The sequence below is a fragment of the Flavobacterium arsenatis genome, assembly GCF_031456785.1.
GTDB lineage: Bacteria > Bacteroidota > Bacteroidia > Flavobacteriales > Flavobacteriaceae > Flavobacterium > Flavobacterium arsenatis.
The window spans coordinates 1-115,343 of record NZ_JAVDVI010000003.1 but is presented as its reverse complement, the minus strand read 5'-3'; the positions used below and the strand labels follow the sequence as shown (position 1 = coordinate 115,343).

91 protein-coding genes and 2 tRNA genes (1 of these 93 running past the window's edge) are annotated in these 115,343 nt (G+C 36.8%); 63 read left to right on the top strand and 30 right to left on the bottom strand.

Features of this window, described 5'->3' with window-relative positions; translation table 11 throughout:
* The 5 genes from tamL to J2X31_RS04560 form a co-directional block, all read left to right on the top strand.
* Positions 1-420: the 3' end of a translocation and assembly module lipoprotein TamL gene (tamL, locus tag J2X31_RS04580; protein WP_310024829.1), read on the top strand. 2,148 nt of this gene lie to the left of the window's left edge; the window shows 420 of its 2,568 coding nt (coding positions 2,149-2,568); the start codon falls outside the window, past its left edge; its stop codon occupies positions 418-420.
* A gap of 71 nt (positions 421-491) precedes the next feature.
* Positions 492-1,559 (top strand): class II fructose-bisphosphate aldolase, encoded by a 1,068-nt coding sequence (fbaA, locus tag J2X31_RS04575; RefSeq protein ID WP_310024828.1) that lies wholly within the window; start codon positions 492-494, stop codon positions 1,557-1,559.
* An 84-nt stretch (positions 1,560-1,643) separates the two neighbouring features.
* On the top strand, positions 1,644-2,498 hold the full coding sequence (gene accD / locus J2X31_RS04570; RefSeq protein ID WP_310024826.1) for an acetyl-CoA carboxylase, carboxyltransferase subunit beta: 855 nt from the start codon (positions 1,644-1,646) through the stop codon (positions 2,496-2,498).
* Positions 2,499-2,753: 255 nt separating this feature from the next.
* Positions 2,754-3,050 carry a type II toxin-antitoxin system HigB family toxin gene (locus J2X31_RS04565; RefSeq protein WP_310024824.1) on the top strand — a complete coding sequence of 99 codons (297 nt, stop codon included), beginning with the start codon at positions 2,754-2,756 and terminating at the stop codon, positions 3,048-3,050.
* 5 nt (positions 3,051-3,055) lie between these two features.
* Positions 3,056-3,415: a helix-turn-helix domain-containing protein gene (locus tag J2X31_RS04560; protein WP_310024822.1), complete on the top strand. Its 360-nt coding sequence runs from the start codon at positions 3,056-3,058 to the stop codon at positions 3,413-3,415.
* A 477-nt stretch (positions 3,416-3,892) separates the two neighbouring features.
* Here the strand turns inward: J2X31_RS04560 and J2X31_RS04555 are convergent, their stop codons facing one another.
* On the bottom strand, positions 3,893-4,570 hold the full coding sequence (locus J2X31_RS04555) for a hypothetical protein (RefSeq protein WP_310024820.1): 678 nt from the start codon (positions 4,568-4,570) through the stop codon (positions 3,893-3,895).
* A gap of 320 nt (positions 4,571-4,890) precedes the next feature.
* Here J2X31_RS04555 and J2X31_RS04550 point away from each other — a divergent pair, with 320 nt between their 5' ends.
* The 13 genes from J2X31_RS04550 to J2X31_RS04490 all read left to right on the top strand — a co-directional run bounded on the left by J2X31_RS04550 (position 4,891) and on the right by J2X31_RS04490 (position 18,557).
* Positions 4,891-5,730, top strand: coding sequence for a hypothetical protein (locus J2X31_RS04550; protein WP_310024818.1), 840 nt, complete (start codon positions 4,891-4,893; stop codon positions 5,728-5,730).
* A gap of 166 nt (positions 5,731-5,896) precedes the next feature.
* A complete protein-coding gene (locus J2X31_RS04545; RefSeq protein ID WP_310024817.1) occupies positions 5,897-6,517 on the top strand; it encodes a hypothetical protein in 621 nt (206 codons plus the stop codon).
* Between the two features lie 58 nt (positions 6,518-6,575).
* Positions 6,576-7,325 carry a DUF2971 domain-containing protein gene (locus J2X31_RS04540; protein ID WP_310024816.1) on the top strand — a complete coding sequence of 250 codons (750 nt, stop codon included), beginning with the start codon at positions 6,576-6,578 and terminating at the stop codon, positions 7,323-7,325.
* Between the two features lie 234 nt (positions 7,326-7,559).
* Positions 7,560-8,117 (top strand): hypothetical protein, encoded by a 558-nt coding sequence (locus J2X31_RS04535; protein WP_310024815.1) that lies wholly within the window; start codon positions 7,560-7,562, stop codon positions 8,115-8,117.
* 236 nt (positions 8,118-8,353) lie between these two features.
* Positions 8,354-9,880, top strand: a complete 1,527-nt coding sequence (gene purH / locus J2X31_RS04530; RefSeq protein ID WP_310024813.1) for a bifunctional phosphoribosylaminoimidazolecarboxamide formyltransferase/IMP cyclohydrolase — start codon at positions 8,354-8,356, stop codon at positions 9,878-9,880.
* 53 nt (positions 9,881-9,933) lie between these two features.
* Positions 9,934-10,962, top strand: coding sequence for a rod shape-determining protein (locus J2X31_RS04525; RefSeq protein WP_026704510.1), 1,029 nt, complete (start codon positions 9,934-9,936; stop codon positions 10,960-10,962).
* A gap of 92 nt (positions 10,963-11,054) precedes the next feature.
* Positions 11,055-11,888 carry a rod shape-determining protein MreC gene (gene mreC, locus J2X31_RS04520; RefSeq protein WP_310024812.1) on the top strand — a complete coding sequence of 278 codons (834 nt, stop codon included), beginning with the start codon at positions 11,055-11,057 and terminating at the stop codon, positions 11,886-11,888.
* Positions 11,881-12,387: a rod shape-determining protein MreD gene (locus tag J2X31_RS04515; protein ID WP_310024811.1), complete on the top strand. Its 507-nt coding sequence runs from the start codon at positions 11,881-11,883 to the stop codon at positions 12,385-12,387. The genes mreC and J2X31_RS04515 overlap by 8 nt, the downstream gene beginning before the upstream one ends.
* Complete coding sequence (gene mrdA / locus J2X31_RS04510; protein ID WP_310024810.1) at positions 12,384-14,246, top strand: penicillin-binding protein 2; 1,863 nt, start codon at positions 12,384-12,386, stop codon at positions 14,244-14,246. The genes J2X31_RS04515 and mrdA overlap by 4 nt, the downstream gene beginning before the upstream one ends.
* Position 14,247: 1 nt before the next feature.
* Positions 14,248-15,501 (top strand): rod shape-determining protein RodA, encoded by a 1,254-nt coding sequence (gene rodA, locus J2X31_RS04505; protein WP_310024808.1) that lies wholly within the window; start codon positions 14,248-14,250, stop codon positions 15,499-15,501.
* 159 nt (positions 15,502-15,660) lie between these two features.
* A complete protein-coding gene (locus J2X31_RS04500; RefSeq protein WP_310024805.1) occupies positions 15,661-16,176 on the top strand; it encodes a cysteine--tRNA ligase in 516 nt (171 codons plus the stop codon).
* Positions 16,177-16,315: 139 nt separating this feature from the next.
* Positions 16,316-17,638 (top strand): hydroxymethylglutaryl-CoA reductase, degradative, encoded by a 1,323-nt coding sequence (locus J2X31_RS04495; protein WP_310024803.1) that lies wholly within the window; start codon positions 16,316-16,318, stop codon positions 17,636-17,638.
* 4 nt (positions 17,639-17,642) lie between these two features.
* On the top strand, positions 17,643-18,557 hold the full coding sequence (locus J2X31_RS04490) for a GYDIA family GHMP kinase (protein WP_310024801.1): 915 nt from the start codon (positions 17,643-17,645) through the stop codon (positions 18,555-18,557).
* Between the two features lie 52 nt (positions 18,558-18,609).
* Here the strand turns inward: J2X31_RS04490 and J2X31_RS04485 are convergent, their stop codons facing one another.
* From J2X31_RS04485 to J2X31_RS04460, 6 genes are all read right to left on the bottom strand, one after another.
* Positions 18,610-20,703 (bottom strand): peptidylprolyl isomerase, encoded by a 2,094-nt coding sequence (locus J2X31_RS04485; protein WP_310024799.1) that lies wholly within the window; start codon positions 20,701-20,703, stop codon positions 18,610-18,612.
* A 110-nt stretch (positions 20,704-20,813) separates the two neighbouring features.
* Positions 20,814-22,073 carry a hemolysin family protein gene (locus J2X31_RS04480; RefSeq protein WP_310024798.1) on the bottom strand — a complete coding sequence of 420 codons (1,260 nt, stop codon included), beginning with the start codon at positions 22,071-22,073 and terminating at the stop codon, positions 20,814-20,816.
* Positions 22,074-22,076: 3 nt separating this feature from the next.
* Complete coding sequence (locus tag J2X31_RS04475) at positions 22,077-22,268, bottom strand: hypothetical protein (protein ID WP_310024797.1); 192 nt, start codon at positions 22,266-22,268, stop codon at positions 22,077-22,079.
* 15 nt (positions 22,269-22,283) lie between these two features.
* Positions 22,284-22,838: an LPS export ABC transporter periplasmic protein LptC gene (gene lptC, locus J2X31_RS04470; RefSeq protein WP_310024796.1), complete on the bottom strand. Its 555-nt coding sequence runs from the start codon at positions 22,836-22,838 to the stop codon at positions 22,284-22,286.
* 24 nt (positions 22,839-22,862) lie between these two features.
* Positions 22,863-24,128, bottom strand: coding sequence for a BamG family beta-barrel-assembly machinery protein (gene bamG, locus J2X31_RS04465; protein ID WP_310024795.1), 1,266 nt, complete (start codon positions 24,126-24,128; stop codon positions 22,863-22,865).
* Complete coding sequence (locus J2X31_RS04460; protein ID WP_310025032.1) at positions 24,121-24,855, bottom strand: type III pantothenate kinase; 735 nt, start codon at positions 24,853-24,855, stop codon at positions 24,121-24,123. Before J2X31_RS04460 ends, bamG begins: the two co-directional genes overlap by 8 nt.
* A gap of 122 nt (positions 24,856-24,977) precedes the next feature.
* On the opposite strand from J2X31_RS04460, the gene J2X31_RS04455 reads away from it, so the two are divergent.
* The 9 genes from J2X31_RS04455 to J2X31_RS04415 all read left to right on the top strand — a co-directional run bounded on the left by J2X31_RS04455 (position 24,978) and on the right by J2X31_RS04415 (position 36,754).
* Positions 24,978-25,050: transfer RNA gene (locus J2X31_RS04455), tRNA-Phe, on the top strand.
* A 184-nt stretch (positions 25,051-25,234) separates the two neighbouring features.
* Entirely contained in the window at positions 25,235-26,248 is a 1,014-nt protein-coding gene (locus J2X31_RS04450) for a hypothetical protein (protein ID WP_310024794.1), read from the top strand.
* A gap of 3 nt (positions 26,249-26,251) precedes the next feature.
* Positions 26,252-27,349: an RNA polymerase sigma factor gene (locus J2X31_RS04445; protein WP_310024793.1), complete on the top strand. Its 1,098-nt coding sequence runs from the start codon at positions 26,252-26,254 to the stop codon at positions 27,347-27,349.
* Entirely contained in the window at positions 27,336-28,244 is a 909-nt protein-coding gene (locus J2X31_RS04440) for a hypothetical protein (RefSeq protein WP_310024792.1), read from the top strand. Before J2X31_RS04445 ends, J2X31_RS04440 begins: the two co-directional genes overlap by 14 nt.
* Positions 28,245-28,500: 256 nt before the next feature.
* A complete protein-coding gene (locus J2X31_RS04435) occupies positions 28,501-31,566 on the top strand; it encodes a T9SS type B sorting domain-containing protein (protein WP_310024791.1) in 3,066 nt (1,021 codons plus the stop codon).
* 109 nt (positions 31,567-31,675) lie between these two features.
* A complete protein-coding gene (locus J2X31_RS04430) occupies positions 31,676-32,350 on the top strand; it encodes a TetR/AcrR family transcriptional regulator (protein WP_310024790.1) in 675 nt (224 codons plus the stop codon).
* 3 nt (positions 32,351-32,353) lie between these two features.
* Positions 32,354-34,018 (top strand): peptidase domain-containing ABC transporter, encoded by a 1,665-nt coding sequence (locus tag J2X31_RS04425; protein WP_310024789.1) that lies wholly within the window; start codon positions 32,354-32,356, stop codon positions 34,016-34,018.
* A 6-nt stretch (positions 34,019-34,024) separates the two neighbouring features.
* Positions 34,025-35,371, top strand: coding sequence for an HlyD family secretion protein (locus J2X31_RS04420; protein WP_310024788.1), 1,347 nt, complete (start codon positions 34,025-34,027; stop codon positions 35,369-35,371).
* A 3-nt stretch (positions 35,372-35,374) separates the two neighbouring features.
* Positions 35,375-36,754, top strand: coding sequence for a TolC family protein (locus J2X31_RS04415; RefSeq protein WP_310024786.1), 1,380 nt, complete (start codon positions 35,375-35,377; stop codon positions 36,752-36,754).
* A 9-nt stretch (positions 36,755-36,763) separates the two neighbouring features.
* On the opposite strand, the gene J2X31_RS04410 is transcribed toward J2X31_RS04415, so the two are convergent.
* A complete protein-coding gene (locus J2X31_RS04410) occupies positions 36,764-38,038 on the bottom strand; it encodes an acetyl-CoA hydrolase/transferase family protein (protein WP_310024785.1) in 1,275 nt (424 codons plus the stop codon).
* Positions 38,039-38,142: 104 nt separating this feature from the next.
* On the opposite strand from J2X31_RS04410, the gene map reads away from it, so the two are divergent.
* Both map and J2X31_RS04400 read left to right on the top strand, forming a co-directional pair.
* Positions 38,143-38,961: a type I methionyl aminopeptidase gene (map, locus tag J2X31_RS04405; RefSeq protein WP_310024783.1), complete on the top strand. Its 819-nt coding sequence runs from the start codon at positions 38,143-38,145 to the stop codon at positions 38,959-38,961.
* Between the two features lie 2 nt (positions 38,962-38,963).
* Positions 38,964-39,776 (top strand): class I SAM-dependent methyltransferase, encoded by an 813-nt coding sequence (locus J2X31_RS04400; RefSeq protein ID WP_310024782.1) that lies wholly within the window; start codon positions 38,964-38,966, stop codon positions 39,774-39,776.
* 117 nt (positions 39,777-39,893) lie between these two features.
* Here J2X31_RS04400 and J2X31_RS04395 read toward each other — a convergent pair whose 3' ends face one another.
* The gene (locus tag J2X31_RS04395) at positions 39,894-42,704 is read right to left on the bottom strand and encodes a M16 family metallopeptidase (RefSeq protein ID WP_310024780.1); all 2,811 of its coding nucleotides are present in this window, start codon (positions 42,702-42,704) and stop codon (positions 39,894-39,896) included.
* 189 nt (positions 42,705-42,893) lie between these two features.
* On the opposite strand from J2X31_RS04395, the gene J2X31_RS04390 reads away from it, so the two are divergent.
* Together J2X31_RS04390 and apaG are read left to right on the top strand one after the other, a co-directional pair.
* Positions 42,894-44,147: a type IX secretion system plug protein gene (locus J2X31_RS04390; protein WP_310024779.1), complete on the top strand. Its 1,254-nt coding sequence runs from the start codon at positions 42,894-42,896 to the stop codon at positions 44,145-44,147.
* 104 nt (positions 44,148-44,251) lie between these two features.
* Positions 44,252-44,638, top strand: a complete 387-nt coding sequence (gene apaG / locus J2X31_RS04385; RefSeq protein ID WP_310024778.1) for a Co2+/Mg2+ efflux facilitator ApaG/CorD — start codon at positions 44,252-44,254, stop codon at positions 44,636-44,638.
* Positions 44,639-44,797: 159 nt separating this feature from the next.
* Here the strand turns inward: apaG and pdeM are convergent, their stop codons facing one another.
* From pdeM to J2X31_RS04360, 5 genes are all read right to left on the bottom strand, one after another.
* Positions 44,798-45,457, bottom strand: coding sequence for a ligase-associated DNA damage response endonuclease PdeM (gene pdeM / locus J2X31_RS04380; protein WP_310024777.1), 660 nt, complete (start codon positions 45,455-45,457; stop codon positions 44,798-44,800).
* Between the two features lie 270 nt (positions 45,458-45,727).
* On the bottom strand, positions 45,728-48,187 hold the full coding sequence (locus J2X31_RS04375) for a ligase-associated DNA damage response DEXH box helicase (RefSeq protein ID WP_310024775.1): 2,460 nt from the start codon (positions 48,185-48,187) through the stop codon (positions 45,728-45,730).
* Between the two features lie 219 nt (positions 48,188-48,406).
* Positions 48,407-50,008 carry an ATP-dependent DNA ligase gene (locus tag J2X31_RS04370; protein ID WP_310024773.1) on the bottom strand — a complete coding sequence of 534 codons (1,602 nt, stop codon included), beginning with the start codon at positions 50,006-50,008 and terminating at the stop codon, positions 48,407-48,409.
* A 128-nt stretch (positions 50,009-50,136) separates the two neighbouring features.
* On the bottom strand, positions 50,137-51,174 hold the full coding sequence (locus J2X31_RS04365; RefSeq protein ID WP_310024772.1) for a ligase-associated DNA damage response exonuclease: 1,038 nt from the start codon (positions 51,172-51,174) through the stop codon (positions 50,137-50,139).
* 122 nt (positions 51,175-51,296) lie between these two features.
* Complete coding sequence (locus J2X31_RS04360) at positions 51,297-52,073, bottom strand: hypothetical protein (RefSeq protein ID WP_310024771.1); 777 nt, start codon at positions 52,071-52,073, stop codon at positions 51,297-51,299.
* A gap of 683 nt (positions 52,074-52,756) precedes the next feature.
* Here J2X31_RS04360 and J2X31_RS04355 point away from each other — a divergent pair.
* Positions 52,757-53,578, top strand: a complete 822-nt coding sequence (locus tag J2X31_RS04355) for a Shedu anti-phage system protein SduA domain-containing protein (protein WP_310024770.1) — start codon at positions 52,757-52,759, stop codon at positions 53,576-53,578.
* 59 nt (positions 53,579-53,637) lie between these two features.
* Complete coding sequence (locus tag J2X31_RS04350; RefSeq protein WP_310024769.1) at positions 53,638-54,159, top strand: hypothetical protein; 522 nt, start codon at positions 53,638-53,640, stop codon at positions 54,157-54,159.
* Between the two features lie 307 nt (positions 54,160-54,466).
* Here the strand turns inward: J2X31_RS04350 and J2X31_RS04345 are convergent, their stop codons facing one another.
* Positions 54,467-58,096, bottom strand: coding sequence for a T9SS type A sorting domain-containing protein (locus J2X31_RS04345; protein WP_310024768.1), 3,630 nt, complete (start codon positions 58,094-58,096; stop codon positions 54,467-54,469).
* 213 nt (positions 58,097-58,309) lie between these two features.
* On the opposite strand from J2X31_RS04345, the gene J2X31_RS04340 reads away from it, so the two are divergent.
* The gene (locus J2X31_RS04340) at positions 58,310-59,896 is read left to right on the top strand and encodes a tetratricopeptide repeat protein (RefSeq protein WP_310024767.1); all 1,587 of its coding nucleotides are present in this window, start codon (positions 58,310-58,312) and stop codon (positions 59,894-59,896) included.
* 14 nt (positions 59,897-59,910) lie between these two features.
* On the opposite strand, the gene J2X31_RS04335 is transcribed toward J2X31_RS04340, so the two are convergent.
* On the bottom strand, positions 59,911-60,483 hold the full coding sequence (locus J2X31_RS04335; RefSeq protein WP_310024766.1) for a porin family protein: 573 nt from the start codon (positions 60,481-60,483) through the stop codon (positions 59,911-59,913).
* A 562-nt stretch (positions 60,484-61,045) separates the two neighbouring features.
* On the opposite strand from J2X31_RS04335, the gene J2X31_RS04330 reads away from it, so the two are divergent.
* The 7 genes from J2X31_RS04330 to pruA all read left to right on the top strand — a co-directional run bounded on the left by J2X31_RS04330 (position 61,046) and on the right by pruA (position 68,398).
* The gene (locus J2X31_RS04330; RefSeq protein WP_310024765.1) at positions 61,046-62,053 is read left to right on the top strand and encodes a hypothetical protein; all 1,008 of its coding nucleotides are present in this window, start codon (positions 61,046-61,048) and stop codon (positions 62,051-62,053) included.
* Positions 62,054-62,564: 511 nt separating this feature from the next.
* Positions 62,565-63,233: a suppressor of fused domain protein gene (locus J2X31_RS04325; protein ID WP_310024764.1), complete on the top strand. Its 669-nt coding sequence runs from the start codon at positions 62,565-62,567 to the stop codon at positions 63,231-63,233.
* A gap of 201 nt (positions 63,234-63,434) precedes the next feature.
* Positions 63,435-64,019, top strand: a complete 585-nt coding sequence (locus J2X31_RS04320; protein WP_310024763.1) for a hypothetical protein — start codon at positions 63,435-63,437, stop codon at positions 64,017-64,019.
* Between the two features lie 32 nt (positions 64,020-64,051).
* On the top strand, positions 64,052-64,636 hold the full coding sequence (locus tag J2X31_RS04315) for a hypothetical protein (RefSeq protein WP_310024762.1): 585 nt from the start codon (positions 64,052-64,054) through the stop codon (positions 64,634-64,636).
* Between the two features lie 168 nt (positions 64,637-64,804).
* Positions 64,805-65,797, top strand: a complete 993-nt coding sequence (locus tag J2X31_RS04310; protein WP_310024761.1) for an SDR family NAD(P)-dependent oxidoreductase — start codon at positions 64,805-64,807, stop codon at positions 65,795-65,797.
* A 31-nt stretch (positions 65,798-65,828) separates the two neighbouring features.
* Positions 65,829-66,638 carry a helix-turn-helix domain-containing protein gene (locus J2X31_RS04305; protein ID WP_310024760.1) on the top strand — a complete coding sequence of 270 codons (810 nt, stop codon included), beginning with the start codon at positions 65,829-65,831 and terminating at the stop codon, positions 66,636-66,638.
* A gap of 131 nt (positions 66,639-66,769) precedes the next feature.
* Positions 66,770-68,398: an L-glutamate gamma-semialdehyde dehydrogenase gene (gene pruA, locus J2X31_RS04300; RefSeq protein ID WP_310024759.1), complete on the top strand. Its 1,629-nt coding sequence runs from the start codon at positions 66,770-66,772 to the stop codon at positions 68,396-68,398.
* Between the two features lie 163 nt (positions 68,399-68,561).
* On the opposite strand, the gene rsmG is transcribed toward pruA, so the two are convergent.
* Positions 68,562-69,191: a 16S rRNA (guanine(527)-N(7))-methyltransferase RsmG gene (rsmG, locus tag J2X31_RS04295; protein ID WP_310024758.1), complete on the bottom strand. Its 630-nt coding sequence runs from the start codon at positions 69,189-69,191 to the stop codon at positions 68,562-68,564.
* A gap of 153 nt (positions 69,192-69,344) precedes the next feature.
* Between rsmG and J2X31_RS04290 the strand changes: the two genes are divergently transcribed.
* From J2X31_RS04290 to J2X31_RS04275, 4 genes are read left to right on the top strand one after another with little or no spacing between them, the layout of a single operon-like run.
* Entirely contained in the window at positions 69,345-70,439 is a 1,095-nt protein-coding gene (locus tag J2X31_RS04290) for a fatty acid desaturase family protein (protein WP_310024757.1), read from the top strand.
* Positions 70,440-70,463: 24 nt separating this feature from the next.
* Entirely contained in the window at positions 70,464-71,234 is a 771-nt protein-coding gene (locus tag J2X31_RS04285) for a Fic family protein (protein ID WP_310024756.1), read from the top strand.
* Positions 71,235-71,254: 20 nt separating this feature from the next.
* On the top strand, positions 71,255-72,439 hold the full coding sequence (locus tag J2X31_RS04280) for a pyridoxal phosphate-dependent aminotransferase (RefSeq protein ID WP_310024755.1): 1,185 nt from the start codon (positions 71,255-71,257) through the stop codon (positions 72,437-72,439).
* Between the two features lie 53 nt (positions 72,440-72,492).
* On the top strand, positions 72,493-72,957 hold the full coding sequence (locus tag J2X31_RS04275) for a hypothetical protein (RefSeq protein ID WP_310024753.1): 465 nt from the start codon (positions 72,493-72,495) through the stop codon (positions 72,955-72,957).
* Between the two features lie 4 nt (positions 72,958-72,961).
* On the opposite strand, the gene J2X31_RS04270 is transcribed toward J2X31_RS04275, so the two are convergent.
* Positions 72,962-73,945 carry a carboxypeptidase-like regulatory domain-containing protein gene (locus J2X31_RS04270; protein ID WP_310024752.1) on the bottom strand — a complete coding sequence of 328 codons (984 nt, stop codon included), beginning with the start codon at positions 73,943-73,945 and terminating at the stop codon, positions 72,962-72,964.
* Between the two features lie 121 nt (positions 73,946-74,066).
* Here J2X31_RS04270 and purT point away from each other — a divergent pair, with 121 nt between their 5' ends.
* The 6 genes from purT to J2X31_RS04240 all read left to right on the top strand — a co-directional run bounded on the left by purT (position 74,067) and on the right by J2X31_RS04240 (position 79,686).
* A complete protein-coding gene (purT, locus tag J2X31_RS04265; protein ID WP_310024751.1) occupies positions 74,067-75,236 on the top strand; it encodes a formate-dependent phosphoribosylglycinamide formyltransferase in 1,170 nt (389 codons plus the stop codon).
* 1 nt (position 75,237) lies between these two features.
* The gene (locus tag J2X31_RS04260; protein WP_310024750.1) at positions 75,238-75,579 is read left to right on the top strand and encodes a DUF6370 family protein; all 342 of its coding nucleotides are present in this window, start codon (positions 75,238-75,240) and stop codon (positions 75,577-75,579) included.
* 244 nt (positions 75,580-75,823) lie between these two features.
* Complete coding sequence (locus tag J2X31_RS04255; RefSeq protein WP_310024748.1) at positions 75,824-76,498, top strand: response regulator transcription factor; 675 nt, start codon at positions 75,824-75,826, stop codon at positions 76,496-76,498.
* Position 76,499: 1 nt separating this feature from the next.
* Positions 76,500-77,888: an ATP-binding protein gene (locus J2X31_RS04250; RefSeq protein ID WP_310024746.1), complete on the top strand. Its 1,389-nt coding sequence runs from the start codon at positions 76,500-76,502 to the stop codon at positions 77,886-77,888.
* Positions 77,889-77,966: 78 nt separating this feature from the next.
* Positions 77,967-78,692 (top strand): putative universal stress family protein, encoded by a 726-nt coding sequence (locus tag J2X31_RS04245; RefSeq protein ID WP_310024745.1) that lies wholly within the window; start codon positions 77,967-77,969, stop codon positions 78,690-78,692.
* Between the two features lie 67 nt (positions 78,693-78,759).
* On the top strand, positions 78,760-79,686 hold the full coding sequence (locus tag J2X31_RS04240) for a bestrophin family protein (RefSeq protein WP_310024741.1): 927 nt from the start codon (positions 78,760-78,762) through the stop codon (positions 79,684-79,686).
* 54 nt (positions 79,687-79,740) lie between these two features.
* On the opposite strand, the gene J2X31_RS04235 is transcribed toward J2X31_RS04240, so the two are convergent.
* Positions 79,741-82,557, bottom strand: coding sequence for a LuxR C-terminal-related transcriptional regulator (locus J2X31_RS04235; RefSeq protein ID WP_310024739.1), 2,817 nt, complete (start codon positions 82,555-82,557; stop codon positions 79,741-79,743).
* 380 nt (positions 82,558-82,937) lie between these two features.
* Here J2X31_RS04235 and J2X31_RS04230 point away from each other — a divergent pair, with 380 nt between their 5' ends.
* The 6 genes from J2X31_RS04230 (at position 82,938) to J2X31_RS04205 (ending at position 94,005) form a co-directional block, all read left to right on the top strand.
* Entirely contained in the window at positions 82,938-86,045 is a 3,108-nt protein-coding gene (locus J2X31_RS04230) for a SusC/RagA family TonB-linked outer membrane protein (RefSeq protein ID WP_310024738.1), read from the top strand.
* Between the two features lie 12 nt (positions 86,046-86,057).
* The gene (locus J2X31_RS04225) at positions 86,058-87,575 is read left to right on the top strand and encodes a RagB/SusD family nutrient uptake outer membrane protein (protein ID WP_310024735.1); all 1,518 of its coding nucleotides are present in this window, start codon (positions 86,058-86,060) and stop codon (positions 87,573-87,575) included.
* A gap of 11 nt (positions 87,576-87,586) precedes the next feature.
* Positions 87,587-88,447 carry a hypothetical protein gene (locus J2X31_RS04220; RefSeq protein WP_310024732.1) on the top strand — a complete coding sequence of 287 codons (861 nt, stop codon included), beginning with the start codon at positions 87,587-87,589 and terminating at the stop codon, positions 88,445-88,447.
* Positions 88,448-88,565: 118 nt separating this feature from the next.
* The gene (locus tag J2X31_RS04215) at positions 88,566-90,026 is read left to right on the top strand and encodes a glycoside hydrolase family 30 protein (RefSeq protein WP_310024729.1); all 1,461 of its coding nucleotides are present in this window, start codon (positions 88,566-88,568) and stop codon (positions 90,024-90,026) included.
* An 11-nt stretch (positions 90,027-90,037) separates the two neighbouring features.
* The gene (locus J2X31_RS04210; protein WP_310024728.1) at positions 90,038-93,313 is read left to right on the top strand and encodes a carbohydrate-binding protein; all 3,276 of its coding nucleotides are present in this window, start codon (positions 90,038-90,040) and stop codon (positions 93,311-93,313) included.
* Positions 93,310-94,005: a fibronectin type III domain-containing protein gene (locus J2X31_RS04205; protein ID WP_310024726.1), complete on the top strand. Its 696-nt coding sequence runs from the start codon at positions 93,310-93,312 to the stop codon at positions 94,003-94,005. The genes J2X31_RS04210 and J2X31_RS04205 overlap by 4 nt, the downstream gene beginning before the upstream one ends.
* A 127-nt stretch (positions 94,006-94,132) precedes the next feature.
* On the opposite strand, the gene J2X31_RS04200 is transcribed toward J2X31_RS04205, so the two are convergent.
* From J2X31_RS04200 to J2X31_RS04160, 9 genes are all read right to left on the bottom strand, one after another.
* On the bottom strand, positions 94,133-98,614 hold the full coding sequence (locus J2X31_RS04200) for a choice-of-anchor I family protein (RefSeq protein ID WP_310024724.1): 4,482 nt from the start codon (positions 98,612-98,614) through the stop codon (positions 94,133-94,135).
* 268 nt (positions 98,615-98,882) lie between these two features.
* Positions 98,883-98,957: transfer RNA gene (locus tag J2X31_RS04195), tRNA-Val, on the bottom strand.
* 80 nt (positions 98,958-99,037) lie between these two features.
* Entirely contained in the window at positions 99,038-100,258 is a 1,221-nt protein-coding gene (locus J2X31_RS04190; protein WP_310024723.1) for a bifunctional folylpolyglutamate synthase/dihydrofolate synthase, read from the bottom strand.
* Between the two features lie 9 nt (positions 100,259-100,267).
* A complete protein-coding gene (locus tag J2X31_RS04185; protein ID WP_310024722.1) occupies positions 100,268-101,056 on the bottom strand; it encodes an energy transducer TonB in 789 nt (262 codons plus the stop codon).
* A gap of 2 nt (positions 101,057-101,058) precedes the next feature.
* Positions 101,059-101,454: an ExbD/TolR family protein gene (locus J2X31_RS04180; protein ID WP_310024720.1), complete on the bottom strand. Its 396-nt coding sequence runs from the start codon at positions 101,452-101,454 to the stop codon at positions 101,059-101,061.
* A 2-nt stretch (positions 101,455-101,456) separates the two neighbouring features.
* Complete coding sequence (locus J2X31_RS04175) at positions 101,457-102,164, bottom strand: MotA/TolQ/ExbB proton channel family protein (protein ID WP_310024718.1); 708 nt, start codon at positions 102,162-102,164, stop codon at positions 101,457-101,459.
* A gap of 134 nt (positions 102,165-102,298) precedes the next feature.
* On the bottom strand, positions 102,299-103,525 hold the full coding sequence (locus J2X31_RS04170) for a Glu/Leu/Phe/Val dehydrogenase dimerization domain-containing protein (RefSeq protein ID WP_310024716.1): 1,227 nt from the start codon (positions 103,523-103,525) through the stop codon (positions 102,299-102,301).
* A 268-nt stretch (positions 103,526-103,793) separates the two neighbouring features.
* A complete protein-coding gene (locus tag J2X31_RS04165) occupies positions 103,794-103,946 on the bottom strand; it encodes a hypothetical protein (protein ID WP_310024715.1) in 153 nt (50 codons plus the stop codon).
* A gap of 12 nt (positions 103,947-103,958) precedes the next feature.
* Positions 103,959-105,020 carry an anhydro-N-acetylmuramic acid kinase gene (locus J2X31_RS04160; protein WP_310024713.1) on the bottom strand — a complete coding sequence of 354 codons (1,062 nt, stop codon included), beginning with the start codon at positions 105,018-105,020 and terminating at the stop codon, positions 103,959-103,961.
* Positions 105,021-105,241: 221 nt separating this feature from the next.
* On the opposite strand from J2X31_RS04160, the gene J2X31_RS04155 reads away from it, so the two are divergent.
* The 6 genes from J2X31_RS04155 to J2X31_RS04130 all read left to right on the top strand — a co-directional run bounded on the left by J2X31_RS04155 (position 105,242) and on the right by J2X31_RS04130 (position 110,584).
* Positions 105,242-106,381 carry an acyl-CoA dehydrogenase family protein gene (locus J2X31_RS04155; protein WP_310024710.1) on the top strand — a complete coding sequence of 380 codons (1,140 nt, stop codon included), beginning with the start codon at positions 105,242-105,244 and terminating at the stop codon, positions 106,379-106,381.
* Between the two features lie 154 nt (positions 106,382-106,535).
* Positions 106,536-107,024: a DinB family protein gene (locus tag J2X31_RS04150; RefSeq protein ID WP_310024708.1), complete on the top strand. Its 489-nt coding sequence runs from the start codon at positions 106,536-106,538 to the stop codon at positions 107,022-107,024.
* The gene (locus tag J2X31_RS04145) at positions 107,012-107,719 is read left to right on the top strand and encodes an NRDE family protein (RefSeq protein ID WP_310024705.1); all 708 of its coding nucleotides are present in this window, start codon (positions 107,012-107,014) and stop codon (positions 107,717-107,719) included. The genes J2X31_RS04150 and J2X31_RS04145 overlap by 13 nt, the downstream gene beginning before the upstream one ends.
* A 33-nt stretch (positions 107,720-107,752) precedes the next feature.
* Positions 107,753-108,853: a DUF695 domain-containing protein gene (locus J2X31_RS04140; protein ID WP_310024703.1), complete on the top strand. Its 1,101-nt coding sequence runs from the start codon at positions 107,753-107,755 to the stop codon at positions 108,851-108,853.
* 45 nt (positions 108,854-108,898) lie between these two features.
* The gene (locus J2X31_RS04135) at positions 108,899-109,945 is read left to right on the top strand and encodes an ATP-grasp domain-containing protein (RefSeq protein WP_310024701.1); all 1,047 of its coding nucleotides are present in this window, start codon (positions 108,899-108,901) and stop codon (positions 109,943-109,945) included.
* Between the two features lie 3 nt (positions 109,946-109,948).
* Positions 109,949-110,584 (top strand): hypothetical protein, encoded by a 636-nt coding sequence (locus tag J2X31_RS04130; RefSeq protein ID WP_310024698.1) that lies wholly within the window; start codon positions 109,949-109,951, stop codon positions 110,582-110,584.
* Here the strand turns inward: J2X31_RS04130 and J2X31_RS04125 are convergent, their stop codons facing one another.
* Positions 110,585-113,833 (bottom strand): T9SS type B sorting domain-containing protein, encoded by a 3,249-nt coding sequence (locus tag J2X31_RS04125; protein WP_310024696.1) that lies wholly within the window; start codon positions 113,831-113,833, stop codon positions 110,585-110,587.
* A gap of 136 nt (positions 113,834-113,969) precedes the next feature.
* A complete protein-coding gene (locus tag J2X31_RS04120) occupies positions 113,970-115,214 on the bottom strand; it encodes a glycosyltransferase family 4 protein (RefSeq protein WP_310024695.1) in 1,245 nt (414 codons plus the stop codon).
* Positions 115,215-115,343: the final 129 nt, after the last annotated feature.

Below are 115,343 nucleotides of genomic sequence, written 5' to 3'. Positions count from 1 at the left end.
AGTTATTTTGCAGGAGGATCCAATGACATCAGGGCTTGGCAACCCTATAGCTTAGGACCTGGAAGCAGTGGAGCCATCAACGATTTTAATGAAGCGAATTTAAAAATCACAACAAGTGCAGAATTGCGTTTCAAAATCATCAACAGCTTGAAAGGTGCCCTCTTTGTTGATGCTGGAAATATATGGAATGTCCTTGATGATGTAGAAGACGAACCCTCCGTTTTTGAAGGAATCAGTTCTTTAGAAGACATTGCCGTTGGTTCTGGTTTTGGTTTCCGATATGATTTGAGCTTCTTTGTCATCAGGCTCGACCTTGCCTTTAAAACCTATATTCCATCTGACGATGCTTCAAAAAAATGGTTCAGGGATTACAACTTTGGAAACTCTGTTTTAAATATTGGTATAAATTACCCTTTCTAAAAGTATAATTATTATTTTTGTATCCCTATCCTGGAATGTCGGGATGGGAATTAACTTTAAAACTAAAATATATGGCTCACAATATTAAGCCCGGAGTTGCAACTGGCGATCAAGTTCAGGAAATTTTCAGATATGCTAAAGAAAAAGGATTTGCTCTTCCGGCTGTAAACGTAACAGGATCTAGCACAATCAATGGTGTTTTGGAAACTGCTGCAAAATTAAATGCCCCAGTTATCATTCAGTTTTCAAATGGTGGTGCACAATTTAATGCAGGAAAAGGACTTTCTAACGCTGGTGAAAAATCGGCTATTGCTGGTGGTATTGCTGGAGCAAAACACATTCATACTTTGGCGGAAACCTACGGAGCAACCGTAATCCTTCATACCGACCATTGTGCTAAAAAATTATTACCATGGATTGATGGCTTATTAGATGCCTCTGAAAAACATTTTGCAGAAACAGGAAAACCATTGTTCTCTTCTCACATGATCGACCTTTCTGAAGAACCAATCGAAGAAAACATCGAAATCTGCAAGACCTATTTGGAACGAATGAGCAAGATGGGAATGACACTTGAAATCGAGCTTGGAATTACAGGTGGTGAAGAAGATGGTGTTGACAATTCAGATGTTGACAGCTCAAAATTATACACGCAGCCAGAGGAAGTAGCTTATGCTTATGAAGAACTTTCAAAAGTAAGCCCTCGTTTTACAATCGCTGCAGCTTTCGGAAACGTGCACGGGGTTTACAAACCAGGAAACGTGAAACTGACTCCGAAAATCCTTAAGAATTCACAAGATTATGTTCAAAAGAAATTCAACACCGGACATAACCCTGTGGATTTTGTTTTTCACGGTGGTTCAGGTTCTACCTTGGAGGAAATCAGAGAAGGCATCAGCTATGGTGTAATTAAAATGAACATTGATACGGATTTACAATTTGCTTTTACAGAAGGAATCCGTGATTATATGACTAAAAACATTGAGTACTTGAAAACTCAAATCGGAAATCCAGACGGACCAGAATCTCCAAACAAGAAACACTATGACCCAAGAAAATGGGTTCGTGAAGGAGAAGTTACTTTCAATACACGATTAGAGCAGGCATTTGCTGACTTGAATAACGTAAACACCCTATAATTTTAGAATTCAGAGTTTAGATTTTAGATTTCTTTGCGTAATCTTAAATCTAAACTCTAAAATCTTAAATCCAAAATAGAAACTATGGCTTGGTTTAAAAGAACAGAAAAAGGAATTACAACCGCAACAGAAGATAAAAAGGATGTTCCTAAGGGTTTATGGTATAAATCTCCAACAGGAAAAATCATAGATGCAGATGAGTTGGCCCGAAACCTATATGTGAGTCCGGAGGACGATTTTCACGTTAGGATTGGCAGCAAGGAATATTTCGAGATTTTGTTTGACAATAATGAATTCAAGGAGTTGGATGCTAAAATGACATCAAAAGATCCCTTGCATTTTGTGGATACTAAAAAATATTCGGACCGATTGAAGGATGCCCAAGAAAAAACCAAATTGAAAGATGCGGTTCGAACAGGTGTTGGACTATCAAAAGGGAAAGAAGTAGTGATCTGCTGTATGGATTTTGCCTTTATTGGCGGATCAATGGGAGCTGTTGTTGGAGAGAAAATCGCTCGTGGTATTGATTATTCTATTAAGAATAAAGTGCCTTTTGTAATGATTTCTAAATCAGGTGGTGCAAGGATGATGGAAGCAGCTTATTCGTTGATGCAATTGGCTAAAACTTCGGCGAAGTTGGCTCAATTGGCGGAAGCAAAAATCCCTTATATCTCTTTGAGTACGGATCCAACAACGGGCGGAACTACAGCTTCTTATGCAATGCTTGGCGACATCAACATTGCAGAACCTGGAGCTTTGATTGGTTTTGCCGGACCTCGTGTTGTGAAAGATACCACAGGAAAAGATTTGCCGGAAGGCTTTCAAACCTCAGAGTTTTTATTGGAGCATGGTTTCCTAGACTTTATCACTCCGAGAAAGGAACTAAAAGACAAGATCAACTTGTTTATCGATTTGATTGAAAACAACGAAATTAGATAATTAGAATCCCGATGAAAGTCGGGATTTTTTTTTGCCTGGTGTTTTTATAAGATCAATCTAAAACCAAAATCTTTACTCCCATTTATCATTCGTTAAAAACTTCCATTATCTTCAATTTTAGCTGTTATTCATTGTCTTTGAAAGTTTTATTGCTGTTGAAAGATGCAACTACCAAATTTAATTTATTTTGAAATTCAAAACAATATCTTGTATTTCAAATTTATTTATACCTTTGTAGTGCTTAAATCGAAGTAAATGCGTATTGTTACTTTTAAAAGAATTCAAGAATTTTCGGAGAATCATTCAGATGCTCAAACCGCATTAACAATTTGGTACCATACCACCATTTCAAAAAATTGGAGCAATTTGGCCGATATTAAATTAACTTTTAATTCAGTTGATTATGTGGGAAACAATAGATATGTATTCAATATTAAAGGAAACAAATACCGATTGATCGCTATTATTTCTTTTAATGCACAAAAGGTGTACATCCGTTTTATTGGCACACATTCTGAATATGATAAGATTATTGATATTAAAAACATTTAAAAACGATGATTACTACTGAAAAAGAATATCAAGTTATTTTGGAACGTATTGAAATACTTTTAAAAAATAAAGATAACATCGAAAATAAAGAGTCAAAAGGGTATGTTGAGTTAAACATCTTGTCGGACTTAGTGGCCGATTATGAAGAAGCAAATTATGCCGTGCCACAACCTACTTTAGTGGAAGTTTTGAAAGTTCGTATGGTTGAGATGGAACTCAATCAAAAATTACTTTCAGAGCTTTTGGGGGTTAGCACTTCGCGTGTCAGTGAGTATTTGACGGGTAAAAGTGAACCAACTTTAAAAGTAGCACGAACCATAAGCAAAAAATTGAGCATTGATGCTTCGATTGTTTTGGGTGTTTAAATGGCTTTTTTTGAGATTTGGAGTTATTCTAAATTATAACTATAAAAAATATTCCAAATTTTTAAAAAACCAAGTCTTGAAATTCTTTTATACAATATACAGCAAAAAGAAATCCTGATGTTCGTCGGGATTTTTTTTGGGAGGTCATTAAACCAACGGAATTGCGGAATAGATCATTGGGTAAAGACCAAGATCAGTAGTGTAAGTCGAAAGATCAGCTGGAAATTGGCCTAGATCAACGGAGTAATGCAAAAGATCAAAGGGGAACGACGTAGATCAACGGTGTAAGGCCAAAGATCAGTTGGGAATTGGCTTGGATCAGTGGTGGTAAGAAAAAGATCAGTGGGAAACTATATAGATCAATGGTGTAGGTTGGGAGATCAAGGGTAAAGAACTGGAATCGGCTTAGGATAGTTAATTGCTCAATGGAAAACAAAAAAGGCTCGGTATTAGCCGAACCTTTCTTTTATAGTTCTCTTATTCTTCTCCTGGGTTTTTGTCCCTTTTTGGAGCCCTCATTCGCTGTATCAGTTTCCTAAGGTTATAAAAGTCTGCTCTTTTTTCTTCTTTGAAAACAATTTTGCCTGCTGCTATAATCTTGCTGACCATTTTTCGAAGTTTATCATATTCTTTTTGGTTTGCATCCGTCATTTTTTCTCCGTCGTCCATCAGTTTGTTCTGTTGCGTATTCAAATCCAATAGCTTCTCTCCTGTTTCAATTAGTGTTTCTGGATATTCTGGAGTGATCCCTTTTGGTTGCAAGGCTGAAATATTATCTGCTATTACTGTTGAAAGTGTTCCGATCTTGTCTACCGCACCTTCGATGTCGAGGTTCTTGAGGTTTTTCTTGATGGCCGATATTAGAGTGGTATCTACTCCTGCACTTTTGAATTTAAAGGACACTACATTCATTTCTGTGTTGACCTTGTTTGAAAAATCGTAGAGTGTTTCGGTGGCCTTTACTTGCTGTTTTGTCTTTGCAAATTTGCTGTCGAGCTTTTTTACAATTTCAATTTGATTGATGTAGTCCTCTTGATAGAATTTGTCAAATTCGGGAAAAACGGCTTCGATTTCTCCTCTGTCTTCTAGGAAATTGGTTTTTAGGAACGATGCTCCTGTAACAACTTCATCGTTGTTTAGTCTTGAATTACTCATATTTACTTGTTTTTAAATTTATTTGTTTGGCTTCTTATTGGGGTAATCAAAGCTTTTTTTGTTTCTTATATTTGTTGTTTTTTATTACTTGACGTTTTTTATTTCTACTTATTCGAAAGTAATAAATTTAACAATGACTTGGTTGGATGTTGTAAAATATTTTTTATTTTTTTTGAGGTGGGATTTACTTACTTTTGGAAGAGCGGGATAAAGGTTCGCCTATACAACTGTTTTTGGGGTGATAGGCGAATGTTTGTTTCGGGTGTAAATGAGTTAGGTACAATTACAGACACATTTCGTAAATTACAAGAGTATGAGGGATGATTTTTCAAAAAAAAACAACGGAAATTTTAGCAAAAAGAGTTGGGTTTATATGCTCTAATCAAGATTGTAACAGACATACTGTTGGTCCAAATAGTGAACACTATAAAGCTACAAGTATAGGTATCGCAGCTCACATTGCGGCAGCATCACCTAATGGTCCACGTTACGACATAAACCAAACCGAAGCAGAGAGAAAACATATTAATAATGGTATTTGGCTTTGCGCAAATTGTTCAGCTTTAATAGATAAAAATATTGCTGAGCATACAACTGAATTACTATTAAACTGGAAAAAAGTGGCTGAACAAAATATGTCTGATGCAATTGCTGGAAAAAATATTACAACCGGAAAAATTGTTCCCGATTTACCAAGGCCATATTTAGAAGCAGAATTAATTTGGTCACACAAAGCAAGAGTTGATAATGGATATAGTTCAAAGAACCTAATTGCTTTTGAGCAACCTATTCCAGCTGGAACAGATTTATATGTGCATTGGACTTTAAGATGGAGTTTTTCAATAGTAATTCACAACAATTCAGAAAGTCCGTCATATAACTTAAAATTATTACAAAGAGATAATAAGAGAAAATTTATCTTTCTTGAAGAACTGCCTAAAATTAATAATCTTCAGCCTTTCCAATCGACAGATTTAGAGGCTAAGTTTGATATATATTTTCATGGCACTTCAGAACAAGCAGATCAAGCTCTTCCAAATATTCCTCATCATTTGATTGGATTGGAAATCGAATTACATTACGTTGACAATCAAAGAACCGAAAACTTAACTCTACTAACAATAACTGAAAACGGAATAGAAAGTACTAAATTAAAGTAACTGTGGCTAACAGCGGTTTGGCGAAATAGCTGGTTTTTAGTAGCCGGAAATTGTTAGTTCACGAAGAAACATTATCTTCGGCAGAGAGAACTCAGTCCGCTTTGACGCGACTTCGCAAATGCGCGAAACGTTAGCTGTAATCAGAACAAAAATCGCAGAAAAATTTATGAAAACATATATATCAGATGTAATTCCCAAAATTCAAAAATTTTCTCAAAAATTGGATAATTTGACTTTATTGACAAATCAACATTGGGTTTTAATTGGAGAAATAAACAATTCTAAAGTAGTATATATTTTTCGTTCCAATAACGACTTGTTAATTTCACAATTTGGAAAAGTGGAAAAAGCTCGTTGGGAATATTTAGGAAATAATACGCTTTTGATTGATCGAAAAAATGACAGCTATCTTTTCAAACATGGTTTCTTTGATCAAAATGTCTTAGCGTTAAAAATTGATGGTTTAGAAGAATATGCATTTTTAGTTAATGAAACAAAATATGATGGAGAAATTAATTCAATGGAAAAAGTGATTGATTTTCTATCCATTAATTACATTAAAGCAAAAAGTGTTGGAGTCGAAGACGGCAAAGGAATTTCTAAAGAGATAAAATTAGTTTTTTATGATACTGAAAAAGGACCAATAGGAATTCCGCCATGTATTTCTTATTATGGACAGCCTGTATATTTGAGAGGAAATCCAGCTCCAGACGGAAAATATAAATTATCTTGGTTGTGTAATATTCATGTCCAAAATGGTTTCATTGTAAAAGAATCTTCATTTTAACAATCATGGCAAAAGCTAACCGTCTGTAACCGCAATCGCGGAGTTGTAAGCAATACGAATGAACATATACTACAAATATTTACCTCCCGAAAGACTATCGTATCTCGACGATGAGTTATTGAGATACACCCAACCAATTGACCTAAACGACCCATTTGAATGTTTACCAAAAAAACCAAGCGAAAAGGAATTCAAAGATGTCATAAAAAAGGTATCTGAACTATTACACAAAAAAGGATTTCCTTTAAACGAAAATGCCGAAATATTAGAACTTGAGAAAATTTATAATGAGGCTTATCAAAATGTAAATAACGATATTGGAATTTTATCCTTAACCAAAAATTGGAATAACACTTTGATGTGGTCACATTACACTAATTCACACAAAGGTTTTTGCATAGGATTTGACCCAAAAGACGAATATTTTCAAAACTTTTTAAGCAGCGACCTAAAAAAATCCAAGCTAATTATGGAAGTAGTTTATTCTGATAAAAGAGTAGAAATACCACTGGAATTTGGTAAAAAGAAATTAGAATTTGAACCTTTTATTACAAAATCAACGGACTGGAAATACGAAGAAGAAGTTAGAGTAATTTCTACACTCAATATGTCCGACAAAAAAATTAACAGTAATCCTGTAGATATTCATTTATTCAAAGTTCCACACAAGTCAATTAAAGAAATAGTTGCAGGAGCAAATATGGACAAAGAAAATGAGGATTTAATAAAAGACTTTTGTACTAAAAATAAAATTGAATTCTATAAATCTAAAATATCGGATGAACAGTTTAATATGGAAAGAAAATAAAAAAGTACTGCTTCCAAAAGGCGTTTGGCAAGATTGCGAATTTTGTAGTAAGTTTACGTTTCGCAAGAAATTTTATCTTTAATAGAAATAATCGGTTTCGTAGTTCGCATCTCACCAAGCACCGGAACGTCACAATAACTTTCATCAACTTCTACTCCTAAAGTCATGAAAAAAATTCACTTTCTTTTACTGTTGATTTCTTTTTTCCTTTTGTTTTGCACGAAAAAGGAAGAGATGAAGAATGAAGTTTATATTATTTCTAAAGCAGAAAGCGATTATAAAAAAATGCTTGAAGAATCCCTAAAGCATTCAACCCCTCCACCGCCTCCTCCACCGCCTTCTGTGTATGGCACTAATAATTTCATTATTGACAAAGACACTACTATATTTTATTTTCAACGTCCCTACTTTTTTGTTTGCAACACAGGGTGGGAAGATAATCATCCGCCTTTTTTATTTGGATTTGAAAAGGAGGATTTTATAGAAATTCCTAAAAATAGTATTCAAGATTTTATACTTCTTAATTTTAAAGGAGGAGTGAGAAACAACTTCGATATCGCTTCACAACTTGACACTTTGAATTTTACTGCTTATTATAATTTGATAAACACTTTGAAACAATGTAAACTTGAAAGGGATAAGGATCGAATTGTTATAAGAAAAACTACTCAGGAAGAAGATACTGTAATAGCATATAAGAAAAAGAGGAAGCCGTATTATTATGGAAATATAAAATGGGATACTACTCGAATTGATACAATTACCTATAAGTTTTTGAGACGTCCTAAATAGAAAGTTTCCCAAACTCATTTCGTTTCCCTCTAGCCCTGATGGTGCCATTGTTTGAACTCTTGTCTCGTTCTTAAAAAACGAGACAAAGCGAGTGGCTCCAGCAGGAAAATGGTTTCCCAAAAAGCCCAAGCGTTTCGCTCCTAAAAAAGAAAAAAATTACTCGAAAACTATTGTGCTATTCCTTTGAATGTTAAATGTAGTTGCACTACTTTTGCACCTTTAAAAACTACAACACAATGAGCACAACTAAAACTATTAAATCTGCTTTGATTTCGGTCTTTTCGAAGGACGGATTGGAACCAATTGTTAGAAAACTACACGAACAGAATGTTACTTTTTATTCGACCGGAGGAACGGAAGATTTCATCAAGAATCTAGGTATTCCTGTGGTTCCTGTGGAGGATGTAACTTCGTATCCTTCTATTTTAGGCGGAAGAGTAAAGACGTTGCACCCGAAAATTTTTGGTGGTATCTTGAACCGTCAGGACCATGAAGGTGATGTGCAGCAAATGGAGGAATACAACATTCCGCAAATTGATTTGGTGATTGTGGATTTATATCCTTTTGAGAAAACGGTTGCTTCAGGAGCGAGTGAGGCGGATATTATCGAGAAGATTGATATCGGTGGGATTTCGTTGATTCGAGCCGCTGCAAAGAATTTCAAGGATACGGTTATTGTGGCTTCGGTTGATCAATACAGCTCTTTGCTTGACTTGATTACGGAGCAAAATGGTACTACGACTTTGGAGGACAGAAAATTGTTTGCTACAAAGGCATTCCACGTTTCGTCTCATTATGATACTGCAATTTTTAATTATTTCAATACGGACGATACGATCTTCAAACAGAGTATCGCTGACGGACAAGTGTTGCGTTATGGGGAAAACCCTCACCAGAAAGGTTTTTTCTTTGGTGATTTTGATGCGATGTTTACCAAATTGCACGGAAAAGAATTATCATACAACAACTTGCTTGATGTTGATGCCGCCGTGAATTTGATCTTGGAATTTAAAAACGAGGATCCGACTTTTGCAATCTTGAAACACAATAACGCTTGTGGTTTGGCTACAAGAAGCACAATGAAGGATGCTTATTTGACGGCTTTGGCTGGAGATCCTACTTCGGCTTTTGGTGGTGTTTTGATTGCAAATGGAAACATAGACGAGGCTACGGCTTTGGAAATCAACAAACTTTTCTGCGAAGTGGTGATTGCTCCAAGCTATGACGAAAAAGCGATTGCAATTTTAGAAGAGAAGAAAAACAGAATCATCTTGGTTCAGAATGAAGTGGAATTGCCAAACCGACAAGTGAGAACTTGCTTGAATGGAATTTTAGTTCAGGATAAAAACAACATCACGGACAATAAAGAACATTTAAAGACCGTTACAAACACTACACCTTCTGAACAAGAAATAGAAGACTTGATTTTTGCATCGAAAGTTTGCAAGAACACAAAATCGAACACGATTGTCTTCGCAAAAAACAAAACTTTGATTGCTTCTGGAACCGGACAAACGTCAAGAGTGGATGCCTTGAAACAAGCTGTTGAAAAAGCAGAAAATTTTGGCTTCAGCCTTGAAGGTGCTGTGATGGCAAGTGATGCTTTTTTCCCTTTTCCGGATTGTGTTGAATTGGCAAAAAATGCAGGAATTACAGCCGTTATTCAGCCGGGTGGTTCGATTAAAGACCAATTGAGCATTGATTACTGCAACGAAAATAAAGTTGCAATGGTATTTACAGGAACACGTCATTTCAAACATTAATTTGTTTAACTTTGCACGTTGATTTTATAATAATTTAAACCCTTAACAAACGTATGGGATTTTTTGATTTCATGACCGAGGATATTGCGATTGACCTTGGTACCGCAAACACACTAATCATTCACAACGACAAGGTTGTAATTGATAGTCCATCTATAGTAGCTCGCGACAGAATATCGGGCAAAATCATTGCCGTTGGTAAGGAGGCGAACTTGATGCAAGGTAAAACCCATGAAAACATAAAGACCATCCGACCGTTGAAAGACGGGGTTATTGCTGATTTTGATGCTTCGGAGAAAATGATCAGCATGTTCATCAAGAGCATTCCAGCTTTAAAGAAAAGACTTTTTACTCCTGCTTTGAGAATGGTGGTTTGTATACCTTCTGGAATTACAGAGGTAGAAATGAGAGCCGTTAAGGAATCTTGCGAAAGAGTAAACGGTAAGGAAGTATATTTGATTCACGAACCGATGGCTGCTGCAATTGGTATTGGCGTTGACATCATGCAACCTAAAGGAAACATGATTGTGGATATCGGTGGTGGAACAACTGAAATTGCAGTTATCGCCTTGGGCGGAATTGTTTGCGACAAATCAGTTAAAATTGCCGGTGACGTTTTTACAAACGACATCGTTTATTATATGAGAACACAGCACAACTTGTTCGTTGGAGAAAGTACTGCTGAAAAAATCAAAATTGAAATTGGTGCTGCTATTGAAGATTTAGAAACTCCACCAGACGACATGTCGGTTCAAGGACGAGATTTGTTGACAGGAAAACCAAAACAAGTAGAGGTTTCCTATAGAGAAATTGCAAAAGCCTTGGACAAATCGATTCAAAGAATTGAAGATGCGGTAATGGAAACATTGTCTCAAACGCCTCCAGAATTGGCCGCCGATATCTACAACACGGGAATTTACCTTGCAGGTGGAGGATCGATGTTGAGAGGCTTGGACAAAAGAATTTCTCAAAAAACGGATTTACCTGTTTACATTGCCGAAGACCCTTTGAGAGCGGTAGTTCGCGGAACAGGAATGGCTTTGAAGAATTTGACAAAGTTCAGAAGCATCCTCATTAAATAAAATTTCAAATTTTAAACTCCAAATTCCAAGTTATAGCATTGCAAAACATACTCTTGGAATTTGGAATTTTAGATTTTTATTATTCATAAATTATGCAGCAAATATTTATTTTTATATTTAAAAACAGCTATCGATTGCTGTTTTTGCTGCTTTTGGGTATTTCGTTATCCCTCACCATTCAGTCGCATTCCTTTCATAAAAGCAAAGTCATTTCTTCGGCTAATTTCTTGACTGGGGGAGTTTATGCTCAACTGAATGCCATCAACGAATACTTTAATCTTCGATCGCACAATGAAGATCTGGCAAAGGAAAATGCCCGATTGAAACAATTGCTTTTCAACAGGATTGACTCGATACAACCATCTGATTTTGATTCTATCAGAGGTGTTAAAAAGACCGAAGTTGTGGTAGCGAAAGTGATTAAAAATACTTATAATTCTCCCGAAAATTACCTTACCATTGATGCAGGATCTAATCAGGGATTGAAAACCGACATGGGTGTTGTAAACGATTTGGGAATTGTTGGAATCATTGAAAAGACTTCGCCTAAATATGCAACAGTCCTGAGTGTACTGAATGTAAAATCGCAAATCAATGCCAAATTCAAGAAATCAAACCATTTTGGCTCTTTGATTTGGAATGGAAAAAGCACAGGATTTGCACAATTGATTGACGTTCCTCGACTTGCCGCTTCGGTTAGAAAAGGTGATACGATAGTTACCGGAGCCCAATCGGTGATTTTTCCTGAAAATATTGGAATTGGTACGGTTTATAAAATTTATACCGACGACAAGACCAACTATTATACTATAGACGTAAAATTGTTCAACGACATGACCAATTTAGGACATGTGTATATCATCAAAAACAAAGATCGCGAAGAAGTTATTAAATTAGAAACCGAAACAAAGAAAACAAATGAATAGTGCCTTATTGATCAATATCGCCCGTTTCATCTTGTTGCTTTTTGCACAAGTAGCCATCTTTAATCAAATTGATTTCTTTGGTTACTTGAATCCGTATCCCTACATCTTGTTTATCCTTTTATATCCTGTAAACGGCAATAAATATGGATTGCTTTTGGCAAGTTTCTTTTTAGGGATTATAATGGATATGTTCAGCAATTCAGGTGGTGTTCATACTACTGCGGCAATTTCTTTGGCCGCTTTGAGACCTACGTTCTTTAAATTTTCTTTTGGTGTAAGTTATGAATATCAAACTGTAAAAATAAACGACCGACTAACACCCGAACGTTTTTCGTTCATCTTGATTTCGGTAGTCACGCATCATTTTATATTATTTTTATTAGAAGCCTTCCGAATCAGTTTCTTCTGGGATATCCTTTTAAGAACTTTATTTAGTACTATCTTTACGATAATAATCTGCATTACAATAATCTACATTTTCAAGCCTAGCAAAAGATGAGAAAAGCTTTACTTCCCACAATCATTATCATATCAGCCATCCTGATCCTGATAAGGCTTTTCTATTTGCAAGTTATTGATGATACACTAAAATTAAAATCCGACAACAACGCCATCAAAATCATCTATGAATATCCCGAAAGAGGCTACATTTATGACCGCCATGGAAAACTGATTGTTGCCAATCAACCTTCGTATGACATCATGGTAACGCCACGAGATGTCAAAAACATTGACACTTTAGAACTTTGCAAATTACTCAACATCACAAAAGGCGATTTTGATAGGATTTTAGCAAAAGCGATTAGTTACAGCCCTAGGCTTCCGTCAGTTTTTCTACCCCAATTGAACAAAAAAGAATATGCAGCTTTTCAGGAAAAACAACGAAAATTTCAAGGATTTGACATAGTAAAGCGTTCGTTGAGGGATTATCAAACAACTGCTGGTTCAAATATTTTTGGGTTTATCACACAAGCAAGTGAGAAAATAATTGAGAAAAACCCTTATTACAAACCTGGAGACTTACTTGGAAAACAAGGAGTTGAACAAGAATATGAAGAAATACTTAGAGGCGTTAAAGGTGTAAAATACCGTCAACGTGATAAATTCAACAAGGATATTGGTTCTTACAAAGAGGGAAAGTTTGACACCATTGCCATTCAAGGTGAAGACATGACCTTGACCATTGATATTGCCTTGCAGGAATATGGCGAACAATTGATGATGAACAAAAGAGGCGGTATAGTGGCTATTGAACCTCAAACAGGTGAGATTTTAGCACTTGTAACAGCTCCATCTTACGATCCAGCAATTCTTGTAGGAAGAGAACGCTCTAGAAATTACACTAAACTTTTTAACGATTCTATTTCAAAACCTTTATTTGACAGGGGACTATTAGCAGTTTATCCCCCAGGTTCGCCATCAAAAATAATTACGGGACTTATTGGTTTACAAGAAGAAGTGATTAATGAGCAAACCACGTTTATGTGCAACCACGGTTTTAGTTATGCACCAGGAAGGTTTATGAGATGTCATGGTTCAGGCCCTCATCAATTGTACAATGGCATTACAAAATCTTGCAATTCATATTTTGGAAACGTTTATATGAAAACCATCAATAAATTTGTTCGTCCGGCAGATGGCGTTGATGTTTGGAGTAAACACGCCAGAAGTTTCGGTTTAGGTGAATTTATGGGATATGATCTGCCGGTTGGAAAAAGAGGTTTGATTCCGACATCAAAAACTTATAAGAGAATTTACCCAAATGGAGGTTGGAGAAGTACTGCAATTGTTTCGAATGCAATTGGGCAAGGGGAAATCTTGATGACTCCGATTCAGTTGGCCAATATGATGGCGGCGGTTTCCAATGAAGGATATTATTATACGCCTCATATCATCAAGCAGATAAAAGATCACCAGATAGACAAAAAATATAAAACAAAACACACTACTACAATCGACAAAAAATACTTCAAGCCTGTGATTGAAGGTCTTTATGGGGTTTATAATGACGGAGGAACGGCTTCGAGTCTTCAGATTGAAGGAATTCAAATTTGTGGAAAAACAGGAACTGCTGAAAATTATGCGAAGATAAATGGTGTCAGAACTCAATTGACCGACCATTCCATCTTTGTTGCTTTTGCACCAAAAGACAATCCTAAAATTGCCATTGCAGTTTTGGTGGAGCACGGTTATTATGGAGCTAGAAATGCTGGACCAATTGCGAGTTTGATGATTGAAAAATACCTCAAAGGAGTAATTACTAGAAAAGACTTGGAGAAAAAGATATACGATAACGACCTTCAAAAGGAATATGCCAAATATATCAGTGGCAAACCATTTGGTATAAACGGAAAATAACATGAAGAATCAGAGCGTCAGAAGCAATATCGACTGGGTCATCGTTAGCATCTATATCATCTTGGTGGTTTTAGGCTGGCTGAACATCTATTCTTCCTCTTCACCAGTTGATGCATCTTCTTTTTTTGATATGAATTATGAATATGGAAAGCAATTATTGTTTATAATTGTCACGATTCCATTGATTATTGTTGTCTTATCGATTGATGCAAAATTCTACGAAAAATTTTCTAGCATAATTTATGCTGTTGCTTTACTTGCTGTTGCAGGTCTGTTTGTTTTTGGTAAAGAAATTAAAGGACAAACCAACTGGTATTCTTTCGGAGCCTTCAGTTTGCAACCAGCAGAATTTGCAAAAGCAGCCACAGGATTGGCATTGGCTAAATATCTTGGAGATGTACAAATCAACCTTAATGACGTTCGAAAGCAAATAATTGGATTAGGAATCATCTTTTTGCCTATTCTCTTAATTATTCCTAATGACCCTGGAAGTGCCTTGATTTTTATGTCCCTGACCTTTGTTCTTTACAGAGAAGGATTACCTGCCTGGTATTTATGGATGGGCTTTATTGCCATTATTCTTTTTGTAATGAGCTTGCTCTTGGAACCTGTTTACATTATGTTGATTGCCGCTGTTGTGATTGCATTAGTTTATTTAAGAACCCGACTGGTAAACCGAAATATTGTTTTCAGTGCAATTATTTTCGTCGTTATTACAGCCTTCACATTCTCGGTAAGTTATGTATTTGACAATGTTTTCCAGCAACACCATAGAGATCGTTTTAACATTCTGCTTGGAAGAGAAGTCGACATGAAAGGTATTGGCTATAATATCAATCAATCAAAAATTGCTATTGGTTCCGGTGGATTAACAGGCAAAGGATTTCTCGAAGGAACCCAAACAAAAGGAGGTTTCGTTCCTGAACAGCACACGGATTACATCTTTACCACCGTTGGAGAAGAATGGGGGTTCATTGGATCGACTGTTGTGATTGCCTTATTTCTCAGTTTGGTATTAAGAATTATCTATCTGGCCGAACGGCAAAAAACAAAATTCAGTAGGGTCTATGGCTACTGTGTGGCTTCAATCCTATTCATTCACTTTTTTATTAATACCGCAATGGTTTTGGGATTGTTCCCTACCGTTGGAGTTCCGCTTCCGATGTTTTCTTATGGTGGCTCTGGACTTTTTGCCTTTACGATTTTGATTTTCATTTTTGTGAAAATGGATGCCAATAAGGTAAATGAGTGGTAATTTCTTTTAAATAATCTTTTTTACACAATTTTTAATTTTAAAAACAAAACAATCAATTGATTTTCAGTTATTTATCTTTTTATAATATTTTTATTTGTTATAATAAAATTATTTAGGTATAATTGTTGTTAAATAATATTTAAATTAAAACAAAAAACTATGAAAAAGATTTATTTACTGACTCTCTTATTGAGTTTTACTGGCAGTTTTGCCCAAGAAGGAAAAACCATTGCAGCCACTGACACTTTGAACGCCAGCTTGCAGACACAAAGAATCACTCAAGAACAAATTCTTAATGTCGAAGAAATGAAAGCAATTGCATTAAAGAATCAAAAAGAAAATGAAGCCCTAAAAAAACGGGCCGATAAGGACGCTAAAAAATTAGAGAAAGAACAAAAGAGCTTCGAGAAGCAGCAGAAAAAGTTTGAAAAGCGTCAAAGTAAAATTGCAAGTGCCGAAAAAGATTTCGAAAAGAGCAAAAAAAAGTTAGAAAGCGAACAAAAATCGTTTGAAAAAAACACAAAGAAATTTCAAAAAGCACAGGAAAAAGGAAAAGCTTCTGTTGCAGATCTCAAAAAAATGGAAATCAAATTAAGTAAGCAACAAACCAAAATCAAAGAGCTACAGCTAAAAAAGCACAAGATCGAAACCAACCTGATAGATATTAGAAAATAACTGCAAAAGCTGTAATATAAACAATTACAGCTTTTTTTTTAAAATGTTCATCAAGAGAACAAATCCTTTCACCAAAATCTTCAAAAAGACTGCAATCTATATCTTATCTTTGTACCGAATTTCAATTTAGGCATCAATAATGGACAAAGCTGTTTCGGGGTTTTCAAAACTATCAAAGGAAGATAAAATTAAATGGATTGCCAATCGCTATTTTTCTGAACCAGAAGAAGCAATTTCACTACTTAAGAATTATTGGAATGCCGATAAAAAGCTACAAAAGCTGCACGATGAATTCATAGAAAATACAGTCACCAATTTTTATCTGCCTTTAGGAATTGCACCTAATTTTCTCATAAACGGAAAATTTTATACCGTTCCAATGGCAATTGAAGAAAGTTCTGTTGTTGCGGCAGCTTCAAAAGCAGCCAAATTTTGGGCAGAACGTGGTGGTTTTAAAGCTACGGTTTTGAATACTGAAAAAATCGGACAAGTGCATTTTATCTTTAAAGGCGAAACTTCAAAATTGGAGCAATTCTTCAATGAAAAGAAAAAACTTTTCTTTGAGGAAACCGAAGACCTTACTAAAAACATGCAGAAACGCGGGGGTGGAATCTTGGATATAGTTTTAAACGACAAAACCGATTTGCTTCCAGATTATTACCAACTTCATGCTACTTTTGAAACCAAGGACTCGATGGGTGCCAACTTCATCAATTCGTGTTTGGAACAATTTGCAAAGACATTAAAGAGATTAGCTCAAGAGAATTTAGACTTCAATGAAGATGAAAGAAATCTTCAAGTTGTTATGAGCATCTTGTCGAATTATGTGCCAAATTGTATTGTTCGAGCAGAAGTTTCTTGTAAAGTTGAAGAACTAGCCGATAAAAAAAACAATCCGCACGAATTTGCCGAAAAGTTCGTTAGAGCTGTCCAGATTGCCGAAGTGGAGCCATACAGGGCAGTAACCCACAACAAAGGAATCATGAACGGAATTGATGCCGTAGTGCTTGCTACAGGAAATGATTTCCGTGCCGTTGAAGCAGGAATTCATGCTTATGCCTCAAAATCCGGAAAATATACAAGCTTGTCGCATGCGAAAATAGAAAATGGCATTTTCAGCTTTTGGATAGAAATCCCATTGGCTTTGGGAACCGTTGGCGGATTGACTTCATTGCATCCGTTGGTAAAATTTGCGTTGGAGATGCTCGAAAAACCTACTGCCAAGGAATTGATGCAGATTGTTGCAGTTGCAGGTTTGGCACAAAATTTTGCCGCTTTACGATCATTGACCACTACTGGAATACAGGAAGGACACATGAAAATGCATCTTGGCAATATCATCAATCAATTTGAAGCAACAGATGCCGAACGCTTACTGATAATAAACCATTTCGAGAACAATACCGTTTCCCATGCAGCGGTTGTCGATTATATCCAAAGTCTGAGAAAAGTAAACATATAATCTTTTGAAACAAACATTCTACAGTAACGGAAAACTGCTTATCACAGGTGAATATATTGTTCTTGATGATGCAAAAGCTTTTGCATTACCCACGAAATTTGGACAAAACTTAATTGTTGAAAATGGAATAGGCAAAAAGATAACCTGGAAAAGTTTTGACAAAGATGAAAGTGTTTGGTTTGAAGATGTACTTCTATTTGAAGAAATCATAAACGGATCAAAAAAAGAAGAAGCAGATTCTATTAAAAAAACACTTGTTGGAATACTGCACGAAGCCTATCTTCTAAACCCTAAATTCATTGACAATTCTGACGGATATAAGATTATAACCGAACTCACTTTTCCAAAATTTTGGGGACTGGGAACTTCTTCTACATTGATAAACAACGTTGCTCAATGGATAAAAATCGATGCTTTTGATCTTTTAAACAATAGTTTTGGAGGAAGCGGTTATGATATTGCTTGTGCTCAAAACGACACGCCAATAGTATATCATTTAGAAAATGGAAAACCAGCAGTTGAACAAATTGAATTTGATCCTTCCTTCAAAGAAAACCTATACTTTGTTTATCTCAACAAAAAACAAAGCAGCAAAGCGGCGATAGCATCCTATTATGCGAAGCAAAATAACCTTTCTAAAAGCATTTCGGCTTTAGAGAAAATTACCCAAAACGTCATACAAGCCACAGATTTGAGAACCTTTGCTTCTGAATTGGAAAAACACGAAATAATAATGAGTGACATTCTGGAGATGCAAACCGTCAAGGAACGTTTCTTTCCAGATTTCAATGGAGTTGTAAAAAGCCTTGGGGCCTGGGGTGGCGATTTTGTCTTGGTGGTTTCAAAAGACAATCCGACTTCTTATTTTGAAAAACGCGAGTTTAAAACAATTCTTCCTTACAGCGAAATGATATTATAAACAAAAAATCCCGGATGAACCGGGATTTTTCTTGAACTAATATATCAACTTCTTAATAAAATAATTGTCTGTTGTCTTCGATTTCAGCATCTGCTTTCAAAGCACCTATTACTCTTCCCGGAGCTGAAGCACTTTGTCCGCTCAATTTTGCTACATATTCCTTATAGTCTGTAATTGCAGGAGCTTTAGTAACTGTTTTAGGCTGTACAACAAACACACCCGAAACACCTTCGATTGGAGCAGAAACTTTGTTGGCACCAATTGCAAAAGCAGTACCAACCACTTTTTGCTCAAGTCCAGTTCCTGGCAAAACAGCATTTTCGATTGTTAAATCTGTAGCAGTTTGAACAGTTCCTCCTGAAGATTTAGCAATATCAGCCAAAGAACTACCTTTCATTTTAGCCTTGATCAATTCTGCCTTTTTCTTGTTTTTCAATTTTGGTTCGATTGAAAGTCTTGCCTGATCAATGGCCATCAAACCTTCTTTGTTCACTTTTTTAAGTTTCACGATAACGTGACCAACATTCGGAACTTCATATCTTTTTACATCTCCAGTGCTTGTTTTCTTGTCGAAAGCCCACTTAACGATTTGTCTTTGGTTTTGGATAGAACCAAAGCTTTCGTCCATTGCTTGAACTTTTACAGCAGGTGTTACAGTTACTCCATTTTCTTTAGCAACAGCGGCAAAATCTTTGTCATTAGCTTCCATTTCAAATTTAACGGCTTTAGTATAAACTTGATCCGTTGTGGCTTCAGAAGCACCAATCTTTCTTGCAATTGTAGCCAAACGGATACCGTCTTGCTTATCGGTAACGTTGATGATATGGAAACCGAATTCAGTTTCTACCAAACCAATTTTTCCAATTGGGTTGCCAAATACGAAATCATTGAATTTAGGAGTCATTTGTCCTTTAGAGAAAAATCCTAAATCACCACCTTGTTGCTTAGATGAATCGTCAGAGTTTGTCATCGCCAACATCATAAATGAAGATGGATTAGCTTGTACTTGAGCCAACAATTCGTTTGCTTTTGCTTGAGCCTCTTCTTTAGTTCTAGTTACAGAAGGGTTTGCTCTCATAGCTCCTTTGTATGCCAAAAGGATATGACTTGCTTTAGCATTGATACCCGCTTGTCTTCCTAGAGATTTACTAACAGCATAATATCCGCTATATAAGTATGGTCCGAAAACTTGACCTTGTGGAAGGTTATACAATTGCTCTGCATATTCTGCAGGCAAGTTGCTTTTAGATACAAATGTAGAATCGTAAGGAATATCAGAATTAGCGTTTACAAATTCAGCCACATTAGTTGCAGTTCTGAAACCTTGCAAAGTATCATTCTTTTGCGTTTCTTTATTGTATTCTACTTTTCCAACAAGCAATTGCTCCACTTCTTTTTTAACTTGCTCTTCGTCTTCTTTCGAAGCTTTGTCATCAATCACTACAAATTCGATTTCGCGAGTTTCGTCAGCTTTGTATTTTTTCTCGTTTTTCTTCATGAAATCAATAATTTCTGAATCGGAGATTTTAACTTCACTATCTTTAATGGTTGAATAAGCTACAGAAACGAAATCAAAATTCACTTTGTTGGCTTCCATTTCATATTTCAATTTAGCTTCCGTATTTGTTGTATAAACACCCGCTTTAACCAAAGAACTATAGATTTGGAACTTGGCATTCAATTCTGCATCTCTTTTTCTAGAGTTGATCATTGGAGCTTGCTCTGGATTTGCCTTGAAGTATTCTTTGAATTTAGCAATATCAAAAACGCCAGCCTCGTTCAAGAAACTTGGATTTTGACCAATATCTTGGCTTTGTTTTAGAATTTCAATAAGATGATCTTCACCAACTCTCAATCCCAACTTTTCGAATTCAGTATTTAATAAAGAAACGGTAACTTCTTGTTCCCAAACCCTACTTACGGCTTGAGAAGAAGATATTCCTTGTCCGCTTTTTTCGACATTATCAACTTTTACTCTGAAATCGTCGAAAGAAATCTCGTTTCCGTTAACGCTTCCAACATCACTTGGGGTTCTATTAAATCCTCCTCCTTGAACAAGATCGCCAATTACAAATGCCAATAAACAAAAGCCTATTACAAGTATTAAAAGAAGCGAACGTTGTCTAATTTTTGCTAAAACTGCCATTTTTTATGTTTGTTAATTTTAAAATTCAGTTTGCGAAAATACAATTATCTATTTAATAATTATAGTAGTAGGGTTATAATTTGCAATAAAAAACGATTTTTTTTCTAAAACTATTCTCGGATGGTCATTTTAACCAATTCAATCTTTTTATTGGTAGCTTCCTCAATTATAAAATGATAGTTTCCAATCTGGATATTTTCGCCTTTTTGAGGGATTTCTTTGGTGAAATCTACAATAAATCCGCCAAGGGTTGTATAGGAATCGCTTTCGGGAATATTGATTTTATATTTTTCATTAATATCCTCAACATGCAATCGGGTTGAGAAGAGATAACAGCCGTTTTCTAGCTCCTGATCGATTAGTTCCTCATCCAAATCGTGTTCGTCTTCAATTTCTCCAAACAATTCCTCCACGATGTCTTCGATGGTCACCATTCCTGAAGTGCCACCATATTCATCCAAAACAATGGCTACACTTTTTCTTTTTTTCGTAAGAAGATTCATTACATCCTTGATGAAAATGGTTTCGGGAACAAATTCAACCGGAATCATGACCGATTTTATGGTTTTTGGTTTTTTGAACAATTCAAATGAATGAACATATCCAATGATATCATCCAAAGAATTCTGATAGACCAGAATTTTGGAGTAGCCGGTTTCAATAAAGAGTTCTTTCAACTCATCGACTGTATCGTGAATCTCTACTGCCGAAATTTCGGTTCTCGGATTCATGATGTCGCGGGCTTTCACTCCCGAAAACTCAAGTGCATTCTGAAAAATCTGAATTTCCGAATCAATATCTTCTTGATCTTCAACAGATTTCATTTGTTCTGTAATGTAATTTCCCAATTCGATTTTACTGAACAAAAGCTGTTCGTTATCACCTTTAATCTTGAATATTTTCATCAGGATAATATCTGAAATCCAAATAATTGCCGATGAAATATAATAAAACAATTGATAGAAAATGTATGCAGGGATTGCCAAAGCCTTGATCAGAGTATTGGCATAAATCTGAAAGAAAATCTTCGGCAGGAATTCGGATGTGATGATGATTACAAGGGAAGATATAAAAATCTGAATGAAAAAAATTACCCAAATTGATGAAGTCAACTCGACAAATGCAACTTGACTCATTATCAATTCGCCCATGAAAAAACCATAGACAACCAATGCTATATTGTTTCCAATAAGCATCGAAGCGATAAACTTTGATGGATTTTCCGTAAGTTTTGAAAGTATTTTGGAGAGGAAGCTATCTTGTTTTTTTTCGATTCCGAGATATACTTTGTTGGAGGAAATATAGGCGATTTCCATTCCAGAAAAAAAGGCCGATAGTATTAAGCAGAGGATTATAATACTAACTTCCATGGCTTATGAATTTTGATTTCGGTCTTCGAATTTTTTAGCAAAACTTCTTCTAAAGAAGAACATAAAAACAGCCACAATTGCAATAATAAAGCTCAACCATGGAGATTCATCTGTGTTTAGTTTCATAATGCCATCATAGATGAAAAAACCAGCGAATGCCAGATAGATGTATTGTGTAAATTTTAAATATTTCATTGTCTTGTAAGTTAATTATTCTTTGGCTTCGGTTTGACCTGAAAATTTCTGGGTGTTCATAATTTTGAAATCCTTATCGAAATCGACACCTTCTCCGTATGAAACTCCTTTTGGAGCAGTAAATTTATATTTATGTTCGGTAAAAAACCATGCATTTTTCTGATCGTAGTACAGTTGTTCCGTTTCCAAAAGCTGATTGTCTTCTGTTCGGATTTTTACGTTTCCTGTCAGGTCGATAATTTCTGTTCCTTTGAATTGCATGGCGTGATTTGCAGTAACAAAAGTACGCTTCCCCTTACCATCATAGAGTGTAACATCGACACCTTTAGGGAATTCTGTAAAAGGGTATTCGACCGTGGCATAATCAAGCATTTTCTTTCCTTTAAGTACCGCTTTAATTTTTCCAGAATCAGTGTACTTTAAGGTAATAGAATCGGCTTCACCACTCGGACTGAATTCAGAGAAATTTATCTTTTGCACATCTCTAAAGTTGCTTTCGCAACCCACAATAAAGATAAAAGCAAGAAATGCAATTGTATGTAAAAATACTATTTTTGCTTTAAACTTCATTTAATTTATGGAGATTGAAATATATTAATTGTACTTTCTTCTAACAAACCATTGGTCGTTTAAAGAGAAACTCAATATTACATTAAGGTAGTTTTCTTCAACCAAATTAAGTGCCTTCGTTCCTCTCTTTCCGTATTCGAATCCTAAATTTACGTTTGAAAAAGAACCACTTATTGGAAAACCAAGACCTAAAGTAAGAGCTGTATCGTTTATAGATTTATCGGCAATGACCAATCCCGTATTTTCATGTCGGAAACCAGCACGATAGGTCATCCTATTCATATAGCTTGTAAAAGAATCGTAATCAGGGATAAAATACCCTCCAACACTTAACTTTGAGGAATTTTCATAAGTTCCGGTGGAAATATCTTGAAATCTGTTGGCAAAATTACTAGTGTTTTGAAAAGTATATTCAGCTCCAAGCAACCATTTGTTTGCTTCACCAATTCCTGCTCCAAAAGCAAATTTAGAAGGCAATTTCAATCTTGTATCTGCTACATCAATTTCTTGCGGATCACCGATAACAATTGGATTTGAATTGGTTCTTTCTTGAACAATTGCAATATTCCTAACATTTGAAAGTCTCAAAGTGCTTTCAGGCGTATAAACCAAAGAGGCATATACACTCAACTTCTCAGTTACTTTCTTGTTCCACATTGCACCAGTGTTGAAACTAAGCCCTCGAATTATTGATGTATTTAATTCCCTTGAACCATATTGGATCGTGTTCCAGAATTCATAACTAGTTGTTTCAATCTCACCGAAATTATAATCAAGATTTACACCAACACTCAAATTTGAATTTATTTTATAACCCGCTCCCAAGAAAGCCCTATTTACGCCTCCTGTTCCAAAAAACTGTTTGCTTTTGGTTATAGAAGTCTCTTCGGATGTTTCAATATTTTGAATTTTATATCCTACCGAAGAATACGGCAAGAGTCCAAAACCAACACCTAACTTTTTGGTGATCGGCAAACCTAGTGCAAGGTAATCCACTGCTGTTCTCCTAGCCTTTCCATCTCCTGAATTTGTCCTTAAATCGGAAGTGTTATAACTTCCGGACAAAGTGAATGTCGTAAATTTCAATTGTCCGTATCCTGCAGGATTTTGCAAGTTTATATGCAAGCTATCTGTAAAAACACCCAATCCACCCATAGAACGGTTTTCAGTATTTCCTTTAAATCGTATATCTCCAATTCCGTAGAAAGAGTAAGGTGAAGCGGTTCCCTCTTGTGCAAATGTTCCAGTAGCAAAAAGCAAACAGATGCCGACAATAACTTTTTTAATCATTTTTGATTTTATATTGAAATGTATGGTTCAAACTTTCTAGAAGGAAATTTGAATTGGCAAATATGGTATTTTTTAATCGTTTAGCCAAAAAAACTCCGTCTCCGCCAGTTAAAATTATGGTAAATTTTGAATATTGCTCTTTATACTGATTGATGAAACCATCCATTTCGTGAACGACACCATTGACAACGCCAGAATGAATGGATTTATTGGTGGAATTTCCGATGAAATTTTCAGGATTCTCAACAGTCAATAATGGTAGTTTCGCGGTATAATTATGCAAGGATTCATAGCGTAGTCGTATTCCGGGAGAAATCGCTCCTCCTAAATAATTATTGTTCTCATCTATAAAATCATAAGTAATACAAGTTCCTGCATCAATCACTAATCTATTTTGTTTAGGAAACTGCAAAACTGCTCCAGCTGATAAAACCATCCTGTCGATGCCTAAAGTTAGAGGCGTTTCATAAAGATTTTGGAAAGGAAATTGATCTTGGTGTGAAATAAAATTGATTTTAATGTCTTTTTCAAACACTAAAAAATCTTCTTTTGAGATGCTTCCGACAGATGCAACGACCAAATCGGATATGTTTTGATGCTTTTTTAAAATAATTTCAATTTTTTTTTGAAGTTCATTTTTTTCAAAAACGAATTGTTCCAAAATGATATTGTTCTCAAAAACAGCACTTTTAATTCTTGTATTCCCTACATCAACAGCTAAAATCATACTTGAAAGATTGAAGTTGCGAAGGTACGAATTCATTTTTTTAAAAAAATGTTTTGGATAACTCAAAAAAGCTCCTATATTTGCACCCGCAATCAACAAGCAGTACTGCTCGAAATTGTAACGGTACCTTAGCTCAGATGGTAGAGCAATGGACTGAAAATCCATGTGTCCCTGGTTCGATCCCTGGAGGTACCACGAAACCCGAATAGCAATATTCGGGTTTTTTGTTTTTATATCTTCCCTAAAAAAGTAAGCTTCGCCTTTACGTTTGAATAGCAATAAAAAATAATTCAAAATATTTCACTTTTCAACTGCAACCACTTTTCTTTTTTCACTCTTATCATAAAATAAAGTATATTAACCCAAAATTATTTTTATTATGAAAAAAGTTTTACTTGCATTTATCCTCTTGACAGGTTTATTGCAAACTTCATGCAGTTCTGATTTGATTTCTGAATCGCTGCCAATAACCAATTCTGTTGATGTTTATGTTGCCGGGCAAAAAGACAATCAGGCATGTTATTGGAAAAACAACCAGCCTTTTTTATTAGACTCGGGAGGAATTATGGGACCGGTTGCCAATAAGATTATAGTGGCAAACGACGATGTTTATGTACTAGGAATTGGAGCTTCGGCCAATCCTCTTGGAGCTGTTCCTATGTTTTGGAAAAACGGCGTGCTTACCATTCTAAAAACAAGCTTGAGTACCGATGCAGAAGAAGTGATGAGTATTACCGATTTTGAAGTAATTGGCAACGATGTTTATTTTGTTGGATATACTAGAAAAACAATAGTCGATTTTGAAGATTACAGTCTTTTTTATTGGAAAAATGGAATCCAAACATTAGTTCACAATTATGGAGGTTATGCTCAAAACCAATCGAGAATCAAGATAGCAAACAACAACGTTTACGTTACCGGAACAAACAGCGATAACGGAAATGTATCTGGAATGATAGATGGATATTACACAAACAGTGTTTTTACCGAGGTTCCAAATTCTATGTTAAATGGATTTAGTGCAAACAATAACGAAATATTCGCATTCGGGACAAAAGATGGTATAAGCTATTACAAAAACATTACTCTAAATTCAGAAACTACATTTCCTATAACGCCTGCAAATGGAATTACCGATATGTATTTTGACAATGGGAATATGTATTTTACAGATGGTTCTAATAACATCTATAAAAACGGAATCTTATTTGACGAAGGTCCAATCTCAAGTGGAGGAATACATGACTTCAAAGTACTTAATGACAACATCTACAGAATTACTCATGCGGGAGAATTTGGCTTTATCAGTTTTCTGACAATAAACGGAGTTCAAACAATGGAACTTCCCAATGGAGATGGCTCTTTCCAATCGATTTATGTAGTTCAAAACTAAACCATGAACAACCTGAACTGGAACGAAATCTACACCAACATATCCCCAAAACTCTTGGGGATTTGTCGCAGATATATAAAAGATATTGCCACTGCCGAAGACATCATTCAAGATTCATTTATTGTGGCCATTCAAAAAGAAAACACCCTCAAAGACAAAAATGCGTTGAATGGATGGTTGAGCAGAATCGTAATCAATATGGCTATCCATCATTTGAAAGAGGCAAAAAAAGTAAATTTCTCCACTCATCAAGATTATGAAATTGTTGATTCCACAACCGTTATGAACACATTAGAATTAGACCCTAAAAGCATCCTCCTTTCTTCGGATTTGGAACGGAACGACATCCTTGACGCTATCGACAAATTGCCCGAACATCATAAATCGGTTTTCAATATGTATGTAATTGACCAATTTTCGCACAACGAAATAAGCAACGCTTTGAACATTTCGGTTGGCACTTCAAAATCGCATTTGTCGAGAGCTAGAAAAGCAATCCAAGTTTTTTTATTGGAAAAAATCAAAGGAAAACCTGTTGACGAGAAAAAGAAACGCCGAATTGCTTTTTTATTCTTCCTTGGTTTTGGAAACCAGATGTTTGCTAATTTCTACAGAAATCAGTTTGAAGGTTTCGAAATTCAATCACAAAAATCATTCGCCTTTGAATCTAAAAAAATTCAATTTCCGCATCAATTCATCGGCTTGACCAAAACTGCTTTTGCTTCAAAAATCATCATCGCAACAATTTGTTCTTTGATAATTACCGCAACATTTTTTTACGTTTACACTTATAATTCGAAGCAGATTTCTTTTCCAAAGGAAGAAAAAACAATCATTGAAGCAAAAAATGAAAATCCAAATAACGAATCAATTACTGTTCCGATTGATTCAATAAAAAAAGAAAAACCTATATCCGAAATAAATCAACCAAAAGTTATTTCTACTTCAAAGAAAATTATTTCTACTAATAAAAAACTTCATCAAGATCAAGCAAAACCAATTGCTACAACAGCAATCGATTCATCAAAAAGCGAACCTCAAAAAGTGGTGGTCATCAAAAAACAAATCATCAAAAAAGACACTGTTTATGTTACGAAATAAATTCCTGATTCTTTTTTTAGTCATAAGCAGTTTCGCTTTTTCGCAATCAAAAAAAATTGATACCGTTTATGTTTATGAAGAAATTATTATCCGCGATACTATTTTTATCGAAAAGCCTTTCTCCAAGATAGACAAAGCCGTTTTTACTTCTGAAGAAAATAAAAAAGACAAGCTCGAATTGACTCAAAATGGAGTTGTAATTCAAATTCCTGTTGACACGCTTGTTTTGATTACCGATAAGAAAAGAACTGAAAAACCAAAAAGCAAAAGCTGGTTTTTTGGCGGAAAATTTCATCTAGGCATAGCCGATAATAGCCTGTTTAAAAAAATGGATGCTCCAATGAATACAGGCTTTGGCTTAGGTATTTGGACCAAGAAAAAACTTTTTGATTCTGATTTTTCTGTCGGAATTGGGTTTGATGCTTTTTATTGGATGAGTCCATTTTCGACCAATGCACAAGAAAAAGATGGAGCGTTGAATGGTTATTATTTTACCCACAAAAATGAACCAAAACTCTTTCATTCCATCGAAAGCAAGCATTTTCAGTTGCAGATTCCAATTCAATTGTATTATAAAATAGGGAAATTCACGCCTTCGGTTGGAGGGTTTGTCAGCACAAGCAACTACAAAACGCAATTTTTAGGTTCGTCGGGAACATTGCCTTTGAGATTCGACCAAATACAGACTTTTAAGACCGAAGCCTTGCAAATGGGATATTTGCTAGAGTTGCAATATGCTTTTTCAGAATCCATTTCGGTTGGAATACATTTCAGTTCTGGAAAATTCAATAATTTGGTTTTCATCAACAAAGACGACAAGAATCAATCATTTAAAGTTGAAAACAAGTTTACAGAAAACAGAGGGTTTTTGCAGTTGGTTTATACTTTAGAATGACAATATACAGATTCTGAATCTTAAAGATTTAGATATGATTATTTTACTTCAGGGTTTGGATAAAGTATAACAAACAAGCCTCCCCTAAATAGTCTTGACTATCAGTTTTTAGTTTAGAGTGGTTAAAAATATACCCTAAAATTGATTTGAACAGTATGCATCTATTTTAACCCGAAATGAAATAATTGTAAATGTTTCAGTTTTTCTTACTTTCTTTGTGAAGAGATTATACATTGAATAGATAATTATCTTATAGATGAAAGTATTACATAAAATCCTTATTCTTATTTTTTTATTGATGAATCAACTTGGTTATGCTCAAGAAGGTGCTTCATCGTGCAGTGAACTTCAAGCCAACTTTCAGCAATATCAATCCTGTGCAACTAGCATTCCTTTTCAAAACACAACCAATAATGGTAACGGAGAAACTTTTGTAACCTCATGTATTGGAGAGGATTTTAAAGCTCCTACATGGTTTTTTATGAAAATACTTAATTCCGGCAACATCTTCTTACAAATAAGTCAGGTAAGCACAGGTGGGTTTGGAACCGATGTTGATTTTGTTCTTTGGGGGCCGTTCAACAATTTAAGCAATATTTGCAGTCAACTAAACCTTGCAAAAGAAGTTGATTGCAGTTATGCACCTGACAGTATTGAAAATGTACAGTTGTTTAATGCTGTTGCAGGAGAGTTCTACATATTATTAGTGGATAATTGGAGCAACATTCCAGGAGAAATTACCATCACACAAACAGGAGGTTCAGGCAGCTCGGATTGTAGTTTTCTTTCCTCTGTAGAAATACTAGATACAGCCGGAAATGAGATTACTCAATTGGATTATTGCAAACCTGCAACAAAAGACCTTGTCGCTACGATTGATGTAAACGATTTTCCTGGAAATCTTGCTGATTTGAGATTCAATTATAAATGGTATAGAAATGATGTGTTGCTAACCGAAATACTAGATTCAACCTCAAACACCAATACCTTTACCGTTGATCAAACGGGTCTTTATAAAGTTGAAACAACAGCCTACGACTTTACAGATCCGGATGTTGATCCAGGTAATTTAGTGATTAGTGCCGATGAAATTCAGTTGAATTTTTATGACAAGCCTATTCTAAATGCTGGCCCACATACTTTGCAACAATGTGATTTTATTCCACCAAACAATGATGGAGTTGCTTCTGTTAATTTAACCGAATTGGCTCCAGAAATCACAAACAATGACAATCTTATTGCCTTGAGTTATTTTACAGATGCAGCTCTTACTCAGCAAATCACCAACCCTGCAGATTTCACTAACACAATTGCTTTTAACCAAACCATTTATGTTACCGGAAGATATGGAGCTGGCCCTGTTGTTTGTAACTCGGACCCTGTTCAAATACAATTAACCGTAAATCCTACGAGTGTTTCAAACTATCCAGACATGGCTCCTGCTTGTCCAGAATTGAACACCAATTCGACAACATTTGATTTTGATTCCCAAAGAATCTTGATAAAAAATACCTTCTTCCCCACTACAAATGTTGGAATTGCTTTTTATAGAAACACAACCGATGCCTCTATAGAACAAAATGAACTTACCAACGCTTCTACTTTTGTATCAGGAATTTACACGATTTATACCCGTATCGAAACTGGAAACGATTGTGCAGCTGTAGGCATTTTTGAAATAGAAGTATATGAAGCACCCAATCAGAATCCTATAACACCAATTTTAGTTTGTGAGGATGAAACCGTGATTTTGGCTAGTAAAGATGCTGAAATTTTAGCCCTGCAAAATCCTACGGTTCAAACACGTTACTTCTTTACTTTTGAAAATGCAAGGGACAACATCAATGCAATCAACAAAAATTCGAATCTGAATCCTAATGTTGGCAGTTCAACAATCTTCGTTCGATTAACGGATAATGCTAATCAATGTTTTTCGGTTGTAAATTTTGCTGTGAATGTTTTTCCATTACCAAATATAACAACACCTTCTACTCTATCTACCTGTGGCGACAATACCTCAACCCTCTTCAATCTAAATTCAAAAATTGCAGAAATTACAGGAAACAACAGCAATTATACAGTAGCTTTTTATGCCACCCAAGCTGATTTACTTGCCGATGATGCAATTCCGAATCCTGAAACCTATAATTCCGTTTCGAAAACCATTTTTGTAAAAGCCACAGATCCTACGGGAAACAACTGTACTGCGGAAACAACCTTGGCTTTAAATGTCCTACAAGTTCCAGGAATTGACACAGTTCCCCAACTCCTTGAAGAATGTGATGCAACAGGTTTTCATGTTTTTGACATCACCGAAAGAGAACCAATCTTGAGAGGAACAACACCAATGAACGAAACTGTTTTTAGATATTACATCAATTTATCCGATGCTGAAGCGAATAACAACAACACAATCAATACGCCACAAACCTTTACCAATACCGTAATTGATTATCAAAAAGTTTATATCCGTTTGAACAGTACTGTAAATTTTGACAGCCAAACTGGAATTCCATGCCACAGGATTTATGAACAAGAACTTTTTGTTCGTCCATATCCGGAAAATTTATTGAAAGATACTTCCTATAAAATTTGTATTGATATTGATGGAAATGTTGTCAACCAAGCTCTTGTAGATGCCGGATTGCCCGATTCACAATACTCATTTGACTGGTTTAATGAATTTGATGCCTTGGCTGAAAACCGAATTATTAATGGAAACGAACGTATTTTTACCACACCTTTTGCGGGAGAATATTCCGTAAAAATCACCAATATAACCAACAGTGCACTTTGTTCAACCATTGTTAATTTTACTGTCGAGAACACTTTGATCCCTTTTTCAATTAAAGGAGAACCAACCGAGTTGATTGGTTTTGGAATCGACAATACCATTACAGCAATCACAACACCACAATCGGCAGATTTTGAATATATGTTGAATAATGAAGGCTGGCAACAGAGCAATGTTTTCAATACTGTTTCGGACGGAATTCATCTCTTGAGTGTTCGAAATAAATTTGGCTGTGGCGAAATTAGCACCTCCGTTGTGATTACCGACTATCCTAAATATTTTACCCCAAATGGCGACGGCTACCACGATTATTGGAATATTGGCGGACGTGTTGGAGTTGATGCCTTGAACGTTTATATATTTGACAGAAGCGGAAAACTAATAAAAGATTTAACCAATAATGAAAGTGGATGGGACGGAACCTATGAAGGTCGGCCACTTCCATCGGATGATTACTGGTTCAAGGTAATTTATTCCAAAAATGGAGTCACAGGAGAATATATGAATCATTTTTCTTTAAAACGATAAGAATCAATACCCTAAAAAACTGTTCAACCGAACGGTTTTTTTTATAAATAAAAGTTAAAAACTCAATATTAAAAGTATTACTATTATATTTGCGGTAAATTTTCTTTTTATGAAAAACTTGCTTTCAACTATTAAGATTCAAGTGAACAATAAAATCTATGTCAAGGATCCAGAAACATCGGAACTTGGCAAAAAAATCATTCAAAACAGCATTCTTTTGATTGATGAAATAGGTTTTGATAATTTTACTTTCAGAAAATTGGGAGATCTCATCGGTTCTAATGAAAGTTCTATTTACCGTTATTTTGAAAACAAACATAAGCTATTGGTTTACCTTTCGTCTTGGTATTGGAGTTGGATCGAATACCGATTAGTATTTGCAACAAGCAATATCGATGATCACAAGGAAAAATTAATGAAAGCAATCACCATCGTGACCGAAAATATTGAAAATGATTTGGATACTGAACACATCAACGAGTCAATCCTAAACCGAATTATCATTACGGAATTCACGAAAACCCTCCACACAAAAGAAGTGGATATTGAAAACAAAGAAGGTTTTTTCTTGATTTATAAAAGAGTAATCAATAGAATCATAGCAATTGTAGAGGAGGTTAATCCAGATTATCCTTTTGCAAAAACCCTGATTTCTACCATAGTTGAAGGAGCTTTGCATCAGCACTTCTTGAAAAACCACCTCAAAACCATTACAAATTGTAATGAGAATATCGCACCATCAGAGATTTATATTGATATGATCGAACGCATTTTAAAACAATAAAAAATGAAACAAACGCCATTAAAACGTTATTTTAATCTCTTGAAATTAGACAAAAAAGATGTTTCGCAGATTATTTTCTACGCCATTTTTGCAGGATTAATCAGTTTGTCTTTGCCATTGGGAATTCAGGCCATCATTAATTTTATTCAAAGTGGCCGTGTTAGTGCATCTTGGATTTTGCTTGTATTCTTGGTGATTTCGGGAGTTGCATTGGTCGGGATTTTGTCGCTTATGCAATTGAGAATCACCGAAAACCTGCAGCAAAAAATATTTGTTAGATCATCTTTTGAGTTTGGGTACCGGCTTCCAAAGCTAAAATCGGAATCCATCTACAACCAATATCCACCAGAATTGGCCAACCGCTTTTTTGACACTTTGACCCTTCAAAAGGGAACTTCAAAATTGCTAATTGATTTTTCATCAGCTTTGCTGCAAATTATTTTTGGAATCATTTTACTTTCGCTTTACCACCCTTATTTCATTTTATTCGGAATTTTGCTGTTGGTTTTGTTGTATTCTATTTTCAAGTTTTCATTCGAAAGAGGATTAAGCGAAAGCTTGAAAGAATCGAAATACAAATATAAAGTAGCAAGCTGGCTTCAGGAAATTGCCCGAAACAGCTTCAGCTTTAAGAAAAAAGAAAATTTTGATTTCGGAATGGCAAAAAACGACAAGTTGGTTGCAGAATATCTTTTTCATCGCGAAAAACATTTCGATGTCATAAAGAGGCAGTTTACGCAACTTATACTTTTTAAAATTGTCATCACAACAGGACTATTGCTAATTGGAGGCTTTTTGGTAATCAACAACCAAATGAATATTGGACAATTTGTAGCTTCAGAAATTATTATTTTATTGGTAATCAATTCTGTAGAAAAAATAATTGTGGGACTTGAAACACTCTACGACGTTCTAACATCAGTTGAAAAAATTGGTCAAATCGTAGATTTAGAAATCGAAAAAGATTCTAATGAAGAAGTTCAAAGCTGCTACACCAGTATTTTCATCGAATGTGAAGCGATTCAGTTTAAGTTTCCTGATTCTGGAAGTTCAGTTCTGAAAGATATTTCTATCAAAATAGAACAAGGCGAAAAAATCTATTTGGATGGTGAAAACGGTTCTGGAAAAAGCACCTTCACAAGAATTTTGGCCGGATTATTACAACCCACATCGGGCCGATTTTTCATCAATGATGATATTTACCGAAAAATTGACCTCTCGCATTATCGTTCTCAAATTGGAACCATCTTGCAAAACGAAACTCCTTTTGAAGGAACTATATTGGAAAATATAACACTCAATAATCCAAACATTTCACATGAAGATGTAAAATGGGCTTTGGAAAATGTTCAACTTGCTTCTTACATCCAAAAATTACCCGACGGACTTGAAACCAGAATTTATCCCGAAGGAAAACAATTATCATCATCCCATGCACAAAAAATTCTTTTGGCCAGAAGCATTATCCACAAACCTAAAATTCTTTTCTTCGAAGATCCGATTGATAAAACAGATGAAGATGCAGCCCGAAAAATCATCGATTTCCTTACCGATAATAAAAATAAGTGGACACTGATTGTTTCGGCAAAAGATGATTATTGGAAAACAAAATGTGACCGAAATATCACACTTCATAAAGGAAAAATCATTGCAGACATTAAACGATAATAAGCCATGCTAAATATTTCAGAAAATAAAGTCAACATCAAAAATATCGAGCAGTTCCAAACCATAAAGGATTTGGCAAATCGCCCACATTACAAGATTCTAAACCGCATTATCGCAGGGGTTTCCCTCTTTGCTGTTTTGTTTTTGTTCTTGCCTTGGACCCAAAACATTTCGGGAAGTGGATCCGTTACTACTTTAAAGCCTGACCAACGACCACAAACCATTCATAGTGTCATTGGCGGAAGAATCGAAAAATGGTATGTTCAAGAAGGTGATTTTGTAAAAAAAGGCGATACTATTTTATTTATTTCTGAGGTTAAAGAGGAATATTTTGATCCAAATTTGATTAAAAACACTGAAAATCAGGTAAAATCCAAGAAGTTGGCTGTAAATTCCTATGAAGGAAAAGTCAGTTCACTTTCCGATCAAATCAGAGCTATTGAAACCGAACGAAAGTTGAAACTAGAACAGGCTCAAAATAAAATCCGTCAAGCTTTATTGAAAATTAAAAGTGACAGTATGGATCTTGAAGCTGTTAAAACACAGATAAAAATTGCGTCAACACAATACAATCGATCCTTTCAACTCAACAAGGAAGGCTTGAAGCCAATGACCGATGTGGAGGAAAAACGACTAAAACTTCAAGAAGCCGAAGCCAAAATCATCACACAAGAAAATAAATTATTAGGCAGTAGAAATGAATTGATCAATGCCAAAGTAGAAATAAACCGCATCACGGCTGAATATTCTGAGAAGGTTTCCAAAACCCAAAGTGACCAGTTCACGGCTTTGAGCAGTCAATATGATACCGAAGCACAAGTGACCAAATTGGAAAATCAATTTGTGAACTACAGCATTCGAAATGGAATGTATTATATCAAAGCACCTCAAGACGGTTATGTCAACAGAGCTTTACAATCGGGTATTGGCGAAACGATCAAGGAAGGTATTCCCATTGTTAGCATCATGCCTTCTAACTACGAAATTGCCGTGGAAACATTTGTAAATCCGATTGATTTGCCACTTATCCATAAAGGCGAAAAAGTTCGAGTATGGTTTGACGGATGGCCTACAATCGTATTTTCCGGATGGCCCAATATGTCCTACGGAACTTTTGGTGGCAAAATTGTTGCAATAGAAAACTTCATCAGCGTCAACGGAAAATACCGCGTTTTGATCGCTCCGGATAGTGAAGAACAGGCATGGCCAAAACAATTGAGTATTGGAGCTGGTGCTCAAACAATCGCGTTGTTGGACAATGTTCCTGTTTGGTTTGAAATATGGCGAAGCATCAATGGCTTTCCGCCAAATTATTACCAACCTGTTGCAAATGCAGAAAAAAACAGCAAATAGAAAATGAGAACCATACTGTTACTGCTTATCACGTTTACATCTTTTGCCCAGCAAAACCCTAATGAACTCACGTATGATGAGTTTTTGGGTTATGTGAAAAAGTTTCATCCTGCCGTAAAACAGTCCAACCTAACCCTTTCCGAAGCTCAAGCCAATTTGATGATGGCTAGAGGTGGTTTTGATCCAAAGATTGAAGTAGATTTCAACGAAAAGCAATTTAAAAATACAGAGTATTACTCAATTCTAAACAGCAGTTTCAAAATTCCGACTTGGTATGGGATCGAAATAAAAGCAGGTTTTGACAATAGCGAAGGAATTTATGTAAATCCAGAAAACACAACGCCAAACAGCGGATTGACTTCTTTAGGAATAACCGTTCCTGTAGGACAAGGTTTGTTCATTAATCAAAGAATGGCCGATTTGAGAAGAGCTAAAATTCAAGTACAATTGAGCCAAGCCGAACGAAAACTAGAAGCCATTGAAGTGTTATATGAAGCTTCGGTTGCCTATTTTAATTGGAAAAGAAGCTTTGACGAAAGAATGTTGTATGAAACCTATCATGAAAATGCAAAAGTTCGTTACCGAGGTGTCGTTCAGCTTATTGAGCAAGGCGATCAATCTGCAATTGACAGTATCGAAGCTGGAATTACGGTTAAAACCAGACTTTTAAATTTGGAAGATGCCAAGCTGAAATTGCTAAAATCCAGACTCGAACTTTCTAATTTCCTTTGGCTTGACAATAATGTTCCGCTCGAATTATCCGAAGAAATGATTCCAGAAGCCAATCTTGATGCAACGGTAGAAGCAACACTTCGAACCAATGATTTGTTGCAAACCGAAAGTCCAGTCGCTAATCATCCTAAACTAAATGCCTTGCAAAGCAAAATAGAATTATTGGATGTGGAACGAAGATTTAAGGCCAACTTGCTTTTGCCAAAAATTGATCTTGGCTATCACTATCTTTCGGAACCACGCTATTTTGACAATTATCAATTTGAAGATTATAAATTTGGCGTCAACTTTAGCTTCCCCATTTTCTTGCGAAAAGAACGCGGAAGCCTTCAACTTACAAAATTAAAATTACAAGATGCCCGACTCGATTTGGAACTTGAAAAATTGCAACTGAACAATAAAATAGAAGCCCAAAAAGCCGAAATCAGTAACTTGGCAGTTCAAAAAAATATTTTGGATGGCCTTGTCCAGGATTACAGCACCATGCTTTCGGCCGAAGAACGAATGTTTCTTTTAGGCGAAAGTTCCTTATTCTTGATTAATTCGAGAGAGAACAATTTGGTTACGAGCCAACTTTCCAAAATCAATTTGGAAAACCGCTATTTTCTGTCGAATGCGACACTTTTCAGGATTATGGCAAATCCTGATTAATCGGAAAGATTAGAGTTTGTGCAACAAATCGAAATATCCTTTTTCGATATTTTCCTGATGCTTCGGATGGGCAATTTTCACTAAATCGTCCATACGTTGTTTTAGCGTTTTCCCATACAAATTTGCAATTCCATACTCGGTAACAACGTATTGAACGTGAGAACGAGTTGTTACAACCCCGGCACCTTGTCGCAAAAACGGAACAATCCTGCTTTCGCCTCTTTTGGTTATGGAAGGTAATGCAATAATGGCTTTTCCTCCTGCACTCAAGGAAGCACCTCGAATAAAATCCATTTGACCGCCAACACCCGAATACATTTTTGCACCAATGGAATCTGCACAAACCTGACCCGTAACATCCACTTCAATTGCTGAATTTATCGCCACCATTTTGGGATTTCTCCGAATGACAGAAGTATCATTTACAAACGAAGATTCACGCATTTCTACAAAAGGATTATCGTTTACAAAATCATACAAACGTTGAGAGCCTATCAAGAAAGTAGCCAAAGCCCTTCCTCTGGCAATACTTTTAAAATTACAATTGATAACATCATTTTCAATCAAATCTACTACTCCATCCGAAAACATTTCAGTATGCAAACCTAGATTTTTATGATGAATCAATTTGGTTAAAGCTGCATTTGGAATAGAGCCAATTCCCATCTGCAAAGTGCTTTCGTCTTCAATTAATGACGCAACATAAGTTCCAATTCTATCTTCTTCTGGAGAAATCAAAGCCATTTCATGACCGTAGATTGGAATATCGACTTCAACCAAATAATTGATTTCTGAAACATGAATAACACCATCGCCAAAAGTTCGTGGCATCCTCGGATTAACTTGAGCAATCACATATTCTGCATTTTCAATGGCTGCCAAAGTTGCTTCAACAGAAACTCCCAACGAACAATAACCATGTCGGTCTGGAGGCGAAACATGTATCAAAACTACATTTAATTTCAAGACTTTTTTTCGGAATAAATGAGGTAACTCGCTCAAAAAAACAGGCGTATAAGAACCATTCCCCGCTTGAAGGGTATGACGAACATTCTTGCCAATAAAAAAAGAATTCACATGAAAACTCTCTGATAATTCAGGATTGGCATAGGGAGCTTCTCCTTCTGTATGCAAATGACAAATTTCTACATTTTTTAATTCTGATGCTCTTTCGGTTAAAGCTTTTGTTAGGATTGTTGGGGTTGCTGCTGCCGCCTGAACATATACCCTATCATTTGATTTTACGATTTTAACCGCCTCTTCAGCAGTAACATATTTACCCATACCTTAAAATTTTAAACAAAAATAATACTGAATCTAAACATAAAAAATGACAAATCTCATATTCCAAATAAATACTTACTTTTGCAGTCACAAATTTTTTAGATATGATTATCCCAAAAACGAGAGAAGAAATAGAATTGATGCGTGAAAGTGCCTTGTTGGTTTCTAAAACATTAGGTATGATTGCTGGTGAAATTAAACCCGGAATCACGACTTTGCAACTTGATAAAATGGCCGAAGCTTTTATTCGCGATCATAATGCCGTTCCAGGTTTTTTGGGATTATACGGTTGTCCATCTACACTTTTAACGAGTGTAAACGAACAGGTTGTTCACGGTTTGCCAACCAATCGCCCGATTGAGGAAGGCGATATTGTTTCGGTGGATTGTGGGGCTTTGAAAAATGATTTTTATGGCGATCATGCTTACACTTTTGAAATTGGAGAAGTGAATCCTGAAACTAAAAAATTATTGCAGGTTACGAAAGAATCCCTATATGTTGGAATCCGTCAATTTAGAGCTGGAAACCGTGTGGAAGATATCGGAAATGCCATTCAAACCTATACCGAAGCTCAAGGCTATGGCGTGGTTCGTGAATTGGTTGGACATGGTTTGGGTAAGAAAATGCACGAAGATCCAGAAGTTCCAAATTACGGAAAACGTGGTCGAGGTAAGCTTTTTGTCGAAGGAATGGTAATTGCCATCGAACCGATGATCAATATGGGAACCCGAAACATCAAAACCCTAAAAGACGGCTGGACAATTGTAACGGCTGATAAAAAACCAAGTGCCCATTTTGAACACGATGTGGCCTTAATCGATGGAAAACCTGAGTTGCTTTCTACTTTTTCTTATATCTACCAAGCGTTGGGAATTACTTCTGATGAGGAGGAGGAGTTTAGGAAACAGCCATTCGTAATTTAATTATGAAAAAACTTTTTAAATTAATTTTAAATACAATCCCCCGACCGTTACTCATCCGTTTGAGTTATGTCATTCGTCCCGTATTGGCTTTTGTCCTAAAAGGGAAAAAATATACCGATCCTATTGACGGAAAAAGTTTTAGAACTTTTTTGCCTTACGGATATGGAACCCAACGAAACAATGTGCTTTCGCCAAGTACGCTTTCGCTGGAGAGGCACCGTTTGCTTTGGTTGTACTTGAAAAACGAAACCAAATTCTTTAAACCAACACCCTTTTCAGTATCGGAAGTTGTTTTACAAAGAAGAGATGCCAACAAACTAAAAGTCTTGCATTTTGCACCCGAACAGGCTTTTTATAAACTGTTCCGAAACCAAAAAAATTTGGAATATACTACAACTGATTTGTTTTCGCCTTTGGCAGATGTAAAAGCGGATATCTGTGATTTGCCTTTTGAAGACAATACGTATGATATTATCCTTTGCAACCACGTTTTGGAACACATCCCGGACGACACAAAAGCGATGCAGGAATTATACCGCGTTTTAAGACCCGGAGGAATGGGGATTTTCCAGATTCCACAGGATTTGAATAGAAAAGTAACTTTTTCTGATGATAGCATTACCGATCCGAAAGAGAGAGCCAAAATCTTTGGACAATACGATCATGTTAGAATTTACGGAAGAGATTATTTTGATAAATTAAGAAGCATAGGTTTTACCGTAATCGAGGAAGATTATACTAAAAAGATACTTCCTGAATTGGTAACGAAATATTGCTTGGCAAAAGGAGAGATTATTCCGGTTTGCTTTAAATAATGTTTCATAGGGCTTTGTGCCCTTATGCTAATATGTTTTGCCACTTCGTGGCGGATTGCAACTAAAAAAGCCTGATGAAATTTTCATCAGGCTTTCTACTTTATAGCTAAAATCTAACTAGTTTTTCTCTGGCATCAAAATACCTACAACTTTATCTTTTGTCAAGTATTTCTTGGCTACAGCCTGGATATCTTTTGCAGTGATGGCGTTTACTTTGTCTTCAAATTTCAGAATATCTTCTGCATTTGTTCCGTTCGTATATGCTTTACTGAAGTTGCTCAACCAATACCTGTTTTCCTTGATGTCTTTTTTGTAATCAAGTAATTCAGCTTCTTTAAATTTAACCACATCGGTCTCAACTGGACCATTATCGATAATTTTTTGAAGTTCTCTCAAGGCTGAAGCTGTAAGCTTTTCGGCATTTTCTGGCCCACATGGAAAACCAATATTGAAACTGTAAGAACCATAAGGAACTTTACTCATGCTTCCTCTTGCACTAACACCATAAACACCACTTTCGTTTTCCCTCAATTCTTCAATTAATTTAATGGTCAATACTTCACCTAAAGCTTGGATCGCCAATGCTTCTTTTGGAGAATATTCGGCATCGCCATAAAACATGATCGTTACGGAACTTTTTGGATCTGTCCCTTTGTTTACAACCTTTTTGTGTTCGCCTTTCAGCATTCTGTATCCCAAATCAACTGCTTTTTCTTTTTTATCTGTTGATGGCAAAGAAGCCAAATATTTTGCAGAAAACTCTTCGATTGCCTTGTCATCTACATTTCCAACGAAGAAGAATTCAAAATCTCCCGCATTTGCAAAACGCTCTTTGTATTTGGTGTAGGCCAATTCATAATCTGTAGCATCCCAAGCTTTGTCATCCGGGAACATTCCAAAATATCTTGGGTTTTCTTTCATCAGATAACCATAAAATTCCTGTTGAAAATATACGCTTGGTTGAGATGACAGGTTCTTAAAGAAAGCCGATTGCTTTTGTTTGTATCCTTCAAAAGCTTCCTTGTCAAGATTTAAATCTGTAAAATAGGCATGAACTGTTTGAAACAAATATTCCAAATCTTTTGGAGTGGCACTTCCTCTGAAACCTTCCGAAGTATTTCCAATATAAGGATTTGCACTGGCAATTTTACCTGCCATAAATTTATTGATATCATTCAATTTCAAGCCTGAAAAACCAGCTTCTGTCAAAGCTCCGTTGGCAAACTGGGTTTTCTTAACTTCTTCGTTCGTGTACAAACTTGTTCCTCCAAAACTGATTCCTTCCATCAAGATTTCATCATTTTTGAAGTCGGTTTTTTTGTAAGTTACCTTAACGCCATTGGATAATGTCAAGGTTGTTGCACCAATATTTGCGTTGAATTCTTTTTTCGCAATCTTTCCTGGTTTTACTTCTTTTCGCAACAAGCTAGAAGCAATTGCAGTTTCTTCATAAGGCTTCACCTCATCTGAATTTACCTTTAAAGTATTCAACACTTCCTGTTCGGTTACTTTTTTTAATCCGTCTTTTTCTGGTCCTGTGATAATTACTACCCTGTTGTCATCTTTTACATATTCTTTTACAAAACCAGCAACATCTTTAAGCTCCACCTTTGGAAGCATTTGTTTTACTGCCTCAAATTCCCAAGCAATTCCAGGAGCTGGTGTACCTTCTAAGAAATGCGACTGGTATTCTCCCACGAACATTTCTGAATTTGATTTATCCCTATCGTTATAGGCTTTCTCATATTGTGCCAAATAATCCGATTTTGCACGATCCAATTCGCTTTGCGTGAATCCGTATTTCTTGGCTCGTTCATTTTCCGTAACCAATACTTTCAAAGCATCCAGCTGTTTATCCTCCTGTGTCATGGCAAACGATTGATAGGCTTCTTTTGTTCTGGCCCAAGTTCCACCATGGTAGGAATATCCAAAAGTAAATGGAGGTGTTGGCGAATTGGTCAATTCATCCAATCGGTTGTTGAGCATTGTTGTAAAGATATTTTCTACTAAATCTGCTCTATAATCTGCAACCGTTATTGTTTTTTTAGGTGTGTTATAATCCTTATAAATCAACTGTACCTGAGTTCCCGAAGCTTCTTTGTCGCTTTCAACCGCTACAAAAGTTTCTTTATGATTTGGAACGTCATATACTTTTCTTGGTTTTTCATTTTTAGGGTTTTGATACTTTCCGAAGTGGTCGTTAATTTTCTTCTCCATTTCAGCAACATCAATATCACCAACCACGATCACACTCATCAAATTTGGACGGTACCAATCTTTGTAGAAACTCGTAAGTTTGTCGTACTTGAAATTTTCTAGGATTTCTTTCTTTCCAATAGGCAAACGATCTGCATAATGCGACTTATACATCATTTTTGGCATATAACGTCCCATCATCCTTTTATTCGCTCCAAGTCCAAGACGATATTCTTCTAGGACCACGCCTCTTTCCTTATCCACTTCTTCAGGTGTTAGAACTGCATTAAAAGCCCAGTCTTCGATGATATTGAAACCATTCTCTAATTTTGCTGGATCATCTGATGGAATCGGAAGAAAGTAAACCGTTTCGTCAAAACTCGTATAGGCATTCAAATGCTGACCGAATTTCACTCCTATGCTTTGCAAATAATCAACCAATTTGTTTTTAGGAAAACGTTTGGTTCCATTGAAACACATGTGCTCCATAAAGTGGGCCAAACCTTGCTGTTCATCAGTTTCCAAAATAGAACCTGCATTGATCACTAATCGTAAATCTACCTTATTTTCTGGCTTGGCATTTTTCTTGATGTAGTAGGTCAGACCGTTTTTGAGCTTACCCGTTTTTACACTTGGATCAAAAGGAATCGTACTGTCGCTTTTCAACTCTTGAGCACCCATTGCCAAGGGAAGAGCCAATAAAAATAATAACGTTCGTTTAATTTGTTTCATAAATAATTGTTTTTTATTTTGTCGAATTTAGATAATAACTCACAATCTCAAATTTTATTATAAATTTTTTAACAGAAAACACCTATATTTATGCTATTTTAAAATTATCAGCAACACATATTAAATTTACTAAAATAGAGTTATTGTAATTTGCTATCTTTACTTTTTTGAAATTAATTCAATTCTAAAATGTCTGAAAAAATCTACTCTTTACTGTTATTGGTTTTATATTTTTCAACAGGTCAGTCTTTTTCACAGGAAAAGGAAATTAACCCTCCTTATAATATCAAAACCGTAACGTTTGTTCAGAACAATCAAAATGTAATTCCCATTTTCCGACTAAACGATGGATTCCAGTTTCAGTTTGATGATTTATATGGAGATGAAGCCAACTATTTCTATACCTTAACCCATTGCGATTACGACTGGAAACCCTCTCAATTATCCAAAGCCGAATATATTGATGGATTTGATGACCAAAGGATTCAAAGCCATATCAATTCCTTCAATACCTTGCAATTATACACCCATTATAATGTGAGCCTTCCTAATAAATTTACACGTTTTAGGGTTAGCGGAAATTATGTACTCAAGATCCTGAACAACGATAAAGAGGTTGTTTTCTCTAGAAAATTCATTCTTTGGGAAGATTTAGTGTCAGTTCCGATGCAGGTGAAACGTGCCAGAAACGTAAACGAAATCGAATACAAGCAAAACCTTGATTTTTCTATAAGATCACAAAACATACAATTTCAATCTCCATTACAAAACGTAAAAGTGCTTTTGATGAAAAATGGACAATTCCAAGATGCCATTACCAATGTAAAACCAATGTACACAATCGGGAACGATTTGATTTATAAATACGATACCGAAACCCAGTTCTGGGCTGGAAATGAATTTTTATTCTTCGACAACAAGGACATACGAGGTGCAAATAATAGTATTTCCAGGGTTGATGCCAAAGAAATTTACAATTCACACCTTTTTACCAATAACGCAAGAGCCAATGTTCCCTACACTTTCTTCCCTGACGTAAACGGGAATTTTGTTGTCCGAAACCTAAATGCCGAAGACAACACCGTCGAAGCCGATTATTCCTGGGTATTTTTCTCGTTGAGTGCTCCTGCCTATTTTGGAAAAGACGATATTTATATTACGGGAATGTTCAACAATTATGCATTGACACCCGAATATAAAATGGACTACAACAAGGAAAAAGGCATCTATGAAAAGGCCTTGATGGTAAAACAAGGATTCGTGAACTACCAATATACGATTGCCAATAAAAACGGAAAGATCGATAATCAAAACGCCATCGACGGCAACTTCTATCAAACTGAAAACAATTATTTCGCCATCGTCTATTACCGTGAAAATGGGCAACGTTATGACAGGATTATAGGAAAAGGAATTGCAAGTTCAGTAGATATTATCAACTAAATCGATATAAAAAACTGTTAACAAACTCTTTAAGTTAATTTTAAACCCGAAAAATTCAATTACAACATTAAAATTTGTAATTTTGATACACTTATTAAAAAGATATGGTTTCACAAATCACCAGAGGCATAAAAATTTCGGTTCACACTAGTTTTGAAGGCACCTACTTCAAGAACTATAAGATTCATTTTGCCTTTAGTTATGAGATCACTATCGAAAACCATAGCAAGGATTCCGTTCAACTTATTTCGCGTCATTGGGAGATTTTTGATTCGCTCAACGATACAGAATTCGTTGATGGCGAAGGAGTTGTTGGCAAAAAACCAGTGCTAAAACCAGGAGAATCTCACACTTACAGTTCGGGTTGCCTGTTGTCGTCACCTTTTGGTTCCATGAAAGGTTATTTCAACATGATTAATTTTACTACAACAAGAAGTTTTAGAGTGATGGTGCCTACTTTCAAATTAAGTACACCATTTGCTTTGAATTAAGGAGCTAATCCAGCTTTCCATTACAAGTTTTCTCATTCCTTCCTTTTTTTGTAAGGATAAAAAGAGCTTCCGTTGGTCGCTTTTTTCTCCTAACAAAAAATAGTCAGCAATTTCAAAAAGCTTTCCATTACAATCTGGGCTAGGAATTTCCGTTCAAAATCACCTTTTCTTGTCCGACAAACGCTTTTCAACCAAAATCACCTCATCCTTTGCAATTGCATAAACCAAGTCATTCCCCTCTGGAACCATAATATATTTCCCAGTAAATTCACCAAAAGCTGGTAAAATCATCTGATTTTCTTTCTGAAAAAAGCAAGGTAATTTTAACGATTGCCCACCAAAACCTCGCAACTCAATTCCCGGATGAATGTGTCCCGAAAAGTTAAACAGACCTTCCTTTTCAATGGGGTGATGTGTCAAAAGATAACCATCAACTTCTAATTCCTCGAAAATTTTCACGTCAATTTTATCGTAGTTTTCCTTGGCAATGATATCATGATTTCCTGTAATCAAGATGATTTCTGCCACACAACAATCCGACCATTCCACAAACAAATTCCACTCGCTGTTTTTGGAACTGTGAAACAAATCGCCCAAAAAAACTACTTTTTCTGGGTTGAAATAATCTACGACTTCCGTCAATTTTTGAAAATTTTTCGAAACAGCATTATTCGGAATCGCAACACCGTGTTTCCTGAAATGCGACACCTTCCCCAGATGCACATCCGAAATTAAAAGGACTTTTCTATCTTCCCAAAACAAAGCACCACTTGGATGCAAGACGAAGGTTTGGAATTTTATTTTTATGGTAATTGTCATTTTTAATTTTTAGTTTCCTAACAGGCTTTCGCAATCCTGCAAGGTTTTCAAAACCTTGTAGGTTTATATTTTTTAGTTTCCTAACAGGTTTTCGCAATCCTGCAAGGTTTTCAAAACCTTGTAGGTTTATATTTTTTAGTTTCCTAACAGGTTTTAAAAACCTGTTAGGAATTCTTTCGTTCCTTATAATAAAGACCTACAAGGTTTTGGAAACCTTGCAGGTCGAATATGATACCTAACAGGTTTTGAAAACCTGTTAGGATGTGAAAATCACTTCATATACGAAGCGGTCATTTTTTTAATTCGTTCTGCTAAAGTTTCACTCGATAATTTCTCACGAAGTCTATCCGTGATGATAGGAAAGCTGAAAGGCGTTGGCTTTTCACATTGCTTCCAAACAATTTCTTGATTCGCAATCCGTTCCAAAGCCAATAACAAACGTCCTTCTTCCAACTGATGTTCAAAGGTTTCGCGATAGGCTTGCTGAAACAATAAATTCTCGGGTTCATAATCCCGAAAGACTTCAAACAGCAATTGTGAACCACTTTGCAAATGTTTGGTTTTAATCATCTTTCCTGGAAAACCTGTGAAAACCAAACCTGCAATTACGGCAATATCTCGGAATTTCCTTCTCGCCATTTCAGTCGCATTCAAACTTTTTTGCAAATCAGAATGCACATAATCGGTCGAAAAAAGATTGTTGTCCAACACTTCCTGCATGTTGATTTCTTGGTCGGAAAGCAATTCAAAACCATAATCGTTATAGGCCAACGAAAAACTTATCGGCGAAAGCAAACTGATTCTATAGGCCAATAAACTTGCCAAAGCTTCATGCACAAACCGACCTTCAAATGGATAAAAAATCGCATGATGGCCTTCTCTGGTTTTAAAAGTTTCAATCAAAAATTCATCGGCATTTGGAACAATTGATTCTTTTCTTTGCCGCTCGAACATGGGTTGCAACGCTTTCAATTCGGGTGACAAATCATCGGAATTTGCTCTGTATAATTCCTGACGAAGAAGTTCACTCATTTGGGCCGAAAGTGCCATCCTTCCTCCCATCCAACTCACCAATCTCGATTTCTTTGAAGGATCGGCTTTTCTAACCAAGACTTGCATGTTTTTGATGCGGTATAACTCTAACTTTTTTCCACCAAATGTAAACGTATCACCTGGATTTAATTTGGAAATAAACCATTCTTCAATAGTTCCTATGAAACCTCCGCCCATAAATTTTACGTTCAAAGTCGCATCACTCACAATAGTTCCAATCTGCATTCGGTGGTGCATGGCAATCATTCGGCTGTTGATTTTAAAACGACCGTCCTCTTCAATTTCTACTTTTTTATATTCATCATAAGCCTGCAAACTTTGGCTTCCGTTGACGATAAAGTTCAAAATCCAGTTCCAATTTTCCCTTGTCATCGCTTGATAGCAAAAGGTTGATTTCACTTCTTCGTAAATTTCATCAGGAAAAAAACCATCGGAAACAGCCAATGTATTCAGGTATTGTACCAAGACATCCCAACTGTTCAAATACGGAACTCGATCTTCTACAACTGTATTTTCAACCGCCTTTTTCAAGGCCGAAGCTTCAATCAATTCTATGGAATGTGTGGCTAAAAAATAGATGTTACTTTCCTTTCCTGGTTGATGACCACTTCGTCCGGCACGTTGCAAAAACCGAGCAACGCCTTTCGGACCTCCCACTTGAATGATGGTTTCCACTGGAGCAAAATCGACACCCAAATCCAAACTTGACGTGCAAACTACTACTTTCAATTCTTCGTCCCGAATGGCCTGTTCCACCCAAAGTCGGGTTTCGCGGTTGATGCTTCCGTGGTGCATTGCCATTTCGCCAGCAAACTCTGGATATTTTTCCAACAGTCTTTGAAACCATATCTCGCAAGCCGACCGAACATTTGTAAACAGCAATGTAGTCCTACTTGCTTTGATGATTTTTGCTACCTCATCTACCAAATGTAAACCCATGTGACCTCGCCACGGATAGGTTTCCATTTGGTCTGGAATTATCGAAATGACGTTTATTTTTTTATTGATAACAGCCTTGATTAAAACAGAATTTCGATAGGCTTCCGAATTCATTCCGAGTAAAACTTCTTGAGCTTGTTGCAAATTGCCAATGGTTGCCGAAATTCCCCAGATTCGCATATTTGGAGCGATTTTTTTTAGTCTTGACAACGCTAATTCGGTTTGAACGCCTCGTTTTGTCCCCAATAATTCGTGCCATTCGTCGATAACAATTGCCGAACAGTCCTTGAATGTTTTTTCATAGCCTTTCGAGGCCAAAAGCAATTGCAGACTTTCGGGAGTAGTAACCAATAAGTCAGGCATCTTGCCTTTTTGTTTGGATCTTTCACTTGCCGAAGTATCTCCAGAGCGAATCCCGACAGTCATTTGTGTACCCAAATCATTCACAACTCTTTCGGCAGATTGCTTGATTTCTACCGAAAGTGCCCGAAGCGGTGTAATCCAAATGGCTTTCAGTCCGGGCTTGTGTTTTTCTTTATAATCTGGATTTTTTTTGATGTAATCGAGAACAATCGGCAACCATAAGGCGTAGGTTTTTCCGCTTCCTGTTGGAGCATTTAGCAAGCCGTTTTTACCCTGCAGGAAAGCCGTCCAAGTTTGGGTTTGGAACGGAAATGGCTTCCATCCTTGTTGATGGAACCAGTCGCTTGCTAGGTTAAAAAGTTGTTCTCTATTCATTTTTAAAACATTTTTTTTTGTTTTTAATTTTTTTTAACCGCAAAGAGCACAAAGGTTTTACGCAAAGTTCGCAAAGCTTTTTTCGCTAAAAATCTGTGCTAATTTGTGACCCGAGAACGTAGTTCGAACTGACGAAGTAAATCTGTATTCTTATCTCGCAAAGGCACTAAGTCGCAAAGTTCTTTCTTCTTGTTTCTTACCTCTTTTGTCTTGCCTTACTCAAACAATCATACTTTTCAAATCATCAATCGAATTTGCTTCTTCGATTTTCTTATCTATTCGCCATCTTAATATTCTTGGAAAACGAGTGGCGATACCGCTTTTATGCCTTTTGGAAAGTGCTATTCCTTCGAAGCCGATTTCGAAAACCAACTTTGGCGTGACGCTTCGGACTGGCCCAAATCGTTCGAGCGTGTTTTTCTTTATAAAATCATCGACCATCCTGAATTCGGCATCGGTTAATCCTGAATACGCTTTAGCGAAAGTCACCAATTCACGTTCGCCGTTTTCATTGTTTTGCCATAAAGCGAAAGTATAATCGGTAAACAGATTTGAGCGTCTTCCGTGACCTCGCATGGCATATGTCAGGACGGCATCTATTGTTAACGGCTCGACTTTCCATTTCCACCAATCTCCTTTTTTTCGTCCAACCAGATACGGCGAATCTTTTCGCTTGAGCATCAAACCTTCGCTTTTCATTTCGCGGGAACGGATTCTTTCTTCGGTAACTTCTTCCCAAGTGGAAAACGTGACGCGTTCTGAAAGTTGAAGCGGTAAATTCTTATCTTTTATTTCTTCGTATAATTTTTCGAGCAGAAGTCGTCTTTCTTCAAAAGGAAAGTTCCGGATATCCTCTCCTCTCCATTCCAATAAATCGTATGCTTTGATGATAACCGGATTGTTTTTCAAGATGGATTGCGAAACTGTTTTCCGACCGATTCGTGTTTGTAAATCATTGAACGTACCGATTTCTCCATTTAAAAAAGGCAGAATTTCTCCGTCAATCACTGTTCCGTCGGGAATAACTCCAATGAACGATGCAAATTCTGGATATTTATCAGTTACCAATTCCTCTCCCCGACTCCAGACATAAATTTCGTTGTCACGGATGATAGTTTGCGATCGGATGCCATCCCATTTGTGTTCGGCACTCCAATCTTCGGGGTTTCCGAGGTTCGAGATTTCGCCTTCTATTGGATAGGCCAGATAAAACGGATAGGGTTTCGACAAATAGTCACTGCTTTTTTCATCTAAAATTAATTCTTGAAATGTGATGGTATTCGGATTCCAATCACCCATTAATTTATAGGCCAAAGCATCTTCTTCTATATTTTCGGCTTTCGAAAGTGCCCTTGTCATCAGTTTTTGGCTTACACCAATTCTAAAACTTCCCGTGATTAATTTGGTAAAAACAAAGCGTTCATAATAATTTAGAGCGAGCCAATTTTCATGCAGATATTCCCTTTTTTCCTCGTCGTTTTTCTTTTTTAGGGCAATGATTTCCTGCAGATATTCAGTCAGGCTTTTTTCCGAATGTTCTTTTGTGGTGGGGATGATGAGTGCAATGGTCTCCGCCAAATCCCCAACGATATGATAACTCTCTTCAAACAACCATAACGGAATATTGGCCAATTCATTTGCCCAAAGTCGTAACAAAGTAGTATTTACTGGTCTTGGCGGACGACGATGTGACAATATCGCAATAGTCCATACCTTATCTTCATCACTTGCGTTTTTGAAGTAATTGGTCAGTGCTTCAACTTTTATAGATGTTTTGTTGGAGCTGTCTAAGGATTTTATTAATTCTGCGAAGTTTTTCATGTTTCTTTTTTTGCCACGAAGGTGCTAAGGCTCAAAGTTTTTTCAACCATTAAGGGATTAAGGAAAATTAAGGTTGGGTTGGCTTAATGAAACTTAATTTCTTAATGGTTTGAATTTTTTTCTTTTCTCTATTCTCTTTCTACATTTTCTTCTTCCACCTCTTTTTTCGCATCCATTTCTCCTGATTCGCCTTCGTATTGGGTGTTGGCAGTTCGGGCATCATAGCCTAATTCTATTAGATATTTGGAAAAAATATCGGAATAACCGTGTGTACAAATTACTTTTTCGGCTCCTGTTGCTTTGATGCTTTCCAGTAATCCTGTCCAATCGCAGTGGTCACTCAGGACAAAGCCCCTGTCAACGGCTCGCCTTCGCCTGGCTCCACGAAACGCCATCCAGCCACTTGCCGAACCTGTAACGAAAGGTGTCATCTTCCGAATCCACGTACTTCCATGGGCACTTGGTGGAGCAAGGACAATGTTTCCCAGTAGCTCTTCTTTTTTGGTTTCACGTGTAATTAAAGTTGTGGGAGGAAAATCAGCTATTGTTCTCAAAACTTCGGTCATGTTTTCGATGGCTCCGTGGGTATATATTTTTCCGATATCGGTATCTAAATATTTCAAAAGACGTTGTGCTTTCCCTAGTGAATACCCGAATAAAATAGAAGTCTTTCCATCGGCTCGATTTTCTGCCCACCAATTGTTGATGTCCGTCATCACTTCTGCCTGGGGTGTCCATTTGAAAGCAGGTAAACCGAAAGTGCATTCGGTAATGAAAGCATCACATTTTACCACTTCATAAGGCGTTGAAATTCCGTCGTCTTCTGTTTTGTAATCACCCGTAAACACCCAGACCTCTCCTTTATATTCTACCCGAATTTGAGATGAACCGATGATGTGGCCTGCGGGATGAAGGGAGAATTTTACTCCGTTGATGGTAAAGGTTTCGTTCCAGTCTTTTCCTGTTACATTTATTTCACCCAAACGATGGCGAATAATTGGAACGTTTGTATGATGCGTGATATAATTTTTGTGTCCCCAACGGGAATGGTCTGCATGACCATGGGTAATAATGGCATTAGTAACAGGTCGCCACGGATCCAGATAGACATCGGCTTGCTGGCAATATATTCCTTTATCGTTGAAGGCTAAAAGTGGTTGTTTCATAGCATCTATAGGTAATCCGTTGGGGATTTGGGTTACCTAAATTTAAGGCTACATTTTTGGAGTGGGAATATATTTGTAACAAGTTTAACTTTTGTTGAAACACAAAATACTCTATTTATCGGTTATATCGTTTTCTCCTTCCCTATCAAATACAGCAACATCCCCGGACCCGATTTAACCCTACCAATCTGCCATTCATAACGTTCTGCATGGTTCAAATCCTTTACCAGCATCTGCATTTCTTCCACCGAATAGGTTCTTAGCGAGGATACGACTCCATCCCACAAAACAAACAGCGGAACAATTGGAATCAGATACGTAAAAATAATCCTATCGATTTTAAAAGGCCTGATAAGAGGTGTCATGAGGAACACACTGAACGGAGAAAAAAGCATCGCCAAGATACTAGGAAAACTTCGTTCCTGAGCTTCAAAAATGGCAATGGAAGAATGGGAATCTATTGCATTCTGCAAGATGAGTTTTGCATCTGTAGGCTTGAAATGGTGCAACGACAAGAATTGGGTTCTAACACCTTTCAACTCACTTGGAACCTTCCGAGCATCGACAGGTTGTTCATAATAATCAAAATTGTCCGACTGCTTTTTGGTATAGACAAAAGCGGGTAAATTGGGATAATAGTCCGTCAATACGATTTTTAATCCCGGGATCTTCTGTTTTAATTCTTCATTGAGACCAACAAGACCGCCACCTCCACCAGATGCAAGGTCTATGATAGTTGTGGTCTCCTCCTTCTTCAAAAGATGCTCCAACAAAGGAACAACTGGTTTGTACATTCCTGTTTTATTTGACAGGAACTGTAAAAAGTCGGTTATATAATTTCTCAAAAATGCCGGAAACCAAGCTTGGTCTTCAAATTCAAATAAATGTATTCTTGCCATAAGGTTGTTCTAAAAATGTACTACAGTAGGTTTTTAATCGTTGTATAAAGATAAAAAGTTTTTTATATAACTCTATTGTTCACACTTACCTTAACTAATTTTATATGACAAAAACAACGTTCCTTTCCGTCTTGCTATAATCTGAGATTAATAGAGTGGATCATAATTTTAACTGTTTTGGTTAGTATTATCACACTTCTCATTTGAAATATGTAACTAAGCTACACAGTATCTTTTTTTTGGTAAAATATTTCAAATACTCCTTGCACAACTTATAAAAAATACAACAATAAACAGGATAATATCGTTAATTTTTAGCTTTTACCTCCAAGACAACTGGCAGGAAGCTTTCCCAAGTTCAGGAAACGTTCCTGTCATTGGCAGGGAGCTTTCCCACATTCAGGAAACGTTCCTGTCATTGGCAGGAAGCTTTCCCACGTTCAGGAAAGGTTGCCGTCAATTGGCGGGGAGCTTTCCCAAGTTTAGGAAAGGTTGCTGTCAATTGGCAGGGAGATTTTGTATGTTGATAAAGGTGGTGCTACAATTTGTAGGGATGATTTTATGTATATTTGAAGGAATAAAACGAAAGGGAGCTTTCTGTATATATCTTTAATTGGATGGATTCGTGAATACCTTTCTAAGAGTATATGAGTATGCGGAATTTTTTAAGACAACTACCAAAAATGAATTCAAATAGAGATTTTTCAAAATTAAATGATGACGAATTAAATGCGTTTGAAGAATACAACTCGTTTCATATTTTTCCTCCTGGTAAGACTATTAAAATTCTTACGCCAACTGAAAGTATGAAGCAAATGGAAATTCTTTTGAAATATCCTGCTCTAAAAAATTTCGAGTCTCTTTTTCCAAATTATTACCTTAATAACTTTGATATCCGATCTAATAAGCTTGATTATATCAGAAAGCTTCAACTATTTATCGAGTTACTTCAGGACAAAGACATAACTGAAAGGAATATTTTAAATTTTATTCGTGCTTATGATGCACAATTTATTATTAGCTCTGTTTTAAAATTCACCAATTATGGTCATCATGATCGATATATTTTTCAAGAAGTCTCATTACCACCAGATCATCAAGCTGATTTTTTAATTGTGGGCAAGAATTCACACGGGTATCATTTTCTTTTAGTTGAACTAGAAAATCCTTATAATTCAATTACAATTAAGGATGGAAATTTTGGTGCGACTATTCGAAAAGGGATAACCCAAATTGATGATTGGAAAATTTGGATGGACAAAAATTTTTCAACTTTTAATAGTGTATTATCAAAGCTCAAAGGTCCGAACGTTCTTTTACCCATAGAATTCTTTGAATATGACAACACAAGATTCCAGTACGTTGTAATAGCCGGAAGGAGAGACGATTTTTCTGAGAAAACTTACAGAGCAAGTAGATCACTTCAGGGCCAAGGAAAGATCTTGATTCACTACGACAATTTAATTGATGAAGCAAGAAACATAATTGATGCCGGGAGATATTAAAAACTCCCAATAAATATGGAATAATTATCTTTGGTAACTTCACTATAACAAAGCGTATTATGATAGACGAATTTAATCCTTCACTTTCTTTTGAATTTAATAATTCCAATAGTCTCTTTAAAAATTTGCTTGAGGAATTTGAGGATTTTAAAAGAAACCCTACTAAATCAAGATTTGCTATGAATTGTGCCATAAACTCTTGGCATCTGACAGATTGGACTTTTCAGGAATATTTCAAGAGTCACGAAAAGTTTCAAGATATAATAAAAGAAGACAAAAATGGGTGTAAAAAGAAAATTCCTGGAGTATTGAAATATCAACAACAATGCGTAAAAGACTGTCCTAATCTTGAATATATGAGATTAATAACGAATGGATCTAAGCATTGTATTTTAAATGATAAAAGCCTAACACAGAAAACTAAATTACACAAGGGAGTATTCAGCAATGTATTTTCTAGACAACATGACGTTTCAAGATTTATTATTGAAGATAATGGTAAAGAATTAGATTTCTATTCAATTTTGGAATTAACAATAGATTATTGGAAAACATTTTTTGGCTACCAATTAAACAATTAAATGTTCGAGTGCGATCCGAAGTGTTTCCCCTGCCGACTTAGGCTTCTAGTTCCTACACACAAGAATCATAAAACTTAAATAGTATTCTGTTTGAGAACACGAGCTAGAAGCTCGCGGTAGCATGAGAATCACATAATCTAAATCCAAATTACGGAGCTGCTTGTGAGATTCCTCATTCTTCGGAAGGACAAAACTGGCTGTTTATATTCTTAACTCAATGAAATTGAGGTCCCGTTAGAATGAGGAAACCCTCAGATTTCTCCGAGGGCCTCATGATTAACCGACAATTTTTTGAATGTCAATCACATTATTGTTTCACAACCTTAATAGTTTGAACCTGATTGTTAGCTGTTATTTTCACCAAATAACTTCCTGCCGATAAACCAGACATATCTACCTGACCTTTATTGGCATTGATTGCTCTGGTAATTACTTGCTGGCCTAACAAATTGAAAACTTCAACACTTGTGATATTTTGGGTGTAAGATAGATTCAAGAGGTCCTTTACCGGATTTGGGTAAGCCATAAATTTGCTGCCATCAAATGCAGGATTGGTTAACGTACCTTCTTCTACAGAAAAATCATCAAAAGCAATATAAAAAGGATTGCCTGTTGAGTCCTCATTTACCTTTACTGCAAAGAAGTAGGTTCCTGAAACAGTCGGGACAAAAACCCTTCTCATTTCTGCATAAGGCTGTATTCCAGTTCCAGCAGGCACTTCATACATTTCGCCAAACTGAAAAGCACCCTCCGATTTTGGAACCGTGTTATAAACCATTGCAACACTCCATCCATCATAACCATCTCCTTGTACGAAAGTTGAAAAGTCATACGGACTATTGGCTTCCAATTCAAAACCAGGGCTCCACATGTGGCTGTTAACCGCTCCGTTATAACATCTTATATAATTAGTCCCAGAATTAGGAGTAGTAGAATTAAAAGGATTAGTCTGTTCTGTCTGATCGATTACTACCCAATTCCCATTTTCTTTTCTCCAGCATTCTGGCAAATTAGGCACATCTATACTTTCAAAATCTTCGGTCCATGAAGCACCAAAAGGGTCACAGGTAGTTTTAAATTCAAATGGACCAACCCAAGCACTGTACAGTTCATTCTCACAAACTGAACGTACCCATGCTTTATAAGCCGTATCAGGAGATAGGTCGGTGAAAGTGAACATTTCTACTTCAGAAGAAAAAGGTGTCAAATCAGAAGGGGCAGTGTCATCAGCAACTTCCGTGTAAACGGTTTCCCAAGCTGTAGAATACTCTGCCTCCCAAGATAGCGTAGCGGTATAGTTTGTAAAAGCATCAACAGAAAGTTCTCCTACTTCCTCACAAGTTGGCAGTGCCTCCCAAACAACATCATCCAATAAAACAGCATTAAAAGAAGTTCCTGAATGCCTCAAAGCCAAATAACCAGTGGTTGGCAAACTACCAAGATTGGCATAGAATTCATCATAAACGGTTGTTGATGTTGGGGTAAAGGATTGCAAGGAAACAAACGTACTACCTTGATTATAGCTGGTTAAATACCCAACCTCAATTACTCCTCCCAAGCCATAACTCGCTTTTGCCTTAAATTTTAAGCGGTGTGTTCCTGCCGTAACATTGCTAACAGGTGGTGCAGCCAAGATGCCAAAACTGGTTCCATAGCTAGAGATATAAATACAATTCGTAGTGTTTAATGACGGAGAACCCGTCTGTATGAATAAAGTTCCTGTTCCTGCATTCGACCAGCAAGCTGGCACGCTTGTCGAGGCATTAAAATCTTCTGAAAATGCCGTAACCGGATCGCATGATGTCGTGAACTGAATTGGTCCTATCCAAGCACCAAAACCAGCCGTTCCGCAATTAGAACGAACCCATACTTTATAAGTAGTGGAGGCATCCAAATCAGACAAGATTGTATTCGAAACATCACTTACGGCAACCGGAGTCAATGTGTTCGGATCTGTAACCGTAGTCACTCCATAGGCTACTTGCCAGTTGGTTTCACTGTTTCCTGTCCAAGAAATTTTAGCCGAAGCATTAGAGATTTCGCTGGCCTGAATGCCACCCACGTCTGCACAATTTGGAGCTGTTTCCCAAACAATATCATCTATTTGAATGGCAAGCGATGGAATGCCGGTATGCCTGAAAGCAAATACCTCAGCTTCAATTTCACCTGCTTGAGGTATGTAAATAAAGGTTTCAAAAACAGAAGAAGATGCACTTGTAAAAGATTGTACCGATACAAATGAAGCTCCGTCTCCTGGGTTAGTCAAATAACCAAATTCTAGAATTCCCCCAGTTCCTCCAGGCGATTTAGCTCTAAATTTCAAACGGTGTGTTCCCGCACCAGCATTACTAACCGGTGGCAATGACAAGATTCCGTAGCTCACCACATCACCGTTCATATAGCTCGAAATATTGAACGTGTTTGGAGCACTTGGTGCAGAACTAGTGTACTGAACATATGCATTACCTCCGCTTCCTACTCTTTTCAAGCAAGCCGGAATATTGGTAGAAGCATCAAAATTTTCTATAAAAGTGGTTACTGGAGCACAAGTTGTGGTTACCGTTTTAGGTCCAATCCAGGCACCATAAGCCTCGTCTCCACAATTTGAACGCACCCAAACCTTATAGACCGTACTTGGGTCAAGACCTTCAAGGAAAACCGAAGCTTCCTCAACAGTTTCTGCTGTCAAGCTATTCGGGTTGGTTGTTGTAGCAGCAACTCCATATACTACTTCCCATGAAGTTTCTTCAGAGGTCCATGAAAGTGATGCTGTAGTGCTGGTATATTCGTCTATTTTAAATAAGGTTACATCCTCACAAGCAGGAATTGGCTCCCAAATAATATCATCCAAAACGATTGACAGATTACCAGTCGCTATATGGCTGAAAGCAAAATTTCCTGTTTGGGTGTTTGCGTCTGGCTCAAATGTATATTCAATAAATTCGGTCAAGGAGTTTGTAGGGAATGTTTCAAGTGCTACAAATGATGTTGCATCTTGAGGATCGAGCAAATAACCGAACTCAACGCTTCCGCCTACGGTATAGATACTTCTTACCTTAAATTTGATTCTATGGGTTGCATCGCTAAAATTGCTCACAGCTGGCAATGAAAGGATTCCTCCAGAGGCCATGTACAGAACATTTGGCGAAGTTGGGGCGTTGGCATCTGACTGAACCCCAGCATTTCCTTGGGTTCCTACTTTTGAAAAACAAAGAGGCAAAGTAGAACTGCTGTCAAATCCTTCGGAGAAATAAGTAACCTCCTCACATAATGTAGTGAAGGCTGCCGTACTGTTCCATGGGCTTTTTTCGTCATCAGAACAAACCGCCCTGTAATAGAACTTGTAAACCGTTGCCGGCAAAAGCTCTGGAATAAATTCTGGATTGTCATTTACCGTAGTAACACCTTCTGTCAAATCATTTGCTGGAGCAGGACTTGTAGCCGGCAAAGCAATTGCCTCCCAAGCTGTCTCGCTAGCTCCTGATTCCCACATAAAAGTTGCGGCAGTTGTGCCAAGATCGCTCATAACGGCTCCAGTTGGCACTGGACAGTCCAAAAGGATTTGTGCCGTAACAATGTGGCAAGATTGAGTCCCTGCACATGAATCATCATCAGAAAGATGCAACTTTGCAGTCGAAATACTGATGGCATCAACGGTTAAAGGTGAAAAGCCATGTGCTATCACTACGTTGTTTGCATCGGTCACGGTGATGTATTTGTTAGTATTTCCCAATGCACAAGTAAAGATATAATCTTCACCTACAAGCAAATTAGAGACGCTAACCACATCAGTAGTGGTCCATCCACAACTGGAAAGTTCCTGCACCAATCCCATGTTGTTAGAGGCTATCGGGCTAGGTGTATAAGTCCGAATGCATTGGCTGTAGCCCTGAAAGACAATCATTGCCAAGAAGATTAGAAAAGTAAATTTTTTCATAAAGATTAGTAATAGGGTTATTAAATAGGCCTCAAATGTATTGACGCATTAAAAAAAGCAAACAGAAATAAGCCTTACAATTCATTACATCAAAAAAACACCCCCTTACATTTTATTACATTTTTAAATAAAGTATTGACTAATAACTATTTATCATTTTTAAGGAACTATTTTTAGCGTTGCTATATTTTATATATTTGAAAAAAAAAAATTGTGCCTAGAAATTTCCTAAACCTGATGCTTGTTGTTTTCTTGTTTCTTTCAACAAGCGGTAACCTTTTGGCACAAACCGATGAACCATCCAAAAACGATGTGCTGGTGAAAGATTTACTTTCAAAGGCAAACAAAAACATCAACAAGAATCCAGAAAAGGCTTTCCAATACATCAACCAGGCCTTGGAATATAAAAATGAAATCACTCCCAAACAACAAGTGAAGCTCTATGAAGTTGTAGCTTCAGCCTATTCCTACCAGCAATCCTACCTTTCGGCACTTGATTATTTCTATAAAACACTGGACCTTCAAAAAAAAGTTGACACACCACGATTGCACTATACCTACAATAACATTGGCTGTACCTATATGCAGTTGGGCGACTCCACAAAAGCTCGAAATTTTCTTTACAAGTCGGTTGAAAGTTTAAAAAATGTAATCGCCAAGGGCAAGAGCGAAGAAAAAAGTGTCGAAGCCTTTCTGGTCTATTCCAACTTGGCAGTGCTGGAAATGGAACGCAAGAATTATGAAAAGGCCTTGGAGATGTTCCATATCTATCACAAAAACAGCATCCGTTTAAAAGACACTGCAGGACTTGTAAACACCTATCAAAACCTATCGAACATCTTTCACTCCCTAAAGCAAAAGGACAGTGCCCTTTTTTATTCCAACAGGGGGATTGAAATTGCAAAAAAAGGAAAGCTTTCAAACGAGATTATTTACCTCTACCATAACCGAGGTTTAAATTACCGCGAAACGCAAAAGGATTCTGCCATTTATTATCTCGAAAAGGTTTTTGTCCTTGCCAAGGAAAAACCACTGACCGATGTGAAACTATCCTCTTCCAAGGAATTGGCCAACCTCTACGAAGATCAAAATAATTATAAAAAGGCAACTGAATACCTTCGCATTGCCAATTCCCTTTCGGAAGAAAGTATGGAGTTGCAAAACAAGAAAAAAGTAGAGCTCCTTGAATTTGAAAATGAACAGAAGGCCAAACAGCAAGAGGCATTAGTAGAAACACAAAAGCGGGAGAACATCCTTATTTTTAGCGTGATATTGATCCTTCCAATTGCCTTGGTTGTGTTTCTGATGTATCGTTTGCAGAAAACAAGAGCCAATCAACGAAAGATCGAAAACGAATTACTCATCCAAAAGATGGAAGGCAAGAACAAGGAACTTACAAGCAATGCGATACAGATGCTACAGGTTAGCGAGCGGATTGATGCCACTCACAAGGAGCTCAACCACCTCAAATCGATAGCCGACACACCAACAAAAAAGATGTTGAGTAGCATCATCCTCGACCTGAAAAAAGGCAACCAATCCTTCAACAAGCAGGAATTTGAAAAGCTCTTTATCGAAACCGATGAGGAATTCTACAAGAAATTGCTTCACGAATTTCCAACCCTGACCAAGAACGAAATCAGGCTGTGTGCCTTTGCAAAGATGAATTTCTCAGCCAAGGAAATCTCTGCCGTAACGCACCAAAGTCCGAACAGCATCTTAGTGGGACGCTCCCGACTACGCAAAAAACTAGGCTTGGAAGAGCATCAGAGCCTGACGGCTTTCCTGAAGAATTACTGAATATAATGCTTGTTTTAAAACAAGCGTAATCCCATACCCAACTGTATCTGTTGGCTATTGGCTTTTTCACCAAATTCGCTTATATCCGAAAAACCCCATACGTATCTTGCATACACCGTCACTGGCCTGAAGTTTACCTCAGCTCCTGCCACTACTCCAAAATCTGTCTTCTTGAATAATTTTTTTCCGTTTTCCAGTACCGTATCATCATCGCTTGCTAAAAAACTGAATTGTGGTCCGGCTGTAAAATTGATCAATCCTTCGCTGTTGAGCCTTAGCAGAATTGGCACCGTCACGTAGCTCAATTTCTTTTCGCCGCTGAAGGCTCCCTCAATTACATCCGAAAATTCATCGCGTACCTTCGTATTGGTTTGGCTGAACAATAACTCGGTTTGAAAGCCCACACCCCTGGAAACATTATAATAAAAGAAACCTCCCAGCTGATAGCCCAATTCGAAATCATCACTAAAAGCGTTTCCGTCCAGCTTGGTCATATTGGCACCAGCCTTCAATCCAACATGCAGTTGGGCTTGTGAAGCAGTAGTAAAAAGGAATGGGAATGCAATAATAAGCAGTACTTTTTTCATAAATTAAAAATTTAAATAAAAACAAAATATCTTTTAAACAGATAGTAGGCACAACCAATGGTGGCCAAGGCTACAAGGGTTTTGAAAGCTTTAAAAAAAATGATAATTATGGGGTTTTGGGTTTGTAAATGTAGTCTTTTTTATATTATTTAAAAATTATCATTCGCCTTTTTGATGTTACTATTCCTACGCTTAAAAAGGTGTAATCTGGACTATCACATGAAATGGTAGTTTTTTTTCATGTCCGGACGACTATAAACTCTTGCATTTGCATTGAAGGCTTATATTCAAAAGTTTCCTAATTACTCGAAACGGAAAAGATTTTAAAGGAAGTGAAATTCCAGTTTTAAGCCCTGATGCGTTTTTTTTTGAATTTGTAGTTGAACTTCTTTCCTTCAGCGGATTTATTAAGTAACAACTGGAAGTGATGATTTTATGTATATTTGGGAGATAAAGTGAAATGAAACTTTGCATATATATCCTAAATTGGGTGGATTGGCGAAGGTTTGTTTCGGGTATAAACAAATTATAGGCAACTATTTGACAAACTATAAGGACAAGAATGAAAGAAGACAATCCAATAGATAGGAAGCGAAATTCAGCAGGACATGCAGAAATTGGGACAAAAGAAGATGGTACGATATTAGAAATGGTAAAAGTTGGGAAACGACTTATTGTAATTAAAGATAAATCAATTTATGAATTTTTCATGGCTGACTCAATCGACCCCGAAAGGAAAAATATAAATCTTCCAAGCAATATCCAAAAAATGCTATTTGAGCAAGGCGCTGAATCAGAAATAGTAGCACGAACTTTTTTAACGGCCAAAACTCTATTTCAAGCTGACCTTTATGACGAGTCAGTTGATATTGAAAAAGCATTGACTTTATCATTAGGCTTATTGCAAGAGTTATTAGTTCTTGAACAAGAAATTAATGATTATCTTTTAAAAGAAGAAAAAGTTAGTGCAGAATATGAAAGTAGAAAAGAACAAAAACTTTCATATGCTATTCCATCAATTAACGATGTAGAAACAAGATGCAAAACAATATTTCAAAAAGCTGACCATATTGAACAGATTTTAATTGAAATAGCTACAATATTTTATCCAGATCAAGGCTTAAATAAACAATCTCGGATGGTCTCAATCTATGAAATGTCTAAAAAAAATTATGGAGAAGAAGATTCATTTTCTAAACTTACAGCGAAAACTTTAGATTTTATGAGGTTGGTAAGAGAAATGCGAAATGGCCTCGACCATCGTCTAAGTACTGTTAAAGTTACTGATTTTGAACTCCAGGCAGATTCAAATATTTTAACTCCTACTATTGAGCTTAAACATAAAAGTGTCAAGCTAGAACGAGAAGCCTTATCTGCCTTTTTACCAGTTATTGTTCCTAATATGCTTTATATTTTCGAAAATATAGTTGCTCATATAGGCAATAAAAAAAGTAAAAAAGAAATAATGTCATATACGGTTCGAGAAATTCCTGAAGAAAAACGAAGGTATAAACATGTGAAATATTGTTTTTGGACACCAATTGGAGAAGGAGGATATTATAATCAATAATTTATGGTTGCCTATAACATTGGCAGCCGTTGTCCCCTTGGCACGACCTCAATGTCATTAAGTTAAGCGGTTTAGTTGTCATTCCTGACAAAACGGACTCTGTATGTTCTTAACTTAATTACATTGAGCTCGCGGTCAATGTAATTAAGTTAAGCTCAATCTTGTCCTCCCGACGAAGGAGGGAACTCACTAGGAACTAACTCAAAGAAAGACAAGATTGAAAATCTATTGCGATTCCTCGTTCCTCGGAAGGACAAAACGGGGTCTTTATTTTCTTAACTTAATGACATTGAGCTCGCGGTCAATGTCATTAAGTTAAGCTCAATCTTGTCCTCCCGACGAAGGAGGGAACTCACTAGGAACTAACTCAAAGAAAGACAAGATTGAAAATCTATTGCGATTCCTCGTTCCTCGGAAGGACAAAACGGGGTCTTTATTTTCTTAACTTAATGACATTGAGCTCGCGGTAGCAGTGAGATAAAAGTTGTAAAATAACCAAAAATAAAAAAGTATGAGTTTCTTAAAAAAATTATTCGGAGGAAAAAGTAAAGATGTTGAGCCAACAACAAGAGAATTTACTGAAGGAGAATACAATAAGGATTACGAATTAAAAGAACAAGGATTAGAAAATGTATTGGGCAAAATGCACGGAATTGTTGGCCATGCAATCATTCCTTTTTCAATTGGTGGAGCAGTTGATATGTATTATTTTACAAATCACATCAAAGGAACTGGTTTTGCCACAATGGAGTTGATAAACCCTGAAGGCAATGGGCCAAAACCCAACAAGATTGGAACCTACGAACTGGTTGCTTTTACAAAACTTCACTATAACGATAACGAAGAAAACCAAACCGAATTCAATACAATCGAAAGAAGATTTTGTGGAATATTTACAACTATTGCAAACTACTCTTTTCAAGCTGTTTTAAATCCGAAAGAAACAATAGAAGTCCCAAATGGAACAGACGAAAACAATTGTTTGATCTTAGACAATTATATTCCCGAAAATAAAACCTTTAAAATTGGAGAAAGAAGTCATCATCTATTGCTTTGCTTAGAGGTTTTTAGAAGTGAAATGGAATTTGCAAGAAAAAATGGCAGTGAAAAACTACTAGAATTACTGAAAGTAAAAGGTTATTATCCTTATAGCGATTTAGACAGAGAATCTGTTGTATAAATGTCATTAAAGTTAAGCGGTTTTTTTATGAATTTCGACAAAGGAGGACGAACTGGGAACTTAATGACATTGTCCAAGAGATTCTAGCTCATGCCTATAAAAAACATAAGCTCTTTCTACTCCATAAAAAATACTTGCCACCAACTTAATCCAAGCCTTTCAATAATAATCCCTATCTTAGAGCAACCCTAAAAAGCCCCTATGAAAAAGTTACTCACTCCCTTCCTGCTTTTGTTGTTAATCTCATGTAATCAAAAGAAAGCAAAAGTAGAGGAAACCACAATTGAAACTAGCACACCTACTGAAGTTACGGCAGATACAATATCCACCACTTCGGAAGTTCCTGCAACGGATGATCCTATTGCCAACATCCGCCAAAAGGTTGAAAGCATCAACAACAACAAAGACCTCCAGAAGAAGCAGTATCAATTTAAATGTGATGAGATGATGACCGTTGATTATTTTTATCGCAACAGCGAAATCGTAAAGATTGCTGTAGATTTCGGCACTGTTGGCGACGTGTATGCCAAAGAAGGTTACTATTATGATGAAGACAAGCTCATCTTTATCTACGAATTTGTAGAAGGCGGTCCGGCTTGTGAAGGATGCCTCAAGAAAAACGAATACCGTGCATACGTCCTGAACGACAAGACCATAAAATATTTGAAAGACCAAACGGAGGACGACTGTAAGAAATGCGAATTCAAAGCTTCTTCTCGGGAATATAAATTACTGGAAGCAAAAAATCAAACCGAAATAAAGGAACTTTTTTGTAAAAAGAGGTAATCTCACAAATAAATATCAAAAGAACAAGTATTATGAAAACGATTATGGCAACATTGATTCTTTATCTTTTCCCTTCAATTGATTTGAGTATAATGCCTTGCAGTATGATTGATAAAATCCCATTTACCATTATGAGGGATTTTTCTACAGAACTCAATTATGGAATTAAGGTTAAAAACGCTGTTTGCCTTACTAAACTTGATTACAAGAAACTGTTTGAGTATGAAATGATTGATAGTGACACTTGTTATCTCTTTGGGAAATTCAAAATAAATGAAAACAGGACTGGAGTTTATTCTTTGAGAAACACGTATGAATGTGACCATAGAATTGAACTTGTCGAGTTGTTAGTAATTGACAATTGCAAGTTGGTAGATTCAAAAAAAATACTATTTCAAGATAATCATATTGGGGTTTATGAAATTTCAAGTGAGGTAAATAAAGATTTCAGCGAGCTCACAATAAAAGAAACCAGTAGTAGTGAATATGCAACTGAAACTGGAGAAATGGATACTTTGTTCATCAATACCTATACAATAGATTTGAAGAGTAAGAGTCTGGATACCATTTATAAAAAGTCTAGAATTCAAGTATTGACGAGTCCACAAAAACAATAATTCTAAACCTGCTATCCGAATTGTTCATTATAAGCAATTGGCTCTACGAAGTCTCTCCTATCTCTGTAAAGTGCCTGACCTTTTAAACAAAGTACATTCAGACGTTTGAACAAAGTCACTACACTAAATACCCTCTAATTTTGTCCCAACACATTAAAATTTAAAAAAATGGGACAACACAATTATCAAGGAGCGTTACAGCAACCAATTGGTTCAGGATTTAACGCAAAATCTACCACAACAGAAGTTATAAAAGGCATTGACCTTACGGGTAAAATTGCCATCGTAACGGGCGGAAATACGGGTATTGGTTTAGAAACCGTCAAAACACTTTCTAAAGCCGGTGCCACGGTTATTGTACCGGCAAGGGACATTAAAAAGGCAAAAAGAAATCTGGACGGAATTACAAATGTGGAAATAGAAGAAATGGATTTAATGCACCCTAATTCTATTGATGCTTTTACAGAAAAGTTTTTGGCTTCTGGCAGGCCGTTGCATCTCCTCATTAACAATGCAGGGATCATGTGGGTGCCTTTGCGAAGGGACAATCGCGGGTATGAATCGCAATTAGCAACTAATTATCTGGCACTTTTTCAGCTCACGGCCCGATTATGGTCGGCCTTAAAAAAAGCGGATGGTGCAAGAGTGGTAAATGTATCTTCTGGCGGACATCAATTTTCTGATTTTGATTTTGAAGATCCTAATTTCCTCTATCGTGAATATGAAACATTGCAAGGATATGGACAATCAAAAACAGCCGTTAATCTTTTTTCGCTTGAATTGGACACAAAGGCAAAAATCCATAACGTACGAAGTTATTCCTTGTGCCCGGGTGCTGTTGGCGAAACAGAATTATCGAGGGAAGCACCAATCGATTTGCTTTATAAATTAGGCTACACTGATGCCGAAGGGACTATATTGCCTGAAGTTGCCGCTTCGTTGAAAACCATTCCGCAAGGCGCAGCCACAACAGTTTGGGCTGCAACAAGTCCGATGCTCAACAACATTGGTGGCGTATATTGCGAAAATACTGATGTAGCACTTTTAAGTACTGATTTATCCCTTATTGGTGGCATTAAGCCGTATTCTCTAGACGAAGCCAATGCAAAGCGTTTATGGAAATTAAGTGAAGAAATGACAAGAGCAGCATTCAATTTTTAGTGATATTTGTATCTTCTATCAAACAAGCAACATGGAGTATCAGGTAAATTATATAAACCCCGAAATTAAACTTTCCAACTACACGGGTAAGCTGTTTAAAACGGAAGCTGCATTTGATGATCATTTGCTTGTTTGGTTGATATCCGGCGAAACAAAAATTATCCAGGCAGATGAACGCTTTATATTTGGTGGAGGCAGTACTTTTTTAATTCCAAGAAATCAATTGGCTACTATCATCAATATTCCAAAAGACGGATTGCCACACAAAGCCGTCGCCATGCATTTATCGGTTAAAAGACTTCGGGAATTTTATGGCACTGAAAACAGAAAACAGAAAGTTGCACCAAACAGAATTTTCAGTTTTAAGAAGCATCCATTGCTCGAAAGTTGCTTGGCTTCGTTGATTCCTTATTTTGAAATGCAGGAAAACTTTCCAGAAAACATAGCGTCCTTAAAAATTACGGAAGCGATTTCTATACTAACAACTATTGACAAGGACATCGACTCAATTTTAGCAAACTTTGAAGAACCAGACAAGATTGACTTGGCTGCCTTTATGGATAAAAACTTTATGTTTAATATGCCGTTGGAAAAGTTTGGGTATTTGACAGGTCGTAGCCTCACAACTTTCAAACGTGATTTTCATAAGATTTTCAACGTTACACCTCAACGTTGGCTCACTAAAAAAAGGTTGGATTTGGCACATTACGAACTTGCCGAAAAGAATAAGAAACCGATTGAAGTGTATTATGAAATTGGGTTTGAGAACTTATCGCATTTCTCTTATGCGTTTAAAAAACAGTTTGGATATTCACCAACAGAGTTGATAGGACAAAAATAGAAACTTGTGGAGTACCAATTTTCTCTTGCATCTTCACTGCTTGTTATTGATTTGGTAAATTTTTCCTATTTAAGCATTCATTTTATATCTTTGTGCAACGAAATTTTGATAATTTATAAAAATACTTCAATATGTTAAAAGGATTCTTTCACGTACCAAAAGCAGTAAACGAGCCCGTAAAATCGTATGCTCCAAACAGCCCTGAGAAAGTGGCAGTATTGGCGGCCTATAAAGAAATGTGGAACTCAAAAATCGAAGTGCCACTTTATATCGGTAGCGAGCAAATCAAGACAGGCAACACTCGTAACATGACCGCTCCTCACGACCATAAACATGTGGTAGGAACGTATCATTTGGCTGAGAAATCACACATCGAAAAAGCCATTTCAAATGCTTTGGAATCAAAAGAACAATGGGCAAATCTTGCTTGGGAACAACGTGCTGCTATCTTCTTAAAAGCAGCTGAATTAATCGCTGGACCTTACAGGGCAAAGATCAATGCTGCAACGATGATTGCACAATCTAAAAATATCTTCCAGGCAGAAATTGATGCTTCATGCGAATTGATTGATTTCTTGAGATATAATGTAGAATTCATGACGCAAATCTACAACGACCAGCCAAAATCAGATTCGTCTGTTTGGAACCGTTTGGAATACCGTCCGTTGGAAGGGTTTGTTTATGCAATTACTCCTTTTAACTTTACTGCAATTGCCGCTAACTTGCCTGCAAGTGCTGCAATGATGGGGAATGTTGTAGTGTGGAAACCAAGCGACAGCCAAGTATTTTCTGCAAAAGTAATCATCGATGTGTTCAAAGAAGCAGGTCTTCCTGATGGTGTCATCAATGTAGTTTTTGGAGATGCACAGATGATCAGCGAAACGGTTTTTGCAAGCCGTGATTTCGCTGGAATCCACTTTACAGGTTCGACTCACGTTTTTAAAGACATCTGGAAAAACATCGGAAATAACATCCACCATTATAAAACCTACCCAAGAATCGTTGGGGAAACAGGTGGTAAGGATTTTATCGTGGCGCATCCAAGTGCGAATGTAAAACAAGTGGTTACGGGAATTGTTCGTGGAGCATTTGAGTTCCAAGGACAAAAATGTTCGGCTGCTTCAAGAGCTTATATTCCACAAAGTTTATGGCCTGCTGCAAAGGAACAATTGACAAAAGACGTTCAATCGTTGAAAATGGGTTCTCCGGAAGATTTCGGAAACTTCATTACGGCTGTAATCCACGAAGGTTCTTTTGACAAATTGGCGAGCTATATCGACCAAGCGAAGAAAGATGCTGATGCGGAAGTTATCCTTGGAGGAAATTACGACAAATCAGTAGGATATTTTATCGAACCAACGGTTATCGTAACTACGAATCCAAAATATACGACAATGGAAACCGAATTGTTCGGACCGGTAATTACCATCTATGTGTATGAAGATGCAAAATGGGCTGAAACGTTGCAATTGGTGGATGGAACTTCAGAATATGCCTTGACGGGAGCCATCTTCAGCCAAGACCGTTATGCAATTGCTGAAGCTACAGAGGCTTTGAAAAATTCGGCTGGAAACTTCTACATCAACGACAAGCCAACAGGTGCTGTTGTTGGGATGCAACCTTTTGGTGGAGCAAGAGCTTCGGGAACAAACGACAAAGCGGGTTCTGCATTAAATCTTTTAAGATGGGCTTCTCCGCGAACTATTAAAGAAACTTTCGTAACCCCAGAGGATTACAGATATCCATTTTTGGGAGAATAATTTTAGTGATCAGTCGCAGTGGTCAGTTTTCAGTCACTGTTTGAGATAATAAAAGCCGATTCAGTTTTTGAATCGGCTTTTTCTTTGACACGAGTGACACGAATTTTCACTAATTATTCAAGAAAAAAATTTGTGGGAATTTGTGAAATTCGTGTTTAACTTTTTATGCTTTAAACTTCAAGGGCAAATGCACCACCTTTTTTGTTTCGAAGAATTCATCTTCAAAGAAATCGGCAATATTGTATTCTGTTGCTTTTGGGAAGTCTTTTAGTTCTTCGGTCAAGTCGCCTCCTTTTAGGTATAAGATTCCGTTTTTGAGTTCGTGTTTCTGTTGCTTCTTGATTTTATCCTTGATCCAGGAAACGAAATCAGGCATATTTGTAACAGCCCTACTTACGATGAAATCGAAATCGCCTTTTACATTTTCAGCACGGATTTGTTCAGCCTTTACGTTTTTCAATTCTAGACCTTCGGCTACAGCCTTTACCACATTTATCTTTTTCAGGATAACATCAATCAGGTAAAAACGGGTTTCAGGAAAAAGAATCGCCAAAGGAATTCCTGGAAAACCGCCACCGGTTCCAACATCCAAAACATAGGTTCCAGGTTCAAACGGTTGGATTTTGGCAATTGCTAGCGAATGCAACACGTGTTTTGTATATAATTCGTCAATGTCCTTTCGGGAAATCACATTAATTTTTGCATTCCAATCATGGTATAATCCCTCCAGTTTTTGAAACTGTTCCTTCTGAATATCAGACAGGTTAGGGAATTGCTTTAGAATTTCTTCCATTTTAAAAAATTTTGCTTCATTGAATTCGGCTATCAGCCTTGGGTCACAAAAGTAATGCTTTTCGTGATGAAATTTTTAACCTTTTCCTGCGTTTTGATTATACAATAATATTTATCTTTGAAAACTCTACTTTAGATTAATTTTAAATTATATATGAATACCACAATTCCAACCTTTTCCAAACAAGATAGCCTGAAGTTTTTCAGGACTTTGAACACGCGTGTGAACAACTACTTCAAGGAAAACAACATCAAGAAAACCGGTAACTGGAAATTGCATTTAAAAGCGATTATCATGTTCGTAATTTTCTTAACCCCTTATTTTTTGATTCTAACTTTACCAATGCCTTTCTGGGTGATGCTTTTGCTTTCGATTGTAATCGGAATCGGAATGGCGGGAGTTGGAATGAACGTGATGCACGACGGAAACCACGGTTCGTTCTCCAACAGGTCTTGGTTGAACAAATTTATGGGCGGAAGTATCTATATTCTAGCTGGAAACGTTCATAACTGGCAGGTTCAGCACAATGTTTTGCATCATACTTATACCAACATTCACGGTCACGACGAAGATTTGGATGCGGGAAGAATAATCCGTTTTACGCAAGAAGCAGAATGGAGAAGATTCCATAAGTTCCAACATTATTACTCTGTTTTTCTTTACGGATTGTTGACATTCAACTGGGCACTTACTACTGATTTCAAACAGATGAAAGCCTATTTGAAACGTAAATTATCTTATGGAGAGCCACAAAGTCCTGCTAAATTATGGACAGTTTTAGTGATTACAAAAATCATCTATGTTTCGTTGTGGTTGGTTTTGCCAATGATTCTAGGGATTACTTGGTGGAAAGTATTAATCGGTTTTTTCGTAATGCACTATACCGCTGGTTTGATTTTGAGCATCGTTTTCCAATTGGCACACGTTGTGGATGAAACCACAAATCCAGTTCCGAACGAAGAAGGCGAAATTGAAAACACTTGGGCCATCCACCAATTATATACCACTGCGAATTTTGCTCCAAAAAACAGAATCGTAAACTGGTTTACTGGCGGCTTAAACCATCAAATTGAACACCACATTTTCCCACACATCAGCCATGTTCATTATGGCAAGATTGCGGAAATCGTGAAAGAAACTGCCAAAGAATGCAACCTTCCTTATCATGAATTCAAAACTATGAGAGGTGCTGTTATGGCTCATTTCAAACACTTGAGAGATTTAGGACAAAAACCTGCAATGGCATAAATCAAAAGAACAATAAACTGATAGATGAAAATTACTGAAAGACAGTATTTCGATGAATATCAAAAATCAATCGGCAAGGATTTAAAAAATCTGATTGCCGATTTTGATTTTAGTTCAACTACCGATTTAGGTTATCAAACACAGGCTTCAGCAGTTTATTCTTCTAATATTGAAGGAAATACCATCAACTTGAATTCTTTTATGAATTATCAGCTTTCCAAGGATAAATTCAAACCACAAAAAGAAATCAAAGAAATTGAGGATTTGATTGAGGCTTACTCTTTTGCTCAAATTGAAGTTTTAAATGAAAAAAACTTTTTAAAAGCACATAAAATTATTGCTAGAGAGTTACTAATTAAAAGCCTGCAAGGAAAATACAGGAACAACAAAGTGGGTGTTTTTGGACCATCAGGTTTAGTTTATCTTGCCATTGAAGCAGAACTTGTGGCAGAAGAAATGAACGCTTTTTTTAAAGAAATTACATTACTTTTAAACTCAGAGCTTTCAATCGAAGAAACTTTCTATTTTGCCTCGATGATTCATTTGCGATTTGTGCACATCCATCCTTTTAGAGACGGAAACGGAAGAGCGGCGAGATTATTGGAAAAATGGTTTTTGGCTCAAAAGCTAAACACTAATTTATGGAAAGTTCCTTCAGAAAAACATTATAAAGAACATCAACAAGAATATTACAACAACATAAATTTGGGAATCAACTTCTATGTTTTAAATTATAATAGATGTATTCCATTTCTGGAAATGTTACCAAAAAGTCTACTAAAAACAAATAACTAACAACTTTCAACCCATATTCAATGAACCATTTATCGGATAGAATTAACAGCTTATCAACATCACAAACCTTGGCAATGGCGGCATTGGCAAGAGAATTAAAAGCACAAGGAAAAGACATCATCAGTTTGAGTTTGGGCGAACCTGACTTTAACACGCCTGACTTCATCAAGGAAGCGGCAAAGAAAGCCATCGACGAAAATTACAGCACGTATTCGCCAGTTGACGGATATGCTGAATTAAAAGATGCCATCTGCAGAAAATTCAAAAGAGATAATAATTTAGATTACAAACCAGCAAACATCGTAGTTTCTACTGGTGCAAAACAATCTCTATACAACATTGCACAAGTAATGCTGAACGACGGAGACGAAGTAATCCTTCCGGCTCCTTACTGGGTGAGCTACTTTGAAATCGTAAAAATGTCAGGTGGAGTTCCTGTGGAAGTTCCGACTTCTGTGGAAAGCGATTTTAAAATTACTCCGGAACAATTGGAAAAAGCAATTACTCCAAAGACAAAAATGATCTGGTACAGTTCGCCTTGCAACCCAAGTGGTTCTGTTTACAGCCGTGAGGAATTGACCGCTTTGGCGAAAGTATTGGAGAAATACCCAAATATATTCGTAGTTGCAGATGAAATCTACGAACACATTAACTTTTCTGGAACATTTTGTAGCATCGCTTCGATTCCGGGAATGTTCGACAGAACGATTACCGTTAATGGAGTTGCAAAAGCATTCGCCATGACAGGATGGAGAATCGGATATATCGGAGCTCCGGAATTCATCGCGAAAGCGTGTACGAAAATGCAAGGACAAGTAACCAGTGGTGCGAATTCTATCGCTCAAAGAGCTACGATTACTGCTGTTGATGCAGATCCAAGCGTTCTGAACGAGATGGTTGCCGCGTTCAAAAGCCGTAGAAATTTAGTTGTGGGCTTGATCAACGCTATTCCAGGATTGAAATTGAATGTTCCAGAAGGTGCATTTTATGTTTTTCCTGATGTTTCTTCTTATTTTGGAAAGACTTTGAGAGGAACTGAAATCAAAAATGCAGATGATTTTTCGATGTATCTTTTGGCAGAGGCCAATGTGGCGACTGTAACGGGAGATGCTTTTGGAAACCCAAACTGCATCCGTTTTTCTTATGCTACAAGCGAAGAATTGCTTACTGAAGCTTTGAGAAGGATTAAAGAAGCTTTGGCTTAAATATATAAAATGCCTCAAGGAAGCTTGGGGCATTCTAATTCACATTAAATTTAATGAATTTATCAAAAAGGGATAATAGAGGATTATATGCAGTTTTATTAGGCTTGCCTTTTAGCTTATTACTTTCTTATTTTATTTTCAAACCTACTTCACTTATTGATTTATTCTATGAAATTGCTGACTTTGGAATTAATACCCCTTTATTTTGGGGAATCATTTATCCACTAATCTATCTCGTAATTTTATTTTCAACTGGCAGAACTATAAACTGGTCGGAAAACAGTTCATTCTTTCAAAAAGTATCAAAATTTTCATTCTCGGCAACTTTAAAAGTAATTGCTATTCTGTTTTTACTTTTTTTAGGAAATAAGATTATCAATGGTATTTCAACAACGGTAATTCCTTTAATATCTGTATTTCTTTTCTCTCTAATTATGCTATTGTTTATTATTTTCGCATCAGCAATCATAAATTTCATAATAGGTTTTTTAACTGTAAAGCTTCTTCAGAAAAAGTAAAAAACTAATACCCCGAAAAAGTATAACCAATACCAACATTCAAAAACGGATATTCTTTCTCATTTTTATACACCATCGGTCTTGTGATTCTTTCCCATTTTGTAATGTCGCTGAACACATTTCTAAAATACGTCAGCTGTCCTTTTGGAGCTTCGACCAAGGCATAATTCGGGAGGATGATTTTGATGATTTTCTTTTTCCTATCGGGTAGTTCGCGGATGGCATACGGCATTTCGGGCACATAGATTCCTTGCTTGTTGGTTTTCCCAATTATGGTCATCGTGAGGAATAATCCTTCCTCTGGAATTTCAATTTCTTCTTCAAAATTTATTGTGATATTATCAGTAACTTTTCCGGAATGAATAACCACTTTTTTCTCATATTCATTTAATTTTTTATCGGGCAATTGATTGGTATTGGTCATAAAAGCAATGTTCACCATCGTTCCGTAAGGATGTGTTGCAAATGATGTTTCGGTCATTCCTTGGTGAATATCTTTTACAATCAACGGTATTGTGACCGATTTCAGAATACTTTCCTTCTTTGTACTTGGAATATAAAAAGCATATTGTTGCCCAATCGAGGACCAGTACATCTTGCTGATGTTATCGTGCAGATGGGGTTTAACGGTAAAATCTTTTCGCTTTCCTTTGCCTTTTTTGGAATTTACCACCTTCACTTCGCTTAAAGCATTGGCTTGGGGTTGCAATAGAATGATTGAACTTGTCAATTTATCTATAAAAATCTCCTTTGAAGCATATCCCATATAAGTAATCTTGATGGTTTTTGGAGTATCCCTTTCCAAATTCACTTGTCCGTTTTCATCGGTAAACAATCCGAAACCATTCAATAAATTGATGCTTGCGTAAGGTAAGGTTTCATTTGTTATAGAATCCTTGACTGTGAGAAGCCGTTGCTGGGCAAACATTCCATGAAAAGAAAAAAAGAAGAAAATCAAGAGGAGATTAATGCGTAAAGTATGCTTCATTCGGATTAATGTAAGGATTAGGAAATTTACTTACTCCATAACTTGAAAAACCAATGTATTAGTATATTTCTTGTCCAAAACTTTTAATCTTTATACCTTTAAAGCTTCAAACAACACACTAATGCAAAAGAAAATACTATTACTCGGTTCAGGAGAATTAGGGAAGGAATTCGTGATTGCGGCACAACGAATTGGGCAAACCGTTATTGCCGTTGACAGTTATGAAAATGCACCGGCCATGCAAGTAGCACACGGTTTTGAAATTATCAATATGCTGGATGGCGATGCCTTGGATGCTATCGTTGCAAAACATAAACCCGACTTTATTGTTCCCGAAATCGAGGCGATCCGTACGGAACGTTTTTATGATTATGAAAAAGAAGGCATCACGGTAGTTCCATCTGCGAAAGCGGCAAACTTCACGATGAACCGTAAAGCCATTCGTGATTTGGCCTCGAAGGAATTGGGATTGAAAACCGCCAATTACCGTTACGCAACTTCATCCGAAGAATTGCAAAAAGCCGTGCAAGAAGTTGGAATTCCATGCGTCGTAAAACCGCTGATGTCGTCTTCTGGAAAAGGACAATCTACCATCAAATCTGAAGAAGATATTGAGAAAGCTTGGAATTATGCCGTTGAAGGTTCGCGAGGCGATGTCGTAGAAGTAATTGTGGAAGCTTTTGTAAAATTCAATTCAGAAATCACGCTTTTGACGGTTACCCAAAACAATAATCCAACACTTTTTTGTGCTCCAATCGGACATCGACAGGAACGTGGCGATTATCAGGAAAGCTGGCAACCGGCTCGAATTTCCGACAAGGATTTATTCGAGGCTCAAGATATGGCCGAAAAAGTAACTGAAGCCCTTGGTGGTGCAGGACTTTTTGGTGTTGAATTTTTCCTGGCGGATGATGGCGTTTATTTCTCAGAATTGTCTCCAAGACCACATGATACAGGAATGGTGACTTTGGCGGGAACACAAAATTTCAATGAATTTGAATTGCATCTTCGTGCGATTTTAAGCCTTCCTATTTTCGAAATCAAATTAGAGAAAAATGGAGCAAGCGCTGTGATTTTAGCTTCCGAAAATTCATCGAATCCCAATTATGAAGGATTGGAAAAAATTGCCGGACTGGCCAAGACCGATTTCCGTATATTTGGAAAACCAACATCAAGACCTTATCGCAGAATGGGTGTTGCCTTAACGAATGACACGCTGGAAACTCCGATTGAAGAAATTATAGAACGAGCGAAAGACGCTTCAAAATTAGTAACCATAACCTATAAATAATATGAAAAACATAATGACCATTGCATTGTTCCTTCTTGCTTTCGGAGCCAATGCACAAGACAAAAAAATTACAAAACCTCAAGTTGTGGAAGCTTCATGTGGACAATGCAACTTTGGGATGAAAGACAAAAAAGGATGTGATTTGGCGGTAAAGATTGACGGAAAACCTTATTTTGTTGATGGAACGAAACTGGACGACCACGGTGATGCTCATGGCGAAGATGGTTTTTGTTCGAAAGTCCGTCAAGCGGAAGTTACTGGAGAGGTAAAAGACAACCGTTTTGTAGCGAGTTCGTTTACATTATTGCCAGAGAAAAAAGCTAAAAAGACGAAGAAAAAATAGCCCCCTATTTATCTTAAAATCAAAGCATCTAGTTTATAGATGCTTTTTTTGTTTAACCCAAAAAAAAAATCGGCTTTGCGTTTCCTATATCGATAAAAATAATTAGAATTAATTCCGATATTACACCAAAAGCTTTTATATCATTAAGAATCTATTAAAAACACAAAGTGTGTTTGAGGCTTTTACACATTTTTAAGAAATCAATACCTATTTTTGTATTCTATTCCAAAACAATTCATTGCTTATGAAGTTACTTGTCGTTGAAGATGAACCTAATTTATTGTCGGTTATCCGAAAGGGTCTTTCTGAAAACAACAACGAAGTGAGTGTTGCAATGGATGGAAGGACTGCCCTGGAAATGATTCAGGAACACAATTTTGATGTGGTGATTCTGGACATCATGATTCCGGAAATCAACGGAATTGAAATTTGCCGAAGATTGAGGGCTTCCAAAAACTTTGTTCCAATTTTGCTTCTAACTGCCTTGGGAACCACCGAGAATGTCGTGACGGGCTTGAATGCTGGTGCAGATGACTATATGGCAAAGCCTTTTAAATTTACCGAACTCGAAGCTAGAATCAGTGCATTGGCCCGACGTGCGAATTTAGACAACAAGCCGAATGACATCATAGAAATTGAGGATTTGGAAATTGACGGACGTTCTAAATCGGTGAAGCGAAATGGCGACAACATTGTCCTCACAGCCAAGGAATTCAAGCTTTTGTATTATCTCGCCAAGAATTCTGGGATGATTCTCTCACGAGAAAAAATCCTCGACAATGTGTGGGACATTAATTTCGATATGAATACGAATGTGGTTGATGTATATATCAATTATCTTCGAAAAAAAATAGACAAACCCTATCAAACCAACCTTATCCAGACGATCAAAGGTTTGGGCTACGTGATAAAACCATAATATGCAGATTCGAAAAAAAATTACGGTCACCTATATCGCACTTTCGTGTTTCAGCACCTTGCTGTTGAGCATTGTGGTTTTCTTTTTATTCAAACAAAACAACCAATATTATTTCCTGAAAAGACTGCACGACAGGGCAAAAATAGCCGCTTCGATTCATTATCAGGACGATGTTGTGAAGGCAAAATATTTCCAGGATTTCAAAAAGGAAGGACTTGAGGAACTTATCGAGGAAAAAAATTATGTCCTAAAAATAAACGGAGAAAACAGTTTCGAATACAATACTGAATTGCATCTTGAGCCAGGATTCTACAAGGAAGTCATGAAAAATGGTTCGGGCTGGACCGAAGAGGACCACGTTTATCATTATGGGCAGGTTTTCAATGAATCCGGTCAAAAATATATGGTTATAGTGAGTGCGAAAGACCGTCGGGGAAACACCAGTGCAATTTATATCATTCAGATTTTACTTTTCGGAGGAATTGCTTTTGTTGTGATGGCTTACTTTTTCGGCCGCTTTTTGGCCAAAAGATTCATCAATCCGGTTTCGAGAATTACGAAAGAAGTGAAAAGAATCAGTGCATCAAATTTACATAACCGACTTCCAGAAGTTGATAATTCTGATGAAATTTCGGACCTGACCAAGACCTTCAACGACATGTTGGACCGATTAGAAACATCCTTTGAAATCCAGGCCAATTTCATCAATAATGCTTCACACGAGCTAAAAACTCCGATCACAACAATAATTGCCGAAAGCGAAATCATGCTCTTGAAAGAACGCGAAACGGCTGATTATATACAATCTTTGGAAAACATCCACAAGCAGGCTTCAAAACTTGGAAATCTCACCGAAGGCTTGTTGAAGCTGACCCAAACGGGTTATGACGGCAACAAACAAGTACTGGATATTGCCCGAATTGATGAACTTTTAATTGATGTGAAAGCCGATGTGGACAAGATTTATCCCAACAACCGCGTGAACATCAAACTCGGAAATATTCCGAATGATGAGTATCTGCTGAATATTCCCTGCAACAAACCTTTATTAGAATTGGCGTTGAACAACATCATTTCAAACGGAGTGAAATATTCTGATAATGATGAAGTCTTTGTTTCGCTTTTGGCAGAAAAGGATAAAATCAAAGTCACGATTACAGATATTGGAATTGGAATTCCGCCAGAAGACATTCCGCATTTGTATGAACCTTTCTTTAGGGGGAAAATTGCCTCCAAATATACCGGCTATGGTTTGGGACTTCCTTTGGCCATGAAAATCATCAGGATGCACAACGGCGAAATCCAAGTACAATCCGAGACTGGAAAGGGAACTGTCGTGACGATTACCTTCCACAAATCCAACATTAAAAATTCTAATCTTAAATCTTAGGAAATTCTAATTTTAGATTAAGATTGCTCTAACGTTGCAATGGTTTCTTTGTAAGTATAAAAAATAAAAATTATACTTATGAAAAATTTACTGATACCAACGACCCTAGAAGCAGATACTATCAATGCCGTAAAAACCGCTATCCGACAATCTAAGGATGAAAAATGCACAATCTTACTAATGATTGTAGCGGATGTTCCTGACACCGAATCGGCTTCCTTTTTTCTGAGAACTATTAAAAGCGAGATGAGGGCTTCTCAAAAAAACGTTCTGAACCAGATCAGAACAATTATAAAAGAGAACGAAAATTGCACCCTAAAGATTCATAATCAATATGGCATTTCTTCCCCATTGATTAAAAACCTGATTGAATTCCATAACATTTGCCTTACTATTGTGACTCCTTCTTATAAGGCTTCTGTCAAAAAAATACAACAACAATGTCTTCAACTTTTATGCAACTGCAAATCGCCAATTCTTCATTTGACGGAAAATTGCGAAGAATATGATTTATCAAAAGCCCTGTACATCGAGACCATAAAATCCAGATTTCATGCGGAAGATGTACAGCAATTGATCCAGAATGATTTTGATTGCAAAATTGTAAGCCAAGCTAAATTATTAGAAAGCCAAGTACCAGAAGACATGACAGCGATGCTGTCTGAAGCGATTTCTAAAAATCAAATTAGCTTGTTGATTGAAACCAGAAAACCAGAAAAAATTTCTTTTAAGAAAAAGCACAAAAAAGCCATCAATGAACTTTTAGGTCTTCCTGTTCTTTCGGTCTATGAAGAGCTTGTTTAAGAATTATTGCAACATTAATTATTCACCTTTAAAGTAAAAATATATGCTATTAAATAAAAAAATCCCAATGAAATATGTCTTGGGAAAAATACAATTTGAGCTAGTTTTGGTTCTCATTTATGTAATTGCATTTGAAATAGCACATTCCTATTTTGAGGCAAGTGCACTGAACATTCCGATTGCGATTCCAACCATTATTGGTACGATCATCTCCTTGCTTTTGGCTTTCAAGTCGAACCAAGCCTATGACAGATGGTGGGAAGCCCGAATCATTTGGGGTGCAATTGTAAACGATTCCAGAACCTTGGTCAGACAAGTAATGACGTTTTATAAGGATCCTGATTTTTCTGTAGAGGCAAACGATTTCAAGAAAAAATTTGCCAACAGGCAAGCGGCATGGTGCTATAGTTTGGGTCAGGCACTTCGTGACAAGGATCCCATCAAGCCTATAAAACATTTGCTTTCGCCAGAGGAATTGCGTTTCGTTAAAAAACACAAGCACGTTCCCAATGCATTACTGATCCTACATTCAAAAGACTTGAAAATAGCGAGTCAGAACGGATATTTGAACGTTTATCAGCAGGTAGAAATCGACAACACGCTGACAAGATTGTGTGATTCTATGGGTAAATGTGAGCGAATCAAGAACACGATTTTCCCAACAACCTATAGTATGTACATCCGTTTCACGCTATGTCTGTTTTTGATTTTATTGCCTTTCGGATTAAACGATTTAATCGGTTGGTTGCAAATTCCTTTGGTAACAACCATTGGCGCGGCATTCTTCTTGATTGAAAAAATGGCCATCCATCTTCAGGATCCGTTTGAAAGCAGACCAACGGATACTCCTGTAACGGCAATTTCAAACAATATTGAGCGAAACCTGATGCAGATGGTCAACGAATACCGTGATGAATTTGAAGAGGATCAGATTCAAGCACTTGCAAGCGAAGCCCATATTGAACCGGTAAAAAATACTTATTTCGTTCTATAATATTTTTTTAAATTAACTACTAAAAGCGTCTAAAACTAGACGCTTTTTTTTTGTTTAGATACTCATCAAAAATCCAATCAAGTTTTCCTTTTTGTTGAGTTCCAGTTTTTTGCGAAGTCGGTATCGGGCCAATTCTACTCCTCCACTGGATATGTTCATGATTTCGGCAATTTCCTTGGTGGACATGTTCATCAACAGATAGGTTGAAAGATCCAATTCGCGGGGTGAAATAGTTGGGTATTTTTCCTTCAATCTTTTTAGGAAATCAAAATGTACGTTCTTGATGTGTTTTTCCAAATCCTTCCAACTTTTGTCGGCATTGACTTCCTTAACGATGCTTTTGTTGAGTTTTCCGAATTGAAATTTTACTGAATCGTCCATATTCTCCACATCTATATCTTTCAATTTATGGATGATGCCGTTTAGAATCTTGTTTTTCTTGACTACCTGAAGCGAATTGTTAACCAGTTCCTTGTCCTTTGCCAAGATTTTTATCTTGAGTTTGTCGTTCTTGAGGCGTTCGATTTCCTTTTCCAATTCAAATTGTTCCTGACGGATTTTGGCTTCCTTCTCCAAATAAAGCCTTCGCTGTTCGATGGTTTCATAGTATTTATTCTTGCGAATCTTCATCTTGATTCTCTGACGAATAAGATAAACAATACCTACAATTGCCATTAAGTAGAAAATATAAGCCAGAAAATGCCGGTAAAAAGGAGGACGGACCGTGAAAGCAACTTCAGCTGGTTCCGAAATAACCCCATAACTGTTTCTAACCCTGACCTTCATGCAATAATCGTCTTCCCGAAGATTGGTATATTCTTTCATGGAAACGGTTGTCCAATTGCTCCAATTTTCATCAAAACCTTCAAGCTTGTACGAGAATTCTACATTGGCAAGATTTTCATATGTAGGCGATGAGAAAGTAAACTTCACATTATTCGATTGATACGGAATCTCATAGACTTTGTTTTTTGGAATATTTCCCACAATCAACGTGTCACTAGGAAAGGAAAAACTCCTGATGAATGCTTTTGGTTTTGAAGAGAAATTGTTAAGCAGTTCTGGATCGTAATGGGCTAATCCGTCGGTCATGCCGATAAAAATATTTCTTGAATCGATGGTGTTGATGGACAAATAATCAAACAGGATATTTCCCGTTAGATTCGAGAAAGGAGCCAATATATTTTCATAACCCGTTTCATTGTCTTTCTTTAAAACTCCAATCGATTCATTATAAATGTACCAAATGTTCCCAATCTTATCCTGAAAAGACGACCTAATCATAGGTAAATCTTTAAACAAAACACTCATTTGCTTGTCTTCAAAAAACAAATCCCTTTCGGCCGAATACCTGTAAAAATGATTGTTGTTTTGAAAATAAATCCTGTTGTTGATTTTCTGGATACTTGCGATTCCTCTTTCGGTTGGCGATAAATTTTGATAGGTCTTGATGGATTTAAACTTCATAAAGTCGTTGCTGAGCTTCATCTGATACAAAAACTCATCTTTTTTCAACCAAACATTTTGGTCTTCTATCTCATAAGTACTTGCCGATTTGGTCATCCCTTCAATATAATTTCTAAAACTCCATTCGTTTCCTATTTTTTGGAATATTGCAAATCCGCTATAGTTGGAACCAATCAATAAATTGGGCTGATTCGGAATTTTCTTTAAGCTCCAATAACCGTTTGAATCTAAAGTTTTAACCACCTTATTTCCAGAAACTTGAAGCATCCCGCGATTGTGTCCACAAAACAACTGTCCATCGATAACCTGAATATTCCACGCTTGTCCGGTAGTTCCTTGAACCAATTCGAAAGAATCTTCCTTAAAAGTCTTTCCCCAGGAATGATAAAACAAGCCCTGATTGGTGGCAACATATAGATTATTGTTGTGAACAACCGAAGCATAAACCGTACTGATTCCGTAGCTAAAGCCAAAGTAAGTGAAGGGCGAACTCTCGTTGATAAAGGTAATCCCGTTATCCAAACCGAGCCATAAATTGTTTTTGCTGTCAATAAAAGACGAAAGCACGGTATTGTTCTGCATTCCTTTTTTCCTGTTGATGTGCTGCAGGATATTTCCCTCCAAATCAGTTATGACAACACCATCCAAAACCGAATTCAAGGCAATGAACTTTTTCTGAATTTCAACACCTCCCAGACAACTGTTTTTCTTCATAAAAGCATTTGCTTCGGTTTCCCATTGGGTAAGGATGTTGTTTTCATAGACAAACAATCCCTTGTCTAAAGTTGTAACAAGCATTTTTGTTTTTGATAACGGAAAAATACCCCAAACTTCGGTGTTGTTCAAGACCATCGTTCCGGGCAAAACAACGAGCTTTCCATTCACATATTCCATTAATCCGAACGAACTGTCCTGAAAATAGAGCCTATCGTTTACCACAAAAGAAAACTGAAATTTTCCGGGAGCTTCAATTAATTTTAAGGTTTTCCCATTATATATGTAAGCCTTTTCAAAAGCCTGATAGATTATTTCATTTTTGAATTGATGTATTTTCCATATGAAATCAATCTGGTGCCTGTTATTTTCGTTAACCAATTTGGAAACCGAATGATAGAGTAATTTCCCTTTTTCGTTGGGCTCAAAATAGCCAAATTCATTATAACCTCCTGCATAAATTTTATTCGAACCTCCAACTTTCAGCGATCGGATAGAAGAATTATTAGGGATGTTATATTCACTCCAAGAAGAGCCATCAAATTTTAAGAGTCCTGAATTATTTGCAAAATACAAATTGCCGTTTGCATCCTGATCGATACCCCAGTTTTGAGTTCCACCCTTATAATCTGATTTCTTATAGTTATTAATTTCAGGTAATCCTATGTTTTTGACTTGTCCATTTACCAAATTACATAAAAAAAGAATGAAAAAAAATCTTAAAAAAAATGCAATACATTTCATAACTATATAAAATAAATTCAATGGTTTTTGTTTTCAAACCACCTTGTTTTACTGTTAATTAAACCTTAAAAGACCAATAAATGATGTGTTAATTGAATATTTCTATAAATGTAGTGTTTGTTTTTTTAAGTTAACGTTTTCGTAACATTTTAAAATTATTTTTAAAATACTGAATATCATTAATTTAAAATTATTTTGATGTGTTTTTGTTTAGTAAAAATTGCAAACTTGATGTGTTTTTGTAATGATATTAAATTACTGATAATAAAAAAATAGGCCTAATATTGCTGTGAATCAATAATTAACTAACCAAAATTTTCAGAAATATGAAATTTACAAAATTACTCTATTTTTGTTTTTCGTCTATTCTATTCTCCATTAACATTTATGCCCAAGACATAAATGTACGGGGTAAAATTGTAGATGAAGTCGGGCTACCGATGCCCGGAGTTACCGTTTCAGAGAAAGGAGCTACAAACGGCACCTCAACCGACTTTGACGGAAATTATCAAATCACTGTTGGAACCAACAGCATTTTAGTTTACAGCTTTATAGGTTATATAACAACCGAACAGGCTGTAAATGGAAGAACAACAATCGATTTTAAACTAACACCTGACACAGAAAGCCTTGAAGAAGTTATCGTTGTAGGTTATGGTACTCAGAAAAAGAGCGTTGTAACGGGTGCTATTTCTAGTGTTAAGGCAAAAGATCTAGAGAATCTACCAATTACCCGTGTTGAACAATCACTTCAAGGAAGAGCTTCTGGGGTTTTTATCGCTTCAAATGCTGGACAACCAGGAACAAATTCTACTATTAGAGTTCGTGGTATTACCTCAATGGGAAATAATGAACCATTATGGGTTGTGGATGGGGTAATCGTCGATGCTGGAGGAATTGGCTTTCTAAATCAGGCAGATATCGAATCGATTGAAGTTTTAAAAGATGCTGCATCACAAGCAATCTACGGATCACGCTCTGCAAGTGGTGTGATCTTAGTGACTACCAAAAAAGGACAGTCTGGAAAATTGATGGTTAGCTATAATGGTTTTACAGGATCCTCTTCTCCTGCCAGAAAGCTGGATCTCCTAAATGCTGAACAATATGCAACATTAAGAAATGAAATGGCAGTAAATGGTGGTGGCGAACCTGTTTTTGCGAATCCATCTTCTCTAGGTAGCGGAACCAATTGGCAAGATGTCATCTTTAATGATAATGCTTTTAGACAAGGTCACGAATTGAGTTTGAGTGGTGGTAATGACAAATCTAATTTCTATGTTTCTTTTGGTTTGCAAGACCAAGATGGTATCGTGATGAGTCAGATTTCAAAATACACTCGAAGAAACATTCGTTTAAATTCAACCCATAAAGTGACTAGCAAACTTACATTTGGACAAACTTTAGGTTATTCTAATGAAAAAACAATTGGATTAGGAAATACCAATAATGAATTTGGTGGACCATTGGCTTCTGCAATAAATTTGGATCCATTAACACCTGTAATTGTTACAGATCCTGATATGTTGAATCAAAGTCCATACAATATTGCAAATATTGTTCGTGATCAAAACGGTAATCCTTATGGAATATCGTCCATTGTTCAACAAGAAATGTCTAATCCTTTGGCGTATGCACAAACGCGACTTGGAAACTATGGATGGTCCGACAATTTTGTGGGAAATACTTATGTTGAATTAGAAATTATCGATGGTTTAAAGATTAGAAGTACACTTGGAGCAAAACTTTCCTACTGGGGAAATTATAGCTTCACACCTGAATATTACTTGAATGCTAATTCGACAAACACACGAAACAGCGTTTATCAAGAAACTCAAAAAGGTTTTGGATGGAATATTGAAAACACAGCCAATTATAAGAAAAATTTTGGCAAACATAATGTAGATGCTTTGATTGGTCAAGGTAGTTATGTTTCAAATATCAATAGAGGAAACGGAATTACAAAATTTAACATTGCTGCAAATAATTGGCAGGAAGCCTCAATTAATGCCGAAGCTACTGCTGCAAACACAACCGCTTGGGGTGCAGAGGGAACTCATCATATCCTGACTTCACTTTTTGCAAGGCTGAATTATGATTATGATGAAAAATACCTTTTCACGGGAATTATAAGACGAGATGGTTCTTCTCGATTTGGTAGCAATAATAAATATGGAGTTTTTCCTTCTTTCTCTCTTGGATGGGTAGCATCAAATGAAGACTTTTGGAAAGAGAACAAAGTGGTCAATACTTTAAAATTTAGAGGTGGTTATGGAATTACTGGAAGTGATGCTATTCCAGATTGGCGATTTGTTTCAACAATTGGTGGTGGAAGAAATTATACTTTAGGAACACAAGGAAACGTGGTAGCCGGCTTTAGTCCTGATGCTCCTTCCAATCCAGACTTACGATGGGAAGAAACCATTCAAACCAACATCGGTTTTGATGCAACACTTTTTAATAATTTCACTTTGTCTTTTGATATTTTCAACAAGCAAACAAATGGTATTTTAAAAGCCTTTCCTATTCCAGGCTATGTAGGGTCAAATGGAGACCCGTCTGCCAATGTTGGAGATATGTCAAATACTGGTTTTGATGTTTCATTTGGATACAGAAAAAAAATGGGCGATTTTGACCTCTCTGTGAACGGTAACGTTTCAATGATTAAGAACACTGTTAACTATTTAGCTCCTGGAGTTGAATTTGAAGATGGCCCAAACATTCAATCAAATGCATTTAATTCTATAGTAAGAACGCAGCCTGGACAACCCGTAAATTCATTTTTTGGATTAAGAACAGACGGTATCTTTCAAAATCAAGCCGAAATTGATGCTTATGTAGATGCCAATGGGAATAAAATTCAACCTAATGCCGTTCCTGGGGATTTTAGATACAAAGATCTTGACGGAGATGGAAATATCGATGGAGACGACAGGGATTTCATCGGGAATCCACTTCCTGATTTCACCTATGGTATTACCATCAACTTAAAATATAAAGATTTCGATTTAGTTGCTTTTGGCCAAGGGGTTGCTGGAAACCAAATATACCAAGGCTTGAGACGTTTAGATATTCCAACTGCAAACTGGCAAACCAATGCCTTGAACAGATGGACAGGAGAAGGAACTTCTAATTCTTATCCACGACTAACTTCTAACGACACAAACAAAAATTTCAGCAATGCTTCCGATTTTTATCTGCAAGATGGCGACTATTTTAGAATCAAAATTATTCAATTAGGTTATTCACTTCCAACAAAATTAATCGAAAAGATCGGTTTACAAAAAGTCAGACTTTATGTAACCGGGGAAAATCTTTTCACTTTCACTAAATATACTGGCTATGATCCCGAAATTGGAGGTGGTGTGATGGGTATTGATAGAGGCTATTATCCTCAAGCCAAGACTTATATGTTTGGAGTTAACTTACAATTTTAATAAATTAAGATTATGAAAAATTTAAATAAATATATACTGCTATTGATTTGCACATCACTTTTTATTTCCTGTGATGAAGAATTCTTAAACCCTGACAAAAATGCTTTAATTCTAGAAGACAACTTTTATGCAAATGAAGAAGATGCTTATGGAGCTTTAGTAGCCACATATGATATTTTCAGAAAACAATCTGGTGGGTTCGAAAACCTAATTGCTATGATGAATGCAGGTTCAGATGATCATTTTGCAGGAGGTGGTGGTGCTACTGATGGAGCTGGTATCCAATCATTTTCAAATTTCACTATAACTGGTGGAACTATGCCAAGAAGTTTTTGGAGCGATTATTTTAAAGGTGTTTTTAGAGCTAATAAATTACTTGAGAAACTACCTGGAATTCCAATGAATGAGAATGTTAAAACTCGTTTCACTGCAGAGGCTAAAGCATTAAGAGCCTATTATAATTTTGAATTAGTTAGAATGTTTGGCAATATCCCGCTTTTAACAAGAACCTTAAACACAACAGAAGTTTTTGATGTGCCACAAGCTTCAAAAGAAGAAGTATATGCTCAAATTGAACTTGATTTGGTAGAAGCCATTACTGATTTACCAATGATGCTTCCTGATCCTGGAACTGAAGCCGGACGCTTTTCAAGAGGTTCTGCTCAAGCACTTTTAGGCAAAGTGTATTTGTATCAAGGAAAAAATGCTTTAGCAGCCGAACAATTAGCACAAGTTAATGGAACTCCTGGCGAAACGAGTCAATATGGATACAAACTACTTGACAATTTTGCAGATTTATGGATAGTGGACAATAAATTTCACAGCGAAGCTATTCTTTCTGCTTCACATACTAACCTAAGTAATTCTGATTGGGGAAGCTATGCAAGTGATCGAGATGAAGGAAACACATTGAATGTTATGGTAGGTCCTCGCGGTTATATTAAAATAGCAGATGATGCCCCAGATTTCGCAAGTGGATGGAGTTTCAATGTAGTTACACAAGATCTATTTGATGCAATGTCTGGTGATCCTCGTTTTAATGCAACAATTGCCAATCTAAAACTTCTAAAACAAGAAGGGAAAATTGACTATGCAACTGATGCTACTTATATGGACACAGGATATTATTTGAGAAAATTTATGCCCCTAAAATCAGATGTTACAACAGGGGGTGGTGTTGCAGAAACAAACTACAGACAAAATACATATGTCATCCGTTTAGCTGATACTTATTTGATGGAAGCGGAAGCTTTAGGTGCTACTGGAGCAAGAGCTCAAGCCTTGTTGGACGCTGTTAGGGCAAGGGTTGGTTTAGGTTCAATTCCAGTTTCAATGGATGCAATTATAAATGAACGAAGACTTGAACTGGCTGGAGAAGGACATCGGTTTTATGATCTTGTAAGAACTGGTAGAGCCGCAACTGTATTGGGACCAAAAGGTTTCATATCAGGTAAAAACGAGATCTTGCCAATTCCAATGCAAGAACTGAACAACACTTTAATTCAACAAAATCTTAATTATCCTAACTAAAAATGACAATTATGAAAAAATATATAGGCTACTTGTTTATGGTACTACTTTCTACAAGTATTTTAACCAGTTGTCAACCAGAAGAATTTGGCACTGGAAATGGTTTGGCAGATATGGATCTTGATGCTAGTTTTACGATAACTCAAACCGATGAAAACGGAAATCGTTACAGGATAGAAAGCAATGGTGCTGAAAATATCTGGTATCATAAATGGGATTTAGGAGACGGAACTTCCTTTAGGGGCGATTTAGTGGAGAATATTTTCTTTCCAGATGCGGGAACTTACACGATAACCCACACGGCCTACGGAAGAGGCGGAAGTGCCATTTCATCTGCCCAAGAAGTAGTAGTTGCCACTTCCGATCCAGTAGCAGGAAACCTAGTAAAAGGTGGCAAATTTGAAAATGCCGAAGATCATGCAGAATGGACCGTTTTAAACATTGGTGATCCAGGAACAGCTTGGACATTCAATCCTGGAACGGCAACAATTTCTGGTGGAGGATGGAACCAGCAAGCAATTTACCAAGCCATAGAAGTAGAAGCCAACAAGGAATATTCTATTGATATGATTGTTTCAGGAGCTGGTGCTGTAAATACTTGGTTTGAAGTGTATGCTTCACCAACTGCTCCAACTCCTGGAAACGATTATTCGGCCGATGGAAGAAGAATGGGATTAAGCACTTGGGATGGTTGTGCAAACGGTCCTTTCAACGGAAAACTTTCCAATGTTGGGTGTGTTGGATCCGGAAACATAGTGAGCTTCCCACAGTCAGGAACAATATATTTACTTATAAAATGTGGTGGAGAAAATATAGGAACAGGCGGCATCACCATCGACAATGTCGAATTCCGTGGAGTTCCACAAGATTAAGGTTTAGTTTGAGTTTGAGTTAGTTGAAATAGCCTGTAATCATTGGGTTACGGGCTATTTTTTAAACTAATAAAAATCCATGAATTGATATTTATCCGATATCTAAATAAAAATTACAATGAAAAGAAACCATTTAGTTCTATTAGCACTTTTACTTTCAGCCTCTGGCTTTTGCCAAAACAAAAAAGAATCTTCAGGGAAAGCATTTTCTACTGATGGAAAAAAAATCACGGTTTATACAACAGCCGACAGCATCAACCTTCGACTGACACAAACCGACAACTTGGCCTTCAAGCCAGCAAAACAGCCCTTGGAAACCGAAATTTCTGTATTTGTAAATCCCAATAAAACCTTCCAAAGCTTTATGGGAATTGGTGGTGCCATAACCGATGCAAGTGCCGAAATATTTGCAAAACTTTCAAAAGAAAAACAACAGGAATTCCTAAATGCCTATTACGACAAGGAAAAAGGCATTGGATATTCCTTATTAAGAACCACAATACACAGCTCTGATTTTGCCTCCGGAAGCTATACTTACATCAAGGAAGGCGACAAGGATTTGAAATCGTTTAGCATCGATCATGACAAGAAATACCGAATCCCAATGATCAAATCGGCCATTAAAGCGGCTGGTGGAAAACTTCCTCTTTATGCAAGTCCGTGGAGTCCGCCCGCTTTTATGAAAGACAACAAAGACATGCTTAAAGGCGGAAAACTGTTGCCCGAATACTATCAGTCTTGGGCAAATTATTATACAAAATTCATCAATGCTTATGAAAAAGAAGGAATGCCAATTTGGGGAATCACGATTCAAAATGAACCGATGGCGGTCCAAAAATGGGAATCTTGCATTTTCACTGCCGAAGAGGAAAGGGATTTCTTGAAGAATTTTCTTGGACCAACAATGGCAAAAAATGGTTATGCCGATAAGAAAATTGTAGTTTGGGACCACAACCGCGACTTGATGTTTCAACGTGCCAATATGATTTATTCCGATCCCGAAGCTTCAAAATATGCATGGGGAATGGGTTTTCACTGGTATGAAACTTGGGCTGGTGGCGAACCAATGTATGAAAACGTAGCTAAAGTATACGAAGCTTATCCAGATAAAAAACTAATGTTTACCGAAGGTTGTGTAGAAAGTTTCGATGCTAAAAAATACCAATTCTGGGCAAACGGAGAACGATATGGAGCTTCGATGATTCACGATTTCAATAACGGTACTGTTGCCTGGACCGATTGGAATATTCTTCTCGACCAAAACGGAGGTCCAAACCACGTTGGTAATTTTTGCTTCGCTCCTATCCATGGCAATACCTCAACCGGAGAATTGATTTACACTCCATCCTATTATTACATCGGACATTTTTCAAAATTCATCCGTCCGGAGGCAAAAAGAGTGAGTACGGTAGTTAGCAGAAGCCAATTGTTAAGCACTTCTTTTCTGAATACCGATGGCCAAATGGTTACCGTGGTGATGAACAAAAGTGATAAAAAAGTGACCTACAATCTTTTTATAGATATGAACAAAACCGTTGTTGAGATTCCAGCCCATGGCATTCAGACATTGGTTTATTAAAATTGATTAATATGAAAAAAATAATTTTACTTCTACTTATAACCTCTTCCCTATCCTCTTTCGGACAAGGTTTTCTACATCGCGACGGACAAAATATCGTCGATGGAAACGGGCAAAATGTCATCTTGAGAGGACTCGGACTTGGCGGATGGATGGTTCAGGAAGGCTATATGTTGCAAACCGATGCATTTGCCGGACCTCAACATAAAATAAAGGAAAAAATCACACAGCTGATTGGCGAAACCAATACTGCGGAATTTTATCAGGCCTATCGCGACAACGGCATCACTAAAAGGGATATCGATTCGCTTGCCGCTTGGGGGTTTAATTCTGTAAGGTTGCCAATGCACTATAATTTATACACCTTGCCTATCGAACAAGAACCTGTTGCAGGGCAAAACACTTGGCTTGACGAAGGTTTCGAAATGACCGATAATTTACTGGCTTGGTGTGCCGAAAATAATCTTTACCTGATTTTAGATTTGCATGCCGCTCCAGGCGGACAAGGGAAAGACGCCAACATTTCGGATTATGACAGCACAAAACCATCGCTTTGGGAAAGTGTCGATAATCGAAATAAAACGATTGCCTTGTGGCGAAAATTAGCCGACCGATACAAAGACAGTCCGTGGATTGGAGCTTATGACTTGATTAATGAACCAAACTGGAATTTCACGGGAACCAATCAAAATGGCTGTGACGAACAAAACAACGGTCCTTTGAGGGCCTTGCAACTTGCCATAACACAAGCCATCCGAGAAGTCGATAATAACCACTTGATTTTTATCGAAGGAAATTGCTGGGGAAATAATTACAATGGAATGTTTCCGCTTTGGGACGACAACTTGGCCTTGAGCTTCCATAAATATTGGAACTACAATACGACAGCTTCTATCCAAGGAATTTTGAATTTGAGAACCCAACACAATGTCCCGATTTGGTTGGGAGAAAGTGGCGAAAACTCAAATGTTTGGTTTGCCGAAGCAATTTCGCTTGTTGAATCACACAACATCGGATGGGCTTTTTGGCCAATGAAAAAAATTGAAAGTATTGCCGGAGTTACAGCCGTTACCAAAACTGCCGATTATCAAACACTTTTGAATTATTGGCAAAATGGCGGTACACAACCTACCGTAGCTTTTGCGAAAGCAGCCTTGATGCAGATTGCCGAAAATTATAAAATGCAAAATGTAACCGTAAAATATGATGTGATCGATGCTATGTTCCGCCAAGTGCAATCAAACGAAACATTACCCTATAAAAATCATGTTCTACCAGGAAAAGTATATGCTGTAAATTATGATTTAGGTCGAATCAATCATGCCTATTACGACACTGATTTTGTGAATTACAGAACCGACACCGGAACCTATGATGCTTGGAACAAAGGTTGGACGATGCGAAATGACGGCGTTGATATTCAAACTTGCAATGACACCCAAACCAATGGTTTCCAAGTAGGATTTATCGAACCAAAAGAATGGTTGCAATACACCATCGATGTAAATGCTGAAACGTCCTATGATGTTGACATTCGCTACGCAAGTCCTTCTGCTGTTGCAAAATTATATCTGGCCGATGCCAACGGTCAAATTTCCGAAACCATCACGCTTCCTTCAACTGGAGGTTATGAAACTTGGGGAACCGCCACTTTAACTGATGTTTTATTAAACCAAGGAACCAATAAAGTCAAGATTTATTTCGAAGTAGGGAATTTCAACCTCAACTTTATCGAATTTAAAAACCCAACTCCTTCGGCTCAAGCCGATATGAAAGTGGTGGAAGCTTCGACTTCTATTTTAGGCGAAAAAGTGAATCTTACTTTCAACAAAAATTTACAAACAGGAATTGATTTTTCGGCCAGTAATTTACAGCTTTTTGTAAATGGAACCCAACAAACCATCAGTTCGGTTGCTATAAATCCTGAAAATCCAAGAGCGATTGTACTTCAACCTGCAACTGCCATCAATGCTTCGGATGTGGTGACACTTTCTTATAATGGAACCAATATTTTAGCAAATGATGCCACTTCACAACCTGTTTTCACCAATAAACCGGTAAAAAACAACGTGGGAAATATTTTAGGAATCTCTGGAAAAATTGAAGCCGAGGATTTCTATCACAATCAAGGAATGACACTAGAAACCACCTCCGATATTGGAGGTGGTTCTGCTTTAGGCTATACCGACAGTGGCGATTATCTGGATTTTTTGGTCAACATTGCCGAAGATGGAAACTATAGGGTTGAATACAGAACTTCTGGACAGAATGCTACTGGAAAAATTAATTTGCAATTGATTGGAGCTGCCACAACAACCTATCAAACCGTAACTTTTAATCCAACTGGATCTTGGACCACTTGGGCAACAACAGTTTCAAATGCCACACTTCCGGCAGGACGATATATGCTTAGGATAAACGTTATCGATCCCGGTTTCAACTTGAATTGGATCCGCTTTTCGCTTATGCAACCCGATGACGACAATGATGGCGTTCCCAATACCGATGATGATTGCCCAAACACCCCCGTTGGAGATGTGGTAGATTTTAACGGCTGTACGATTTTTAGTCTGGCTTATGATAATTTCACCATCAAAAGCAAAAGCGAAACCTGCAAAGATTCCAATAACGGAAGCATAGAAATCACGGCAAATGCAAATCATCCGTATGTTGCTGCAATTTCTGGAAACGGAATCAACCAGACCAATTCGTTTACACAAAACACCACTTTTAGCAATTTAGGCGGTGGAAATTATAATGTATGCATTACAATTCCAACACTGTCCAACTTTCAGAATTGTTTCGAAATCGCGATTCAAGAACCCGCAGATTTGGCAGTAATGGCAAGAGTTTCAAACGAAGAAAACAGCGTTACTTTAGATTTGAGCGGTGGAAACTTATACAGAATCAAACACAACGACCAGCTTTTTATAACCGATGAAAACAGTTTTATAATCAACCTGCAAGCTGGAGAAAATGCTGTTTCTGTTGAAACCGACAAGCCTTGCCAAGGAACTTATCAGGAGAAATTTTTGATGGAAGATAAGATTTTTGCCCATCCAAATCCTGTGAAAGATCATTTTCTCTTCATAAATGTTCCTGCCAAAAAAGACGAAACCGTTTTTATCCAAGTCTATTCAATGATGGGAAAATTGGTGATCAACAAGCAATTTCAATCCGATGGAAGTGCTTTTTCTATCGATATGGGTTCGCTTTCAACTGGAACTTATGCTTTAAAAGTAGTTTCAAATACTTCGATGTATAACACTAAAATCATCAAACAATGAGAATCATCTTAAAAACATTTGCCCTTCTAACACTCACTTTAAGTATTGGATGTGGTTCTTCTGAAGACAATGGGGGTTCCGGTGGAGAAAATCCAAATAAGGCAGTTTTATTATTTCCGTTGAATAATTCAGAATGCACAACTGGAAGCGAAGTTTCGACCACACAAAGCAGCGTCACCTTTGAATGGAATGCGGCTCAAAATGCCACCCTCTATTATGTTTATGTAAAAAACCTGAACACGCAAACCCAATTGCAATTCAATGCCGAAAGCAATACTTCGATGGAAATCAACCTTCTAAAAGGAACGCCTTTTTCGTGGTATGTTGTAGCAAAAGCGGCAAACGGAACTTTGGCGGAAAGCGAAAAATGGAAATTCTATAATGCCGGAGATGCAGTTGAAAATTATATTCCGTTTCCTGTTGATTTGGTTGCACCAATAATGAGCAGTAGTGTTCAAGGTCCAGCTGTTGATTTGGAATGGTCGGGAAATGATATTGATAATGATATTGTAAATTATAAAGTCTATTTTGGAACAAATCCAAATCCTACAACATTGATTGGAACTGTAACCGAAGAACGATTAAATCAGGTAAATACAACTTCAAACACGAACTATTATTGGAAAGTGGTTACAACCGATGAAGCCGGAAATTACTCAACTTCAACTATTTTTCAATTTAAAACTTTTTAAATAGAAATTTAGCTTCATTGTTTTTTGTGAAAAAGCTCCGCTAGCGATAGTGGAGCTATTTTTTTTTATGGTTATTATAAACAAAAAGACCCTCAATGAAGAGGGTCTTTTCGAAAAAGCAAACTATTTATTTTATGATAATTTTGCTAACAAGTCCTTCGGATGTTTTTACAAAATAAAGACCTGTTGACAGTTTTGAAGTATCGATGGTTTGAGCATTTTTAGCTTCAAGAATCAATTTTCCTGTGTTATCAAACAACTGTATATCAGCAGTTCTGTTAAAGTAAACCATTCCTCTATCCGATGGATTCGGGAAAACTACAAACGTTTTTGGATCAGTGTTAACGTGATCTGGAGTAGAAAGCGTTGTTGCATCTACTTCAAAAATTGTAATGGTTCCGCTGATTTCGTTTGAAACCAAAATATAACCTGTTGATGTTGGACTATCAGTCGGTTCGATGTAAATCACTCCTTCGGCACCGTTGTCTCCTCCATAAGCAGAAGTAGTTCTTGTGTTTTTGTAATCAACGAAAGTTGGATTGTTTGGATCTGTAATATTATACACCATCACACCTCCAATTCGTTCCAAACCAATAAAAGCAAAAGTTTGATCGGCAATTGTAGCAACCGTTACACCTTCTGGTTCTGGACCTTTTGCACGGCTTCTCACTTTTGCAGTATTGCTTTCGTGATCGGCATTAAAGATAGTTGGATAATTGGCGGCAGTATAGCGTTCAAAATCATCTCCACTGTCGTAAACAATTTCTTTAGTTGCCGTATTGAAAATAGAGAACGAACGTGATCCTACACAGTTGATTTCTTCAAATTGAGCATCTCCATCCAAGTTTCCGTTTAAATTACTAACTCTAAAACGACCCAAGTTATGCGATTGTTTCAACATTGCCGCATTTGGAAAATTTGTTTCATCCAACTGGTAAGAAGCTGCACCAACAGTTGTTCTTTCTTCAAAACCGCTGTATTCTTTTTCGTCACCTTCATTGGCTGTAACCAAATAAGTAACACCACCAACGGTATAGCTTGACATTGCATCTGGAAGATAGAATGCCTTCACTGGCCAGTTTGCAATTAATATTTCGTTATTATTATCTGAAGCATCAAAACCATTTCCTGGCAAGCTCATATCTTTTGTTCCCAAAGCCCAAACACTTGTGTAAGTGTTGTTGCTCAAATTGATTTCGGCAATGGCATTATTTTCCTGCAAAGAAACCCAAGCTGTTTGGCTATCAGAACTAAAAGTAATGTATTCTGGTTCAAAATCTTGAGATAATGTGCTGGTCAATTTTAATTTTCTAACACCCGAAGCAATCAAGGCAGCTTCTTGCGAGTTGAATTGTGTGAACAACATTGTCGTCACGTTAGCCTGTGTTAATGCTGGAATTCCGCCTGAAATATCGATCACACTAACTGAACCTTCTGGATCGATAGAGTAATTGGCGTTTGGTTGTCCTTCATTTGCAGTTAAAACTTTAGTTCCGTCTGGAGTAAAAGTGATCATATCTGGCAAGGCACCAACGGTTACTTGTTTTTGGAATACACCATTTGTATCAAAAAACACTACCGAACCATCAAGAGCCTCATCAGCATTTGGCGAAGCAACAGCTACAATTCCGTTTTTCACGGCTACACTAGTCAGACCACCATAAGGATTCATGCTAATTGATGTAATCAAAGTTGGTTCAGTTGGATTGCTAAAGTCGATAATATCCAAGAAATTGGCGATAGCACTTGTAGCAAACAAACGTTGGCTGATTGGATCGTGAGCTACGATTTCGCAAGTACTGGAATTGTTTCCAGATGGATCAAAACTTCCGATGTAGTTCAACTCGATTTGTTGAGAAGGAACTGGGGCTACATTATCATTATCTATAATATAAACCGTTGCAAAAGAATCTCCATTTATGGTCAAGCCAACAGGATTTTCTAAACTCAATACGAAATATTCTGCTTGTTGTTCTACTAAATTGTCATCAATAATTGGAATAGTTATGGTTTGTGTCAACGAACTTGCTCCTGTGAAATTCAATGTTTGAGTTGTCAAGGTAAAGTCATTGGCGTCAGCCGTACTAAATGGAGCTCCTTTAACTACTAAATCTACAGAAGCAACAGCGGGACTGTCTAAATTGATGATGAAGCTCAAAGTGCCTGCATTCTCATTTACTTTTACAAAATTCGAAGCAAGACTCACGCTTGTATTGAAACCGAATGCGAACGTAAACGGACAAGACATTGGAGCATTGTTCACGTTTTGAACATTATCTACAACTAAAGTATAATTTGTTGCAGGCATAAATGGACTTCCGTAAGTCAAAGTAACCTTGTTATCTGCAACTACAGCCGAAGTTAAATTAGCAATACCTGTATAGTTCGCCAATGTTTCAGCCGAAACTGCATTTACATTTTGATTGAATGTTACCTCAATTGTAGTGTTGTTGATTACAACTGCATTCAAAACTTGAATCGTACTTGGGAAATTCCAAGTTGGCCAAATTTGAGCGGGAGTACCGCCATCAACAGCTACCCAATTCGCAGGGTTCAAAATAGCTGTTTTCAATGTTTCTGGTGTTCCAGATTGTGTTCCGTTATAGAAAGCGTTAACAGCGTTTCCAGCAACATTTCCAGAAGCTGTGCTTGTATTTAAAGCCGTTGAACCATCGGTTAAACCAGCAGGAATCATTGAGATACTTCCGCTACAAGTTGTGTTAGCCTCAACCCATCCGTTAGAACTTAAAGCCGTAATATAATTTGGAGCAGCAGCTGTTCCTGTATATACAATTACCTGATCACCTCCAGAACTTAATCCGAAACCAGAACCTGTAACCGTTCCTTTGTTGGCAATCAATGCCGATGTTTGAATCGTGATTACAGATCCTGCAGGAACACATTCGTTAGCTCCTAGAGTCCATACAATTCCGTTTGCACATTGTGGTTGAGCGTTTGTAGTGTATTTTGAATCCGTTAAATTGATAAAAGTTCCTGGCTCGATATCGACCATAGTCAACAAAGCAACCTCATCTTCGGTAGCAGTAGCATTCATTCTATAACCAACAAAAACTAAATCTCCAGCTTGAAATTGCGTTTGAACCGCAATAGTTGTAAACGTAGTAGAAGCTGAAACCGTTACGGCATTATTACTAAAATCTTCAACAGTATTCGGCAACAACGTCACATAATATTGTTGATTATTCATTAAAGCAACTGTTGGGATTATAGTGATTGCATTGTTTTCGAATGTAGTTGTGAAAGGTACTAAAGCACCAGTAGCATCGTTCAAACGCAATTCTACTAAGGCAGCAGCATTTGTATTAGTTATTGCCTCATCATTTGCCAAACGTACGTTTTCATTAAATGAAACAGTAGGATTAGCAGTTATGGCAATGTTTGTAGCATTATTTGCTGGAGCAAATGTTACAACTGGAGCAATTGAATCTCCTCCACCAATTGAAGTTCCATCAACAGAAAAATTATCAAAACGGTTGTTACCAACAGCTCCGCCTTCGGTTCCTTGTTGGAAAGCAACTCTCAATTTAAAGTTTGGATTGTTGTTAGCTCCTATAATATTAGAAAAATCTAAAGTTTCCAAAACTGGATTTCCGCTTATTGGGAGAATTGTAGTGAATGGAACATAAGTTGTCCCGTCAATACTATAAGACCAAAGTTGCTCACCAGCTCCAGAACCTGATCGACGAGTGGCAAATTTCACAATTATATTCTCAAAACCTGTTGTTGGCAAGTCAAATTGCAACTGACCTCCAATTGGATCATTGAAACGCAAGTGAGTTCCGGCAACAGCTCCGTTTCTAGCGTTTAGATTATCTACATCAAATCCTTGACCTGTTCCACCGGCAGCATCTATAGCACTGATTCCACCTGCAATTGCAGTAATTCCAGCACCTGTAACAAATGTTTCCGAAGGTGTTGTAATAGTTGCAACTGATGAATTGTTATTAAAATTCCAATAATGAATCAAAACTGGAACTGAAACTACATTTCCTTCCAATGTAAAATTATCAAAACGATTGTTTCCAACAGTTCCACCTTCTGTTCCTTGTTGGAAAGCAACTCTCAATTTAAAGTTTGGATTGTTGTTAGCTCCTGTAACATTTGAAAAATCTAAAGTTTCCAAAACTGGATTTCCGCTTATTGGGAGAATGGTAGAAAAAGGAACATAAGTTGTCCCATCAATACTATATGACCAAAGTTGTTCACCAGCTCCAGAACCTGAACGGCGAGTAGCAAACTTTACGATAACATTCTCAAAACCCGTAGTTGGCAAGTCAAACTGCAGTTGACCTCCAATTGGATCGTTAAAACGCAAATGCGTTCCTGAAACATCATTGTTTCTAGCATTAAGATTGTCAACATTAAAATTTTGACCTGTACCTCCAGCCGCATCAATAGCACTGATTCCACCTGCAATTGCAGTAATTCCAGCACCTGTCACAAAAGTTTGCGAAGGTGTTGTTAGTGTTTCAACTGTAGCGTTGTCGTTGAAATTCCAGTAATGAACTAGTGATTGTCCCCAAGAACTGGTTTGCATCACTACCATCAATAGGAATAAAAAACCTTTGATTTTGTAGTTTTTAAACATTGTTTTAAGTTTAGATTAATTTGCCACAAAATTCAACACTACTTGTTAGAGGTGTTTTATCTAAATAATAAGGAATGTTTAAATGGTTTTTGGTGTATGTTTCGAAAAGGTTATGGGGTAATGTTGTGGAGATTATTTGTTAACACACGAGGAACATACCCCGGACTTGGTTTCTTAATTTTTCAAAGCCACAGATTTTGGACTTGATCCCATTTAAAACTTAAATTTATTCCAAAAAAAAAACTCCAACATTTCTGTTGAAGTTTTGTGGGCGATGAGGGGTTCGAACCCCCGACCCCCTCGGTGTAAACGAGGTGCTCTGAACCAGCTGAGCTAATCGCCCTATTTCTGCAACTTGGTTTCCCTTATTGCGTGTGCAAATATAAGCCTCTTTTATTGATTTGCAAACAAAACTTTAAAAAATTACAAAATTTCTGCAACTACAAACGTACTTCCGCCAACATAGATAAAATCAGCTTTCGATGCCGTTTTTAAAGCCTGCCGATAAGCTTCTGGAATTGAAGGATATACTTTTCCTATCAAATCAAATTCTTTTGCTTTTGCTTGTAAACTTACAGCATCCATTCCGCGAGGAATATTGGGTCTTGAGAAATAATAGCGGGCATTTTTTGGAAACAGAGGCAATATTTCTTCCAAATCCTTGTCGTTTACAACGCCTAAAACAAAATGTAGCTCATCGAAATTTTCATTTTGAACCTGATGAAGCACAATTTCCAATCCATGCTTGTTGTGAGCCGTATCGCAGATTACTTTTGGTTCGGTATGAATTTGTTGCCATCGTCCTTGAATTCCAGTATTCAAAACTACATTCAAAAAACCATTCTTTATATTTTCTTCAGAAATTTTGAACTCCTTTTGATCTTGCAACACTTTTATCGTCTGCAAAACTGTTTTTTTGTTGTGCCTCTGATAATCGCCAATTAAAACTGAAGGATGAGTTTCCTCAATCAAATCGGAGGCAAAATATAATTTTGAACTTAATTCGCTGGCTTTCGCCGAAAAAACGCTTTTGGTTTCCTTGACATATTCCCCAATTACAACGGGAACATTTGGTTTGATAATTCCTGCTTTTTCGTAGGCAATCAATTCTAACGTATTTCCTAAGAACTGAATATGGTCAAGTCCGATATTTGTAATAACAGAAACCGAAGGCGTGATGATGTTGGTAGAGTCAAGCCTTCCCCCCATTCCAACTTCAATAATGGCAATGTCGATGTTTTGTTTGCTGAAATAATCGAAAGCCAGTCCAACCGTCATTTCAAAAAAACTCAACTGATTGGCTTCAAAGAAGGATTTGTTTTCGGCAATAAAATCACATACAAATTCCTGTGAAATATCTTCTCCGTCGATTTTGATTCGTTCCCTGAAATCTTTTAAATGTGGAGAAGTGTATAAACCAACTTTATAACCTGCTTCCTGCAAAACCGAAGCCAACAAATGCGAAGTAGATCCCTTTCCATTTGTTCCGGCAACGTGAATGGTTTTGATGTTTCGCTCCGGATTTTTAAGATAATCCGCCAGTAAAATTGTGTTGGTGAGGTCCTTTTTATAAGCCGATGCACCTTGCTGTTGGTACATTGGCAATTGGGCAAACATCCAATCTAAAGTTTCCTGATAGTTCATCGAAGCTAATTATTCTCCTAATTTAAAGTTGACCACGATAAATCCTATTTGGGTTTCAGGAGCATCCGGATCTGGTTGCCATTTGTATTTTTTTGCAGTTGCAATAGCTGGTTCTACTAAACACTTACTGGTGTTGGTTGTTCCTTGTGTATATTTTGCAGCAATAACATTTCCGCTTCTGTTTACCGTTATTTGCACCACAACAGTTCCCGATTCGTCACATTTTTGTACTTCTTTTCCGCTACTGCTTAATTTTCTTCCGTTCAATCCCCAGCCTCCTCCACCTTTTCCGTTTCCGTAGAAGTTATTGGAATATTTGTCGCCATTCCGATCGCCTTTGTCGCCTGGAACACCGTCGTTGCCATGTCCTCCTTCTACTCCATCAGATTTTGGCCCGTTAAGCAAACTAGAAAGTGCATCGGTACTTGCCTTATTTGGTTTTGGAGATTCGGCAGCTTTTGGCTTGACCTCGGTTCCTGTTTTTGCAGTATTGGTTTCCGATGATTTGATTACCGGAGCTGCTGTATTGGTTTGTGTCGTAATATTTTGTGCCGCCGATTTTGCCGTTTCAGTAGCTGCCGGTTGTGGAGATGTTTTAATGGGTTCCATTGGTTGCACATCGCCTTGACCAACATCCGAAGTTCCGAAATTGATGGCAATCTCACCACCTTCAAAAACTGCCGGAATATTTGGGTCATCTTTCATAACATATAAAAAAAACCAAATGAAAAGCAACACAAAAATAGCTGTGGTGATTCCGAAGGAACGTTTTTGATATTTTGTTTCTAATAGTACCATATTTATTTTGGCGCTACAGCCAATACAATTTTAAACTTATTTCGATAGGCAATATCCATTACTTTTACAGCATTTTCAATCGGAACACCTTTGGCAACATTCAACACCACGTTTGGTTCTTTTTGATCAGCCAACAAAGTTTTCAATGCATTTTCCAATTCTTCTTCTGGATATTGCTGCTTGTCTATATAATAATTCAATTTTTCATCTACACTAACGGCAACCGTTTCTACTTCATCGGCTTTTCCGTCAGAGTTTGGCAACACTAAATCCAAAGCGTTTGTCGTGGTCATGGTTGTCACTGCTATCATAAAGAAAATCAGCAACAAGAAAACAATATCCGTCATAGACGACATATTGAATTCGGCATTAATTCTATTTCTTCCTCGTAAATTCATAATTATACTGGATCGTTTAATACATCTAGGAAATCTACCACACTCACTTCCATCATGTTGACTACTTTATCAGTGATACTCACCAAGTGGTTGTAACCAACATATGCAATAATTCCAACAACTAGCCCGACAACAGTTGTCATCATCGCGGTATAGATACCTTCGGCCAAAACACTCATTTCTATTTTATTGGAGGCACTTGCCGCCATTTCGTGGAACGCCATTACCATCCCAACAACCGTTCCAAGGAAACCTGTCATTGGTCCTGCTCCAGAAATCGTAGCCAACAAGCTTACGTTTTTCTCCAATTTATAAACCTCTAATTTACCAGCGTTTTCAATCGCAATATTAATGTCATTCAGCGGTTTTCCGATACGGGAAAGTCCTTTCTCGATAAGTCGTGCTACTGGCGAATTTGTTGAAACACAAAGCATTCGGGCATTTTCCAGTTTTCCTTGTTGCAGATACATCTTGATTTGGGTCATAAATGTCTGATCCATTTTAGAAGCCGCCTTAATGGCCATTAAACGTTCAAAATATAAATAAATGGCAAAAAACATCATGATGAAAATAACCGTCATAATGGTGGTTCCAACAGGACCTCCACTAAAAATGATGCTCATTAATGTAATTTCTTTATCTGATGCAACATCTTCCGCTATTTGTGTTGCCGCCTGGCTTAATGTATCGGCCTGAAGTAGTAAACTCATAATTGTTTTTTATTTATAAATGTAACGCTAAAATGATTTAAAAATTGTTGCGTAAATATATCCTTAATTTGACTTAAAACAAAAATTCCTTTATCAAATAAAGGAATTTTAATTTATATAAAGAAAATATGATCTTAAACCAATTGTTTCAAAGCAATTTCGAAAGCTGTTGCACTGATATTCGTTTTAGAATTGTTGATGGCATGTGCTTTGACAATTGCATTTCTGATGATATCAGAAGTATCGTTGAAGATAGATTCATCCGTCATTTGCACTTTTTTCTCCATGAAATAGGCAAAAACACGGGCCATTCCGCAGTTTGATATAAAATCTGGAATAAGGCTGACTTTGCTGTCGATGTTTTCCATGATTGGTCCGAAGAAGATGGCTTTGTCTGCGAAAGGCACGTTTGCTCCACACGAAATCACTTCTAATCCTGAAGCAATCATGCTATCTACTTGGTCTTGGGTAACCAATCTTGAAGCTGCACAAGGCGTGAAAATTTCAGCACCGATGGTCCAAATTTTCGAGTTGATTTCTTCAAATGGAATCATGTTTTCGGCAACCAGTTTGTTTCCGTCTTTGTTTAGGAATAAAGTTCTGATTTCTTCGAAAGAAAAACCTTCTTCCTTAATCAGACCACCATCACGGTCGATGATTCCCACAACTTTCGCACCCATATCGGCAAGGTAGAAAGCGGCGGCAGAACCTACGTTTCCGAATCCTTGAACGATTGCTTTTTTTCCTTTAACAGAACCCCCATAAATATCATAGAAATGACGAACGGCTTGAGCCACACCATATCCTGTGATCATATCGGCAACAGTATATTTTTTAGCAACATCAGGAGAGAATGATGGATTTTCAATCACCTTCACCACACCTTGACGCAATTGTCCGATGCGGTTGATTTTATCAGCTTCGGTTGGTTTGAAATGTCCGTTGAAAACGCCTTCTTGTGGATGCCAAACACCACATTCCTCGGTCATTGGAATTACTTCGTGGATTTCGTCAACATTCAAATCGCCACCTGTACCATAATAGCTTTTCAATAAGGGAGAAACGGCTTTGTACCAACGTTGCAACACTCCTTTTTTACGAGGATCGTTCGGATCGAAGTTGATTCCAGATTTTGCTCCACCGATTGCAGGACCTGAAACTGAGAACTTTACTTCCATTGTTTTGGCAAGCGAAAGCACTTCGTTCATATCCAAACCTTTTCTCATTCTGGTCCCTCCACCTGCAGCACCGCCTCTAAGTGAGTTGATGACTGTCCACCCTTCGGCTTCGGTTTCGGCATCTTTCCAATTGAATACTATTTCTGGCTCTTTATTTTCAAATTTATGTAATAAATCTTTCATTATGTTGCGATATGTTTAGTTTTTGCAAATATAAAAAATAGGTTGATGAGAATTTGGTATTTTTTGTGATTTTTTGGAATGAACACAGACCATTCAAAATTTGAAGTAATTTTCACATTATATGTTCTAGCTTCTTCTCTAAGAAATAGAGGTTTCACATAAAATGTTATGGCTTCTTCTTCCTATGGAGCTTTCTCTCTTGCGGTTTGGTCTTTTCTATAAACGGGTCATTCCTACGGAACTTTTTTTTTCGAGTTCTACATTTATTTTAGAAACACTTGTCATCATACTCTTTTACCAAAACCATCAACAGCTCTAATTCCTTACTTTCTGGTGAATTAGGTTTGGCATGGAAAATTTCCATCAATCTGAGTGACGCTTTATTATAATCTTCTTCGGTTTTTAGTACTTTCCAATTCATATTTTCTACATTTTAAAATATTATTCCACTCGAATGATCACACTTAGCCCCAGTCACACTACTCAAAACATTAATTTCATTCCTTAATTTTAAAACACCTAACAAAGCAAAAATCAAAGCTTCCTTAAACTCCAAAATCTTACTTTCGGGAATGATGATTTGCATTTCGGGTAAATGAAATTGGATTCGGTTGATGAGGAATTTATTGTAGGCTCCTCCACCAGTGATAAACAACTTTCCTTCTTTTACCTTGAGTGCCAAACCAATTTGAAAGGCAATATGTTCGGTAAACGTGTGCATCTTGTCTTCTATCGGAATTTCAAAAATTTCGATTAACGGGAGAATTGTTTCTTTTACAAATTCGAAACCCAATGATTTTGGATATTTTTTTTGATAAAAATCGAGTGCATTCAGTTGATTGTATAAATCAGAATTCAGATTTCCCGACTTGGAAATTTTTCCTTCATCATCATAATCAAAACCTAATTGATTTGCATAGAAATTCAAAACGGTGTTTACCGGAGAGATATCGAAAGCAATTCGGGTCCTGTTCTCTTCGAAAGAAACATTGGAAAAACCACCAAGATTCAGGCAATAATCATATTCTAAAAATAAAATTCGGTCACCAATTGGTACCAAAGGAGCTCCTTGTCCACCCAATTTTACATCCTGAAGACGGAAATCACAAACTACTTTTTGGTTGACAATTGTAGCAATTTCGGGAAGATTGCCAATTTGCAACGTAAAACCGTTTTGTGGTTGATGCAATATCGTATGACCGTGGGAACAAACGGCATCAAGGTTTTCGATTTTATGTTTGGTAATGAAATCTGAAATTATGCTTCCTAATAATAAGGTATAATCGGCGTTTAGTTTTTCAAGCTGGTCTTGCGAGAAGTTGGTGGCAGTCTTGAGTGTATCGACCCAATTTTGTGAATAGGGAATTGTTTCGCATTCCAGAATCTTGAATTGCCACTTGTTTTGGACAATGGAAAACTGGATATGAGCCAAATCGACACCGTCGAGGGAAGTTCCCGACATTACTCCTATTGTATTGTAAACATTTTTTATCATTTGCGAAAATTACGAAATCGTTTGAAATTAGAACAAATTATTATACTTTTGGCACATCTGAATTTGTATTTGAAAAACTTTTTGTGGAAATCGTTTTTTACAGACTTTTACAAAAGTACAAATCAGATTGTTTTATAGCCCTGATGGTAGTGGAAATCCTTTTTAAGACCAAGCCATTCGCTTCTAACAAAAAAATTAATTATCAAAATTATAGTATTTATATGGATTTCAATCTAACCGAAGAGCAATTAATGATTCAACAAGCCGCCAGGGATTTTGCACAAGCAGAACTTTTGCCGGGTGTAATTGAGAGAGATGAACATTCGAAATTTCCTACGGAGCAGGTCAAAATGATGGGCGAATTAGGATTTTTAGGGATGATGGTGGACCCAAAATATGGCGGTTCTGGATTGGACAGCGTTTCATATGTTTTGGCGATGACGGAAATTGCAAAAGTGGATGCTTCGGCAGCCGTGATCATGTCGGTGAACAATTCCTTGGTTTGTGCAGGAATGGAAAAATACTGCAACGAGGAACAAAAGATGAAATATCTGGTGCCGTTGGCAAAAGGAGAAGTGATTGGTGCGTTTTGTTTAAGCGAGCCGGAAGCTGGTAGCGATGCGACTTCGCAAAAGACGACTGCTATTGACAAAGGTGACCATTATTTATTGAACGGTACGAAAAACTGGATTACGAATGGAGCAACTGCATCAACCTATTTGGTGATTGCACAAACCGATGTGGAGAAAAAACACAAAGGAATCAATGCTTTCATTGTTGAAAAAGGTTGGGCTGGTTTTGAGATTGGTCCGAAGGAAAAGAAAATGGGAATCAGAGGTTCTGACACACATTCCTTGATGTTTACCGATGTGAAAATTCCGAAAGAAAATAGAATTGGCGAAGATGGATTTGGTTTTGCTTTTGCGATGAACGTTTTGAACGGTGGAAGAATCGGGATTGCTTCTCAAGCTTTGGGAATTGCAACTGGAGCTTATGAAATTGCCTTAAAATATTCGCACGACAGGAAAGCTTTTGGTAGAGAAATTTTCAGCCATCAAGCGATTGCTTTTAAATTGGCCGATATGTATGTGAAGGTTACGGCTGCGAAGTTATTGGTGATGAAAGCGGCATGCGAAAAAGATGAAGGCAAGGATATTGCACATTCTGGAGCGATGGCTAAATTATATGCTTCTGAAATTGCTCTGGAAGTAGCGAATGAAGCCGTACAGATTCACGGTGGAAACGGCTATGTTGCCGAATACCATGTAGAACGAATGATGCGTGATTCTAAAATTACACAGATTTATGAAGGAACTTCGGAGATTCAAAGAATTGTAATTTCAAGAGGATTGGTTTCGTAGATTGACATAAAAACAGCGGAAGGCTTGAAGAAATTCAGGCCTTTTTTATTTTAAAACGGCAAGGAATTAGTGTTTTTATTTATAATAATTTATTTTTTAAACGATGTTTTTAGAGAAACTTTATTCTCTAAATTTACGTACGTAAAAATAAAAAATGCTGATCCCATCGATCCATAACAGTTTGAACGAATTGGTTGAATTACTCGATCAATTATCAGACAGCCAATATACCCAAAAGTGTTCTCACTTGAGCGACGCCACTATTGGAGAGCACACCCGCCACATCATTGAAATGTTCCAATGTCTGGAAAATTTTTATGAGGATGGATTGGTCAATTACGATAAAAGAAAACGTAATATTGTGATCCAGACCAGTACAGAATTTGCCATAAAAAGCATTGTTGACATCCAGAATAATTTGGACAAGGAAAACAAAAAAATCGAGTTGCAACAGATTATTGACGGCGAGGAAATTAGAATCGACAGCAACTACCACAGAGAATTACTTTATAATCTGGAGCATTGCATTCATCATCAGGCTTTGATTAAAGTTGCGATTTTGCAATGCGAAAACATCCAGATTGATGCCAACTTTGGCGTTGCACGTTCCACCATAGAATACAGAACTAAATGTGTACAGTAAGTTTCGTTCCTGCAAACGACAAAATAGTTATTACTTCCAACCGTGACGAAGCGGTTTTGAGAACGGCTTTACCGCCTGAAACCTATCTCATCAACAACAAAAAAATCACTTTCCCAAAAGATCCCAAAGCAGGTGGCACTTGGTTTGCCGTTGCCGAAAACGGAACTGTATTGGTGTTGTTGAATGGTGCCGATGAAAAACACAAACACCAACCACCATACAGCAGAAGCCGTGGGTTGATTGTGTTGGAACTCATAAGCAATGATTCACCCATTTTGCATTGGGATGCGATCGATTTGGATGGTGTGGAACCTTTTACTTTGGTTTTATACCAAGATTTGAAATTGCATCAATTACGTTGGAACGGAATTGCGAAAAAACGAGTTGATTTGGATGCTTCTAAAAATCACATCTGGTCGTCGTCTACTCTATATCCGAAGGAAATAAGGGAACAACGGGCGGAATGGTTTTTCCGTTTTATGGAAAATAACCAAAAAGTTTCAGAAGAAGAAATGTTTCATTTTCATCGTTACACCGAAAATTCGAATGCTGAAAATGGCTTGATTATCAATAGAAATGATACTTTGAAGACCTTGACGATTACCCAAACTGTTCTTCAAAATCAAGAAATTTTGATGAATCATTATGATTTGATTGATGGGAAGAGTTATGAATTAGAGATTACAAAGCTATAAACAAAAACCAACTTTAAAACATACATTACATAAATGGGATTTTTAAACAATTTATTCGGCAAAAAACACAAAGAACAAATCAGTACCTATGAAGATTTTTGGGATTGGTTCAAATCAAAGGAGCAGGATTTTTTTAACATTGTAAAAACAGGTCGAAATATTGAAGCTGGTTTTTTTAAACAACTTTCACCAAAGCTTGAAGAACTGCAAGAAGGCTTTTTCTATCTTACAGGAATGTATGATGACCAAACCGTTGAATTAATCTTTACTCCAGATGGAGCCTTAAAAAATGTTGTTTTTGTTGAAGAACTTGTAGCCTCAGCACCCATTATTCCGAACTGGAAGTTTACCGCATTAAAACAACCCGCACAAAACATAGATAACATTGCAATTGAAATGTCTGATTATAGTTTTAATAGCGAAAATTTATCTTTTTTTCCTGTCGAGCATAAAAATTATCCTGATGAAGTTGATATTACCATTGTATATGATGGTTATAAAGAAGAAGATAACGCGACCATTACCAATGGTGTTTATATTTTTCTTGACAATTATCTTGGAGAGCTCAATTTTTTAACTACTATTGACAACTTAGCTATCACTTCAAAAGAAGAAATCCAAAATGAATTAATTCACATTGCAAAATTAAAGGACTATCTCATTTGGAGAGAGAAGGAATTTGTTGAAAGATATAAAGGAACACGCTATAATACCGAAAATGATAGTTATGCCAGTTTGGAGGCAGAACTCCATAACGGACTTCCTTTGGTAGCTATTATCAACACTACTCTTTTAGAATGGGACAGTAAAGCTTCACATCCGTGGATTTTGAAAATTGAAATAAACTACGATGGCAAAAACAACAATGGAATGCCCGACAATGACACCTATCAAAGATTAAATGCTTTTGAAGATGAACTAATGCTTGACCTGAAAGACTCCGAAGGTTACTTAAATGTGGGAAGAGAAACAGCAAATAGCGAAAGGAATATTTATTTTGCCTGCAAAGATTATAGAAAGCCATCCAAAATACTGGCAGATTTAATAAAAAAACATATCGGTACATTGGACATCAGCTATGTAATTTATAAAGATAAATATTGGCAATCTTTTGAACGTTTCAGACCAAATTAATGGGCAATAAATCCAAAAATCCTAAATCTAAAATCCCAAATCCTCTTGAAATTATTCTTTCATAAACTGACACATTGGGAATACTGGCCGTTTTTGGTGGTGTATATTCCTGTGTATTTTCTTTGGGCTTTTTATGCTTTGAGAGCGAGGTCGATTTTCTTTTTCAATGCCTGTAATCCTACTATTAAAAATGGTGGTTTTATGATGGAATCCAAAAAGGAAATTTATGATTTGATTCCGCAGGAGTTTTATCCGAAAACGGAACTAATCAAAGAAGGTGCTTCTTATGAAAAAGTTCTGGATGTCATCCACGAAAGTGGAATTAAATTTCCGTTGATTGCAAAACCTGATATTGGATTGAGGGGTTCGGCTGTGAAAAAAATTGATACTTTGGATGAATTGAAATCTTACACTGAAAAAGCTGGTTTCGATTATCTTGTCCAGGATTTGATTCCCTATCCGAATGAAATTGGCGTTTTTTATGTTCGTTATCCTCCCGACACATCGGGAGAAAAAGAAGGCCGAATTACTGGAATTGTAGCCAAGGAATTTTTGATTGTTACTGGAAATGGATTTTCTACAATTGAAGAATTAATCAAAGAAAATCCGCGGTATGAATTGCAGTTGAAAGTCTTGAAAAAAGAATATGGCAAAAAACTTTCAACCATTCTCGCTCAAGGCGAAAAGATAAATCTGGTTCCGTATGGCAATCACGCTAGAGGAGCGAAATTTATTGATGGAACTGATTGGGTTACCCCAGAATTGAATGCGACATTAAATAAAATCTGTCTGCAAATTGATGGTTTTTATTTTGGAAGAATTGATTTGATGTATAATTCCTTGGAAGAATTGGAACGTGGCGAAAATTTCTCTATTGTAGAATTAAACGGAGCCGGAAGCGAGCCTACTCACATTTATGACCCGAAACATTCCATCTTTTTTGCCTGGAAGGAATTGTTTCGACACATCACCTATATGTTTGAAATAAGTGTTGAAAATCATAAAAGAGGATTTCCTTATTTGGAACACAAAGCTGGGATGAAAGAATACCGCATGCATTTGGAGCAAAGCAAAAAAATCGTAAATTTCTAAACGATGAAAGCTTTAAAAAACATATTTGTTGGTTTCTTGGTGAGTTTTATTGGCTCCATTCCGTTGGGCTATCTCAATATTATAGGCTTTGAAGTATATTCTAAAACAGGAATGAACAACCTCCTGCTCTATCTTTTGGGTGTCATTACCATCGAGGCGATTGTGATTTATTGTACTTTATTATTTGCCGATAAACTTTCGAGAAGTAAAAAGCTGATGAAATTTATCGACTTGTTTTCAATTATTTTTATGTTGATTCTGGCCTATATTTTTTATTCACAATCTAAATCGGAAGAGTCGAGCGAAAGTCAGCTTTCAGAATACCTCCAATATTCTGGCTATTTGATTGGCATTATTTTCAGTTGTTTGAATTTTATGCAGATTCCGTTTTGGCTGGGATGGAACGTATATGTCGTGAATGCGAAATACATAAGATTAGGAAAAAAACTGAATCTTGTTTATTTAGCTGGGACTTTGATTGGTAGTTTTTCTGGAATTTTTACCGTGGTTATGATTTTGAATAAGGTTACAGAAGGTACTAACCTGCTTTCAAAATATTTGCTTTCGCATATCATTCCGCTGTTTTTTGTTGGAATGGCTTTTTATCAGGCTTATAAATTTTACAAAAAATATTACTGATTATCTTTTCATTGCAAAATGCCCTTTGTGAATGGTGCCGTTTTCCCTTGTCACCACAAACCAATAATCGGTTGATGGAAGTAATTTTCCGTTATAAGTTCCGTCCCAACCTGGACCGTCTCCTTTTAATTTAATAATAAATTTTCCATATCGGTCGAAGATATCAATAGTCATATTGGGTTCCAAAGAAGCAAACTTGATGTTCCATGTATCATTATATCCGTCGCCATTTGGTGTAAAGAAATTTGGATAATTGAGTAAGGAAAATGTATCGTATATAGTTCCGCAACCGTGTATGTCTTTTACATAAACTATATAATTTCCGGGCAGCAACTGCGTAAAAGTATTTTCTACCTGATAATTTATGTCGTCCAAAGAATAGAGATAATCGCCACTTCCAGAAACCAACACCGTAATGGTATTGCTCGAAGATGTCCAATCTAGAGTACTTATGCTCACAAAACTTGCGATTCCAGAACCTGTAACAATAAATTCCTTTGAATTATCGCAGGTAAAATCTTGATATACATTTTTTACGGTAACACCATAAATTCCTGGTTGCGTAACGACAATAGATGGAGTTGTTTCGCCGGTTGTCCATTGATATGCATCAAAACCTGGATCTGCAGAAAGTGTCCGTGTATTTCCTTCACAAACAAAAACCGGAACTGTTGGTGTTAGAATGGGATTATTTCCAATAAATATCGGAAAGGATGTTGTGGCATAGCAAACATCCAACACTTTGTGCGTGACCCTTGCATAAATAGTTTGCGGGTTTGAAATGTTAGTATAGGCTTCGTCCAGGGGAGCATTGCCAGAATTTGCATCTTGTTGGTTGAGATGATAGGTCACATTATAATCATTTGGGTTTTGGTTGCCCAATATTTGAGGGTTTTGATTGGAGAGTATAAATACTCCAACTTGATTGGTATCATTTCGACAAACGAGCATACTTTCGGGTGTGTTCGCTCTTGCGAGAGGAACAAGATTTCCGACTTCGACTGTAATACCTTTTTCACTTCCACAAGCATCTGTTACTTCAAAACGATATACACCTGGGTTCAAATTAGTAAAAACATTATTATTACCATTATCAAATGCAAAAGGAGTTGTTATACTGTAAGAGAATGGCCCTACACCAACAACATCCAAAACAATATCCGACGGAGCTGAACCACCGGTACAATCAAGACTATAGGCACCGTTAATAATCAATTTATCAGAGATATTGAACGTTGCAAAAAATTCTAAACAATTGCTGTTTTCGTTTCCATTATTATAGGATTCGAATGTTTTTATAATTCTGAATTCTCCTGTAATGAAGAGATTGTACACCATGCTAAAATTTGCCAAAGGTATCGAATTGGAGGTATTAGGCAAGCTTCCTTCGGCATAGCTTATTCCTGTATAGGGATGTCCCCAAGTATTGGTGCCTGTGTGAAATTTTTGAAACCAATATTTCTGATTTGTAACCGTTGTATTGGAATCAAATACGCCTAAATTAAACGATCCACAATTCCGAAATAGTGAATATCCGTTTGGTGTGCTGGTGTAGCCAATAACATTTGACATAGTTTCCGATTCAAAACCACATTCGTCTATTCCTTTAAAAGTATAGGCTCCGGCAGGCAAATCGCTCATAAACAAATTACCTGAATCGGGATCAATATTAAAACTGATGTCCTGAGGCAAAGTTTGCATATAAGTCAATGGTGCTTGGATTATGGTTACCGATTCAAGTTTTCCATTTCCACTTGAAATTTTCACCGAACCACTCCCTGGATCACAATTTGGCAGTGTTTCGGCTATTATGCCTTTAATTTCAAATTCTGGAACAACGGATTGAATGGTATATTCATAACCGCAATCATCAATTAAAAATATTTCATAATCTCCAACTGGCAAATTGGCCAAGAGAATTCCATCTTCACCAACAAAAAAAGTTATATCTGAAGGTAAAGGCTCTGTGTAACTGGGTGGTGCTATTGTAATGACAGCATAAACAATTTTCCTGTCATCGGGTATTCCTACACTTATCAGACCTAGTTCGACTCCACATTTTCCGCTGGCTTTTGTTACAACTGGATCTAGCTCTTTTTCTTTTATCTCAAGTGAAAAGCTTTCTGTTCTTCCACAAAAATCTACTATTGACACAACATAATTTCCAAATGGAACAACATTTTCTTGGCTACCAAAATTAATATTGGGTTCATATATTGGACCTGGGTAAAGAGGGTTGTAAGTGGCTGGATCAAAGTCTTCTGGAGCTTCATCAAAATTTACAGTATAAGGTGGCATAAATCCAATAACCGAGAGTCCTAAATAATAGGTGGCACAAGGTGCATCTTTTGATAAAAGTCTTAAAGAGGGATTTGGATTAATAGCTGTTGTTAAGGAAAATTGCTTTCCACAACTATCCGTTATAAAAATGATAAGCTCGTAGGCCTGATTTCCAAATAAAGGAAATGGGTGAAGCAATTGTAGAACATCCGAGGGTCCTGAGGTTATATTCTCAGTAAATATCTGATTTGGCGAACCATCAGGAGGATCAATTGCATATACTATTGACAAAGGATAAATAATTTGTGTTCCGGGTGTTGACGTTATTACGGTACTCACTTGCACACTAGTACATGAATCATAAACAACTGGTAGCGTTCCAGGAGTAATCCCTAGACTATTCGCTGCCAAATGCATAGTAAATGTCTTTGACAATGCATCCTCACATTCATCAAAAACCCGTATGATATAGGTGCCAGATGGCAATCCTGGGAACTCATTCGAAGATTGTAATGGTACAATTACAGGTCCTGAAATTATTTCATAGGCAGAAGGATTCCCGCTTGTGATGTTAACGGATAGAGTTCCAGTTACATCACATTGAGTAAACGTTTCATAAGAAACATCAAAATCCAAATCAACAACTAAATCATCTATTACAATATCTTCTTGTTGAGAACTTGATGATCCGTTTAAAGTTTGAGTTGCAATAATTCTATAGTTTCCAGATTGCAAACTTCCAAATGTGTCCGAGGTTGTTTCTGCAACCGAATTTGAAAAATCAGGTGCCAAATAGAGCTGATAAATTAACTCCGATCCTGGGGTTGTATTGGAAACTGTCATTTGAACAGTGCCGTTTCCTGCACAAGTTTCAGCTGTTGAAACAACATCGAAATTAAAATCAGCCAATTGGGAATAGCCTATGGAAGTTACAAGAAAAAATAAAAGTAAAATTATTCTTTTTAGCATGATTGTGATATGAGATCATACTATTCTTAAATATCATTTTTAAAAATAATACATAGTTTAACTTAAAAACTATCTCAAATATACGACTAATATTCCTTTGAAAAGAAAGACAAAAAGTATTTAACAAAAATCCAAATCAATTTACTTTATTCTTTTCCTGTATCCATCTTGACATGTATTCTGTGCTTCTTAACGTGTGGTGTTGCAATAAGGCTCCCAGAAAATTTTGCTTTCTGTGATTAAACAACCCCTCTCTAACTTTTACAATATGTTCTATAAAATCATTTACAAATAATTCTCTCTTATATCGATTTATTATAATTTCAATTCCGTTTTTTCTAGCTTTTTCCCATAATTGCTTGTCATTATATAGAGCAACAGCTTTTTCAGCAAAAGTATTGGCGTCATCCGTAATATAACCATTCCAATCCAGATTACCATTCATACTTTCTGCCCCAATTGAAGTTGTAATACTAGGAGTTCCAAATTGCATAGCTTCTAATAATTTTCCTTTAATACCAGCACCAAAACGAATTGGTGCAAGAAATATTCTAGCTGTTTTAAAAACTTCTGAAGCATCTTTTGCTCTACCCTTAATTAGAAAACCTTCTTTATCACTATGTAATCGAAAAATTTTTTGGGATGGATAAGCTCCGTAAATCTCTAGACTTGCTTCAGGCATCATTTCTCTAATTAAGGGCCAAATTTCTTCTTTTAGATATTGGACTGTATTCCAATTGGGCTCGTGTAGAAAATTACCAATAAACATAAAATCTTTTCTTTCTTCGAAAACTTTCCAATTATTGACTTCATCATCATTTGAGTTTACAAAAATTGGCAAATAAAATAGCAAGCTATCATCAATTTTAAAAAAAGATTTTAAAATATCTTGCTCAAATTCTGAAATGACCAATGTAATATCACATCTTAAAACACTAGCAATTTCTCTTTTTGCAATATCTTCTTTAAGCAAGTCATCAAGTTCAAAAACCTTATTTTGCTTAAAAGCGTTCTGCCTTGAAATTCTTAAACTGTGCAAATCTTCAGTGTCCAAAATCCTTAAAGCGTCAGGGCAATTCAAAGCAACTCTCCATCCAAACTGCTCTTCAATCATAAAGCGATCAAACAAAACGATTTCAGGATTAATTTCTTTTAAGAACACATCAAAAGTATCCGAATTAAGTTCTATTCTTTGCACATCAGCTCCAATTGAGAGAAGATCTGCCATATAATCGCTATCCAGCGCCACCGAAGAAAAAGTTACTCTATGGCCTTGTTCCAAAAATAGTTCTATAAGTTGCACTATTCTCAAACCAGCAGCAGAAGACTTGGGTTCAGGCCAAACAAACCCAATAAACAAAATTTGTAATTTATTTTTCATGTTTCAAAAATAGTGTAAAATCCCCAACCTCTAAAAAACAAAAAACCCTTCATGTTTCCATGAAGGGTTCTCAAAAGAAAGGCGACGACATACTCTCCCACAATACTGCAGTACCATCTGCGCAGGCGG

Coding starts and splice junctions, on each gene's coding strand:
- fbaA (WP_310024828.1), top strand. CDS start 492: ATGGCTCACAATATTAAGCCCGGAGTTGCAACTGGCGATCAAGTTCAG.
- accD (WP_310024826.1), top strand. CDS start 1,644: ATGGCTTGGTTTAAAAGAACAGAAAAAGGAATTACAACCGCAACAGAA.
- J2X31_RS04565 (WP_310024824.1), top strand. CDS start 2,754: ATGCGTATTGTTACTTTTAAAAGAATTCAAGAATTTTCGGAGAATCAT.
- J2X31_RS04560 (WP_310024822.1), top strand. CDS start 3,056: ATGATTACTACTGAAAAAGAATATCAAGTTATTTTGGAACGTATTGAA.
- J2X31_RS04555 (WP_310024820.1), bottom strand. CDS start 4,570: ATGAGTAATTCAAGACTAAACAACGATGAAGTTGTTACAGGAGCATCG.
- J2X31_RS04550 (WP_310024818.1), top strand. CDS start 4,891: ATGATTTTTCAAAAAAAAACAACGGAAATTTTAGCAAAAAGAGTTGGG.
- J2X31_RS04545 (WP_310024817.1), top strand. CDS start 5,897: ATGAAAACATATATATCAGATGTAATTCCCAAAATTCAAAAATTTTCT.
- J2X31_RS04540 (WP_310024816.1), top strand. CDS start 6,576: ATGAACATATACTACAAATATTTACCTCCCGAAAGACTATCGTATCTC.
- J2X31_RS04535 (WP_310024815.1), top strand. CDS start 7,560: ATGAAGAATGAAGTTTATATTATTTCTAAAGCAGAAAGCGATTATAAA.
- purH (WP_310024813.1), top strand. CDS start 8,354: ATGAGCACAACTAAAACTATTAAATCTGCTTTGATTTCGGTCTTTTCG.
- J2X31_RS04525 (WP_026704510.1), top strand. CDS start 9,934: ATGGGATTTTTTGATTTCATGACCGAGGATATTGCGATTGACCTTGGT.
- mreC (WP_310024812.1), top strand. CDS start 11,055: ATGCAGCAAATATTTATTTTTATATTTAAAAACAGCTATCGATTGCTG.
- J2X31_RS04515 (WP_310024811.1), top strand. CDS start 11,881: ATGAATAGTGCCTTATTGATCAATATCGCCCGTTTCATCTTGTTGCTT.
- mrdA (WP_310024810.1), top strand. CDS start 12,384: ATGAGAAAAGCTTTACTTCCCACAATCATTATCATATCAGCCATCCTG.
- rodA (WP_310024808.1), top strand. CDS start 14,248: ATGAAGAATCAGAGCGTCAGAAGCAATATCGACTGGGTCATCGTTAGC.
- J2X31_RS04500 (WP_310024805.1), top strand. CDS start 15,661: ATGAAAAAGATTTATTTACTGACTCTCTTATTGAGTTTTACTGGCAGT.
- J2X31_RS04495 (WP_310024803.1), top strand. CDS start 16,316: ATGGACAAAGCTGTTTCGGGGTTTTCAAAACTATCAAAGGAAGATAAA.
- J2X31_RS04485 (WP_310024799.1), bottom strand. CDS start 20,703: ATGGCAGTTTTAGCAAAAATTAGACAACGTTCGCTTCTTTTAATACTT.
- J2X31_RS04480 (WP_310024798.1), bottom strand. CDS start 22,073: ATGGAAGTTAGTATTATAATCCTCTGCTTAATACTATCGGCCTTTTTT.
- J2X31_RS04475 (WP_310024797.1), bottom strand. CDS start 22,268: ATGAAATATTTAAAATTTACACAATACATCTATCTGGCATTCGCTGGT.
- lptC (WP_310024796.1), bottom strand. CDS start 22,838: ATGAAGTTTAAAGCAAAAATAGTATTTTTACATACAATTGCATTTCTT.
- bamG (WP_310024795.1), bottom strand. CDS start 24,128: ATGATTAAAAAAGTTATTGTCGGCATCTGTTTGCTTTTTGCTACTGGA.
- J2X31_RS04460 (WP_310025032.1), bottom strand. CDS start 24,855: ATGATTTTAGCTGTTGATGTAGGGAATACAAGAATTAAAAGTGCTGTT.
- J2X31_RS04450 (WP_310024794.1), top strand. CDS start 25,235: ATGAAAAAAGTTTTACTTGCATTTATCCTCTTGACAGGTTTATTGCAA.
- J2X31_RS04445 (WP_310024793.1), top strand. CDS start 26,252: ATGAACAACCTGAACTGGAACGAAATCTACACCAACATATCCCCAAAA.
- J2X31_RS04440 (WP_310024792.1), top strand. CDS start 27,336: ATGTTACGAAATAAATTCCTGATTCTTTTTTTAGTCATAAGCAGTTTC.
- J2X31_RS04435 (WP_310024791.1), top strand. CDS start 28,501: ATGAAAGTATTACATAAAATCCTTATTCTTATTTTTTTATTGATGAAT.
- J2X31_RS04430 (WP_310024790.1), top strand. CDS start 31,676: ATGAAAAACTTGCTTTCAACTATTAAGATTCAAGTGAACAATAAAATC.
- J2X31_RS04425 (WP_310024789.1), top strand. CDS start 32,354: ATGAAACAAACGCCATTAAAACGTTATTTTAATCTCTTGAAATTAGAC.
- J2X31_RS04420 (WP_310024788.1), top strand. CDS start 34,025: ATGCTAAATATTTCAGAAAATAAAGTCAACATCAAAAATATCGAGCAG.
- J2X31_RS04415 (WP_310024786.1), top strand. CDS start 35,375: ATGAGAACCATACTGTTACTGCTTATCACGTTTACATCTTTTGCCCAG.
- J2X31_RS04410 (WP_310024785.1), bottom strand. CDS start 38,038: ATGGGTAAATATGTTACTGCTGAAGAGGCGGTTAAAATCGTAAAATCA.
- map (WP_310024783.1), top strand. CDS start 38,143: ATGATTATCCCAAAAACGAGAGAAGAAATAGAATTGATGCGTGAAAGT.
- J2X31_RS04400 (WP_310024782.1), top strand. CDS start 38,964: ATGAAAAAACTTTTTAAATTAATTTTAAATACAATCCCCCGACCGTTA.
- J2X31_RS04395 (WP_310024780.1), bottom strand. CDS start 42,704: ATGAAACAAATTAAACGAACGTTATTATTTTTATTGGCTCTTCCCTTG.
- J2X31_RS04390 (WP_310024779.1), top strand. CDS start 42,894: ATGTCTGAAAAAATCTACTCTTTACTGTTATTGGTTTTATATTTTTCA.
- apaG (WP_310024778.1), top strand. CDS start 44,252: ATGGTTTCACAAATCACCAGAGGCATAAAAATTTCGGTTCACACTAGT.
- pdeM (WP_310024777.1), bottom strand. CDS start 45,457: ATGACAATTACCATAAAAATAAAATTCCAAACCTTCGTCTTGCATCCA.
- J2X31_RS04375 (WP_310024775.1), bottom strand. CDS start 48,187: ATGAATAGAGAACAACTTTTTAACCTAGCAAGCGACTGGTTCCATCAA.
- J2X31_RS04370 (WP_310024773.1), bottom strand. CDS start 50,008: ATGAAAAACTTCGCAGAATTAATAAAATCCTTAGACAGCTCCAACAAA.
- J2X31_RS04365 (WP_310024772.1), bottom strand. CDS start 51,174: ATGAAACAACCACTTTTAGCCTTCAACGATAAAGGAATATATTGCCAG.
- J2X31_RS04360 (WP_310024771.1), bottom strand. CDS start 52,073: ATGGCAAGAATACATTTATTTGAATTTGAAGACCAAGCTTGGTTTCCG.
- J2X31_RS04355 (WP_310024770.1), top strand. CDS start 52,757: ATGAATTCAAATAGAGATTTTTCAAAATTAAATGATGACGAATTAAAT.
- J2X31_RS04350 (WP_310024769.1), top strand. CDS start 53,638: ATGATAGACGAATTTAATCCTTCACTTTCTTTTGAATTTAATAATTCC.
- J2X31_RS04345 (WP_310024768.1), bottom strand. CDS start 58,096: ATGAAAAAATTTACTTTTCTAATCTTCTTGGCAATGATTGTCTTTCAG.
- J2X31_RS04335 (WP_310024766.1), bottom strand. CDS start 60,483: ATGAAAAAAGTACTGCTTATTATTGCATTCCCATTCCTTTTTACTACT.
- J2X31_RS04330 (WP_310024765.1), top strand. CDS start 61,046: ATGAAAGAAGACAATCCAATAGATAGGAAGCGAAATTCAGCAGGACAT.
- J2X31_RS04325 (WP_310024764.1), top strand. CDS start 62,565: ATGAGTTTCTTAAAAAAATTATTCGGAGGAAAAAGTAAAGATGTTGAG.
- J2X31_RS04320 (WP_310024763.1), top strand. CDS start 63,435: ATGAAAAAGTTACTCACTCCCTTCCTGCTTTTGTTGTTAATCTCATGT.
- J2X31_RS04315 (WP_310024762.1), top strand. CDS start 64,052: ATGAAAACGATTATGGCAACATTGATTCTTTATCTTTTCCCTTCAATT.
- J2X31_RS04310 (WP_310024761.1), top strand. CDS start 64,805: ATGGGACAACACAATTATCAAGGAGCGTTACAGCAACCAATTGGTTCA.
- J2X31_RS04305 (WP_310024760.1), top strand. CDS start 65,829: ATGGAGTATCAGGTAAATTATATAAACCCCGAAATTAAACTTTCCAAC.
- pruA (WP_310024759.1), top strand. CDS start 66,770: ATGTTAAAAGGATTCTTTCACGTACCAAAAGCAGTAAACGAGCCCGTA.
- rsmG (WP_310024758.1), bottom strand. CDS start 69,191: ATGGAAGAAATTCTAAAGCAATTCCCTAACCTGTCTGATATTCAGAAG.
- J2X31_RS04290 (WP_310024757.1), top strand. CDS start 69,345: ATGAATACCACAATTCCAACCTTTTCCAAACAAGATAGCCTGAAGTTT.
- J2X31_RS04285 (WP_310024756.1), top strand. CDS start 70,464: ATGAAAATTACTGAAAGACAGTATTTCGATGAATATCAAAAATCAATC.
- J2X31_RS04280 (WP_310024755.1), top strand. CDS start 71,255: ATGAACCATTTATCGGATAGAATTAACAGCTTATCAACATCACAAACC.
- J2X31_RS04275 (WP_310024753.1), top strand. CDS start 72,493: ATGAATTTATCAAAAAGGGATAATAGAGGATTATATGCAGTTTTATTA.
- J2X31_RS04270 (WP_310024752.1), bottom strand. CDS start 73,945: ATGAAGCATACTTTACGCATTAATCTCCTCTTGATTTTCTTCTTTTTT.
- purT (WP_310024751.1), top strand. CDS start 74,067: ATGCAAAAGAAAATACTATTACTCGGTTCAGGAGAATTAGGGAAGGAA.
- J2X31_RS04260 (WP_310024750.1), top strand. CDS start 75,238: ATGAAAAACATAATGACCATTGCATTGTTCCTTCTTGCTTTCGGAGCC.
- J2X31_RS04255 (WP_310024748.1), top strand. CDS start 75,824: ATGAAGTTACTTGTCGTTGAAGATGAACCTAATTTATTGTCGGTTATC.
- J2X31_RS04250 (WP_310024746.1), top strand. CDS start 76,500: ATGCAGATTCGAAAAAAAATTACGGTCACCTATATCGCACTTTCGTGT.
- J2X31_RS04245 (WP_310024745.1), top strand. CDS start 77,967: ATGAAAAATTTACTGATACCAACGACCCTAGAAGCAGATACTATCAAT.
- J2X31_RS04240 (WP_310024741.1), top strand. CDS start 78,760: ATGAAATATGTCTTGGGAAAAATACAATTTGAGCTAGTTTTGGTTCTC.
- J2X31_RS04230 (WP_310024738.1), top strand. CDS start 82,938: ATGAAATTTACAAAATTACTCTATTTTTGTTTTTCGTCTATTCTATTC.
- J2X31_RS04225 (WP_310024735.1), top strand. CDS start 86,058: ATGAAAAATTTAAATAAATATATACTGCTATTGATTTGCACATCACTT.
- J2X31_RS04220 (WP_310024732.1), top strand. CDS start 87,587: ATGAAAAAATATATAGGCTACTTGTTTATGGTACTACTTTCTACAAGT.
- J2X31_RS04215 (WP_310024729.1), top strand. CDS start 88,566: ATGAAAAGAAACCATTTAGTTCTATTAGCACTTTTACTTTCAGCCTCT.
- J2X31_RS04210 (WP_310024728.1), top strand. CDS start 90,038: ATGAAAAAAATAATTTTACTTCTACTTATAACCTCTTCCCTATCCTCT.
- J2X31_RS04205 (WP_310024726.1), top strand. CDS start 93,310: ATGAGAATCATCTTAAAAACATTTGCCCTTCTAACACTCACTTTAAGT.
- J2X31_RS04200 (WP_310024724.1), bottom strand. CDS start 98,614: ATGTTTAAAAACTACAAAATCAAAGGTTTTTTATTCCTATTGATGGTA.
- J2X31_RS04190 (WP_310024723.1), bottom strand. CDS start 100,258: ATGAACTATCAGGAAACTTTAGATTGGATGTTTGCCCAATTGCCAATG.
- J2X31_RS04185 (WP_310024722.1), bottom strand. CDS start 101,056: ATGGTACTATTAGAAACAAAATATCAAAAACGTTCCTTCGGAATCACC.
- J2X31_RS04180 (WP_310024720.1), bottom strand. CDS start 101,454: ATGAATTTACGAGGAAGAAATAGAATTAATGCCGAATTCAATATGTCG.
- J2X31_RS04175 (WP_310024718.1), bottom strand. CDS start 102,164: ATGAGTTTACTACTTCAGGCCGATACATTAAGCCAGGCGGCAACACAA.
- J2X31_RS04170 (WP_310024716.1), bottom strand. CDS start 103,525: ATGAAAGATTTATTACATAAATTTGAAAATAAAGAGCCAGAAATAGTA.
- J2X31_RS04165 (WP_310024715.1), bottom strand. CDS start 103,946: ATGAATTGGAAAGTACTAAAAACCGAAGAAGATTATAATAAAGCGTCA.
- J2X31_RS04160 (WP_310024713.1), bottom strand. CDS start 105,020: ATGATAAAAAATGTTTACAATACAATAGGAGTAATGTCGGGAACTTCC.
- J2X31_RS04155 (WP_310024710.1), top strand. CDS start 105,242: ATGGATTTCAATCTAACCGAAGAGCAATTAATGATTCAACAAGCCGCC.
- J2X31_RS04150 (WP_310024708.1), top strand. CDS start 106,536: ATGCTGATCCCATCGATCCATAACAGTTTGAACGAATTGGTTGAATTA.
- J2X31_RS04145 (WP_310024705.1), top strand. CDS start 107,012: ATGTGTACAGTAAGTTTCGTTCCTGCAAACGACAAAATAGTTATTACT.
- J2X31_RS04140 (WP_310024703.1), top strand. CDS start 107,753: ATGGGATTTTTAAACAATTTATTCGGCAAAAAACACAAAGAACAAATC.
- J2X31_RS04130 (WP_310024698.1), top strand. CDS start 109,949: ATGAAAGCTTTAAAAAACATATTTGTTGGTTTCTTGGTGAGTTTTATT.
- J2X31_RS04125 (WP_310024696.1), bottom strand. CDS start 113,833: ATGCTAAAAAGAATAATTTTACTTTTATTTTTTCTTGTAACTTCCATA.
- J2X31_RS04120 (WP_310024695.1), bottom strand. CDS start 115,214: ATGAAAAATAAATTACAAATTTTGTTTATTGGGTTTGTTTGGCCTGAA.